The sequence below is a fragment of the Methylobacterium sp. M6A4_1b genome (assembly GCF_053345175.1).
The window spans coordinates 55,066-141,667 of the sequence record NZ_JBKEZQ010000012.1; the positions used below are offsets into that span (position 1 = coordinate 55,066).

Genomic DNA, 86,602 nt, shown 5'->3' on the forward strand with positions numbered 1-86,602 from the left:
CGGATCGGGGCCTGAGCCATGCTGGACGGAATGCTGCCGCACTGGCTCACCGGCCTCGCCTCGGCCTTCGACCTCGCGAGCCCCTATGCCCTCCTGCTCCTGCCCCTGCCGCTCCTGGCGGCGCGGCTGATGCCGCCCGAGCGGGTCGGGGCGAGCGGCGCCCTGCGGGTGCCCCCCTCCCTGGTGGCCGAGGCCGCCCGCGGCGACAGCGTGGCGGCGCGCGGGCGCGGCCGCACCCTCCTGGTCTGGACCCTGTGGGCGGCCCTGGTGGTCGCCCTGGCGGGGCCGCGCCTCATCCTGCCGGCCACCGCCCTGCCGGCCTCGGGCCGCGAGATCATGCTGGTGATGGACCTCTCGGGCTCGATGGAGCGGCGCGACTTCGCCCTCGACGGCCAGACGGTGACCCGGCTCGCCGCGGTCAAGCGCGTCGGCACCGACTTCATCCGCCGCCGGGCCGGCGACCGCATCGGCCTCGTCATCTTCGCCAACGAATCCTACGTCGCCGCGAGCCCGAGCTTCGACACCGCCACCGTCGCCCGCGCCCTCGACGAGGCGACCATCGGCCTCGTCGGCCGCTCCACCGGCATCGGCGACGGCCTCGGCCTCGCCCTCAAGCGCCTGACCCCGGCGGGGCCGGAGGTCGAGGGCGCGCCGGTCGCCACCGCCAAGGTGGTGATCCTGATGACCGACGGCGCCAACAATGCCGGCCAGACCACGCCCCGGGACGTGGCCGGCCTCGCCAAGGAGCTCGGCGTCCGGGTCCACACCATCGCGCTGGGTCCCCGCGACCTCTCCAACGCCGACGGCGAGCAGGACGTCGTCGACACCGAGACCCTGCGGGACATCGCGGACCTCACCGGCGGCCGCATGTTTCGCGTGAAGACCACCGACGACCTCGTCGCCATGGCGGAGGCCATCGACGCGATCGAGGGCGGGCGCGCCAAGGCGCCGCCGGTGCCCCTGCGCAAGGACCTCTGGCCCTGGCCCGCCGCCCTCGCCTTCCTGGCCGCGGCCGGCCTCCTCGCGTCGCGGCGGACCGCATGAGTTTCCTCGACACCATCCTCGCCACCTCCGCGATCCTGCGGCCCTGGTGGCTGGCGGCGATCCCCCTCGTGGCCGCCCTGGCGCTGCGCGCCGCCTGGCGCTCGGCCCCGCTCGGGGATTGGACCCGGGCCGTCGATCCCGGCCTGATGGCGCTGCTGGACCGGCGCGGGGCGGTGCTCGGCGGACGCCGGCAGGCGAACCTCGCCGCGGCGATCGCGGCCGGACTCGTCGCCCTGGCGCTGACCGGCCCGGCGGTGGAGCGCCCGGACGCCGCCACCTTCCGCAACCTCGACGCGACCGTGGTGGTGGTCGACCTGTCGCGCTCCATCGCGGAGGGCGGCCACCTCAAGGACGTGCGCCAGGTCGCCCAGGGGGCCGCCGAGGCCGCCGGCACCCGCAGCGTCGCCGTAGTGGTCTATGCCGGGGACAGTTACCTCGCCGCGCCCCCCACCACGGACCGGGACGCCCTGTCCGCGACCCTCTTCGCCCTCGACGGCGACACCGTGCCGGACCGGGGCACCCATCCCGAGCGCGGCCTGGCGCTCGCCCGCCGCACCCTGGAGGAGGCCGGCGTGATCGCGGGCGACGTGGTCCTCCTCACCGACGGTGACGGCATCGGCGACGCGGCCCTGCGCGAGGCGGCCGCGATCCGGGCCAAGGGCTGGCACCTGCACGGTCTCTTCGTGCCCGCCGGACCCGGCCTGCCGGCGGGCTCGCCCAGGCCCGACCGGGGCGCCCTCGAACGCCTGACCGAGGCCGGCGCGGGCCGCTTCGCCCTCCTGGACAGCCCGGCCCCGGTCCTCGACGCGGTGGGCGCCAGCACCGCCCAGCACCTCGCCGCCGGGGGCTACACCGTGCTGGCCTTCGCCGATCTCGGGCGCTGGCTCGTGCTGCTGGCCCTGCTGCCGGCCCTCGTCCTGTTCCGCAGGAGCGCCTGATGGCGACCGGTTCGTTGTCCGCCCGCCTGCCCGTCCTTCCCCGCGGATGGACCCGTTGGGCGCGCCTCGCCGCCCTCGGGCTCGCGGGCGCCGGCATCCTCGGCCTCACCGCCACGGCGCAGCCGCGCACCCGCCTCGGCCGCGCCCTGATGGGGGCCGGCCTGCCCGGGGCCGCCGCCCGGGTCTTCGACGATCCGGCCTGGCGCGGCCCGGCCCTCTATCAGGCCGGGCGCTACGACGAGGCCGCCGCCCTGTTCCGCAACGGCGGGCGGCGCAACAGCTACAACCTCGGCAACGCGCTGGCGAAGGCCGGCGACCTGCAGGGGGCGCTGGACGCCTACGACGCCGCGCTCCAGTACAACCCGCGCGACGCCGACGCGCAGGCCAACCGCTCGCTGATCGCCCGCCTCGTCGACGAGGGCGCCGGCGATCCCGGCAAGGGCGGGGGCGTCGCCAACGCCACGGCCACCGTGGGCGCCCGCTACAACAAGACCTCGAACCAGGATCCCAACGACGACACCCAGGCCACCTCCAGCGGCGAGGGCCTGGCCGGCAACAAGGAGGGCGGCACCACCTCCTCGACGCCGGGCAACAGCAAGGTCGCCCGGCGCGGCAAGGCCGAGCAGGTCTCGGTGGATTCCGGCAAGGGCGAGGCCCGCGGCTCGGCCAGCGACGCGGCCGGGCGCGGCCGCACGGGGGCGGGCTCGGCCATGGTCGCGGCGGCCCCCGAGCGGGAGGTGCGCCGGGTGACGAAGAGCTTCGAGGCCCACGAGATCCGCCCCGACCGCCTCTGGCTGCAGACCCTGCCGGACGATCCCGGACGGTATCTCAAGCTGCGCCTGAAGGCGGAGCAGGCGGCGCGGGTGGAGGCCGGCACCGCCGTGCCGGGGGGGAGCAACCCATGGTGAGTGTGCCGAACCGCATCGCGACGACCCTCCCCCCACAGACCTCGGGCAAGCCCGAGATCTGCCTCGGGGTGCGCGAGTCGGGCAGGCCCAACTCGCCGTGGGGGAGGGGTGTCGCGGCGCGTCTCGCCCTCGTCCTCACGCTCCTCGCCCCCCTCCCCGCCCGCGCCGAGATCGGCCCCGGCGACCTCACCCTCACGGTGACCCCGGAGCGCAACGGCAACGCCGATCCGTTCTCCCGCGAGATGGTACTGCTGCGCATCCACGGGGTCTACCGGCAGCCGATCCTGCTGGAGGAGGTGATCCAGCCGTCGCTGGCCAATTTCAGCTGGACGCAGCTCGGCCGCGACGCCTGGTCGAAGACCCGCCTGCCCGACGGGCAGGTGGCGATCGCCTTCGACCGGGTCGTGGCGATCTTCCCGCACCATCCGGGCGACTTCACCATCGATCCGTTCCTGCACCGCCTCACCGTCAACGACGGCGGCCAGCGGGTCGTCGTCGACGTGCCCTCGGCCCCCGTGACGCTGCCCGTCGCCACCTGGACGAAACCCGTCGGCGGCCCCGACGCCAAGGAGCCGTGGTGGCTGCCGGCCAAGGACGTCACGATCACCGATTCCTGGAGCCCCGATCCCGAGACGGTGAAGCTCGGCGAGACCACCCGGCGCATCGTCACCCTGGAGGCGCAGGGCATGGTCGCCGAGGGGCTGCCGCCCCGCCCGGTGATGCGCACCCGCGGCATCCTCACCTTCGCCGGGCCGGTCACCCGCGAGACCCTGATCACCCCCGCCGGACCCGTGGCCCGCGTGACCTACCAGTGGGACGTGCGCCCCGCGATCGCGGAGATCATTCCCCTCGACGCGATCGTGATCCCGTGGTTCGACACCGTCTCGCGGACCCTGCGCGAGGCCGAGATCCCGGCCCGCCAGATCGGCGGCGGCCTGCCCGACCGGGACGACGAGGCGAAACCCGTCCTGCCGGCCTCCCCCCTCGTGGTGGCGACGGCGGCCCTCGGCGCCTTCGGGCTCGGCCTCGTCCTGCTCGGCTTCGGCCCCGGGGGCCGCCCCGGACGCCGGCGCCTCGACGCCCGGACGCGCAGGGCGCTGGGCCGCGCCGCCGCGGCCCGGGATGCACGGGCCTTCCGGACCCAGCTCGATCCCGTGCTCCTGGAGCAGCCGGACCTCGCCCGCGCCTGGCGCGCCGACCCGGCGATCGCCGCGGGCCTCGAGGCTCTCGATGCCAGCCTGTACGGGCCCGGCACCGCGGCGGCGCCCGACCTGCCGGACCTCGCCCGCGCCCTGGGACGCCCCGTCGTCGCGGCAGCGCCGGCCGCGGCGGCGTCCGCCCGCCTCGCCCCCCTCGACGGACGGGCGCGGACCGCACCGTGACCTCGCCGCGACCTCCTGGAATTCCATGCGCCTGACGCGACGGACCGTCCTCGGGGCAGGTGCCCTTCTGCCCGCGTTGACCCGGCCGGGCGCGGCGCAGGCCCGGCCGGATCGCGGAACCGCCGGCCGGTTCGCCGAGGCCGAGGCGGCGCTCGCCCGGATCGCCGGAGGACTCGGCGGCCGGGCCGGGATCGCCGTCCTCGACTCGGGCGGCGGACCCGCCCTGCTGCACGACGCCGAGGCCGCCTTTCCGCTGTGCAGCACCTTCAAGCTGCTCCTCGGCGCCGCGATCCTGACCCGGGTCGAGGCCGGCCGTGAACGGCTCGACCGGCGACTCGCCTATGGCGAAGCCGACCTCGACGCCTACGCGCCCGTCACCGGGGGCGCGCTGAAGGCGGGCGGCCCGGAGGCCGGGGCGATGTCCGTGGAGGCCCTGTGCGCGGCCGCCATGGTCTGGAGCGACAACACCGCCGCCAACCTCCTGCTCGGCGCCCTCGGCGGGCCCGCGGCCCTGACCGCCTGGTGCCGGGACCTCGGCGACCCGGCGACCCGCCTCGACCGGACCGAGCCCGCTCTGAATTCGGCCGTGCCCGGCGATCCCCGCGACACCACCCGTCCCGCCGCGATGGCGGCGAGTCTCGCAAAGATCCTCCTCGGCCCGACGCTGACGGAGGCCGGCCGCGCCCGGCTCGAGGGCTGGATGACGGCCTCCCGCACCGGGACGAAGCGTCTTCGAGCCGGGCTTCCGGCAGCGTGGGGTGTCGGCGACAAGACCGGCAGCGGAGCGAACGGCACCGCCAACGTGGTGGCGCTCCTGCGCCCGCCGGCCCGGGCTCCCCTGGTGGCGGCGGTCTACCTGACGGGATCGGACGCCCCGAGCGAGGCCCGCGACGCCGCCCACGCGGCGATCGGCCGGGTCATCGCGGAGACTTATGGTTAATGCTCGGTTCACGCCTGCCTGCCACCCTCGTCCGGCGAGGAGTGGACCCGATGCGGCGTGGCAATGTGGCGATCAGACGGGGCGGCCCGGTGTCGGCGCTCGTGCTCCTGGCCGGGCTGGTCACGGTCCCCGCCGGTGCGGCGGATTTCGGTGGTCTCACCTTCCCGACCCCCGGCCGCGCGGCCGAGGGCTACGCGGCGGAGCCCAAGGGCCTGCCGCGCTACTTCCCGCGGGCGGAGGAGGATGGCGGCGTGATCCACCGCGCACCGGTGCCGCGCCGGCGGCTGGCCGGCTGCATTCCCCGCCGGGTTCCCATCCCCACCGATGCACCCGGCGACCCGAGCTATGTCGGCTCGGCCTACGGCCTCGGCAAGCCGAGCTATTACGGCTTCACCCCGCCCCTCGGGGTGGACGATCCCTACGGCCGGCCGCTGCGGCCCTATTGCCCCTGAGGCGTCTGGCATCCGCGCGGCGATGCGACTAGGTCTCGCGCCCGAGGCGCGATTCCCCTGCCGGGGTCCCGCCGAAGGTCTGCCGAGGACGAGCTGCCGATGTCCGATCCCACTCCCCTGCTCCGGTTCACGGCCGTCGCTCCCTTGCGCGCAGAGGTCGCCGCCTGGCGCCTTGCCGGCGAGCGGGTGGTGCTGGTGCCGACGATGGGGGCGCTCCATGCCGGCCACATCGCCCTGATGGCGCGGGCGCGCAGCCTCGGCCGGCGCGTCGTGGCGAGCATCTTCGTCAACCCGATCCAGTTCGGTCCGAACGAGGATTTTTCGCGCTACCCCCGCGACACCGCGGCGGACCTCGCCCAGCTGGCGGAGGCGGGCGTCGCTGCCGCCTACCTGCCGGAAGTCTCCGGCATGTACCCCGCGCATTTCTCGACCCGGATCGAGGTCGGCGGTCTCACGGAGGGCCTGTGCGGCGCCCACCGGCCCGGCCACTTCTCCGGCGTCGCCACGGTGGTGACCAAGCTCCTCAACCAGGTCCAGCCGGACTGCGCCCTCTTCGGCGAGAAGGACTACCAGCAGCTCCTGGTGATCCGTCGCGCCGTGCGCGACCTCGACCTGCCCGTGGAGATCCTCGGCGTCCCGACCCTGCGGGAGGCGGACGGCCTCGCCCTGTCCTCGCGCAACCGCTACCTCGCGCCCGATGAGCGGGCGCGCGCGCCGCGCCTCCACGCCGTCCTGTCCGAGATCGCCGCGGACCTCGCGGCCGGCGCGGGCGCCGGTCCCCTGATCGAGAGGGGGCGGGTTGCGCTGGCGGCGGCGGGATTCGAGCCGGTGCAATACCTCGAGGTCCGCGATGCCGAGACGCTGGTGCCGGTCGAGCGCGCGACCCGGCCGGCCCGGGTGCTGGCGGCGGCCTATCTCGGCCGCACGCGCCTCATCGACAACGTCGCGGTGGGCTGATCCGCCGGACCGCTCAGGCCCGGCCCGCCGCCAGGGAATTGGCCCGGAAGAAGTCGAGCATCGCCCGTGCCGCATCGGGTCCACGCGGATCGGTGTAGCTGCCGGCCGGGCTGCCGCCGGACCAGGCATGGCCGAGGCCGCGCACGATCCAGCCCTCCACCGCGACCCGGCCGTCCGCGTCGGCGTAGCGGGTGCGGGTGTAGGGCAGGCCGCCCGGGCTCACGGCCTCGGCCGCCTCGGGCGTCAGCCCGTCGATGCCGGCCTGGGCCAGCGCCTGCTCGCCGTTGCGCGGGTTGACGGTGCCGTCGCTCTCGCCGTGGAACACGATGGTGGGCACCCGCACCGTGGACACGGCGCAATCGGCGGCGGCCACGGGGCCGAGGCGCATCACCGTGAGGGCGGTGGAGACGTCGCGGGCGCAGCCCGCCGCGAGGCCGGAATGGATCCCCACCGCGGCGTAGAGGTCGGGATAGACCCGGGCGATGTTGACCGCCGCGGCGCCGCCCGCCGACAGGCCGGCGATGTAGACGCGAGTCGGGTCGACCCGGTGCTCGGCGATGATCGCGCGGGTGAGCCCGGCGATGATCCCGGCCTCGCCGGAATCCCGGTCCTGGTCGACGGGCTGAAACCAGTTCCAGCAGCGCTGGCCGTTGGCACGCCCGCTCTGGGCCGGATAGGCGACGAGGAAGCCCTCGGCCTCGGCGAGGGCGTTCATGCCGGTGCCGGCGGCGAAGTCGTCCGGCGATTGGGTGCAGCCGTGCAGCATCACCACCAGCGGCAGATTGGGACGGGCGTCGCTGGGAACGAAGAGCTTGTAGTCCCGCGCGCCGGCCGCGTTGGCGAAGCTGTGCTCGGTGAAGCTGCCGCCTTCGGTAAGGGGCGCGCGGGCCTGGTTGATGCCCGAGGCGCCGAGGCCGCCGGCCAGCCCCGAGACGAGGGTGCCGAGATTGCCGACGAGGCCCCCGCCCGGAAGACCGGAGCCTGCGGGACCCGGGGTGCCCGGGTTCGGGATGCCGTGCCCGGCCTTCCCGAGGCCGCCGAGCACCGGGGCGATCCCCCGCGTCACCGTCTCGACGACCTTGCGCAGCTTCTCCGGCAGGATGGCGGCGAGACCGGCCTCCTCGCCGGCGGCCGGACCCGGCTTGGAAGAACCTGGCTTGGAAGAACCTGGCTTGGAGAAACCCGGCCTGGAGGCGGAATCCGCGGCGGGCTTGACCGACGCCCCGGACCGGTCGCCGGCGGGACCGGTCTCGATGCGCTCGGCCACCAGGTCGATGGTGCGGGGTTCGGCGGCCGGAGCGGTGTGCCCCGGTTGGGGCCGGGACGCGGCCGATGCGCCGGCGAAGCCGCGCTGCAGCAGATCCGTCGCGTCCTGCAGGCGTCCGGCGGCGGTGAGGCGCGTCGCCTCCATCATGTCGGCGAGGCGGTTCTGCATCCGGTTCGAAGGGTCGGTCTTCGAAGAATCGGTCATGGGTTTCGCTTTCCGGCTCGACGGGGTGTCGAACCATGAGGTCGGGAACGCGGGTTGGGACGCAGTCTAGAGAAAGCGGTCGGCGAGGGCCGCCTCCACGCCCGGGGTCGCCTGCAGGCTCCCCATGACCTCGATCGACGCGATGGCGTCGCGGGCCAGTTCCGGGCTGACGTCGGGCGCGATGCTGGCGAGCCCGAGGACGCGGATGTCGAGGCGGATGCCGCTGGCGCGGGCCGCCTCGAGTTCGGCCCGCTCGTAGCGGCGCAGGCCGAGTTCGACCCCCTTGCGGGCGACGGATTGCCGTGTGACGTCGCCGTGGCGGGCGATCTGGTTGCGCACGGCCGTGCGGATGAAGTCGCTTCGGTTGGCGTAGACGCTCTCGGACACGAGAAGATCGATGTGGCCGAGGTCGACGTAACCGAGATTGATCGTGATCTTCTCGGTGTCACCGACCCGGATCGGCGCCCTGGGCTTGTCCTCGAGATCGAGCATCGTACCTTCCCGCTACCATCCACCAGGATGGTATATGGGAGATCTTTGCTGCGATGCAACATGGGCGGCACGATGCATCGCAGCATCGCGCGACCTGTTCGGTGGGACGGCGGATCCGCGCCTGCGCGGGCAGGCTCGGCGGCCCCTAGGCCGTCTCCTCCCCGCCGAGGTAGTCGCCCCAGACCGCCCCGCCGCCGAGGGTGGCGATGAAGGCCGCGTGTCGGGCGCGCTCGGTCTCGCCGAGCCGGTGGCGCAGCCGGCGCGGGCCGACCGGCACGGCCTCGCCGGCATCCCCGATCACCACCACCTCCTCGACCTCCGTCATGGCGAGCCCGAGACTGGTCTGCTTGCCGCCGAGGAGCTCGACATAGACCTCGGCCAGGATCTGCGCGTCGAGGAGCGCGCCGTGCTTGGTCCGCCGCGTGGTGTCGATGCCGTAGCGCGAGCACAGGGCGTCGAGGTTGTTGGCCGCCCCCGTGTGCTTGCGGCGGGCGAGCTGCAGGGTGTCGACGACGTCGGCGAGGTCGATGGGCGGAGGGGCGGACGCGCCGAGGCGGGCATATTCCATGTTGAGGAAGCCGACGTCGAAGGGCGCGTTGTGGATCACCAGGGGCGAGTCGCCGCAGAAATCGCGGAATTCGTCGACGATGTCGGCGAAGAGCGGCTTGTCGGCGAGCATGGCATCCGAGATCCCGTGCACCGCGAAGGCGCCCTGAGAGACCGGCCGGGTCGGATTGACGAGCTTGTGGAAGACTTTGCCGGTCTGGACGTGATTGATCAGCTCGACGCAGCCGATCTCGATCAGGCGGTCGCCGTTCTTGGCGTCCACGCCGGTGGTCTCGGTGTCGAGGACGATCTCGCGCAGCATCGAAGGATCCTGGAGGGTGGCGTTCGGCCACCGGACCATGCGCCCTCCTAGGACCGCGTCAAGGCGCAGCCGGCACCGGTCCCGCGGTGAGTTGCCGGATGATCGCCGCCACCTCGGCCTCGGCGTGGTCGAAGCCGAGGCCCGTGTCGAGGACGAAGTCGGCCCTCGCCCGCTTCTCGGCATCGGGCAGCTGCTTGGCGCGGATCGCCTCGAAGGTCGCCGCATCCATGCCGGGCCGGGCGAGCACCCGGGCGCGCTGCACGTCCGAGGGTGCCGTGACGACCAGCACCGCGTCGCAGCGCGCATCGGCCCCGGTCTCGAACAGGAGCGGGATGTCGAGGAGCACCAGGGGCGCGTCCGCGTGGCGCGCGAGGAAGTCACGGGCCGCGGCCTGGGCCAGGGGGTGGACCAGGGCCTCCAGGGCGGCGAGGCGGTCGGGCGCGCCGATCACGGCCTCCCGCAGGCGCGTCCGGTCGACGGCGCCGTCCGCGTCCAGGGTGCCGGGGAAAGCCGCGCCGATGGCTGCGGCGGCCGCGCCGCCGGCGCCGTAGAGGGCATGCACGGCCGCGTCCGCGTCGTGGACGGGCACCCCGTGGCGCGCGAACATCGCCGCCGTGGCCGACTTGCCCATGCCGATCGAACCGGTGAGCCCGAGGATGACGGGCCGGCTCACGCGGGCGCCAGGTCGGCGACGATGCGGGCACGCAGGGCCGACGTCACGCTCGGCGTCGTCCGGAACCAGCGCGCGAAGCCCGGCACCGCCTGATGCAGCAGCATGCCGAGGCCGTCGACGGCGGGCAGTCCCCGTGCCCGAGCCGCGGCGAGGAGGGGCGTCACCAGGGGTGCGTAGACGATGTCCGCCACCGCCGCGTCCTCGGGCAGGGGCAGGAGGTCGAGATCGAGGGGCGGGTGGCCGACTAGGCCGAGGGAGGTGGTGTTCACGAGGAGTCCCGTCCGCGCCATGGCGTCCGGCAGGTCGTGCCAGGCCACGGCCTCGACCCGGGCGGGATCGAGCGCCGCCAGGGCCTCGGCGCGGGCCAGCGTCCGGTTGGCGACCCAGATCCGGGAGAGGCCGCGCTCCAGCAGGCCGACGACGATGGCGCGGGCGGCTCCGCCGGCACCGAGCACCAGGGCGGTGCCGGCGCCGCGCTCGGTCCAGCCCAGGCCGAGGCTCTGGTCGAGATGGGCGATGAAGCCCGGCGCGTCGGTGTTGTCGCCGCAGAGGCGCTCGGACCCGTCGAAGAACAGGGTGTTGACCGCCCCGATTTTTTCCGCACGCGGTGTGAGCGACTCGACCAGCGCGAAGGCCGCCTCCTTGTGCGGGATGGTGACGTTGCCGCCCGCGAATCCCTTCTCGCGCAGGGACGCCAGGAAACCCGGAAAGGCCTCCGGCGCCACGTCGATCCGCTCGTAGCTGCCGTCGATGCCGTGCTCGCCGAGCCAGTGGCCGTGGATCAGGGGCGAGCGTGAATGCGCGATGGGATGGCCGACGACGAAGGCGCGAATCATACGGTGCAGTCTCCGGCGAGCGCGCAAGGAGGGCCGCCCGCCTCCTCGATCTGCAGGGTGGCGTGGCCGATGCCGAAGCGCGTTCTCAGCTCGGCGGCGGTGGCGATGAGGAAGCCGTTGCCCGGGTGTCCCTCCGCCATCACGAGATGGGCCGTCAGGGCGATCTCGGTGGTGCTCATCGGCCAGATGTGGAGGTCGTGCAGGTCCGAGACGCCGGCTCGGGCGCGCAGGTAGGCGCCCACCGCCGCCGGGTCGATGCCGGGGGGCACCGCCGAGAGGGACATCACCACGCTGTCGCGCAGCAGGCCCCAGGTCGCCCAGACGATGAGGCCAGCGATGACGAGGCTGACCAGCGGATCGATCCAGGCCGCCCCCGTCAGCACGATGATGAGGCCGGTCACCACCACGCCGGCCGAGACGGCGGCATCCGCCACCATGTGCAGGTAGGCGCCGCGGATGTTGATGTCGCTGCCCTTGCCGGACATGAAGAGCCAGGCGGTGGCGCCGTTGACGAGGATGCCGATGCCGGCCACCACCATCACGGTCAGGCCCGCCACCGGCTGCGGCTCGGGAGCGATCAGGCGGGCGACCGCCTCCCAGGCGATGGCGCCGGTCGCCACGAGCAGGAACACCGCGTTGAACAGGGCGGCGAGGATCGAGGAGCCGCGCAGGCCGTAGGTGAAGCGGGCGGTGGGCGCGCGCTTGACCAGAACCGAGGCGATCCAGGCGACGGCGAGCCCGAGCACGTCCGAGAGGTTGTGGCCGGCATCCGCCACCAGGGCCATGGACTCGCTGGCGAAACCGTAGATCGCCTCGATGATCACGAAGGCGATGTTCAGGCCGATGCCGATGGCGAAGGCCCGCCCGAAAGTGGCCGGCGCGTGGGAATGGCCGCCATGCGAATGCCCACCCCCGTGGCTGTGTCCGGCATGGGCAGGCGCATGCCCGTGATCCACGTGATCGTGGTCGTGATGATCGTGCGTGTGCTCAGCCATCGGTCCTGCCCTCAGTCCCGCTTCGGGCCCCGCCGGGTCGCCGGTTCACCCGCGCCCGGCCGGTCCTCCTTCCCGGGTTCACCGCATCCCGTCGTCCTGTGATCCCGGGATACGGGGCGACGGCCCTCACCCGAAACTCGGCTTCACGGCGGCCAGGATCACGATCAGGATCAGGAGGAGGGTCGGTACCTCGTTGAGGATGCGGTAGAACTTGTGGCCCCGGGTGTTCCGGTCGGCGGCGAAGTCCTTGACCATCCGGGCGAGCCAGCCGTGGATGCCGCTCATGGCGAGCACCAGGACGAACTTCGCCTGGAGCCAACCGGCGGCGTAGTAGCCGCTCATCCCGGCGAGGATCAGCCCGAAGATCCAGGTGGCGATCATCGCCGGGGTCATGATCGCCTTCAGCAGGCGTCGCTCCATGACCTTGAAGGTCTCGGACTGCGCCGCCGCGTGCGGCCCCGGCACCAGGGAGGCGTGATAGACGAACAGGCGCGGCAGGTAGAGCATCGCCGCCATCCAGGAGATGAGCGCGACGAGGTGCCCGGCCTTGAGCCAGGGATAGAGGCTGTCCACCGCCGCCTCAGCGCCGCAGGCGCGCGAGCATGCGCTCGACATGGGCGATCGGCGTCTGCGGGGTGATGCCGTGGCCGAGGTTGAAGATGTGCGGCAGGCCTTCGGTGGCCGCGAGCACCCCGTCCACCGCCGCGTCGAGGGCCGCCCCTCCCTCGATCAGCGTCTCGGGATGGACGTTGCCCTGGGTCACCGCCGTGGCGGGCACCCGGTCGCGCAGGGCCTTGAGGTCCACCGACCAGTCGACGCCGACCGCGTCGGCGGCGGTCTCGGGCACCACGCGGGCATGGCCGTCGAGGCCCGAACCGCGGGCGAACACGATGATCCTGGCCCCCGGCACCCGGGCGCGGACCCCGGCGATCATCCGGGCGATGGGCTGGAGCGACCAGCGGGTCAGGGCGTCGCGCTCCGCGGATTCGGGCAGCGCGCTCTCGGCGACCTCGTTGACGGCCTCCGCGCTGGCCTCGCCGGCGCCGCGCGCGTCGGGCAGCGCGCCGGCATGGGATTCGAAGATCTGCACCGCGTCGGCCCCGGCCTCGAGCTGGCGGACGAGGTACTCGGTCTGCACCGTGACGAGGCGGTCGATCAGCGCCTCCACCAGGGCGGTGTCGTGCCGGGCCAGCGCGCGGGCGGGGGCGAGGTCCGGCGTGCCGCGACCGCCGATCATGTAGCTCGCCACCGTCCAGGGCGCGCCGCAGAAGCCCAGCAGCGTGGTCTCGTGGGGGAGCTCGGCGCGCAGCCGCCGCACCGTCTCGAAGACGGGTTCGAGATGCGCGAAGATTGCCGGGTCACCGGCCTCGCGCAGGCGCTCGAACTCGGCCCGGCCGGCCATGGCGTCGAGCCGCGGCCCTTCGCCCTCCACGAAGCGGACGTTCTGGCCCAGCGCATCCGGGACCACCAGGATGTCGGAGAACAGGATCGAGGCCTCGAAGCCGAAGCGCCGGATCGGCTGCAGCGTGACCTCGGTGGCGAAGTCGGGATTGTAGCAGAGGTCGAGGAAGGAACCCGCCCGGGCCCGGACCTCGCGGTATTCCGGCAGGTAGCGCCCGGCCTGGCGCATCATCCAGGCGGGGGGGCGGGGCAGGGCCTCGCCCGCGAGAACCCGCAGGACCGCCCGATCCTCTGGAACGCGGTCCCCTGCAACTGCCTGGCTCATCCGATCTCCGACGTCCCGTTCCCTGAGGGCCGGTATGTAGCACCGAAGCGTCGGATGTCCTCCTCTCGAAAACCCTTCCCTCCGAAATCCCCTCTGCTCGGAACCCGCTGCTCTCGTCCGGGTCCCGGATGGGGGCTTCCGCACTCATCCCCACACCGGCTCTCTAAAAGGAAAGAGAGATTCTAGGACTCTGTTTTTTCTTTTAGAGGGGCGGATGACGGGAGCGAAAAACCGTCCACAGGGCGTCCCCGCGGCTGCGGCGTTAATCAGGCTTTAACGGATTGGGTCCAATGTCCCGGATAGGTGATGGCCTACAGTGCCTTGCCCCTGCCCGGCCGCCGGCGAGCGGGGCTCGGTCCCGGATTCTCCCAAAACCGCGCGGGAATCGCGCCGGTGTGATCGCGTGTTGACGCCGGAGTCGACAAGCCGGCTCGCTCAGCCGCTGGACCGTTCGGGCAAGCCGGCTTATCCACCCTTATCGACTCCCCTGACCGAGCCCGGTGGACAAGACCCTGCGGCGCGCCGTCATGGATCCTCTCCGCCGGGCCGGAGGAGACTGCCCTTCGATGAGCCGTAGCTATTTTCACCTGCACCTCGTCTCGGATTCCACCGGCGAGACGCTCATCAACGTGGGCCGCGCGGCCGCCGCCCAGTACGAGGGCGTCTCGGCGATCGAGCATGTCTATCCCCTGGTGCGCTCCGGCCCGCAGCTCGAGCGGGTGATCTCCGAGATCGAGGCCGCGCCGGGCCTCGTGCTCTACACCCTGGTCGGCCACGATCTCACCGAGCGCCTGGAGGCGGCCTGCCGCGAGACCGGCTCGCCCTGCCTCTCGGTGCTGCAGCCGGTGCACGCCCTGCTGCAATCCTATCTCGGGGCGGATTCGACGGCCCGCCCCGGCGCGCAGCACATGCTCAACGCCGAGTACTTCAAGCGCATCGACGCGATGAACTTCACGCTCCTGCACGACGACGGCAATCTGCCCCTCGACGTGAACGAGGCCGACGTGATCCTCATCGGCGTCAGCCGGACCTCGAAGACCCCGACGGCGATCTACCTCGCCAATCGCGGCCTGAAGACCGCGAACTTCCCCCTGGTGCCGGGCATGCCCCTGCCCGAGAGCCTGGAGACGGCGCGCAAACCGCTCCTGGTCGGGCTCCTCGCCAGCCCGGAGCGCATCGTCCAGATCCGCCAGAACCGACTCCTCAGTTTGAAGGCCGACGATTCCTCCCTCTATGTCGACCGCAGCGCGGTGGCCGACGAGATTGCCGCCTGCCGGCGGCTCTGTGCCAAGCACCGCTGGCCGACCATCGACGTGACCCGGCGCTCGATCGAGGAGACGGCCGCCGCCATCCTCGACCTGCACCGCGAGCACCGCCTGAAATTCATCGCCTCGTGAGCGTCCCGAGCCACCCGATGCCCGCCTCGCTTTGGCGCGCGAGCCTGCCGCTCCTGCTCGCCTCCACCAGCGCCACTCGGCGCGCGCTTCTCGCGAGCGCGGGCCTGGCCGTCGACACCGAGAGCCCGGGCGTCGACGAGCGGGCGGTCGAGGCGGACTGCGCCGGTCTCCCGCCCGAGGCCCTGGCCCGCCGGCTGGCCGAGGCCAAGGCGTCGGCCGTGGCCGCCCGCCGGCCCGCGCGCGTGGTCGTCGGGGCGGATCAGGTCCTCGAATGCGACGGCGCCCTGTTCCACAAGCCGGCGGACCCCGCCGCCGCCCGCGCGCAGATCGGCGCCCTCGCGGGCCGGACCCACGCGTTGCGCTCGGCGGTGGCCCTGGCCGTCGACGGGGCCGTGGTCGAGACCTTCGTCGAGACCGCGCAGCTGACCATGCGGCCCCTCGATGCCGCGGCGATCGCCGCCTATGTCGATCTCGCCGGACCCGAGCGGGTTTGCTCCAGCGTCGGCGGCTACCAGCTCGAGGGCCTCGGCATCCACCTGTTCGCGGCGGTCGCGGGCGACCATTCCACCATCCTCGGCCTGCCGCTGCTGCCGCTCCTGGCGCGTCTGCGGGCGCGAGGCTGGCTCGGCATCTGACGTTTCTCCCGCCCTCGCGAGGCCTGCTCCATGGTGACGTTTCTCCGCCCGCTGCTCGGTGTCCTGCTCCCCGTCCTCGCGGCCGGCTCGGCGGAGGCGGCGAGCTTTTCCTGCGAGAAGGCGGAGACCCCCGACGAGAAGGCGATCTGCGCCCACCTGCCCCTGAACGACCTCGACGTGGAGATGGCGACCCGTTTCGAGATCCTGCGGGCGATGCTGCCGATGGGCGGCAACGCCAAGCTGCGCGAGGACCAGGAGGCCTGGCTCACCGAGCGCCGCGCCTGCGGCGCCGACGTCGCCTGCCTCAGGCAATCCTACGAGGACCGGCTGAAGGTCCTGCGGGCGGTGTTCTCGGAATTCGCCAAGCAGGGTCCGCTCTGAGGCCGGGGTCCGGGCCGGAGATTCCCGGTCTCAGCCGAGCTGCCAGTCGATCGGGGCGACGCCGTGGGCGGACAGCCAGGCATTGGCGGCGTCGAAGGGGCGCGAGCCGGGAAAATCCCGCGCGCGGTTGAGCGGCGAGGGATGGCCGCATTCCACGATGCCGTGGCGCCCGGAATCCACCAGGACGGCGCGGGCGCGCGCCTGGGCGCCCCAAAGCAGGAACACCGCCGGCTGCGGACGGGCCGAGACCGCGGCCACCGCCTGGTCGGTCAGGGCCGACCAGCCGTAACGCAGGTGCGCCCCGGCCTTGCCGGCCTCCACCGTGAGGGCGGCGTTGAGGAGGAGCACGCCCTGCCGCGCCCAGGGCGTGAGATCGCCCGTCCGGGGTCTGACCGGCGGCGCGCCCGGTTCGGCGAGCTCGGCCAGGATCACCTTGAGCGAGGCCGGGAGCCGCCGCGGACCCACATACGAGAAGGCGAGGCCGTTGGCGTCGCCCGGCGTCGGATAGGGGTCCTGGCCGAGGATGACGACCTTCACCCGCTCGAGGGGCGTGAGCGCGAGGGCGTTGAAGATGTTCTCCGGGGGCGGCAGCACGGTGGCGCCGGCCGCGATGCGGGCATCGACCCGGGCGGCCACCGCCTCGGCGGCGCCGTCTTCGAAGAACGGCAGGGCGAGCCAGGACGCGCCGGAGCTCCGGAAGCGGGCGAGGGCGTCGGCGACGGGCGTCTCGGGCATCAGCGGACCAGGATGCGGCCCTCGGCGGGGGCGGGGAGCGGGGCGTTGGCACGGATATAGGCCATCACCGCGTTGGCCACGAGCTGGCCGTCGGTCCGGCCGATCAGGGTCCGGCCGCGAGCGAGGTCGCCGTAGCCGTTGCCCCCGTCGTACAGGAAGTTGTTCGACGCGACCGTATAGCTCGCATCGGGATCGACCGGCACGCCGTCCGCGCTCAGCGACAGGATGCGCTTGCCCACCGGCGCGGCGGGATCGAGGGTCACCACGAGCCCGGAGACCTGGGGGAAGCGCCCCGCCGGGCGCCCCCAGTCGGCGAGCGCCCCTTCGAGGAGGGCGCGGATGCGTGCGCCCGTCAGCGACACCAGCACGATGGTGTTGCCGAAGGGCAGCTCGGTGAGGATGTCGCGACGGGTCAGGGTCGTGCCCGCCGGATAGAGCCGGTTGCCCCGGATGCCGCCGCCGTTGGTGATCGCCACCTGCGCCCCGGTGCCGGCCCGCATGGCGTCCGCCACGAGGCTGCCGAAGCTCGCCTCGCGGACGCGCACCGCGGCGATGCGGCTGTCGAGGGGGGCGCGGGTCACGCCCACCGGCACGTCGAGTTCCCGCGACAGCTCGCCCTGCAGGCGCTGCACCACCGCCAGCGTCTCGGGGTCGGGGGTGACCTGGGCGGAGTCGTGGATGCGGAAGCTCGGGCGCCACGCCACCCGGCGGTCCCGCCCCGTCCCGGTCACCGTCGCGGTGACGTCGATGGCGGTGACGTAATGGGCGTCGAAGCTCGATTCGGCCATCACGGTCTGGCCGTCGTAGCGCACCACGAGATCGTGGTCGTGGCCCGAGAGCAGGATGTCGACGAGGCGGGCGGCCACGATGGCGTCGTCCGTGGCCCGGGCCGTGTGGCAGACCCCCACCACGAGGTCGACGCCCTCCTCCCGCAGGACCTGGACCTCGCGGGCCAGGGTCTCGATCTCGGGGGAAAAGCGCAGGTCGCCCGCCTGCGACTTCTCCGGCGTGGTCGCCAGGGCGATTCCCACCACGCCGACCCGGAGGCCCCCGAGGGTCACCACCATTCGGTCGCGCAGGCCCTTCAGCGGGCGGCCCGCCCCGTCGCGCAGGTTGGCCGCCAGGACCGGGAAGCTCGCCTCGCCCATGCGCTGGGCGAAGGTCGCCGGGCCGAAATCGAACTCGTGGTTGCCCGGCACGAACACGTCGGGCGGCGCGCGGTTGAGGAGTTCGACGACGTGGGCGCCGCGGTCGAAGCCCGACAGCAGCGAGGGCGAGAGGGTGTCGCCCGCATGGGCGTAGAGCATCGGCACGCCCCGGGCGCGCTCGGCCTTCACGATGGCGGCGAGGCGCGCGAAGCCGCCCCGGCCGTCGACCTCGTCCATCTGGTAGAGGTCGTTGACGAGGAGGAGCGTGAAGGTCGGGTCCGGCGCCGTCGCGGGCGCCGCCTCGGCCGGGCTGCCCAGACCGATGGCGAGACCCGCCCCGAGGGCGAGGGTCTGGCGCCGGTTCGGTACCGGTCCGGCAGGATTCGTCGTGCGAGGGTTCGGTGAGGGAAGGTTCGTCGGGGGAGGGTTCGTCACGGCGGCGTCTCAGGCGTCGGGCGGGCGGCCGGATGCCGCCGCCTGATCCCCGTGTTCTAGGACGCCGTTCGCGAAGGGCCTACGACGGCCGGCCGCAACCGCGCGAGGGTCCGGCCCCCGTGTCAGGGTTCCGCGGCCGCTTCAGCGCGACACGAAGGTATCGCGCACCGCCTTGGCGTTGCGGCGGACCATCGGCCAGAGCCAGGCGCCGGAGGCCAGGAAGACGGCGGGCGGCATCGGCTTCAGCTCCACGGCCAGGCGCTCGGCGAGCCCGGGATTGGCCAGGGTCACGGGCGGGGCGTCGGTCTTGGCGTAGACCACCGCGGTGTTCTCGCGCGGATAGTCCGGATGCGGCACGAGGCCCGCCCGGCGGGCGGTGAGGTCGAAGGTCTCGCGCACGAAGCCGTGGACATGGGCGAAGTGGAAGCGCTCGTGCGCGGGCTTGCCGGTGGTGGCCATGTCGGGCACGGCGGCGAAGAGCACGCCGTCCGGCTTCAGCCAGCGTGACAGGCGCTCCATCACGTCGGCCGGATCGCGCAGGTGCTCCAGCACGTGCCGGGTGGTGATGACGTCGAAATGCGCCTCGGGGAAGCGCTCGTCGCCGGCATCGTCCAGCACCTCGACGCCGTGATGGGTGCGGGCGTAGGCCGCGTAGTCCCGCCCCGGCTCGATGCCGATCGCCTCGCAGCCCTTCGCGCGGACCTCGGCCAGGAACTCGCCCGAGCCGGAGCCGAAATCGAGCACCCGGGCGCCGGGCTTCAGCTTGGGCGCCAGGAGACCGGTGCGGAAGGCGGCCTCGCGGGCCGAGCGCTTGAGATGGACCCGCGGCGGTCCGCCCGCGAAGGCGAGCTGGTAGTCGGCCCGGTAGGCGGTGGCGTAGTACGCCGCGAGCTCGGCCGGTGTCGGCATCGGATCGGTGCGGATCAGGCCGCACTGGCGGCAGGCGATGGAGCGCAGGGTCTTCAGCCGGCGGTCGCTCTCGGCCACCACCACGGACTCCGCCGAGCCGCAGAGATTGCAGGCGGTCGGCCCCCCCGTATAGGGATAACCCGTGAAGGGCATGAAGTGGTTGAGGAAGTACCGGGGAGACGGCATGTCGCGCCTTCATCCATCGTGTGATCGCTGGAAGGCTCCGTGCTCTAGATAGATATCCCCCACGACACAACCTTTGTGAACCCGCCGCTCTCAAGCGCTCACCCCCAGAGCGATACGGAAACCCGATGAACGAACGCGTCGCACCGCCGCTCCCGCAGGACGGCCTGTCGCTCCCGACCCAGGCGGGCCTTCCGCAGGGCGCGCCCCTGCCGTCCGAGCATCCGCCGGTGCGCTGGGGCCGGGTCGGCGTCCTCCTGATGAATCTCGGGACGCCGGAAGGCACGAGCTACTGGCCGATGCGCCGCTACCTCAAGGAGTTCCTCTCGGACCGCCGGGTGATCGAGGTCCCGCGCCTGATCTGGTGGCCGCTCCTCAACCTCATCATCCTGACCAAGCGGCCGGGGCCGAAGGGCCGCGACTATGCGAGCGTGTGGAACAACGAGCGCGACGAGGGCCCCCTGAAGACCATCACCCGCGGACAGGCCGAGCGCCTGCAGGCGGCCATGGGTGATTCGGTCGTGGTCGATTGGGCCATGCGCTACGGCAAGCCGGAGGTCTCCGTGCGGATCCAGGCCCTGCTCGACCAGGGCTGCGACCGCATCCTCCTGGTGCCGCTCTACCCGCAATACGCCGCCGCAACCTCGGCCACCGCCTGCGACCAGGCCTTCAAAGCCCTGATGCAGATGCGCTGGCAGCCGACGGTGCGCGTCTCGCCGCCCTATCACGACGACCCGGTCTACATCGAGGCGATGGCGACCTCGATCCGCGAGGGCCTGGCCAAGCTCGATTTCGAGCCCGAGGTGATCCTGACCTCGTTCCACGGGGTGCCCAAGAGCTACCTCCTCAAGGGCGACCCCTATCATTGCCAGTGCGTGAAGACCGGGCGCCTGATCCGCGAGGCGCTGGGCTTCTCGACCGAGAGGATGCGCACCACCTTCCAGTCGCGCTTCGGCAACGAGGAATGGCTGCGGCCCTACACCGACGAGACCGTGCAGAATCTCGCCAAGAGCGGCGTCAAGCGCATGGCGATCGTGGCGCCCGGCTTCACCGCCGACTGCCTCGAGACCCTGGAGGAGCTCGACGGCGAGAACCGCCACTACTTCGAGGACAACGGCGGCGAGCAGTTCGCCTACATTCCCTGCCTGAACGACAGCGACCTCGGCATGACGGTGATCGAGACCGTGGTCCGGCGCGAATTGCAGGGCTGGGTCTAGGCGCCCCGGCCGGAGGCCGTCGCCGAAAGCCATCGCCAAGCGCAGGCCCGGTTGCTACTAGAGCCCGCGACGAGGCGGCAGGCGAGACGATGACGAGACCGGAGGCAGGCGGGGGCACCGCGGGGGAACGATCGCAGGACCACCTGCGCCTGCTCGCGCATTTCCAGGAGGCCGGCTACGGCGCGGTGACGCCGCCGGTGCTGCAGCCCGTGGAGCCGTTCCTGGAACTGTCCGGCGAGGACATCCGCCGGCGCATCTTCGTGACCCAGGACGCCTCGGGCAGCGAACTCTGCCTGCGGCCGGAATTCACGATTCCGGTCTGTCGCCACCACCTCGCGCACGCCCCGAAATTCTCGGCGCCCTCGCCGTCCGCCCCGCAGGGCGCCGATTACAGCTATCTCGGGCCGGTCTTCCGGCTGGCCGGCGACGAGCCGGACGAGTTTCTCCAGGCCGGCATCGAGTCGGTCGGGCGCACCGACACCCCGGCCGCCGATGCCGAGGTGATCGGCCTCGCCCTGGAGGGCCTCGCCCTGCTCGGGCGCCGCGACGTCGCCGTCCGCCTCGGCGACATGGGCCTCGTCGACGCCCTGCTCGACGCCCTCGGCGTGCCTCCCACCGCCAAGCGCCGCACCCTGCGGGCGCTGGCCGCCGGCCGCTCCCTCGACGCGGTCACCAACGGCCTGCGCACCGAAGCCCCGCATGCGGGGCTCCTCGCGGCGATCCAGGGCCAGGATCCCGGCGGCGTGCGCGCCTTCGTGGAGGACGTGCTGTCGATCGCCGGCATCTCGCGGGTCGGCGGCCGCAGCGCCGGCGAGATCGCCGAGCGCTTCCTCGCCAAGGCCGCCGCGCAGGCGAGCGGCGGCTCCGGCCTCAACCCCGAGAACCGCGCCATCGTCGACCGCTACCGCGCCATCGAGGGCGATCCCGACAGCGCCGCCGCCGCGGTGCGGGCCCTGGTGCAGGAGGCCGGCCTCGACCACCCGCCCCTCGACGCGGCCCTCGACCTGTTCGAGGAGCGCACCGGCTTCATGGCCGCCCGGGGCCTCGCCGTGGAGCGCTTCCGCTTCTCCGGCGGCTTCGCCCGCAACCTCGATTACTACACCGGCTTCATCTTCGAGGGCACGGCGCCGGGTGCGCCGAAGCTGCCCCTGGTGGGCGGCGGCCGCTACGACGGCCTGCTCCAGCATCTCGGAAGCCCCGTGCCCGTGCCCGCCGTCGGCTGCGCCGTCTGGCTCTCGCGGGTCGCCGCGAACGCTCCCAGCGAGAAGGACGCGACCGTTGGCTGAACCGGATTCCCTCGTCCTCGCCGTTCCGTCCAAGGGTCGGCTGCAGGAGAACGCCGCCGCCTTCTTCGCCCGGGCCGGCCTCAAGCTCGCCCAGAACACCGGCGCCCGCGACTATCGCGGAAAACTCGTCGGCGTGCCCGGCGTCGAGGTGCGCTACCTCTCGGCCTCCGAGATCGCGGCGCAGCTCGCCAGCGGCACGGCCCATCTCGGCATCACCGGCGAGGACCTGATCCGCGAATCGCTGCCCGACGCCCGCGGCCAGGTCGAGCTCCTGACGCCGCTCGGTTTCGGCCAGGCCACCGTGGTGGTGGCCGTGCCCCAGGCCTGGATCGACGTCCGCGCCATGAGCGACCTCGACGAGGTCGCCGCCGAGATGCGGGTCCGCCACGGCAAGCGCCTGCGCATCGCCACGAAGTACATCAATCTGACCCGCCGGTTCTTCGCCGAGCACGGGGTCGCGGATTACCGCATCGTCGAGAGCCTGGGCGCCACCGAGGGCGCGCCGGCCGCGGGCTCGGCCGAGATCATCGTCGACATCACCACCACGGGGGCGACGCTCGCCGCCAACGCCCTGAAGATCCTGGAGGACGGGATCATCCTGCGCTCGGAGGCGAACCTCGTCGCCTCCCTGAACGCGCCCTGGGGCGAGCCCCAGCGCCGGGCGCTCCGCGCCGTCCTCTGCCGCATCCAGGCGGAGGAGCGCGCCCGCACCACCCGCGAGGTCCGGGCCGCCATGCCGGATGACGGCGACATCGACCTGGCCGGCATCGCCGCCCTGCACGATGCCGCCCTGCCCTACGGCGCGCCCGAGGGCCGCGGCGAGATGGTGCTGCACTGCCCGGTCGACGCGGTGTTCGATCTGGCCGACGCCCTGGTCAAGGCCGGGGCGGGCGCCGTGAGCGTGCGCAAGGTCGACTATGCCTTCACGCCGGACAATCCGCTGATGGACCGGCTACTGAGCCGGCTCGGCTGAGGCCGGGCGTTTGACGCCGGACGCCCGGGGCCTATCTCAGCGCGCAAGCGGAGCGTGAAGCCTCCGCGCCTGAGGAAACCCCCCGCATGTCCGCTCGTCCCCCCCTGGCCGCAGGCCTCGTTGCCTGCCTTTCCGCCTGTCTCGCGCTGCCGCCGGCCGCGCAGGCCCAGATCCGCAACGCGCCCTCGCCGCGGGCGCTCGAATTCGCCGCCTACATCTTCGCCGCCGCCAATGTCTGCGGCTACCGCATCGGCACGGACGCGTTCGACGCGCTCCTCGAGAAGCAGAACGTGCGCGCCGCCGACGTCAGCCCGCGCGGGCCGTTCGGCGGCCGGGTGCAGACCATGTTCGCCCTGATGTCGAACCAGATGCAGCTCAACCGCGAGAAGGCCTGCATCGCGGTGGCCGGGGAATACGGTCCGGAGGGCAGCATCAGCAAGAACGTCCTCCTGCCCGCGCCGCCCGCCGAAGATCCCGCTGCCGGCGCCCCGCCGAGCGAGGCCAAACCGGCGCAGTAGGCGACCGCCGGCGGGGCGGTCCCCGCCGTCCGGTCATCGGGCGATCCGGGTGGAAGCCCGAAGCGGCGGCGCCGGATCGCCGGAATCCGGCGCCGCCCCGTCCCGCATTCGCGTTTTGGACCCGAATCCCCTATATCGGACCCATTCCAAGTCCGAAGGTTCATCCAGATCATGGCGACGGCGTCGTTCGACACCGCCCGGCGCGACGCGAGCGCCGTTCCCGCAATCGAGAAACTGCCCGAGTTCGAGCCCCCGGCCGGGACCCAGGCGCTGCCGGCCGGGCGCTCGTCCCTGGTGGGGCTCACCCGCGAGCAGCTGAAGGCCCGGCTCGGCGCCATCGGCGTCTCCGAGCGCGAGCAGCGCATGCGCTCGGGCCAGGTCTGGCACTGGCTCAACGTGCGCGGCGCCAAGGCCTTCGACGAGATGACCAATGTCGGCAAGGGCCTGAAGGCTCAGCTCGCCGACGCCTACACCCTCGACCGGCCCGAGGTGATCACCGAGCAGGTGTCCCGCGACGGCACCCGCAAGTGGCTGATGCGCATGGCCCCCACGGGCAAGCACGACCACAACCGCGGCGCCGAGATCGAGTGCGTCTACATTCCGGGGCGCGGGCGCGGCACCCTCTGCGTCTCGAGCCAGGTCGGCTGCACCCTCACCTGCTCGTTCTGCCACACCGGCACCCAGCGCCTCGTGCGCAACCTGACGGCCGCCGAGATCACGGCCCAGCTCGTCGTCGCCCGCGACCACCTCAACGACTGGGCCGGCCAGAACCCAACCGCCCCCGGCGAGGACGAGACCCGGCGCAAGGTCACCAACATCGTCTTCATGGGCATGGGCGAGCCCCTGTACAACCTCGACAACGTCGTCGACGCCGTCGGGGTCATGGCCGACCAGGAGGGCCTCGGCCTCTCGCGCCGACGCATCACCGTCTCGACCTCCGGCGTGGTGCCGCAGATGCAGCGCCTCGGCGACGAGGCCCATGCCATGCTGGCGATCTCGCTCCACGCGGTGCGCGACGACCTGCGCGACACGCTGGTGCCCCTGAACCGCAAGTATCCGCTCGCCGAACTGCTGGCCGCCTGCCGGGCCTATCCGGGTCTGAACAACGCCCGTCGCATCACCTTCGAGTACGTGATGCTCAAGGACATCAACGACACCGACGCCGACGCCCGCGAGCTGGTGGGCCTGCTCAAGGGAATCCCGGCCAAGATCAACCTGATCCCGTTCAATCCCTGGCCGGGCAGCGCCTACGAGTGCTCGGACTGGGAACGCATCGAGCGCTTCTCGGAAATCGTCTACGAAGCCGGCTACGCGTCGCCGGTCCGGACGCCGCGCGGCCGGGACATCCTGGCCGCCTGCGGCCAGCTCAAGAGCGAGACCGAGAAGCTGCGCGCCCGCGCCCGGATGATGCTGGAGGACGGCATCGGTGCCGAGGGCGTCTATGCGGGCGCCGACGACGGCGACGAAGACTGACGGGTGCGTCTCCTCGGCGACCTGTTCATCGCGAGCCTCGCCCTGGTCCTGGCGATCCCCTGCGGGGCGGCCGTCCTGGCGCTCGGCGCGATGCTCGACCCGGCCACCAGCGAGACCCTGTCCCGCCTCGGCCTCGTCGGGCTGTTCTCCGGGCTGACGGACCTCGCTTCCGGGATCGGTCCCGAGACCCTGCTGTTCGCGCTCGCCGCCATCGCCCGCGCGCTGTTCGTGCTCCTGGTGGTGCCGCCTGTCCTGGTGGCTGTCCTCGGCGCCGTCCTGAACTGGCGCGCCGCCACCTGGTACGGTGCCGGGACCGGCCTCCTCACCGCCGCCGTGCCCTGGCTCGCCCGCGGCCTGTCGCGCACCGGGGCGAGCGCCGAGGCCCTGGCCCTGGAAGGGCGCATCACCGCGGTGCTGTTCCTGACCGGCGCGGCCTCGGGCCTCGTCTACTGGTTGATCGCCGGGCGTCATCACGGCGCATCCGCCCTCCCGCCCCGTGGCAACGGACGCGCCTGACATGCGGCTGACCCCCTCGCGCATCGCCCTCGCCCTGGTCCTGGCCGCCACGGGGCCGGCGCTCGCGCAAGGGACCGCCGGCCCGGCGCCGGGCTCGCCCGAGCCGCCGCCGATCCAGTCCGACGATGCCCGCCTGCTGCCGGTGCTCGGCGCCCATGGCATGGTCGCCTCGCAGGAGGCGCGCGCCACACGGGTCGGCGTCGCGATCCTGCGGGCCGGCGGCAACGCCATCGACGCCGCCGTGGCGGTGGGCTTTGCCCTCGCCGTGACCCTGCCGCGGGCCGGCAACCTCGGCGGTGGCGGCTTCATGATGATCCACCGGGCGGCCGGCGACGAGACGATCGCCCTCGATTACCGCGAGACCGCCCCGGCCGCCGCCCGCTCCGACATGTTCCTCGACCCCAGGGGCGAACCCGACCGCGCCGCCTCGACCCGGACCGGCAAGGCGGTCGGCGTGCCCGGCACCGTGCGGGGCCTGGCCGAGGCGCATCGTCTCTACGGCTCGGGCCGCTTCACCCTGGCCGACCTGATCGCCCCGGCCGAGACGCTGGCCCGCGCGGGCATCCCCGTGGAGGCGGGCCTCGCCGATTCGCTGCCCCGGGCCGCCGGCCTGCTCGGCCGCTGGCCATCCTCGCGAAAGATCTTCTTTGCCGGCGACAGGCCCCTGCAGCGCGGCGAACGGCTGATCCAGACGGATCTCGCCGACACGCTGGCGGCCATCGCCAAATCCGGTCCCGACGCCTTCCACACGGGCGCCATCGCCGAGCGCATCGCCGCTGCCGTGCGCGCCGCGGGCGGGGTGATGACGGCCGAGGACCTGGCCGCCTATCGCCCGGTGCTCCGCGAGCCCGTGCGCGGCACCTACCGGGGCTATGCCGTCGCTTCGATGCCGCCGCCGAGCTCCGGCGGCATCCATCTCATCGAGATCCTGAACGTGCTGGAAGGCTTCGACCTCGCCCGCATGGGCTCGGGGAGCGCCGACGCCGTCCACATCCTGGCCGAGGCGATGAAGCCGGCCTATGCCGACCGCGCGACCTGGCTGGGCGACCCCGCCCGCACGCAGGTGCCGGTGGAGGGCCTGATCGCCAAGTCCTACGCGGCCGCCGTGCGGGCCGGCATCGACCCCGCCCGCGCCCGGCCCGCCGCCGAGGTCAAGGCCGGCGATCCCCTCCCCTACGAGTCCGACCAGACCACACATTTCTCGGTGGTCGATGCGCAGGGCAACGCGGTCTCGAACACCACGACCCTGAACTTCTCCTACGGGCTCGGCCTCGTGGCGGAGGGCACGGGCGTGCTCCTGAACAACGAGATGGACGATTTCTCGGCCAAGCCCGGCGCCCTCAACGCCTACGGCCTCGTCGGCAGCGTCGCCAACGCGGTCTCGCCCGGCGCCCGGCCGCTCTCCTCGATGACCCCCGCCTTCGTCTTTCGCGACGGACGGCTCGTCCTGGTGACGGGCAGCCCCGGTGGCAGCCGCATCATCTCGACGGTGCTGCAGGTCATCGTCAACGTGCTCGATTTCCGCATGAACCTCGCCGAGGCCGTGGCCGCGCCCCGCATCCACCACCAGTGGCAGCCGGACGTGCTGATGGCCGAGGAAGGCCTTTCCCCCGACACCCTGGCCCTGCTGCGGGCCCGCGGCCACCGCATCAAGGTCGGGACGACCTCCGGCTCGGCCAACTCCGTGCAGGTCGGCGACGGGCTCCTCGCGGGCGCCGCCGATCCGCGCCAGCGCGGCACCCTCGCCGAGGGCGACTGACGGTCCGGATAATCCCGGGCTCGGATGGCCTGGGACGGGATCGCACGCTACACGGGAGCTGGGCCGCGCCCTGTTCCGGGCTGTCTCATCCAGGTTCCCGATGCTCCTCGTCCGTTCGCTCGCGTTCAATCTCGCTTTCTATGCCGCGACCACCCTCATCGCGATCGGCGGACTGCCGACCCTCGTCTCCCGGCGGGGCGTGATCCGGCTGGCACAGTTCTGGGGACGCGTGACCCTGTGGCTGCTGCGGGTGGTGGGCGGCATCACGGTGGAGTTCCGGGGCGTGGCGACCATCCCGCCCGGCCCCCTCCTCGTGGCGGCCAAGCATCAATCGGCCCTGGAGACCCTGGCCCTCGTCACGGCCTTTCCCGACTTCGCCTACATCCTCAAGCGCGAGCTGCTCTGGATTCCCCTGATCGGGTGGTTCCTCTCGCGCTCCGGCATGGTCGCCATCGACCGCAGCAAGGGCGCCCGGGCGATGGCCGCCATGAACGAGGCCGCGGCCCAGGCCATCCGGGACGGGCGCCAGCTCATCATCTTCCCCGAGGGCACCCGCCGCCCGCCCGGTGCGGCGCCCGCCTACAAGCTCGGCATCACCCATTTGTACGCGGCCCTCGGCGTGCCCTGCCTGCCGGTCGCCCTCAACACGGGCCTGCACTGGCCCCGCCGCAGCCTCGTGCGCCGGCCCGGCACCTCGGTGATCGAGTTCCTGGCGCCGATCCCGCCGGGCCTCGACCGGACCCGTTTCCTCGAGGTGGTCCAGGGGCGGATCGAGACCGCCTCGGACGCGCTGCTGGCCGCCGGCCGGAGCGAGCTCGCGGCGGCGGGGCACGCCGTCCCCGAGGCCGCTCCGGCGTCCCGGACCAAGGCCGCGCGGAACGGATCGCCCGTCGCCTGACGGGGCCGCCGGGGTCGGTTCGACCCTGTGCACGACTTGTGGATAACTCCCGTCGTCCCCATCTGATTGGAGGCTGGGGCGTCGTCCTTGACGCCAACGAAACGTTAAGATTAATGTGGAACAAATGGCGAACAAGAGAGCCCTGTCCTGGTCGGCCGCACTCCGCGACCTGAAGGACGATCGAGCACGGAGACAGGAAGTGCGCGAGGAACGTCTGAGGACGACGGCCGGCCTGCGCGGGACCCCCGCCCTGGTGCTCAGCGCCTGGCGCGGCCGGTCCGGCCGCCGCTACGTGGTCGGCATCCATGAGCTGGCCGAGCCCGAGCTCGACGACATGGGCGAGGCCGTCGTGATGGCCGTGCGCCGCGACGCGGCGGGCGTCGGCGAGCTGGTCTCGGTGGCCTCCGCCGGGCAGAGCCCGCGCGAGCGCCTGCACCGGAACTGGATCGCCCGTGCCCGGCACAAGGGCGCGACCGAGATGCACGTCCACCGGCTCGCCGAGGACGAGGCCGAGCGCGAGGCCATCGTGGCCGATCTCGGCAGCGAGCAGAACGCCGACGCCGCGAACTGATCGCGGCATCGCGCCCGTTCGGGCCGCGACGCCTGCGTTTTGCGGCGTGACGGCGGCGCCCGCCATGCTTTCGCCGCCGAGACCCTGCCAAGCCTTGCATCCGGGCTGCCCCGACGCGGGCCGCAGGCCCGTGACGCGAGCGCAGGATACAGAAGACGCGATGGCGCAGAGCCCGACTCCGATCCGTTCCCCCTCGCGCAAGGGGCTGTTCCTCCCCTACATCCTCCTCGCCATCCTCGTGATCGCCTGGTCGCTCGGCTGGTTCTACATCCGCCACCGCGCCGCGTCCGAGATGGATGGCTGGGTCGCCCAGGAAGCGGCCGCGGGCCGGACCTGGACCTGCGCCGACCGCAGCATCACCGGCTACCCGTTCCGGCTCGAGCTGCGCTGCGCCTCCCTCGCCTTCGGCCGCTCCGACAGCCGCTTCACCCTCGGGCCCGTGACGGCGGTGACCCAGGTCTACCAGCCGCGCCAGGGCATCCTCGAGGTCGGCGGACCGTTCCACGTCGAGCAGGGCGACCTGACGGCGGATGCGAACTGGACCTCCCTGGAGGGCAGCTTTCACGGCGCCACCGACGGCTTCGTGCGGGCCTCCGTGGTGGCCAACGGCGCCAAGGGCGTCGTGCGCGGCGCCGGTCCCGAGCCCATCGACTTCGATACCCAGCACCTCGAGCTTCACGCCCGCCCGACCCCCGGCCGCTTCGCGTCGGAGGGGGCCATCGACACCAGCCTCCGGGTGAACCGGATCCGCCTGCCCCTGGTCGATGCGGCCCTCGGCAATGCCGACCCGGCCGACCTCGCCCTCGACGCCACCGTGAGCCGGGCCACCGCCCTCGGCACCGGCACCGTGGCCAGGGAAATGGAGGATTGGCGCCAGGCCGGCGGCGGCCTCGACATCGCGCTCCTGTCCCTGGCCAAGGGCGAGCGCCGGATCCAGGCCAAGGGCCGTCTCGACCTCGACGCGGCGCACCGGCTCCAGGGCCAGCTCGACCTGCGGGCGGCCGGCGTCGAGGCCCTCGTCGGTCAGGTCATGGGCCAGCGCTTCGGCGCGGAGAAGGGGGCGCTGATCGGAAGCCTCGTCGGCCAGCTCCTCGGCCGCCGCAGCCAGGCGAATGCCGAGGCCGGCGTCGCGGCTCCGGCCGAGGACGCCCTCAAGCCCCTGCCGCCCCTGCGGCTTGCCGAGGGCCGCCTGATGCTCGGGCCGTTCCCGATCCCCAACGTGCAGCTGCCGCCGCTCTACTGAGCCGCGGCGCGTCCTCAGGCCGCCGGGTCGCTCGGGCGGCCGCGGCCGAAATCCGCCTCCGCCGTCTCCTGGCCCATGGCGACGATGCCGCGGCGGATGGCGCGGGTGCGCGTGAAGAGGTCGTGGAGGGCCTCGCCGTCGCCCCAGCGGATCGCGCGGGCCAGCGCCGCGAGATCCTCGTTGAAGCGGCCCAGCATCTCCAGCACCGCGTCCTTGTTGGTCAGGAACACGTCCCGCCACATGGTCGGGTCGGAGGCGGCGATGCGGGTGAAATCGCGAAAGCCGCCGGCGGAGAACTTGATCACCTCGGACTGGGTCACGGCCTCCAGGTCGGCGGCGGTGCCGACGATGTTGTAGGCGATGAGGTGCGGCACGTGGCTGGTGATCGCCAGGACGAGGTCGTGATGCTCCGGCGTCATCGTCTCCACGATGGCGCGCAGGCCCTCCCAGAAGGCCTGGACCCGGGCGGTCGCCGCCGGGTCGGTGTCCTCGGCGGGGGTGAGGATGCACCAGCGCCCGGAGAACAGGGTCGAGAAGCCGGCATCGGGCCCGGAATACTCGGTGCCGGCCACGGGATGGGCCGGCACGAAATGCACGCCGGCGGGCAGGTGCGGCGCGACGGCCGCCACCACCGAGGCCTTGACCGAGCCGACATCCGACACGATGGCCCCCGGCGTCAGGGCCGGACCCATGATTTCCGCCACCGCGCCCACGGCACCGACCGGCACGCACAGGATGACGAGGTCGGCTCCGGCCACGCCGGCGGCGAGATCGTCCGTGGCCGCGTCCGCGAGGCCGAGCGCCCGCACCCGCTCCAGCACCGCGGCATCGCGGTCGATGGCGACGATGCGGCGGGCGAGGCCGAACTGCCGGGCGCCGCGGGCGATCGACGAGCCGATCAGCCCGAGGCCGACGATGGCGAGGGTATCGAGGGGCTGCGTGTCCATGTCAGGCACGGGGCTCGCCCTGCACGAAGGCGGTCAGGGCCTGGAGGAAGGCGGTGTTCGCCGCCTCGCCGCCGATGGTGACCCGCAGGGCATGGGGCAGGCCGTAGGACGAGACCCGCCGGGTGACGACCCCCCGGGCCGAGAGGAACGCGTCGGCCTCGGCGGCCGTCCGGCCCGGCGCGTCGGGGAAATGCACGAGGATGAAGTTCGCGACGCTCGGCGTCACGGCGAGGCCGAGTGCCTGGACCGCCGGCGTCATCGCGGCGAGCCAGTGATCGTTGTGGGCGACCGCCGCGGCCACGTGGGTGTCGTCCGCGATGGCGGCCGCGCCCGCGGCGATGCCCGCTCCCGACAGGTTGAAGGGGCCGCGGATGCGGTTGATCGCGTCGACCACCTCGGCGGGGCCGACCATCCAGCCGATCCGGAGCGCCGCCAGCCCGTGGATCTTCGAGAAGGTCCGGGTCATCACGACGTTGTCGGCCTCCAGCACGAGGTCGAGGCCGGCGCTGTAGTCGTTCGCCCGCACGTACTCGGCATAGGCCCCGTCGAGGACGAGGAGGACGTGGGGCGGCAGGCCCGCCTGCAGGCGCCGGACCTCGTCGAAGGGCAGGTAGGTGCCGGTCGGGTTGTTGGGGTTGGCGAGGTAGACGATCTTCGTGCGGGGCGTGACGGCGGCCAGCAGCGCGTCGACATCGGCGCGCAGGTCGCGCTCGGGCACCACCACGGGGGTGCCGCCGGCGGCCAGGATCGCGATCCGGTAGACCAGGAAGCCGTGTTCGGTGAAGATCCCCTCGTCGCCGGCGCCGAGATAGGCGTAGGCCAGGAAGGACAGGAGCTCGTCCGAGCCGGCGCCGCAGACGATCCGGTTCGGGTCGAGACCGTAGCGGGTGGCGATCGCCTCGCGCAGCACCCGCGCGGTGCCCTCCGGGTAGAGCTCGAGCTTGGCCGCCTCCGCCCGCATCGCCGCCACCGCCTTCGGGCTCGGGCCCAGCGGCGTCTCGTTCGAGGAGAGCTTGTGCACCTTGGCATGGCCGGGCGCGCCGCTCTTGCCGGGCACGTAGGCCTCGATGGCGAGGATTCCGGGGCGGGGCACCGGGCGTGAGGGAGCGAGGGTGGCAGAGGACATGGGGAAGACCTGGAGGCCGCCGCTGGATCGGCGAAGCGCCCGTCTAACAAAGCTGGCCCGGCTTTGCGAGCGGACCCCGTGCCCCAGGTCCTGTTGCCGAGAGTCTTGTTGCCGAGCGCCCTCCTGCTTCCGCCTCCCTCGCCTCAGACCCGGAAGCGGGCGGCGTGGCTGCCGATCTCGTCGAGGGTCCGAGGCGCGGCGCCGGCGCGGGTCAGCGCCTCGTGCAGCTGCCTGCTGCCGACGCCACCGGGGACGGCGAGGAGCAGGCCGTGCCCGTCCGGTCCGGCCGCGCGGGCGACGACCTCGCCGTAGAGGTCCTGCAGGGCGCGCATGGCCTCCGGCTCCCAGGCGGCCACGCGGGTGGCGTGCAGGACCCAGTCGCGCTGGGCCGCGGCCGGGTCGTCCAGCGGGTTCGAGACCACCAGGACCGGAGTGCCGGCCGGGTGGGTGGGCCGCTCGATGAAGGGCAGGCGCGCGATGACCTTGGGGCGGCCCTCGCCGACGAGCCCTTCCCACCAGGGTGCCGCGTCGGTGGATGCGCCCGAGCCGTCGGGATCGAGGCGGAAGATGCCGAGGTCGCCGCGGGAGGCGGCCACCGCCTCGATCACCGCGAGGCAGGTGGGGTGGGGCCGGTAGGGCACCGTGAAGCCGAAGTGGAAGCGGGCGGAATCGCGCATCGGCGCATCCCCGCCCGCGATGTCGGCATGCACCGAGAACGGCGCCTGCACGTAGGTGAAGGTGGCGATGATGACCCGCCAGATGCCCTCCACGGTGTCGAGGGGCAGCAGCCCGCGATGGCGCTCGGCGACGCGCCGCATCATCGAGGCCTCGCGCCCGGGCCGGAAGGCCGAGCCGCTGGCCGAGGTGCGCTTGACCGCGATCAGCTGGTCGATGATCGACCCGCGCTGGATCAGCAGGGCGTGCATCTCGGCGTCGATCCGGTCGATCTCGGCGCGCAGGTCGCCGAGGTTGTCGAGGGGCGGCGCGGGTCTCGTCGTGAAGCGCATCGGGGGCTCGCGAGGCTGCGGTGGGAACGGTCGGGAGAGCCGGCGCCGGGGTCTCGCCTCCCGGGCGCCGCCGCCCGGTCTACGATCGCGCGCGTCCGAGGGCCAGAGCCGTTTGCCCCGAAGCGGATCGACCGCGCGGTTCTGAAACCCCGCGCCGCGCCGCGCGCGACTCCGGCGCCCTTTCGTTGACGCGTGAGGGAGCGCACACTACCTCAACGCCTCACGACGCAGGGTCCGATCTTCGGACGGCACGGCGAGCCGTCCCTTGCCGACCGACGCGCCGCCTCCTCCAACCCGTTTCATGACCATGTCGCTGGAAACCGCCCTGAAGCCAGGCACGCCCGAAGACGAATCGGCGCGCGCCGACGCGCCGGGCGTCGAGCTGTCCCAGGCCCGCGAGCCGAAGGGCCTCGTGGCGCAGTTCGGCCTGGACGAGCCCCTGGCGATGGATGCCGGCGTGCAGCTCGCGCCGTTCCAGATCGCCTATCAGACGGCGGGCACCCTCAACGCGGACCGCTCCAACGCCGTCCTGATCTGCCACGCGCTCACCGGCGACCAGCACTTCGCCCACACCCATCCGGTGACGGGCAAGCGCGGCTGGTGGGAGTCCCTGGTGGGGCCGGGCAAGCCCGTGGACACCGACCGCTACTTCGTCGTCTGCTCGAACGTCATCGGCTCGTGCATGGGCTCCACCGGCCCGGCCTCGATCGACCCGGCCACGGGCCGCGCCTACGGGCTCGACTTCCCCCTGGTGACCATCCGCGACATGGTCCGGGCCCAGGCCATGCTGCTCGACCGGCTCGGCATCCGCGACCTGTTCCTCTGCATCGGCGGCTCCATGGGCGGCATGCAGGTGCTGCAATGGGCGGCGAGCTACCCCGAGCGGGTCTTCGCCGCGATGCCGATCGCCACCGGGCCCCGCCACTCGGCGCAGAACATCGCCTTCCACGAGGTCGGTCGGCAGGCGATCATGGCCGATCCGGCCTGGGCCGAGGGGCGCTACCTCGAGGCGGGCACCCGGCCGGCCAAGGGGCTCGGCGTCGCCCGCATGGGCGCGCACATCACCTACCTGTCGGAGCCGGCCCTGCACCGCAAGTTCGGGCGCCGCTTCCAGGGCGGGTCCGCGCCGACCTTCTCGTTCAACGCCGACTTCCAGATCGAGAGCTACCTGCGCCACCAGGGCCTCAGCTTCGTCGAGCGCTTCGACGCCAACGCCTACCTCTACCTCACCCGGGCGATGGATTACTTCGACCTCGCCGCCGACCAGGGCGGGGTGCTGGCGAAGGCCTTCAAGGGCACCAGGACCCGATTCTGCGTGATGTCGTTCACCTCCGACTGGCTGTTCCCGACCTCGGAATCCCGCGCCATCGTCCATGCCCTGAACGCGGCCTCGGCCCCGGTCGCCTTCGTGGAGGTCGAGAGCGACAAGGGCCACGACGCCTTCCTCCTCGACGAGCCGGCGATGTTCGCCGCCGCGCGCGGCTACATCGACGCCGCCGCCCGGGCGCGCGGCCTGTGACGGGATCGGAGATGTCCGCCCACCGGCCCTGGGAGACGGCGGAGACCCTGCCGCGGGGCGAGGCCGGCGACACCCGCGTCGATCACCTCGTCGTGCTCGACCTCGTGCCGGCGAATGCCCGGGTCCTCGACATCGGCTGCGGCGACGGCGCCCTGCTCGCCCTGCTGCGCGACCGGCGCGGCGTCGACGGGCGCGGCATCGAGCTGTCGCGGGAGGGCGTGAACGCCTGCCTCGCCCGCGGCCTGCCGGTGATCCAGGGCGACGCCGATACCGATCTGGCGAACTATCCCGACGACGCCTTCGACGTGGTCGTCCTGTCCCAGACCATCCAGGCGACGCGCAACCCGCGCATCGTGCTGGAGCACCTCCTGCGCATCGGCCGGCAGGTCATCATCTCGTTCCCGAATTTCGGGCATTGGCGCGTGCGCTCGGAGCTCGCCCTGCGCGGGCGCATGCCGGTGACGGCCCTGATGCCCGAGGAATGGTACGAGACCCAGAACATCCACCATTGCACGATCCGCGACTTCGTCGGCCTGTGCCGGACGGTGAACGCCGAGATCGAGAAGGCCACCGCCCTCGATGCCCGCGGCCGGCCGATGCGGTTCGCGATGCCCTGGTGGGTCTGGAACCTGATGGGCGCGCAGGGCGTGTTCCTCTTGCGCCGGGGCACGAGCGGCGACCACAGGCCCGTGGCCTGAGACGCTGTTGCACGTGAAAACCCTTAACCTTCGCCATCGCGTCGGATGAACAGGGTCACGACCTCGTAGGTCACCCGCGCGCCCGTCGCCTCGAAGCCCCGCAGCACCTGCCGCATCGCACCGGGCGAGAGGGGTCTCGACGCGGCCGGCGTCCCGGCGCCGATCCTCCGCAGGGCGCCCAGGAAGGCGCGGCCATCGGCATGGGCCTCGACGAGGGGTTCGACGGAGACCGCGAGCGTGCAGCCGGGAAACGGCAGCGCGGCGAGGGCGTGCCGGGTCGGATAGAGGGGCGTCGCCGCGTCCAGGCCGAGCGCCGCATGCGCCGCCCGCCACTCGGCGAAGGTGTCCGCCCCCAGCGTCGCCACCGCCAGCAGGCCGCCGGGCGCCAGGAGAGCGGCGAGGCGCGCGAGTGTTCCGGGCAGGTCCTCGAACCATTGCGCGGCGAGGCTCGACGCGATGAGGTCGAAGCCGGGCGCGAGGGCGGGCCGCTCGGCATCCATGACGACGAAGGCGAGGTCCGGGGCTCGAGCGAAGCGGGTGCGGCAGCGCTGCACCATGGCGGGAGCGATGTCCGAGGCGACGAAGCGGCCGTCCGGCAGGCACCGGCGCAAGGCCGCCGTCAGCAGGCCGGTGCCGCAGCCGATCTCGAGGATGCGCGGCGCCGGCGCCAGGGTCTCGCTGCCGACGCGTCGCGCGAGCCGCCCCGCGACCTCGTTCTGGATCGCGGCCGCGCCGTCATAGCCCTCGGCCCCGTCGAAGGCCCGGGCCACGGCCTGCTTCCAGGAATGCATCGGGGAGACCGTCGGTGGCACGGGCAGGGACCGGGGGACGGAAGGAACCGGGGGGGCGATAGCCCCCGGATGGCGTCGGCTCGAGGCGCGCGCGTGCTAAGCCGCCAGGGCCTGCTCGATCATCCGCGCGACGGCGAGGGCCCGGCCGTCGTCGCCGAAGCGGGCGACGACCTGCACGCCCAGCGGCAGGCCGTCGCCGGGAACCGGGACGGTGACGCAGGGCACGCCCATCAGGGTCCAGAGGCGGTTGAAGCGCGCATCCCCCGTGGTGCCGAGGCCGGCCGGCGCCCGGCCCGGGGCCGACAGGGTCAGGATCGCGTCGAAATCCCCGAACAGATCCTTCAACACGCGCCGGGCCCGATGAGCGGCGCGGCGCGCCGCGTCGTACTGGGCGGCGACGAGGCCCTGGGCGGCGTCGAGCTGCTCGCCGAGTTCCGGGCTGAGCTGCGACCGGTGATGGGCGTATTCCCAGGCCAGCGCTTGGCGCGCCTCGTAATCCTGGATGGTCGCGTGCCGGACCCAGGCCTCCGGCAGCGGCGCCGGCAGGACGAGATCGACGATCCGCGCGCCGGCGGCCTCCGCCGCGCGGGCGGCCCGGTGCAGGGCGGCGAGGGCGTCCGCATCGGGAGCGTCCGCGAAATCCTGGAGGCAGAGGCCGAGGCGCGGCGCCTGGGGCGGCGCGTCGAGATCGAGGGCGGGCCGATCGGCGATCAGGCTCAAGCCCTGGGCGACGTCGCGGATGCCGGCCCCGAACAGGCCGACGGTGTCGAGGGCCCAGGAGAAGGTCTTGACGCCGACGGTCGGCAGCAGCCGGAAGGACGGCTTGATCGCCGCGACCCCGCAGAAGGCCGCCGGGCGGATCACCGAGCCGCCGGTCTGGGTACCGAGCGCCAGGGGCACCATCCCGGCGGCGACGGCCGCGGCCGAGCCCGCCGAGGAGCCGCCGGGGGTGTGGCCGGGGTCGCGCGGGTTCACGGTCGCGGTGGGGTCGTGGCTCGCGAAGGGCGAGGTCGTGGTCTTGACCAGGGGCACGGCGCCGAGCGCGCGCAGGCGCGCCACGATGGCGGCATCCGCCTTCGGCTGCCAGCCGGCATAGATCGGCGACCCCATCTGGGTCGGCAGGTCGGCCGTGTCGATGATGTCCTTGATCCCGACCGCGATGCCCGCCAGCGGCCCCGATCCGGTGACGACCGGAGCGGGATTTCGGCTGACGATCGCCCCGATGCCGGGGTCGCGGGCGGCGATGGCGGCCTCGGCGAGGCGGATGGCGCCGGCGGGGTCGAGGGTGCCGGCAATGATGCGGGTGCGGAGATCGACGAGGGAGAGCATGGGCGCTTGGTCCGGCCTCGGCCGCCTCCTGTCAACACCCGTCCACAGGGACGCCGCCCGCACCGCATCGTTGACGCAACGTTTACGGAACCCGGCGCATCGTCCGCATCATGTGGCGTAGCGTATTCGCGTTCTCGGCCCTGACGCTGTTCGGCGCGGGCCTCACCGGCTGTGCACTCAACAAGTTTGAGCAGCGCGAGCCCTGGCGTGACCAGACCGAGCAGGCCTGCAACGCCAAGCGTCTCGTCGAGACGACGGAGTTCGTCACCCCCGTCAAGGAGATCAGCGGACCGGGCGTCTGCGGCATGCTGCAGCCCTACCGCGTCACCCGCCTCGGCAAGGGCACTGTCGCCCTCAAGCAGCGCGTGACCCTGGCCTGCCCGGCGCTGACCGAGGCCGAGGCCTGGCTCGCCGACACGATCCAGCCGGCCGCGAACCTGTATTTCGGCCAGCCCGTGGCCGAGATCAACGCCGGCACCTATGCCTGCCGGGGCCGCAACAACCAGGCGGGCGCCAAGCTCTCCGAGCATTCCTTCGGCAATGCGGTCGACATCATGTCGTTCAAGCTCGCCGACGGCTACGTCATCACCGTGAAGGGCGGCTGGCGCGGCACCGAGGCCGAGCAGGGCTTCCTGCGCGAAGTCTTCCTCGGGGCCTGCGCCCGGTTCTCCACGGTGCTGGCGCCGGGCTCGAACGTGTTCCACTACGACCACATCCACGTCGACCTCGCCCGCCACGACCCGCGCGGCCTGCGCCGCATCTGCCAGCCGCTGATCAAGTTCACGCCGCAGCTCGGTGCCGACGGCGTGGCGCGCGCCACGGCCCGTCCGCGTCCGCCCGAGCGCCTGCCCGCCCCGCCGCAGGCCCCGATCGACGTCGAGGAGGACGATCCCTACGGCGTCACCCCGATGTCGGCCCGCCAGCCCGCCCGGCCGCCCGCCGCGCAGCTCGCCCACGGACCGGCTCCCGTCCGCCAGCCCGCGCCGCCGGCGGCCTATGCCGCCGCCCCGCGCGCTCCCGTCGCGCGCTCCCCGGCGCCTCGGGTCGCGGCCGCCCTTCCCCCGGAGGACTTCGCCGCCGAACCGCTCTCGCTCACCGCGCCCGGTCTCGACGAACCGATCTACTGAGGCCGCGGCCAATCCCGCTTTCGGGGTGTGCCCGGCGCACCCCAGGGCGCCCGGAAAGCGACGCCGCCCCCGGTCCCATGCTTGACAGGGCGGTCCGAGGCGCCATCGTTCCGGCACGCTTCACGGACTCCAGCGGAACAAAGACGCCGGCATGCGCCCGAATCCCCTCTCCACCGCCTTCGCCCTCGGCCTCGTCTTGGCCAGCGCCCTCCAGCCGGCGCTCGCCCGCTCCGGCCGCGAGGAGATCACGCCCGCCGAGGAGCGCGAGTTCAACTACGACGCCAACATCCCCGGCTGCCAGGCCCCCGAGGTGCTGGAGCGGCTCGCGACGCACTTCGCCGAGAAGGAGGCGAAGTTCTGGAACTCCTCCCTGACCATCCTGCGCTACGAGCATATCGAGCGCACGGCCTGGCGCCCCTGGGGCCTCGACTACGTGCCGCGCCGCTTCTGCAGCGCCGTGGCCACCACCTCGGACGGCGTCCGCCGCAAGGTGGACTACTCGGTGCGCGACGGGCTCGGGATCATCGGCGCCGATTGGGGCATCGAGTTCTGCGTCCACGGCCTCGACCGCAACCTCGCCTACGCCTATTCCTCGGCCTGCCGCGAAGCCCGTCCGTGAGCCGCGCCTCCCGGCGCTCGCATCGCCTCGCCGGTGCGGGTCTCGCCCTCGCGCTGACGGCACCGGGCGCGCTGGCTCAGGGCGTCGAGCGCGGCGGCACGCCGGGATCGTTCGACTTCTACGTCCTGGCCCTGTCCTGGTCGCCGACCTATTGCGACGGCCCCGGCGCCCGGCGCGAGGCGGAGGGCCAGTGCCGCCCGGGGCGCGGCCTCGGCTTCGTCGTGCACGGCCTCTGGCCGCAATACACCCGCGGCTACCCCTCGAACTGCTCCTCGGTCGAGCGTTCGCCCACCCGGCAGGCGATCGAGGTGGCGGCCCAGGTCTATCCGAGCGAGGGACTGGCCCGGCACGAGTGGCGCAGCCACGGCACCTGCTCGGGCCTCGACCCGGTCTCGTATTTCCAGGCGGCGCGGGACGTCCGCGCGGCGGTGACCATCCCGGAGGCCTTCAAGGGGCTGGAGCGCGACACCCGGATGGCGCCGATCGAGGTGGCCCGGCAGTTCGTGGCGGCCAACCGGGGCCTGCGCCCCGACATGATGTCGGTGACCTGCCGGGGCGGCCAGCTCCAGGAGGTGCGAATCTGCTTTTCCAAGGATCTGCGCGGCTTCACCCCCTGCCCGGACGTGGCGCGCCAGAATTGCCGCGCCGGCGAGGTTGCCATCGACGCCGCGCGGTAGATGATGCCGCGCTCCGATCCCGGACCCGATCGCTGGGGCCCGCGGTGACACAGATCCGGACGTCATGAATTACCGCCACGCCTTCCATGCCGGCAACTTCGCCGATGTCCTGAAGCACCTCGTGCTCAGCCGCGTGCTGGCCCATCTCTGCCTGAAGCCCACGGGGTTCCGGGCGATCGACACGCATGCGGGCCTCGGATTCTACGACCTCACCGCCGACGAGTCCGGGCGCACGGGCGAGTGGCACGAGGGCTGGGGCCGCCTCGCGACGCCGTTTCCCGAGGCGGTCGAGGCCCTGCTCGCCCCCTACCGGGTGGCGGTGGCGGCGGTGCAGGACCGGCACGGGGCCGAGACCTATCCGGGCTCGCCCGCGATCATCCGCGAGTTCCTGCGCCCCAGCGACCAGGGCGTGTTCGTGGAGCTGCACCCGGCCGATGCCGAGATCCTGCGGGCGCGCTTCAACCAGGATTCCCTCTCGAAGGTGATGCATCTCGACGGCTGGACGGCGCTCAACGCGATGATCCCGCCGCCGGAGCGCCGCGGCCTCGTGCTGATCGACCCGCCCTACGAGGAGCTCGGCGAGATCGACCGCCTCGGGACGGCCCTGGCCAGGGCGGTCGCCAAGTGGCCGACGGGGATCTATCTCGGCTGGTACCCGATCAAGGACGTCGCCAAGGTCGACCACATGGTGGCCCAGCTCGACCGGGACCTCGCCCGCCCGGCCCTGCGCCTCGACCTGATGGTCTCCGAGCCCGACCCGACGCGCCTCAACGGCAATGGCCTCATCGTCGTCAACCCGCCCTGGCGGCTCGCCGAGGAGGCCATGCTGTTCCTGCCGGCGCTGGCCGAGCGCCTGGCCCGCACCGATTACGGCGCGTTCCGCTGCGAGGCCTTCGGCGCGGAGGCCTGAGGTCCGGAGGCCCGAGGGCTCAGGCGACCAGGCGCCCCTCCAGGGGGAACACCTTGGCGGGGTTCATCAGCCAGTTCGGGTCGAAGACGTTCTTCACGCGCATCTGCTGCTCGAGATCGGCCTGGGCGTACTGGAAGCGCATGAGTTCTCGCTTCTCGATGCCGACGCCGTGCTCGCCCGTGAGGCATCCGCCGACCTCGACGCAGAGCTTGAGGATCTCGTCGCCGGCGGCCTCCGCCTTCTCGATCTCGCCGGGCGTGTTGATGTCGAACAGGATCAGCGGGTGCAGGTTGCCGTCGCCGGCATGGAACACGTTGGCGACGCGCAGGCCCTTCTCGGCGCAGATCGCGCCGATGCGCTCCAGCACCCCGGGGAGCTGGCCGGTGGGGATGGTGCCGTCCATGCAGATGTAGTCCGAGATCCGGCCGGTGGCGCCGAAGGCGGACTTGCGGCCCTTCCAGATCGCGGCGCTCTCGGCCTCGGATTTCGAGACCCGGATGCTCGTCGGGTTGAAGTCGCGGGCGATGGCCTCGATGCGGGCGAGCATCGCCGTGCACTCGGCATCCGAGCCCTCGACCTCGATGATCAGCATGGCCTCGGCGTCGCGCGGGTAGCCGGCCTGGGCGAAGTCCTCGGTGATCAGGATCGCCTCACGGTCCATGTACTCGATCGCCACCGGGATGATGCCGGCGCCGATGATCGCCGCCGTGCAGGCGCCCGCATCCTCGACCGAGCCGAAGCCGACGAGCGCCGGGCGCGCGCCCTCCGCCGCCCGCAGGATGCGCACGGTGGCCTCGGTGACGATGCCGAGCTGCCCCTCCGAGCCGCAGACGAGGCCGAGGAGGTCGTAGCCGGGCGCGTCGAGGTGCTCGCCCCCGATCTCCACCACCGTGCCGTCGTTCAGCACCAGGGTGACGCCCAGGAGATTGTTGGTGGTCACCCCGTATTTGAGGCAGTGCGCGCCGCCGGAATTCATCGCGATGTTGCCCGCGATGGTGCAGGCGAGCTGGCTCGACGGGTCGGGCGCGTAGAAGAAGCCCTCGTGGCTGACCGCGCCCGAGATGGCGAGGTTGGTGATGCCGGCCTCGACCCGCGCGGTGCGGTTCTCGTAATCGACCTGCAGGATGCGGTTCATCTTGGCGACCCCGAGAATCACCGCGTCCTCCTGCGCGATCGCGCCGCCCGCCAGCGAGGTGCCGGCGCCGCGCGGCACCACGCGCACGCCGTTGGCGTGGCAATAGGCCATCACGGCCGAGACCTCGGCGGTGGTGGAGGGCAGCACCACGGCGAGCGGCATCCGGCGGTAGGCGGTGAGCCCGTCCGTCTCGAAGGCGCGGCGCTCGTCCTCGGTGATCACCAGGGCCTCCGGCGCGACCAGGGGCGCGAGGCCCGCGATGATGGCGTCGCGGCGGGCGACGATGCCGGCATCGGGCACGGGAAAGGCGATCGACATGGGCGTGTCCTCCGGACGGCGCGACGCCTTCAGCATCCGCTCAGCCACGACCGCCTATGCAGGATGGGCGGAGAGAGACTGGCGAACGGGGCGACGCCTTGATGGAAACCCTAGGACAAACCGCGGCGCGGCGCATCCGGTTCGTGGCGGCGGGTCGCCGCGGCGGAACCGATCGGGTCCGCCGAAGCTTCCTTTGGCCGCAGCGCATCCCGGCGCGCCTTGAACGTTCCTGTCTCAATCTGTTCTAAACGGGTAAGCTCTGCCATAAGCTAGCGGTCTAAACCGCTTCCAAGGAGGAAACACACGATGCGTCACGTCATCTTCGGCGCCGCTCTGGCCCTGCTGCTGCCCCTGTCCGCCCATGCCGAGGGCGATGCCGCCGCCGGCGAGAAGGCGTTCGCGCCCTGCAAGGCCTGCCACAACTTCGAGAAGAACGGCGTCGGCCCGACCCTGAAGGGTGTCGTCGGCGCGAAGGCCGGCGAAGGTGCCGACGGCTACGCCTTCTCGGCGGCCATGAAGGGCTCCGGCATCACCTGGGACGAGGCCAACCTGCACGAGTGGCTGACGGACCCCAAGAAGAAGATCCCGGGCACCAAGATGGTGTTCCCGGGCGTCAAGGATCCCAAGAAGGTCGACGACATCATCGCCTACCTCAAGACCAAGTCCTGAGTCTCACCGGGTCCCGCGTTCCAGCGGGACCCAAGATCGGCCCGTCCTCTCCGACGGGCCGACACCAGCTCTGTCAGGAAGCCGTTCCCGCCCGCGCGGGAACGGCTTTTTTCGTGGCGCGCCCCGCGTCGGGCGCTTCCGGCCCGGCCTCGCCCGTCCCCGCGTGCAGCGCGCCGCGCAGGTTCATCAGGATGTCGAGGAGCGCCCGGCGTCCGTCGAGATCCAGGCCGGTCAGGCCGCCGACCTCGTCGGGCACGCATTCCATCTGGCCCTTCAGCGCCCGGCTCTTCTCGGTCAGGAAGATGCTGACCTGACGCTCGTCGGCCCGGTCCCGGGCACGCCTGACATGGCCGGCCGCCTCGAGGCGCTTGAGCAGGGGCGTCAGGGTCCCGGAATCGAGGAACAGGCGCTGGCCGATCTCCTTGACCGCCAGCCCCTCCTCCTCCCACAGGACGAGGAGCACGAGGTATTGCGGGTAGGTCAGGTCATGGGCGGCGAGGAGCGCGCGGTACGTCCGTCCGAAGGCATGCGCCGCGGCGTAGACGGCGAAGCAGAGCTGGCTGTCCAGGCTGAGGGCGTCCGAGGATTTCGACGCCGCCACCGGCTCCTGGAGCGTGCGGGTCCGCCGTCCCGGCATATCGAGCTGTCCTTCACGATGCACGTACGCCCGAAAGCGGGCTTGGGCCGCGATCTTAGGCAAATTTCATATTGCGCACAATCAAGTTCTGTGCGAGTGAAGAACTAGATTGTGCGCAATCGACATGGTCCGGCCCCGGGGCCGGACCATGGCGTCCGATCCGTTCGTTCGACCAGCAGGAGAGACCGACATGAAGGCACTCTACACCGCCCATGCTCATGCCACCGGTGGCCGCGAGGGCTCCGCCGCGACCGACGACGCCAAGGTGGACGTCAAGCTGTCGACCCCCAAGGAACTCGGCGGCGGCGGTGGCGCCGGCACCAATCCGGAGCAGCTCTTCGCGGCCGGCTACGCCGCCTGCTTCCTCGGTGCGATCAAGTTCGTCGCCGGCAAGGACAAGATCCAGGTGTCGGAGGATTCGAAGATCGAGTCGAGCGTCGGCATCGGCCCCCGCGACGACGGCACCGGCTTCGGCCTCGTGGTCGCCCTCAAGGCGACCCTGCCGGGCCTCGACCGGGCGGTGGCGGAGGATCTGGTGAAGCGCGCCGACGTGGTGTGCCCCTACTCGCACGCCACCCGCGGCAACATCCAGGTCGACATCTCGGTCGCCTGAAGCCTCACGGCCGTGGAGCCCGGTCTCCGCGGCCCCGTTTCGGATCTGGGACGTCAGAAATGGCGTCCCAGGACCTCGCGCACCCGCTCGACCATCTCGGCCGCCGGCACCGAGAACTGGGCCGGACGCGCGGCCTTCCATTCGGCGTTGCTGGTGATGGCGGCGGCCGCCTTGGCGCCCTCGATCAGGTCCTTGATCTGGACCTCGCCGGCCTCGCGCTCGTTCGAGCCCTGGATGATGGCGCAGGGGGATCCGCGCCGGTCGGCGTATTTCATCTGCGCCTTCATGCCCGAGCCGCCGAGATAGAGCTCGGCCCGGATGCCGGCCTCACGCAAGGCCGAGACGAGGCGCTGGTAATCCGCGATGTTGTCCCGGTCGAGCACCAGCACCACCACGGGGCCGGGCTTGGCGATGCCCTCCAGCAGCGGGCTCTTCACGAGCTGCAGGGCCGAGAACAGGCGCGAGACGCCGATGGAGAAGCCGGTGGCCGGCACGGGCTCATTGCGAAAACGCCCGACGAGGCCGTCGTAGCGTCCCCCGCCCGAGACCGAGCCGAAGCGCACGGTCTGGCCCTCCTCGTTGGTGACCGGGAAGGTCAGCTCCGCCTCGTAGACGGGGCCGGTGTAGTATTCGAGCCCGCGCACCACCGAGGGATCGATGCGGATGCGCCCGTCGTAGCCGGCCGCCGCGAACAGGGCGGCCATCTCGGCGAGTTCGCGCACGCCCTCCAGGCCGATGGCGCTGCCCGCGAGCGACGTCTCGAAATTCGCCAGGGTGGTGGCGGTGTCGGCGGGGGCCGATCCGGTCCCGGTCCAGCCGGTGAAGGCCAGGACGCGCCCGATCGCCTCCTCGGCCAGCCCGGCGCCCTTGGTGAAGTCGCCGCTCTCGTCCCTGCGGCCGGCGCCCAGCAATTCGCGCACGCCCGCATCGCCGAGGCGGTCGAGCTTGTCGATGGCGCGCAGCACGGTCAGGCGCTGGCCGGCCTTGTCGGCGCCGGCCAAGCCGATCGACTCCATCAGCCCGTCGAGCACCTTCCGGTTGTTGACCTTCACCACGTATTGCCCGGTCAGCCCGAGCTTCTCGAGCGTGTCGGCCATCAGCATGCAGATCTCGGCATCGGCCGCCACCGAGCCGGCCCCGACGATGTCGGCGTCGAACTGCATGAACTGGCGGAAGCGGCCCGGCCCCGGCTTCTCGTTGCGGAAGACGTAGCCGGCGCGGAAGCTCCGGTAGGGCTTGGGGATCGCGTCGAAGTGCTCGGCCACGTGCCGGGCGAGCGGCGCGGTCAGGTCGTAGCGCAGCGAGAGCCACGATTCGTCGTCGTCCTGGAACGAGAACACGCCCTCGTTGGGCCGGTCGAGGTCGGGCAGGAACTTGCCCAGCGCCTCGGTGTACTCGACGAAGGGGGTCTCCAGCGCCTCGAAGCCGTAGAGCTCGAAGCTCCGGCGGATCGTCTCCAGCATGCGGTGCTGGGCGGCGATCTCGTCCGCGCGCCGGTCGACGAAACCGCGCGGCAGGCGCGGCTTCAGGGTGTCGGCCTTGCGGGTATCGGCCTTGTTCTCATCGGCCTTGGCCATGGTGATCTTCGCGTCCGTCGGGGCTGTTCGGGGTCCCGGGGGCTCTATCGCGGGCGGCCGGGGGCGGCAAGCGCGCAGCCCCTCGGAACGTCGAGGCGCGTCAGATCGCCAAGGCGAGAAGCCCTGCGAGACTCAGGATGGCGATCGGGATCTGGACCGGACGCAGGCGCGCGAAGAACAGCGGCGCCTCCCCGCGCCGGGCCGCGATCGGATCGAGGACGGCGATCGCCGTGAAGCCGAGGAGGAGCAGGGCCAGGGCCGGCACGGCCCGGTCGAGGGCCGCCAGCACCAGGGCGGCGAAGCCGAGGCTGAAGAGCCCGATCATGGTGGCGATCTGGACGACGGTCGCCCCGCCCTCGGTCCGGAAGCTGACGCCGCGTCGGACGCCGGAGAGGAACAGCAGGATGGCGCAGCCCCACAGGATGGTCAGCGCGGCCGCGGCCTGCCCGAGGGCGGCGCCGCGCCAGCCCCAGGCGACGAGCGCACCGACGGCGAAGGGCAGCATGGGGCCGTAGCCGAGCACGATGCCGAGCCAGGGCACGGCGCGCGGCTCGGTGACCCGCAGGGTCCGTCCGTCGGGTCGGTCGTCCATCGTCAGGGGCTCCGGTCGGTGAGGCTGTCTCGCCAAACCGGCGCGGCCGCCCGCTGTTCCGCGGGGCGTCGATCGGCCCTCAGGCGGTTTCCGGCCGGGACGCCGACCGGTCCCGGGATGGCTCCGGCGCGGCCGCGCGCCTGCGCCCGCCGCGGCCTTCGCTCGTGGTGTCGAGCCACAGGACGAGGCCGAGGGCGAGGAGGGCCGGGACACCCAGCGCCAGGAAGGCGCCGGTCCAGCCGAGCATCGCCTGGGCGAGGCCGCCGTACCAGGCGGAGAGCGCGCCGCCGATGCCCTGGATGGCGTTGAGGGAGCCCAGCGCCGTCTGGGTGCGGCCGGAGCCCCAGGTCAGGTCGGCCACCACCACCGGCACCGCGACGCCGATGATGCCGGAGGCGACGCCGTCGAGAATCTCGGCCGAGATCAGCCAGAGGGGATCGTCGATGAAGGCCGAGAGCGCGGCGCGCACCGGCAGCACCGCGCAGGCGGCGATGAGGAGCTGGCGCCGGCCGCGCCGGTCGGCCAGCGAGCCGGCGAACAGCGCCACCGGGATCATCACCAGCTGCGCCACCATGACGTAGCGCGCGGTCCAGCTCGTCGCGTCGACGGCGGTGGCCACCAGCTTCTGGCCGAGCAGCGAGAGCATGCCGCCGTTGCCGAGGTTGAACAGGGCGAGCGCCACGGCCAGCACGAGGAGCCGGCGGTCGGCGACGATGCTGCGCAGGCCGGCGCGCTCCGGCTTGTCGTCGGAATCCTCCTGCCAGCCCACGGCCCGGCGCTCGCTGTAGCAGTGCCCCGGCGTGGTGACGGTGGCGACGATGGCCAGGACCGCCATGCCGCCGAGCACCCAGAAGGCGATGGCCGGGCCGAACCAGCCGGTGCCGAGGCCGATGCCGCCGGCCGCGAGCAGGATGCCGAGATGGTTGAAGGCCTGGTTGCGGCCCTGCTGCCGGGGGAAGCGGTCCTTGCCGACGATGCCGAGGGTGAGCGCGGTGACCGAGGGCAGCAGCAGCGTGCCGCCCGCCGCGGCCATCATCTGCGCGGCGAAGACCGGGATCACGCCCCGGGCCGGCAGCAGCAGCAGGGTTCCGCACAGGATCGCCCCGCAGGCCAGGGCGATCAGCAGCCGGGGCCGGCCGAGGCGATCGACCAGGGCGCCGAAGGGGCCGCTGAGGAGGAGGGCGCCGATGCCCACCAGGGTGGTGACGAAGCCCACCCGCGCGGGACTCCAGGCGGCGGCCTCGGCGAGCCAGGTCCCGAGGAACGGGCCGAGGCCGCCCTGGATGTCGCCCGTGAAGACGTTGATCAGGGCGAGGTGATGCGTGGCGAGCATGCGATCCAGGGGCAGGAGCGATCCGGCGGCGCACGGGCCGCGACCGGAAGGGCTCCGAGTAACGGCCAAGTCCGGCCTTCGATCCTCCGGCCTTCGATCCTCCGGCCTTCGATCCTCCGGCCTTCGATCCTCCGGCCTTCGATCCTCCGGCCCTGGGTCTTCCGAGCCTTCGGTCCCGCCCCGCGCGCGGGCGGAGCGGGCCGGGGCTGCCTCAGGAGACGAGCGGGCCGGTCTCGCCCTGGGCCTGGGCCTCCATGGCCTTCTGGCGGTAGAGGCCGACGAAGTCGATCGGGTCGATGTAGAGGGGCGGGAAGCCGCCGTTGCGGACGGCCTCGGCGACGATCTGGCGCGCGAAGGGGAAGAGCAGCCGCGGGCACTCGATCATCACGGCCGGGTGGAGCTGGTCCTGCGGGATGTTGCGCATGCGGAAGATGCCCGCATAGGTCAGCTCGAAGGCGAACAGCACCTCGTTGGCGATCTTGGCATCGCCTTCCAGGGTCAGGTCGACCTCGAAGTCGAACTCGGCGATCTGCTTGGCGTTGACGTTCACCTGGATGTTGATCTGCGGCCCGCTCTCCTGCGGCTGCAGCGAGCGCGGCGCATTCGGATTCTCGAAGGAGAGATCCTTGGTGTACTGCGCGAGCGAGTTGATCGTCGGCGTCGCGTCGTCGGTCTGCGCCGTGGCGCCACCGTTGCCGTTCGGTGCCGGAGTATCGGCCATGGCGTTCTGTCCTCTTCCTAGGGTCGTCGGGGCGCGAGGCCTGGGTCTTCTGCGCTCGGATCCTGAGGGCGAGCCCGTGACAGGCGCCGGTCCCGGTCGCTCGGACCCGGGCGGACCGGCCTGCACACCGACACGCCGTCACCGCTCGGTCGGCGCGATAGCGCGCTATCATGCTCGTCCGCACGGGACAAGGCGAGGCGGGTCAAGGCGGCGCAGGCGCACGCCCTCGCCTGGAATCGGCGTCCGCGATATCCATATCTCCGCACGACCCCGGAGGTTCGACCCCGATCGAGACTCCGCGCGTGAGGAGCCGGCCCGCGCCTTGCGCAGGGGCCGGCAACTGCGCGACATGGTCGGGACCATTTCGGCCGGGACCCGCTCCGCCGGGCCTGTCCAGGCCGGGCGTGTCTCGGCCACGCTTGTCAGCCGAGGACCCGGGCCGGGTTTCCAGAGCCCCGTGAAGTAACGTATTCGTGCCAAGGCCACGATCGGATCAGTGATGCAGGACTCCTTCGACTTGACGACCCTGATCTTCCTCGCGCTGGCGGTCTTCGTCATCTGGCGTCTGCGCTCGGTGCTCGGGCAGAAGACCGGCACGGAGCGCTCGCCGTTCAAGCCGGTGGACCGCAGCCGCACCGAGCCGCCGGCCGCGCGCGGGGACGCCGACAACGTCGTGCGCCTGCCGGGTGCCGACCGGGTCCAGCCCCAGGCCGACCGCGGCCAGACCGCGGTGAAGGCGGATGCGCGGGACTGGCGCGGCATCGCCGAGCCCGGCTCGGCCATCGCCCACGGCCTCGAGGCCGTCGTCCAGGTCGAGCCCGCCTTCGATCCGCGCGCCTTCGTGGAGGGCGCCCGCAGCGCCTACGAGGCCATCGTGATCGCCTTCGCCAAAGGGGATCGCAAGACCCTGCGCAGCCTGCTCTCCCGCGAGGTCTGCGAGGGCTTCGAGCGCGAGATCGATGCCCGCGAGGCCCGCCGCGAGACGGTGGAGACCACCTTCGTCTCCCTCGACAAGGCCGAGATCGTGGCCGTCGACGTGAAGAACCGCGTCGCACAGGTCACCGTGCACTTCCTGTCCCACCTCATCACCGCCACGCGCAACGCGCAGGGCCAGGTGACGGACGGCAGCGCCGAGGCCGTGGTGGAGGTGCCCGACATCTGGACCTTCGCCCGCACCCTGGGCACCCGCGACCCGAACTGGCAGCTCGTCGCCACGGAAGCCGGCGCCTGAGCCCGACGATGCACAAGGTCGCGTGAACCGGTTCTCCCGTCCCGCGGCGGTTCTCCTCGCCGCCCTCAGCCTCCCCTCCCCCGGCTCGGTCGCCCCCGCGGCCGAGCCGTTTCGCGTGGGCGAGGCCGTGCTGGAGCCCGTCGAGGCCGCGGCCCTGCCGGGCTTCCCCGGCCCCGACGCCGCCGGGGTGCTCGCGGCCTTCCGCCGGACCTGCCGGACCCCGCCGGCGACGCCCCAGCCTCCCACCGTCGCGGGCGCGCCCGACGCGCTCCGGTCGGCCTGCGCCCGGGCCGAGACCGTGCCCGAGTCCGAAGCGGCGCGCTTCTTCGCCGAGGCCTTCACGCCCTACCGGATCGTGAGACCCCCGGCCGGCGGCAACCCGGAGCGGCGCACGGGCTTCCTCACCGGCTACTTCGAACCGGAACTCGTCGGGGCTGCCGCCCCGAGTGCGGATTTCACCGCCGCGGTGCTCGCCCGCCCCGACGATCTCGTCGGCCTGGAGCCCGGCGAGACCCGGCCCGGCCTCGACCCGTCCTTGCGCGCCGCGCGCCGGGTCGGCGACGGGTTCGAGGCCTATCCCGACCGGGCCGCCATCGAGGACGGCGCCCTGGGCGCGCGCGCGCGGCCCCTCCTCTACCTGCGCGACGCCGTCGACCTGTTCGTGCTCCAGGTTCAGGGCTCCGGCCGGGTCCGCCTGACCGACGGGCGCTCGGTCCGGGTGCTCTATGACGGCCGCAACGGCCGGCCCTACACCTCCATCGGCAAGCTCATCGTGGCGGAGGGGCACCTGCCCCTGGACGGCCTCACCCTGGCGCGCTGGACCGGCTGGCTGCGGGCGAACCCGCAGCACGCGACCCGGCTGATGCGGGCCAACGCCTCCTACATCTTCTTCCGCCTCGCCGAGATCGACGACCCGAACCTCGGGCCGCCCGGCGGCGCCGGCGTGCCCCTGAGCCCCGGCCGGAATCTCGCGGTGGACGCCACCCTCTGGCGCTACGGCCTGCCGTTCTGGCTCGAGGGCCGGATCGCCGGGTCCGCCGATCCGGGGCGGCTCGTCGTCGCCGCCGATACGGGCTCGGCCATCGTCGGCCCGGCGCGCGGCGACCTCTACCTCGGCACCGGCGCGCAGGCGGGGATCGCCGCCGGCAATCTGCGCGACGCCGTCGGCTTCGTCGTGCTGCTTCCGAAATCGGAAGCCGGATCCGCCCCATGAAGACGCCCCGGCGCCCGCGCGGCCTCTCCGGCGAGGACGCCTACCTGTGGGGCGAGATCGCCCGGCTGATCACGCCCCTGCGCGACCGCATCACGGGGCGGGGGGCGGCGGGACAGCCGCTGGCCGCCACGCCCGTTCCGGCGACGGCGTCCGCGTCGGCCAAGGGGGTGCCGCTCAAGCCCGCCGCCGCGAAGCCGGTTCCTGCGAAGCCCGCGCCGCCCAAGCCGATGCCGCGGACCCTCGCCAAGCGCGCCGCGCTGAAGCCGAGCCCGCCGCCGGCTCCGCCCGCGCTCGTCCTGGCACCGGCGCCGCCGACGGCGCCGGGCCTGGAGCGCCGCGCCCGCCTCGCCCTGCGCCGGGGCGCCCTCCAGGTGGATGCCCGGATCGACCTCCACGGGATGTACCAGGCGCAGGCGCATGGGGCCCTGATCGGCTTCCTGATGCGGGCGCGCGCGGCCGGCCACACCCACGTGCTCGTGGTCACCGGCAAGGGTGGCCCGACCTACGACGACGCCTTCTCCGAGCGCGGCGTGCTCCGCCGCAGCGTGCCCCACTGGCTGCGCGCGCCGGAGCTGCGCAACGTGGTCCTCGGCTTCGAGGAGGCGGCCCGCCACCACGGCGGCGCCGGGGCGCTCTATGTCCGCCTGCGCCGCCGCTGAAGGGGGGCTGGACGTCGCCCGGCGGACGGACCTTGCGAAAAGCCGAGAAACGCGGTACCGCTGAGGCCTCTCCTCGTTACGCCGCGTTGCATCCGTGAGCCCCTGGCTCCGCCAAGACGATGCGCGGAGCCGTCTTTCCCCAAGGCGGACCGACTGATCGGCGCCGAAACGGCGCCCGGCGACCAAACTCCCCGACTGCCCTTTCCGACCCTCTGCCCCGCCTCGCCCTTCCCGCCGGTTCTGAATCCCCCATGACGTCACCGTACGAGACCCTCCCCGTGGAAAGCCCGGCCGAGGGCGGAATCGTCGCCGCCGATCTCGACGGCATGCGCGAGGTCAAGCTCCAGGACCTCAAGTCCAAGACGCCGACCGACCTGATCGCCTTCGCCGAAGAGGTCGAGGTCGAGAACGCCTCGACCATGCGCAAGCAGGAGCTGATGTTCGCGATCCTGAAGCAACTCGCTGCCAAGGAGGTCGAGATCATCGGCGCCGGCACCGTCGAGGTGCTGCAGGACGGCTTCGGCTTCCTGCGCTCGTCCGATTCGAACTATCTGCCGGGTCCCGACGACATCTACATCTCGCCGACGCAGATCCGGCGCTTCGGCCTGCGCACCGGCGACACCGTCGAGGGACCGATCCGCGGCCCCAAGGACGGCGAGCGCTACTTCGCGCTGCTGAAGGTCAACACGATCAACTTCGAGAACCCGGAGAAGATCAAGCACAAGGTCCATTTCGACAACCTGACGCCGCTCTTCCCGACGCAGCGCTTCAAGCTCGAACTGGACAATCCGCCCAAGAAGGACTTCTCGCCGCGGATCATCGACATCGTCGCCCCGATCGGCAAGGGCCAGCGCGCCCTGATCGTGGCGCCGCCGCGGACCGGCAAGACCGTGCTGATGCAGAACATCGCGCAGTCGATCACCATCAACCACCCGGAATGCTACCTCATCGTGCTGCTCATCGACGAGCGGCCCGAGGAGGTGACCGACATGATCCGCTCGGTGAAGGGCGAAGTCATCGCCTCGACCTTCGACGAGCCGGCCACCCGCCACGTGCAGGTCGCCGAGATGGTGATCGAGAAGGCCAAGCGCCTCGTCGAGCACGGCCGCGACGTGGTCATCCTGCTGGATTCGATCACCCGCCTCGGCCGCGCCTACAACACCGTGGTGCCCTCCTCCGGCAAGGTGCTGACCGGCGGCGTCGACGCCAACGCCCTGCAGCGGCCCAAGCGCTTCTTCGGCGCCGCCCGCAACATCGAGGAGGGCGGCTCGCTCTCGATCATCGCCACCGCGCTCATCGACACCGGCTCGCGCATGGACGAGGTGATCTTCGAGGAGTTCAAGGGCACCGGCAACTCCGAGATCATTCTCGACCGCAAGGTCTCCGACAAGCGCATATTCCCGGCCATCGACATCACCCGCTCGGGCACCCGCAAGGAAGAGCTCCTGGTACCGCCGGATGCGCTCAAGAAGACCTACGTCCTGCGCCGGATCCTCAACCCGATGGGCGTCACGGACGCGATCGAGTTCCTGATGGACAAGCTGCGCCAGACGAAGAGCAACAACGATTTCTTCGACTCGATGAACACCTGAGATCCATCCGGCCGGACCCGGGCACAGGGTGTCCCGGATCCGGCCAAGCTCTTCTTTTCCTTCGACGATTTCCAGCTGAAACGATCTTTTTAGCTGGTTAACGACTCGTTGCCGGCGTCCGGGACGTCGCTCCCATGCCCGAGCCAACCACCCTCTTCGCGCCCGCCACCGGTTCCGGCCGGTCGGCCGTCAGCGTCATCCGGATCAGCGGCCCGGCCTCGGCCGAGGTGATCCGGTCCCTCGCGGGTCCCCTCCCCGCCCCCCGACGCCTGTCCCTTCGCACCCTGCGCGCGCCCGACGGCACGCGGCTCGACCAGGCCCTCGTCGCCTGGATGCCGTCGCCGGGGAGCTTCACCGGCGAGGACATGGCGGAGCTCCACCTGCATGGCGGCGTCGCGGTTCGCAGTGCGGTCCTGCGGGCGCTGGCCGAGATCCCCGGCTGCCGACTGGCCGAACCCGGGGCGTTCACCCGCCGTGCCTTCCTCAACGGCCGCCTGGACCTGACCGAAGCCGAGGGGATCGCCGACCTGATCGATGCCGAGACCGAGGCGCAGCGGCGCCAGGCCCTGCGCCAGCTCGACGGCGCCCTCGGCAAGACCGTGGCCGCTTGGCGCCATCGCCTGATCGACCTGCTCGCCGGCGTGGAAGCGGCCCTGGATTTCTCGGACGAGGGAGACGTCGACGACGCGGCCCTGGACGCTACCCTGGCCGACAAGGCGCGAAGGATCCGTGACGAGGTCTCGGCGGTGCTCGCCGATGCCCGGCGCGGCGAGCGTCTGCGCGAGGGCTTCACCGTCGTCCTCGCCGGACCGCCGAACGCCGGCAAGTCGACCCTTCTGAACGCATTGAGTCGACGCGAAGTGGCCATCGTCTCCGCGACGCCCGGGACGACGCGCGACGTCATCGAGGTCCGCTGCGATCTCGGCGGCCTCCCGGTGATCCTCGTCGATACCGCGGGCCTGCGGGCGGCGAGCGACGCCATCGAGGCGGAGGGCATTCGCCGAACGCGGGTGCGGATGGAGCAGGCCGACCTCGTCGTTCTGCTGGAAGGTCCGGAGACGGAAGCGGAGTCGGTCATGCCCCCGCTCGACGGACCGGTCCTGCGCGTCCGCACCAAATGCGATCTCGATCCGGCCATTTCCCTCCCGGACAGCCGGATCGGCATTTCCGCACGGACGGGGGCGGGGCTCGATCGGCTGATGGCGGCGATCGAGGTGCGGGCGACCGAGGCCGTGGGAAGCGGCGATGCCCTGGTCACGCGCGAGCGTCACCGGCTCGGACTGACCCGCTGCCGCGAACATCTCGACCGCCTGCTGGCCGGCGCGGCTCTGCCCGAACTCGCCGCCGAAGACCTGCGGCTCGCCGTGCGGGCGCTCGGCGAGGTGGCGGGGCATGTGGGCGTCGAGGAGATGCTGGACAGGCTGTTCTCCGGGTTCTGCATCGGCAAGTGAGCGTGCCGATCCGCGCCCTGTGACCGTGGGGGCACAAGGCTCCGGTTTCACGTGAAAACCACGCTGCGGCGCATCCATGCGTTGACCATCGGCGCACCAGCCGCTTAATCGATCTGATGCACCACACACCTGATTCCTACGACGTCATCGTCGTCGGTGGAGGCCATGCCGGCGTCGAGGCCGCGGCCGCCGCTGCACGGATCGGCGCCCGAACGGCCCTCGTCACCCATCAGGCCGCCACCATCGGCGCGATGTCCTGCAACCCGGCGATCGGGGGTCTGGGCAAGGGTCACCTCGTGTGCGAAGTCGACGCGCTCGATGGCCTGATGGGCCGCGTCGCGGATGCCGCCGGCATCCAGTTCCGGCTGCTGAACCGGCGCAAGGGGCCGGCCGTGCGCGGCCCGCGCACCCAGGCCGACCGCAAGCTCTATGCCCGCGCCATGCAGGCGGCCATCGCCGAGACCGCGAACCTGCACGTGATCGAGGGGGAGGCGGCCGATCTCGGCCTCGCGCGCGGGCGCGTCTCCGCGGTGATCCTCGCCGATGGGCGCACCCTCCCCTGCGGCGCGGTCGTGCTGACCACCGGCACCTTCCTGCGCGGCCTGATCCATATCGGCGAGACCCAGATCCCGGCGGGGCGCGTCGGCGAGGCGCCGTCCGTCGGCTTGGCCCAGACCCTCGACCGCGCCGGCTTCGCCCTCGGGCGCCTCAAGACGGGGACGCCCGCCCGCCTCGATGGCCGCACCATCGACTGGTCCGGCCTGGAGATGCAATCGGCCGACGAGGACCCGGTCCCGTTCTCGACCCTGACGGAGCGGATCACCACCCCGCAGATCCAGTGCGGCATCACCCGCACGACCCAGGCGGTGCACGATCTCATCCGCGCCAACCTGCACCGCTCGCCGATGTATTCCGGCGGCATCGCCAGCCGCGGCCCGCGCTACTGCCCGTCCATCGAGGACAAGGTGGTGCGCTTCGGTGACCGGGACGGTCATCAGATCTTCCTCGAACCCGAGGGCCTCGACGATCCGACGGTCTATCCCAACGGCATCTCCACCGCGCTCCCCGAGAGCGTCCAGCGCGACGTCATCGCCCTGATTCCCGGCCTGGAGCGCGCCGCTATCCTGCGGCCGGGCTACGCCATCGAGTACGACTACGTCGATCCCCGCGCGCTCGACGCGAGCCTTCAGGCCAAGCGGCTGCCCGGTCTGTTCCTGGCTGGCCAGATCAACGGCACCACAGGCTACGAGGAGGCGGCGGGGCAAGGGCTGGTGGCCGGCATCAACGCGGCTCGCCTCGCCGGCGGCTCGGCGCTCACCACCTTCGACCGGGCCGAATCCTATCTCGGCGTGATGATCGACGACCTCGTCACCCATGGGGTGAGCGAGCCCTACCGCATGTTCACCTCGCGCTCGGAATACCGGCTCTCCCTGCGCATCGACAATGCCGACGAGCGCCTGACGCCGAAGGGCGCGACCCTGGGCTGCGTCGGGCAGAACCGCGCCGCGCATTTCGCCGCTTCGCAGGCAACGCTCGATACCGCCCGTGCCCGCCTCGACAGCCTGAGCCTGACCCCGAACCAGGCCCGGTCCGCCGGCATCGAGCTCAACCAGGACGGCATTCGCCGGACGGCCTTCCAGCTCCTGTCCTACCCCGACATCGACTGGGCGCGCCTCTGCGCGGTCTGGCCGGAGCTGGCGCCGGTCCCGCCCCGCGTCGCCGAGCGGCTCTGCACGGATGCGACCTACGCCGTCTATCTCGACCGCCAGCAGGCGGACATCGCCGCCTTCCGCCGCGACGAGGCGGTCGCCCTGCCGATCCGCCTGGATTATGCCGGCATCCCCGGGCTCTCGAACGAGATGCGGTTGAAGCTCGAGGCCGTGCGGCCCGGGACGCTGGGGCAGGCGGCGCGCATCGAAGGCGTGACGCCGGCCGCCCTCACCCTCCTGGCCGCCCATGCCCGCCGGTCCGAGCGCGGGGACCATCATGGCCGCTGATCGCGACCGCGATCGTGTCCTGGCGGCCGCGGGTGTTTCACGTGAAACAGCGCGGCGCCTCGACCTCTATGTCGAGCAGCTGCGGCGCTGGCAGAACGTCAAGAACCTCGTCGGGCCTGCGACCCTCTCCGAGGTCTGGACCCGCCACATCGCCGATGCGCTCCAGCTTCTGCAGATCGCGCCGGAGGCGGAGACCTGGCTCGACCTGGGGGCGGGGGCCGGGCTCCCCGGCCTCGTCCTCGCCATCGCGGGCCACGAGCGTCCCGGGTTTCAGGTCGATCTCGTGGAGAGCAACGCGCGCAAATGCGCCTTCCTCACCGAGAGCGTCCGTCTCACCGGCGCCCCGGCGAAAGTCCACAACGCCCGGATCGAGGGGATCATCGGCGCCCATCGCGGCGTCGCTGTGGTCTGCGCCCGGGCCCTCGCGCCCCTCGCCCAGCTGCTCGCCTGGACGGAGCCGCTGTTGACAACCGGCACGGTCGCCCTGTTTCCGAAAGGGCGGGATGTCCAATCGGAATTGACCGAGGCCGCGCAACGGTGGAGATTCGTTTACGATCTCGTGCCGAGCCGAACCGAGTCGGAAGCGCGGATCGTCCGCGTCACGACCCTATCTCGCGTGGATTCATGACAAGCGATCCGACTCCCGTACCGACGACCGGAGGCAATCCGGATCGGCCGCTGCGCATCCTGGCCCTGGCCAATCAGAAGGGCGGCGTCGGCAAGACGACGACCGCGATCAACCTCGGCACGGCTCTGGCCGCCATCGGCGAGAGCGTTCTGGTGATCGACCTCGATCCGCAGGGCAACGCCTCGACGGGCCTCGGGATCGACCGCCGCCAGCGCAAGGTCTCGACCTACCACGTGCTCGCGGGCGAGGCCTCCCTGGGTCAGGCCTGCATCCCGACGGCCGTGCCGCGCCTGATGGTGGCGCCCTCGACCATGGACCTTCTCGGCCTGGAGCTGGAGATGGCGAGCGCGCCCGACCGGGCGCATCGCCTGCGCAACGTCCTGAAGGGCATCGGCGAAGCCGGAGCCACGGCGGGCGTCACCTACGTGCTGATCGACTGCCCGCCCTCCCTGAACCTCCTGACCATCAACGCCCTGGCCGCCTCCGACGCGGTGCTGGTGCCCCTGCAATGCGAGTTCTTCGCCCTGGAGGGCCTGAGCCAGCTGCTGCGCACGGTCGAGCAGGTACGCGGCGCGCTCAATCCGCGCCTGACCATCCAGGGCATCGTCCTGACCATGTTCGATCCGCGCAACAACCTGTCGGCGCAGGTGGTGGCCGATGTGCGCAGCTTCATGGGCGAGAAGGTCTACGAGACGATGATCCCGCGCAACGTGCGCGTGTCCGAGGCGCCCTCGCACGGCAAGCCCGTGCTGCTCTACGATCTCAAATGCGCGGGCTCGCAGGCCTATCTGCGCCTCGCCTCCGAGATCATCCAGCGCGAGGGGCGCCTGCCCGTCGCCGCGTGACGATGCGGGGGCGCCCTGCCCCCGGTGCGTGACGAGCGTTTCCCAAAGGTTCGGAGTTGAAGCAGGTGGCGATGGCGGATGATGTGGTGCGGCCCCGGCTCGGGCGCGGCCTCGCGGCCCTGATCGGCGATTTCGGTGACGACAACGCCGAGGCGAACAAGTCTCAGGCGCAGCGCAAGGTCGCGGTCGAGTTCCTGCGCCCGAACCCGCGCAATCCGCGCCGCCGCTTCAACGAGTCGGATCTCGAGGAGCTGTCGGCTTCGATCAAGCTGCGCGGCATCATCCAGCCGATCGTGGTCCGCGCCCTGCCCGGCGTGCCCGACACCTACGAGATCGTGGCGGGCGAGCGCCGCTGGCGCGCGGCCCAGCGGGCCGGGCTCCACGAGGTGCCGGTGGTCACGGTGGAGATCGACGACCGGACCTCCCTCGAATTCGCCATCCTGGAGAACGTCCAGCGCACCGATCTCAACGCCATCGAGGAGGCCGCGGGCTACGAGCGGCTGATGAGCGAGTTCCAGTACAGCCAGAGCGAGCTCGCCGAGATCCTCGGCAAGAGCCGGAGCCACCTCGCCAACACCCTGCGCCTGCTGCAGCTCGCCCCGGCCATCCAGGACCGGGTCGTGGCCGGCGAGATCACGGCCGGCCACGCCCGCGCGCTGCTGGCCGTCCGCGATGCCGAGGGCGTCGCCCGCCGGATCGTGGAGGAGGGCCTGTCGGTCCGCGAGGTCGAGGCCCTGGCCTCGGCCGAGGTGCCCGAGGGCGATGGCCCCCGCCCCGGCCGGCCCCGTCGCGCGGCCGAGAAGGACGCCGAGATCCGGACCCTGGAACAGGCCATGGCCCGGGCGCTCGGCATGAACGTGGCGGTGAAGTCGAAGGTGGCGGGCGCGGGCGAGATCCGCATCCGCTACGAGACCGCCGCCGAGCTCGAGGCCCTGTGCCGGCGCTTCGACCTGGGCCAGGCGGAGGCCTGAGCCCGGATCGGATCTATCGCCGCCGGGCGGCCTCGGTGGCGATGCGCAGGAGCGTGCTCGATGCATGGGCGTGGGCCAGGTCCGGGTCCGCGCGGCGGCAGGCGAGCACGGATTCCTGCAGCAGCTGGATCGCGTGCCGCAGGGCAGGGGGCGACCAGCGGGCGAGCTGCGTCTCGACCAGGGCCTTGCGCCGGAAATGCAGACCGCGCCAGTTGGCCACCATCAGGCTGGCGCTCTGCCCGTCCCCCGCGAGCCGCGTGGCCAGCAGCGTCACGGCGTGCCGCAGGGCCGAGCCGAGCATGACGGAGGGATCCATGCCTTCGTGGCGAAAGCGCCTGTAGTCGCGCTCGACCTCGCCGCTGCGCCCGGCGAAGGCGGCATCGATCAGGGTGTTGAGCACGCTGCCGGCCACGTCGCTGACCACCGCCTCGACATCGTCCAGGCTGACGCTGCTCTGGCCCCGGGCGTAGAGAGCGAGCTTCTCGATTTCCGACAGGCTGGCGCCCCTGTCGCCGCCGAGGCTGGTGGCGAGGACGTCCCGGGCTTCGCGGGCGATGCGCAGACCCTGGTCCTGCAGGGTGCGGTCGATGAGGTCGCCGAGCGCCCGCTCGTCGTCCGGGTAGCAGGGCAGGGCGAGGGCCTTCGGGGATTTCTCGCAGAGCGTCCGCAGGGGCGCGCTCTTGGCGAGGTCGCCGCCCTCCACCACGATGTGGGCATTCTGGATCTCGGCCTTGAGGGCGGCCTCCACGGCGGGGGCGTAGTTGCGGCTCCCCGGGCGGACCCAGATCGTCCGGCTCCCGCCGAACAGCCCGACGGTGCCGGCCTCGTCCACGAGGCGGCCGGGATCCTGGGCCAACACGTCGCCATCGATCTTCACAAGGGCGAAGGGATCGCCCGGATCGCTGACGAAGGCTTCCGCCAGCGCCTTGGCGCGGGTGAAGACGAGGCCCGTATCCGGGCCGTAGACGAGCAGGACGGCGATGCGCGGGTCTGGCCCGCGCCGGATCAGGCCATCGACGTCGCTGGCCTTGACGGCGGTCACGGAGCGGGCCGGCTCAGGGCTTGGTCACCAGCACGGACGCGATGCGGGTCTTGATCTGCTCGGCCAGGACCTTGGCGAGGCGGATCTCGGCGTCGCGGGCGGCGCGCAAGCTGGCGAATCGCTGAATCGAGCGGTCGTAGGTGGCGGTCGAGGTCGCCACGCCCTCGCTGATGATCTTCGTGCCGCTGAGGTCTTCCAGGGCGTACTTCACCGTTCCCACGATGGTGCCGGCCTCGGCGCGGCCGGTCTGCGAGGACACGATCGGCGTCTGCACCGACTCGCTGCCCTGCATCTTCAGGCGGTAGCGCTTGGTCGAGGGCTGGCCCGAGCCGTCGAGGTCGAAGATGAGCTCGCTGCGCAGGTAGTGCCCAAGGCGCTCCTGGCCCTGCGCCATCGCCACGTCGTCGACCTGGACGGAGGCGAGGAGGGCGGCCATCGGCTCGCCGGAGGCGGTGGGGCCATAGAGGGGGCGGAAGCAGGCCGACAGGTTGAGCGCCAGGGCCGCGACGGCGGTGACCCGCACGGCCCGACCGACCGTGCCGGTCGCCGCTGCCCGAACCGCCGCTGCCCCGTTTGCCAAGCGCATCATGCCCGCCGCCGTCCCGCTCATTCGTCCCGCCCGTCTGTACGGCGAACCGAGGTCCGACGACAGCCTATTCGGCGCAAGCTTTACGTTTCCTATCCGGCAGGATCATGGTCGCCGGATCGTGGGGCTCAGACGACGAGATTCACGATCCGGCCCGGGACCACGATCACCTTCTTCGGGCTGCGTCCCTCCAGGGCGCGCTGCACCGCCTCGTCGGCGAGCACCAGGGCCTGAACCGCCCCGGCGTCGGCGCTGCGGGGCACCGTGACGTCCGCGCGCTTCTTGCCGTTGAGCTGGACCGGGAGCGTCACGCTGTCCTCCACGAGGAGCGTACGGTCGACCTCCGGCCAGGCCGCCTGCGCCGCCAGGCCGTCGCGGCCCAGCGCCCGCCAGCATTCCTCGGCGAGGTGCGGCATCATCGGGGCGACGAGCTGGGTGAGGATGCCGGCCGCCTCCGCGGCGACGTTCCGCGAGACGCCGCCCCGCATCGCCTCGTCGAGGGCATTGGCCAGGGTGTAGATATGCGCCACGCAGCGGTTGAAGCGCAGGCGCTCCACATCCTCCTCCACGGCGGCCAGGGCCTTGTGGGCCGCCTTGCGCAGGGGGGCGTCGCTCCCGCCCTGCGCCGTCTCGACGGCGCTCGCCAGGGAGACGAGGCGCCAGACCCGCTGGACGAAGCGGGCCGCGCCCTGGACGCCGTCCTCGGTCCAGATCACGTCGCGCTCGGGCGGCGAGTCGGATAGCATGAACCAGCGCGCCGTGTCGGCACCGTAGCTGGCGATGATGTCGTCCGGGTCGACGACGTTCTTCTTCGACTTCGACATCTTCTCGATGGCGCCGATGGCGATCGGCTCCGCCGTTTTCACGTGAAACGCTTCGCGCGTCCCGGATTCGGCCGAGATCCGGATGTCGGCGGGCGGCACCCAGGCCCCGGCCGCGTCCTTGTAGGTCTCGTGGACGACCATGCCCTGCGTGAACAGGCCGTCGAAGGGCTCGGAGACCCCCGACCAGTCGGTGGCCTTCATCGCTCGCATGAAGAAGCGGGCATAGAGCAGGTGCAGGATCGCGTGCTCGATGCCGCCGATATACTGGTCGACCGCGAGCCACTGGTCGACCGCCTTGCGGTCGGTGGGCGCGTCCTGCAACCAGGGCGCGGTGAAGCGGGCATAGTACCAGGACGAATCGACGAAGGTGTCCATGGTGTCGGTCTCGCGCCGCGCCGGCTGCCCGCAGGTGGGGCAGGGGACGTCGCGCCAGGCGTGATCGCGTTCCAGCGGGTTGCCGGGCACGTCGAAGGAGACCTCCTCGGGCAGCTTCACCGGCAGGTCGGCCACCGGCACCGGCACGGGGCCGCAGGTTTCGCAATGGATGATCGGGATCGGGCAGCCCCAGTAGCGCTGGCGCGAGACGCCCCAGTCCCGCAGGCGGAACTGGACCTTGCGCTGCGCCACCGACTCGCCGTCGAGGATCTCCGCCTCCAGGCGGTTGGCCACCGCGTGGAAGGCCTCGTCGGTGGTCATGTCGTCGAGGAAGCGCGAATGGATCATCCGGCCGTCGCCGTCATAGGCGGTGTCGGTGATGACGAAGCTGCCGGCGTCCTGGTCCTCCGGGCAGACCACGGGCGTGTTGCCCAAGCCGTACTTGTTGGCGAAGTCGAGGTCGCGCTGGTCGTGGGCCGGGCAACCGAAGACGGCGCCGGTGCCGTAATCCATGAGCACGAAGTTCGCGACGTAGACCGGCAGCAGCCAGGACGGGTCCAGGGGATGGCGGACCTTCAGGCCGGTGTCGAACCCGAGCTTCTCCGCCGTGTCGATGGCCGCCTGGGCCGTGCCCGTGCGCCGGCATTCCTCGATGAAGGTCTGGAGGGCCGGGTGGGCCGGGGCCAGGGCGGCCGCGATCGGATGGTCGGCGGCGATGGCCAGGAACTTCGCGCCGAACAGGGTGTCGGGCCGCGTGGTGTAGACATTCACCTCGGGATCGACATGCGCCGGCGGCGCCTCCAGGGCGAAGCGGACCTCCAGCCCTTCCGAGCGGCCGATCCAGTTCTTCTGCATCACCCGGACCTTCTCGGGCCAGCGCTCCAGGCCGTCGAGGGCGTCGTAGAGGTCCTGCGCGAAGTCGGTGATCTTGAAGAACCACTGGGTCAGCTCGCGTTGCTCGACCAGGGCGCCCGAGCGCCAGCCGCGCCCGTCGATCACCTGCTCGTTGGCCAGCACGGTGTGGTCCACCGGGTCCCAGTTCACCTTCGCCGTGCGGCGGGTCACCAGCCCCTTGGACAGGAAGTCGAGGAACATGCGCTGCTGGTGCTTGTAGTAGTCGGGATCGCAGGTCGCGATCTCCCGGCTCCAGTCGAGCGACAGGCCCATGCTCTGGAGCTGCCCGCGCATCGTCGCGATGTTGGCGTAGGTCCAGTCGCGCGGGTTGACCTTGCGCTCCATGGCGGCGTTCTCGGCCGGCAGGCCGAAGGCGTCCCAGCCCATCGGATGCAGCACGCTGAAGCCGCGTGCCCGCTTGTAGCGCGCCACCACGTCGCCCATGGCGTAATTGCGCACGTGGCCCATGTGGATGCGCCCCGACGGGTAGGGGAACATCTCCAGCACGTAATACTTCGGACGGCCGTCGTCGTTCTTCGTGGCGTAGATGCCCGCCTCGGTCCAGGCCTGCTGCCAGCGCGGCTCGGTCTCCTTGGCGTTGTAGCGCTCGGGAGCTGGTTTGTGGGCGGGGGTGGTCGTCATGGGCCGGCGCCGGGGTTCTGAGGGTGAGGGGCGGCCCGCGCGGCGCGAGCCTGCCCTGAGAGGCTGGGGTCGGACTACCACGGAGAGGGGAGGGGTCAACACGGGCCGGCGCGGGTCGCCCGCGGGAGCCTCGTCCCGCCCTCCGCGTTCCCTCGCTTGCGGGCCTCTCGCTCGAGCATCCCCTCGAGCATCCCTTGCGGCCCCCGTCCGGAATGGTAGTCCCCGGGCCGACCGCTTCACCGAACGCATCCCACCGAGGCAGCATGGCCGACACGATCTCCGACGCCGTCCCGTCGCCCCCGAACGCCGCCGACGTCGTGGCCGGGCTGGAGGCCGTGCGCCACCAGATCGCCCAGGCGGCGGAGGATGCCGAGCGCGATCCCGCCGCGGTCGCCCTGGTGGCGGTCTCGAAGACGATCCCCGCCGAGGGCATCCTGCCGGCGCTGGAGGCCGGGCAGCGCCTGTTCGGCGAGAACTACGTGCAGGAATCGAAGGCCAAGTGGCCGGCGCTGCGCGAACGCTACCCGGACGTCGAACTCCACCTCGTCGGCCCGCTGCAATCCAACAAGGCCCGGGAGGCGGTGGAGCTGTTCGACGTCGTCCATGGCCTCGACCGGCTCTCCCTGGCCGCGGCCCTGGCCAAGGAGATCGAGCGGGCGGGACGGGCGCCGAAGCTCCTGATCCAGGTCAATACCGGCGACGAGCCGCAGAAGGGCGGCGTCTCGCCGGCCCAGGTCGACACGCTCCTCTCCGAATGCCGCGAGACCCACGGCCTCGCGATCCAGGGGCTGATGTGCATCCCGCCCGCGGATGCCCCGCCTTCGCCGCACTTCGCCCTGCTGGCCCGCATCGCGGAGCGCCACAACCTGCCGATCCTCTCCATGGGCATGAGCGCGGATTATCCCGCCGCGATCCAGATGGGGGCGACGCATGTCCGGGTCGGCACCGCGATCTTCGGCGCGCGCCCGCGCAAGGAATAGGACCCCGCCTCACACGCTCCGCACCACCCGTGCCAGGGCGGCGCGGAGGTCGGACGCCGCCTCAACGCCGTAGCGCGCCTCGAACCCCTCCTGCGCCACGCGCCAGAGCGGTTCGGCCTCGGCGATGCGCCGGTGGCCGGCCTCGGTGAGGTGCAGCGCGCGGGTGCGCCCGTTCGGTCCCGGCCCGACGGCGAGGAGGCCGTCGCGCTCCAGGGGCTTGAGCGCCCGTCCCATGGTGGTGCGGTCCATCGCCATGGCATCGGCGAAGGCGTTGATCGCGATCGGTCCGAGCCGGCGCAGACCCACCAGCATCGCATATTGCGAGGTGCGCAGCCCCGCCGCCGCCAGGTGGCGGTCGTAGAACTGCGTGACCTGCCGGGCGCCCTGGCGGATCGCGTTGCAGTGGCAGAGCACGACGGGGGGAGGCGGCTGGTCCATCGTTCCGTCCATGCGATCGTGACCCTTGCGGATCGGGACCCTTGCAGATCACGGCTCCTGCAGATCACGGCCCTTGTCTAAAGCGTGCATATGCGCCTATGCAAGTCCGGCATCCGCACGGCGATGCTTCGGAGGCGTGCCATGGCCATCGATCCCACCCTGCGGCTCTCCGATGCCGTCGCGACCGGCCTCGCCCGCCGCGGCATCCATTACGGCTGGGCCGTCGCCGCCGTGACCTTCCTGACTATGCTGGTGACGGCGGGCGCGGTCGGCGCCCCCGGTGTCCTGATCCTGCCGCTCCAGAAGGAGTTCGGCTGGGACACGGCGACGATCGGCTCGGCGCTCGCCGTGCGCCTCGTCCTGTTCGGCCTGATGGGACCCTTCGCGGCCGCCCTGATGAACCGCTACGGGCCGCGCCGGATCGTGCTCATGGCTCTCGCGCTCATCGCCGGCGGCCTCCTCGCCTCCCTCGGGATGACCCGGGTCTGGCAGCTCGTCCTGCTCTGGGGCGTGGTGGTCGGCATCGGCACGGGGCTGACCGCCCTGGTTCTGGGCGCCACGGTGGCGACGCGCTGGTTCTCGCGATCGCGCGGTCTCGTCGTCGGGCTGCTCACCGCCAGTTCCGCCACGGGGCAGCTCGTCGTCCTGCCGCTGCTCGCGGCCCTCACCGAGGCCCTGGGCTGGCGCGCGGCGCTCCTGGTGATCTGCGCGCTGCTCCTCGCGGCGGGCCTCGCCGTCGTCGCCCTGATGCGCGACCGCCCGGAGGATCTCGGGCTGGCGCCCTACGGCGAGACCCGGCCGCTCGCCGCTCCGGCCGCTCCGGGCCCTTCGACCCCTTCGACCCCTTCGATTCCTTCGGCCCCGAGCGCCGGCGGCGCCCTCTCGGCCCTGCGCGAGGCCGCCGGCACCCGCGTGTTCTGGGTGCTGTTCGCCACGTTCTTCATCTGCGGGGCCAGCACCAACGGGCTGATCCAGACCCACTTCATCCCCCTCTGCGCCGATTACGGCATCGGACCGGTACAGGGCGCCAGCGTGCTCGCGGCGATGGGCGTGTTCGACTTCGTCGGCACCGTCGCCTCGGGCTGGCTCTCCGACCGCTACGACAACCGCTGGCTCCTGTTCTGGTACTACGGCCTGCGCGGCCTCTCGCTGATGTTCCTGCCGTTCTCGGACTTCTCCTTCGTGGGCCTGTCGCTGTTCGCGGTGTTCTACGGCCTCGATTGGATCGCCACCGTGCCGCCGACCGTGCGTCTGACCGCGGCGCGGTTCGGGCGCGAGCGCGCCAACCTCGTCTTCGGCTGGGTCTTCGCCGGCCACCAGCTCGGCGCGGCGGCGATCGCCTACGGGGCCGGCCTCTCGCGCACGGCGCTGGCGACCTACCTGCCGGCCTTCTTCGCCGCCGGCGCCCTCTGCCTCGCGGCCGCTCTGCTGATCCTCACCCTGGGCCGGCCGGGCGCGCCGGGTGTCCCCGCGGCCACACCGGCCCGCGCCTGAGTCGCGCACCGGCCCGCGCGCCCGGGCTCTGGTCCGGATGATGCTAGGGGGCGGGCACCGATGTCCCGCCCAGGTTCCCAATCGAATCGATCCGAGGCCGTCGGCCCGCCCAACCCGGGCGGGCCGGGGGCCGTTTCGCGCCGCAAGCCGGGATCTGCCCGGAAAAGCAGCAAATCTCTGGAAATGTCAGTGAGGGACCGGGGCGCGGCCCTCCAGGCCCTGGACCTTCCGGCCAAGGTCTCGGCACTGTCCGACACAGCACCGCCACATTCCCGGGCGCTCGCCCGCACCTTCGCCACGGGCGCTCGCCCGGATGCCCGATCACAGGGGACGACGACGCGATGAACTACAACTGGAACTGGGGCATCTTCCTCGAACCGTCCCCGGAAGGGACGGGCACCTACGCCGACATGCTGCTCTCGGGCCTCATGTGGACGGTGGTGACGGCGCTCTGCGCCTGGGTGATCGCCTTCTTCCTCGGCTCGGTCATCGGCGTCATGCGCACCCTGCCCTCGAAGCTCGCCAATGCCATCGGCACCACCTACGTCGAGCTGTTCCGCAACATCCCGCTCCTGGTGCAGATGTTCCTCTGGTACTTCGTGCTGCCGGAGGTGCTGCCGGAATCCTGGGGCGGCTGGATCAAGCAGCTGCCGAACGCCCCGTTCTACACGGCGGTGGTCTGCCTCGGGTTCTTCACCGCCTCCCGCGTCGCCGAGCAGGTGCGCGCGGGCATCCAGGCCCTGCCGCGCGGGCAGAAGATGGCCGGCACCGCCATGGGCCTGACCGTCTACCAGACCTACCGCTACGTGCTCCTGCCCAGCGCCTACCGGATGATCCTGCCGCCGCTGACCTCGGAATTCCTCAACAATCTCAAGAACACCTCGGTCGCCCTCACCATCGGCCTGCTCGAGCTCACCGCCCGCGCCCGCGCCATGCAGGAATTCTCGTTCCAGGTGTTCGAGGCCTTCACCGCCGCCACCATCCTCTACGTCCTGATCAACGTCGTGGTGATCTTCGCCTCCGGCTGGATCGAGCGCCGCGTCGCCGTCCCGGGCCATCGCTGAGGGCACGCCCTCCGCATTCTCCTCCTCAAGGATTGCTCCTCCTCAAGGATTGCCGCGATGCTCGCGAATTTCGACTTCTCCGTCATCACCTCCGCGCTGCCGTACCTGTTCCTCGACGGCATGCGCTTCACCCTGACGCTCACGGCGCTCGCCGCCCTCGGCGGCATCGTGCTCGGCACGCTCATCGCCATGATGCGGCTCTCCAGCATCCCGGTGATTCCGCAGGTGGCCAAGGGCTACGTGAACCTGATGCGGTCGCTGCCCCTCGTGCTGGTGATCTTCTGGTTCTACTTCCTGGTGCCGTATCTCGGGCAGTGGGTGACCGGGGCCGACCGGCCGATGACGGTGGGCGCCTTCACCTCGTCGCTGGTGACCTTCACGCTGTTCGAGGCGGCCTACTTCTCCGAGATCATGCGCGCGGGCATCCAGTCGATCCCCAAGGGCCAGGCGGCGGCGGCCTCGGCCCTCGGCCTGACCTACTTCGCCTCGATGCGCAGCGTGATCCTGCCCCAGGTCTTCCGCAACATGACGCCGATCCTGCTGACCCAGACCATCGTGCTGTTCCAGGACACCTCGCTGGTCTACGTCCTCTCGGTCACCGACTTCCTCGGCGCGGCCTCGAAGATCGCCCAGCGCGACGGCCGTCTCGTCGAAATGTACCTGTTCGCGGCCGTGGTCTACTTCGCGGTCTGCTTCGTGGCCTCCATGGCGGTGCGCCACCTCCAGAAGAAGATCGCCATCATCCGCTGACGCCGGACGCCCCCTGCCGAGGCGTCGCCGCATCCCAGACGAGGATTTCCGCCATGACCACGTCGCTCAACACCGCCCAGGCCCCCGTGACCACGGGCCCGATGATCACCATGAAGTCCGTCAGCAAGTGGTACGGGGACTTCCAGGTCCTCACCGACTGCACCACCGCCGTGAACAAGGGCGAGGTCGTGGTGGTGTGCGGCCCCTCGGGCTCCGGCAAGTCGACCCTGATCAAGTGCGTCAACGCCCTCGAGCCGTTCCAGAAGGGCGAGATCGTCGTCGACGGCACGCCGGTCCACAGCAAGAAGACCGACCTGCCCAAGCTGCGCGCCCGGGTCGGCATGGTGTTCCAGCACTTCGAGCTGTTCCCGCACCTCTCCATCACCGAGAACCTGACCCTGGCACAGAGGAAGGTGCTCAAGCGCGACGAGGACTCCGCCCTCAAGACCGGGCTCGCCCTCCTCGACCGGGTCGGCCTCTCGGCCCATGCCAGGAAGTTCCCCGGCCAGCTCTCCGGCGGCCAGCAGCAGCGCGTGGCCATCGCCCGGGCGCTCGCCATGAACCCGGTGGTGATGCTGTTCGACGAGCCGACCTCGGCCCTCGACCCCGAGATGGTGGGCGAGGTGCTCGACGTGATGGTGCAACTCGCCCGCGAGGGCATGACCATGATGTGCGTGACCCACGAGATGGGCTTCGCCCGCAAGGTCGCCAACCGGGTGATCTTCATGGACAAGGGCGAGATCGTCGAGGACGCCACCAAGGAGGACTTCTTCGCCAATGCCCGCTCCGAGCGGGCGCAGAACTTCCTCTCCAAGATTCTCGTGCACTGATTCTCGTGCACTGATCCGCGTTCGGGGATCCGCCTGCGGGCATCCCGCTGCATCGAAGCGAACGACAGAGAGCCGGTTCCGGTGAGACGGAACCGGCTCTCTGTCGTCACGGCTCCCGGTTCCGCGCCCCGGTCCGACTCCCCCGATCCGCGAAACGGTCTATGCCGGAAGGGCCGGAATCGACCGGCGGGCGGCCTTCGCGACCCCGGGCAACGGGGCGGGGCGGGCACGCACCTTCAGGGAGAGACACGAACCATGCGGACACGCACGACCACCACCCTGGCCGCTCTCGCCGCGGCCGGCCTGCTGTCCGGCCCGGCCCGGGCCGAGACGCCGGCGTCCCTGAAAGGACTCTGGAAGCTGGTCTCCTACGAGGTCGAGGCCCGGGCCGACGGCCGGACGCGGCCGGTCATGGGCGAGCACCCCACCGGCTTCGCCTATTTCACGCCGGACGACCGCGTGTTCTTCCTGCTCACCGGGGAGGGCCGCAAGCCCGCCGAGACCGATGCCGAGCGCGCGGCCCTGATGAAGACCCTCGTCTCCTATACCGGCAAGATCACGCTGGCGGGCGACCAGTGGACCGCGAAGCTCGATGCGGCCTGGGACCCGAAATGGGTCGGCACCGAGCAGACCCGCAGCTTCACCATCGCGGGCGACCGCCTGCGCGTGCTGACCCCCTGGCGGGTGATGCCGAACTGGGCCGACCAGGGCGAGACCCGCAGCATCGTCACCTTCGAGCGCGCCCGGGACTGAGGGACGCGATCGCCCGGGACCCGGGACCCAGGACCCGCCACGGGCGCTTCGCAGCGGGCCTAAACTGCCAAAGCCGGTCGGCTGCGTCCGGAAAGTCAGACAAAAAAATTGAAACCCGTAACAAACTTCGCAGACCAAAAACTTTCCGCTCTGCCGAAGCCATTGCCACATAAGACAAAAAGCGCTTGGTTGGCGTTGGCACGAACGCTGCTGAAGGGTGGCGAGTCAAAGAGCGGCCCGTGAGAGTCGCAAAATAATCCCAGGAGGATGCCCATGGAGCGTAGCCGCGACCTCGACCCGGTCGAGACTCAGGAATGGCTTGATTCGCTGGACGGCGTTCTCGACGTCGACGGGCCGGAACGGGCCCATTACCTGATCGAGCAGGTCATCGACGGAGCCCGCAAGAAGGGCGCCCCGGTCCCTTACTCGGCCAATACGGCCTACCTGAACACGATCCTGCCCGAGAAGCAGGATCCCCATCCCGGCGACCGGGCGATCGAGCACCGCATCCGCTCGGCCATCCGCTGGAACGCCATCGCGATCATCCTGCGGGCGAACAAGGATTCGTCCGAACTCGGCGGCCACATCGCCAGCTTCCAGTCCGCCGCGACCCTCTACGACACCGGCTTCATGCATTTCTGGCGCGCGGCCGATGCCAGCCACGGCGGCGACCTCATCTACGTGCAGGGCCATTCCTCCCCCGGCGTCTATGCCCGCGCCTTCCTCGAGGGGCGCCTCACCGAGGAGCAGCTCCTCGGCTTCCGGCAGGAGGTCGGCGGCAAGGGCCTGTCGTCCTATCCCCATCCCTGGCTGATGCCGGACTTCTGGCAGTTCCCCACCGTCTCCATGGGCCTCGGCCCCCTGATGGCGATCTACCAGGCGCGCTTCCTGCGCTACCTGCACCACCGCAACCTCGCGCAGACGGACGGCCGCAAGGTCTGGGCCTTCATGGGCGACGGCGAGATGGACGAGCCGGAGAGCCTCGGCGCCATCGCGCTCGCGGCCCGTGAGAAGCTCGACAACCTCGTCTTCGTCATCAACTGCAACCTGCAGCGCCTCGACGGGCCGGTGCGCGGCAACGGCAAGATCGTCCAGGAGCTCGAGGCCGACTTCCGGGGTGCGGGCTGGAACGTCATCAAGGTGCTGTGGGGTTCGGGCTGGGACGCCCTGATCCAGAAGGACAGCACCGGCATGCTCGCGCGCCTGATGGAGGAGTGCGTCGACGGCGAGTACCAGGACTTCAAGTCGAAGAACGGCGCCTACATCCGCGAGCACTTCTTCGGGCGCTACCCGGAGACCGCGGCGCTGGTCGCCGACATGAGCGACGACGACATCTGGCGTCTCACCCGCGGCGGCCACGATCCGCGCAAGGTCTTCGCCGCCTACAGCGCGGCCTCCAAGCACAAGGGCCAGCCGACCCTCATCCTCGCCAAGACCGTCAAGGGCTACGGCATGGGCGAGTCCGGCGAGGGCCAGAACATCACCCACCAGCAGAAGAAGATGGGCGAGGCGGTCCTGCGCCAGTTCCGCGACCGCTTCCAGATCGACCTGACCGACGACCAGCTGAAGGAGATCCCCTTCATCAAGTTCCCCGAGGGCAGCCCCGAGCACCGCTACCTGATGGCGCGGCGGGAAGCGCTCGGCGGTCCCCTCCCGGCCCGGCGGCGCAAGTCGCAGGCCCTGGAGATCCCGCCGCTCTCGGCCTTCTCGGCCCAGCTCAAGGAGACCGCGGGCCGCGAGATCTCCACCACCATGGCCTTCGTGCGCATCCTCAACACGCTGCTGCGCGACAAGAGCATCGGCAACCGCATCGTGCCGATCGTGCCCGACGAGAGCCGCACCTTCGGCATGGAGGGCATGTTCCGCCAGTTCGGCATCTTCAGCCAGGTCGGCCAGCTCTACCGGCCGGAAGACGCCAACCAGCTCATGTACTACAAGGAGGACAAGAACGGTCAGATGCTCCAGGAGGGCATCAACGAGCCGGGCGCGATGTCGTCCTGGATCGCGGCCGCGACCTCCTACTCGCATTCCGACGCGCCGACGATCCCGTTCTACGTCTACTACTCGATGTTCGGCTTCCAGCGGATCGGCGATCTCGCCTGGGCGGCGGGCGACATGCGGGCGCGCGGCTTCATGATCGGCGGCACCGCCGGTCGCACGACTCTGAACGGCGAGGGCCTGCAGCACGAGGACGGCCACAGCCACCTCATGTCCTCGACCATCCCGAACTGCGTCTCCTACGACCCGACCTTCTCGTACGAAGTGGCGGTGATCGTGCAGGACGGCCTGCGCCGGATGTATGCCGAGCAGGAGGACGTGTTCTACTACATCACCGTGATGAACGAGAACTACGAGCACCCCGGCATGCCGGAGGGCGCGGAGGCCGACATCATCAAGGGCATGTACCTCTTCAAGGCGGGCGCCAAGGAGAAGGCCGAGGGGCACCGGGTCCAGCTCCTGGGCTCGGGCACCATTCTGCGCGAGGTCATCGCCGCGGCCGAGCTGCTGGAGCAGGATTTCGGCATCAGCGCCGACATCTGGAGCTGCCCGAGCTTCACGGAGCTGCGGCGCGACGCCATGGCGGCGGAGCGCTGGAACCTGCTGCATCCGCTCGAGGGCAAGCGCCTCTCCCACGTCGAGACCTGCCTGACCGGCCGTACCGGCCCGGTGATCGCCTCGACGGACTACATGCGCCTGTTCGCCGACCAGATCCGCACCTGGGTGCCCGGCCGCTACCGCGTGCTCGGCACCGACGGCTTCGGCCGGTCCGACTACCGGGTCCGCCTGCGCGACTTCTTCGAGGTCAACCGGCACTGGGTCGTGGTGGCGGCCCTGCACAGCCTCGCGGAGGACGGCGTGATCCCGGCCCAGACCGTGGCGGACGCCCTCGCGAAGTACGGCATCGACACGGACCGGCCGGCACCCTGGACCGTCTGATCCAACCCGAGCGGGTTTCGCGGAAGGGGCTCCCGGCTCCGCGATAGAAACCCGCGGCACATCGAGAGCGAAGCGGGTTCGCATCGACTTGCCGATGCGAACCCGCCGAGGGCCGGCCGCCTCCGCCGCGGCCGGCGCACCAGACTTCCCGACCTTTCACCGAACACACCACCGGACGAGGGAGCCCGCGAGAGGCTCCGACTCAGCCAGGGAGAACGCGCAGTGGGCATCGAGATCCAGATTCCGGACATCGGCGACTTCAAGGACATCCCGATCATCGAGATCCACGTGAAGGAGGGCGACACGATCGGACCCGACGACCCGCTGGTCTCGCTGGAATCCGACAAGGCGACCATGGACGTGCCCTCGCCGAGCGCCGGCGTGGTCGAGAAGATCCTGGTCAAGCTCGGCGACAAGGTGAGCGAGGGCTCGCCGCTCCTCGTGTTCAAGGGCGAGGGCGCCAAGGGCGACACGAAGGCCGCCGAGAAGGCCGCCGACGCGCCGGCCGGCGCCGACGGCGCCGCGCTGCTGGCCAAGCAGGAGCCGGCGCCCGGCGCCGCCCCGGCCGCCCCTGCGCCCGCCCCCTCGGCCGCGCCCGCGGGCAACCTCCCCGACTTCTCGCAGGTCCATGCCAGCCCCGGCGTGCGGCGCCTCGCCCGCGAGCTCGGCCTCGACCTGAATGCGGTCAAGGGCACCGGCGAGAAGGGCCGGATCACCAAGGAGGACGTGAAGGGTCACCTCACCCGCTCGGCGGCGCCCGCCGCTGCCGCCTCCGGCACGGCCGCCTTCTCCGGCGGCATGGGCATCCCGGAGATCCCGGCCGTCGACTTCTCGAAGTTCGGCCCGATCGAGACCCAGCCCCTCTCGCGGATCAAGAAGATCTCCGGCGCGCACCTGCACCGGTCCTGGCTCAACGTGCCGCTGGTCACCCACCAGGACGAGTCGGACATCACCGAGACCGACGCCTACCGCAAGGAACTCGACAACCAGGGCAAGGAGCTCAAGGACAAGGGCTACCGCGTCACCCTGCTGGCCTTCCTGATCAAGGCCGCGGTCTCGGCCCTGCGCAAGCACCCCGAGTTCAACGCCTCGCTCGCGCCCGAGAAGGACGCGCTGATCCTCAAGCGCTACTACAACATCGGCGTGGCGGTCGACACGCCGGACGGCCTCGTCGTGCCGGTGATCAAGGATGCCGACCGCAAGGGCATCATCGAGATCAGCCGCGACCTCGGCGCGATCTCGGCGAAAGCCCGCGACGGCAAGCTCGGGGCGGCCGACATGCAGGGCGCCACCTTCTCGATCTCCAGCCTCGGCGGCATCGGCGGCACCGCCTTCACGCCGCTGGTCAACGCGCCGGAAGTCGCCATCCTGGGCGTCGCCCGCTCGAAGATGAGCCCGGTCTGGAACGGCACCGAGTTCAAGCCGCGCCTGATCGTGCCGCTCTCCCTCTCCTACGACCACCGCGTCATCGATGGCGCGCTCGCCGCGCGCTTCGCCCGCCACCTCGCCCACGTCCTGGAGGACGTCCGGCGCCTCGTCGTCTGACGGGGCCCGGTTGCGCGAAACAACGAGTGAGGTGAAGCGATGAGCAGCAACGACGTCCATCTGCCGGATATCGGCGACTTCAAGAACGTGCCCGTGATCGAGGTCAGCGTCAGCCCCGGCGACGTGATCTCGGTCGACGACGTGATCATCGTGCTGGAATCCGACAAGGCGACCATGGACATCCCGTCCCCGGTGGCCGGCACGGTGGCCGAGGTGCGGATCAAGCCGGGCGACGCGGTCAGCCAGGGCGACCTGATCCTGGTGATGGCGGAGGCCGCCGGCGCGCCGAAGCCCGCCGTCACCGACACCACCAGGGCGGGCGCCGGTGCGCCCGCGAACGGCGCCGGTGCGCCCGGCCATGCCCCGGGCGAGGGCCAGGCCGGCTACGGCTCCTCGGCCACCGCCACCGGCGGGGCGGCGCCTGCGCCGGCTCCGAAGGGGGCGGCCCCCGTCTCCGGCGAGGAGATGCGCGCCCAGGTCCTCGTCATCGGCGCCGGCCCCGGCGGCTACACCGCCGCCTTCCGGGCCGCCGATCTCGGGCAGTCGGTGGTGCTGGTCGAGCGCTGGCCGAGTCTGGGCGGCGTCTGCCTCAACGTCGGCTGCATCCCGTCCAAGGCCCTGCTGCACGCCGCCAAGGTCATCGACGAGAGCCACGCCATGGCGGCGCACGGCATCTCCTTCACCGCGCCGCAGATCGACATCGACAAGCTGCGCGACTGGAAGGACGGGGTGGTCAAGCGCCTGACCGGCGGCCTCAACGGGCTGGCCAAGCAGCGCAAGGTCACGGTGGTGACGGGCGAGGCCCGCTTCGTCAGCCCGAACCAGGTCGCGGTCGAGCACGAGGGCAGGACCCGCGTGATCGGCTTCGACCACGCCATCATCGCGGCCGGCTCCGAGCCGGTGCAGATGCCCTTCATCCCGCACGACGACCCGCGGGTCCTCGACTCGACGGGGGCGCTGGAGCTCGACGGCGTGCCGGCCCGCCTCCTCGTGATCGGCGGCGGCATCATCGGGCTGGAAATGGCCACCGTCTACCACGCGCTCGGATCGAAGGTGACCATCGTCGAGCTGATGGACCAGATCATCCCCGGCGCCGACAAGGACATGGTCACGCCGCTGATGAAGCGGATCTCGAAGCAGTACGAGGCGATCCACCTCAAGGCCAAGGTCACCGCCGTGGAGGCGACGCCGGAGGGGCTGAAGGTCTCGTTCGAGGGCGGCACCGCGCCGGCCAGCGACACCTTCGACAAGGTGCTGGTCTCGGTGGGGCGGCGCCCGAACGGCAAGCGCATCGGCGCGGAGGCGGCCGGTGTGGCCGTCGACGAGCGCGGCTTCATCGCCGTCGACAAGCAGATGCGCACCAACGTGCCTCACATCTTCGCCATCGGCGACGTGGTCGGCCAGCCGATGCTGGCCCACAAGGCGACGCACGAGGGCAAGGTCGCGGCCGAGGTGGCCGCCGGCAAGGCCAGCGCCTTCGACGCCAAGGTCATCCCCTCGGTCGCCTATACCGACCCGGAGGTGGCCTGGGTCGGCCTCACCGAGAACGAAGCCAAGGGGAAGGGCATCAAGGTCGGCAAGGGCGTGTTCCCCTGGGCGGCCTCCGGGCGCTCCCTGGCGCTGGGGCGCGAGGAGGGCCTGACCAAGGTCCTGTTCGACCCGGAGACCGACCGCATCCTCGGCTGCGGCATCGTCGGCCCCAATGCCGGTGACCTCATCGCGGAAGCCGCGCTCGCCATCGAGATGGGGGCGGATGCCGAGGATATCGGCCTGACCATCCATCCCCACCCGACCCTGTCGGAGACGATCGGACTGGCGGCCGAAGCCTTCGAGGGCACCATCACCGACCTCTACATGCCCCGGAAGGACGGTCCGAAGAAAGCCGGTCACTGAGATCGGTCTTCGAAGGCCGATTCCGCGGATCGCGGGCTGCATCGGGAAGACAGGACCGCGCCGAGGCCGGTGCGGTCCTCGCGGAGCCCAATCGGGCTCCGGCTTCGGGAGACGCGCTGATGTCATCGAACGAGCCCGCATCCGACCCGGCCCTCCGGCGCGCCGAGGCCGCCCGCGATGCCGTCACGGAGGCCGTCGAGAGCACCCTCGACCGTCTCGCCACGATGCGCCGCGCGGCGCGCGCCGACGTCGACGCGGACCTGCAGGCCGCGGGCCGGCTGATGGCCCGCAACATCCATCGGCAGATCGCCGCCAACCTCACCCTGGTGCAGGGGCTGATGTCGGCGCGCAGCCTGCCGGCGATGCTGCGGCTCCAGCAGGATTACCTGCACCGCCAGATGAGCTGGGCCCGGCGCGACTGGGACCTGGCCCGGGCGCAGGCCCTCGACCTCCTCGCCGAGGGGCGCCGGGCGGCCGCGGGCGGACCCGGTCCGGCGCCGCCGGCAGCGGGGCCGCCAGAGCCAGAGCCCGAGCCGCCCGAGCCAGAGCCGGACTCGCCGGCGGATCCCGGTCCGTCCTGATCCGCCGACACGCAGGATTTCTCCACCATCCCATCCGGATGCCACCGACCCCGCCCCCGGCGGGGCGGACGGCGCCTGTCACCCGAAACCGAAGGATCGCACCATGAGCAAAGACACCGACCTGCGCACCGCGGGCGCCGCCGCCAATGCCGATGCCGGCACCGAGGCCGCCCTGACCCGGGCCGCCCTCGACTATCACCGCTTCCCGACGCCGGGGAAGATCTCGGTCCAGCCGACCAAGGACATGAGCACCCAGCGCGACCTCGCGCTCGCGTATTCCCCGGGTGTGGCCGCCGCCTGCATGGCCATCCACCACGAGCCCGACGAGGCCTACAGCCTGACCTCGCGCGGCAACCTCGTCGCCGTCATCACCAACGGCACGGCGGTGCTCGGGCTGGGCAATATCGGCGCGCTCGCGGGCAAGCCGGTCATGGAGGGCAAGGGCTGCCTGTTCAAGAAGTTCGCCGGCATCGACGTGTTCGACATCGAGGTCGACGAGACCGACCCGGAGAAGTTCATCGAGACCGTCGCCCGGCTGGAGCCGACCTTCGGCGGCATCAACCTCGAGGACATCAAGGCCCCCGAGTGCTTCGTGATCGAGACGAAGCTGCGCGAGCGCATGAAGATCCCGGTCTTTCACGACGACCAGCACGGCACCGCCATCGTCGCCGCCGCCGCCCTGATCAACGCGCTCCAGGTGGTGGGCAAGCCGATCGAATCCGCCACCCTGGTCTGCTCGGGCGCGGGCGCGGCCGCCATCGCCTGCCTCAACATCCTGGTGGGCCTCGGCCTGAAGAAGGAGAACATCCTCGTCTGCGATTCCCGCGGCGTGGTCTCCACCGACCGGATGGCCTCCCTCGACGCGCAGAAGCGGGCCTATGCCCGGGACACGCAGGCCAGGACGCTGGGCGACGCGGTCGCGGGCGCCGACATCTTCCTCGGGGTCTCCCAGGGCGGCGTCCTCAAGCCCGAGATGGTCGCCGGCATGGCCGACAAGCCGATCATCCTGGCGCTCGCCAACCCCGACCCGGAGATCCTGCCCGCGCTCGCCAAGCAGGTCCGGCCGGACTGCCTCATCGCCACCGGCCGGTCGGACTACCCGAACCAGGTCAACAACGTCCTGTGCTTCCCCTTCATCTTCCGGGGCGCCCTCGACGTCGGCGCCACCGAGATCAACGAGGCGATGAAGCTCGCCGCCGTGCGCGCCATCGCCGACCTCGTCCATGCCGAGCAATCCGACGTGGTGGCCGCCGCCTACGGTGCCCAGGACCTGCGCTTCGGGCCCGACTACCTGATCCCCCGCCCCTTCGATCCGCGCCTGATCACCACCGTCGCCCCGGCGGTGGCCCAGGCCGCCATCGACAGCGGCGTCGCCGCCCGGCCGTTCAAGGACATCGAGTCCTACCGCCGCTCCCTGGAGCGTCTCGTCTACACCTCCGGCACGGTGATGCAGCCGGTCTTCGCCGCCGCCTCGGAGGCCGGCGCCAAGCGGATCGCCTATGCCGAGGGCGAGGAGGACCGCGTGCTGCGCGCCGCCCAGGTGGTGGTCGACGAGCGCCTCGCCACGCCGGTCCTGGTCGGCCGCGCCGAGACCATCGCCAGCCGGATCGCCAGCCTCGGCCTGCGCCTGCGCATCGGCACGGACGTCCACGTCGCCGAGACCGGACCCGAGACCGGCGCCACGGTGCGGGCCGCCCGGCTCCTCGCCGCCGGCGAGGTCGACGGCATGCTCTGCGGCACCACCGGCACCTACCCGGCCCATCTCGCCGAGGTGACCGGGGCGATCGGCCTGAAGCCCGGCGTCCAGGGCCTCGCCGCCATGGGCCTGCTGCAGCTGCCCCGGCACACGCTGTTCATCTGCGATCCCTACATCCACCGCGACCCCAGCGCCGCGGAGATCGCCGGGATGACGGTGCTGGCCGCCGAGGAGATGCGCCGCTTCGGCCAGACGCCCCGCGTCGCCCTGGTCTCGTCCGCGAATTTCGGCAGCGTCGACGATCCGGTGTCGCGCAAGATGCAGGAGGCCCTCGCGCTCATCCGCGCCCAGGCGCCGGATCTCGCCATCGACGGCGAGATGTCGGCCGACACCGCGCTGAGCCCCACCCTCCTCGGCCGCCTGCGGCCGGACTCGGCCCTCACCGCCGAGGCCAACCTCCTCGTCATGCCGAACCTGGAGGCGGCCAACATCACCTTCAACGCCCTGAAGGTGGTGGCCGGCCAGAGCGTCTCCGTCGGCCCGATCCTGCTCGGGGCGGCCCGGCCCGTGCACATCCTTACCCCCACCGCCACCGTCCGCGGCATCGTCAACATGACGGCGCTGACGGCGGCCTCGGCCGAGGCGGTGGCCTGAGGGAGAGGGGGAGGGGCCTCCGCCTCTCCCTCCGGCCTCTCCCTCCGGCCTCTCACGCACGTCACGCTGACGGCCCTCACCGCCGCGTCATTTCGAGGCTCCGCTACGCGGCCCCGGGATGAGCGGTGGAGGAGGCCGCCCGCATGGAGAAGGCCCGATCGGGCGCAGGGAAAAGCCGGAGAGCCGCGGAAAAGAAAAGCCAGTTATACGAATACTAAGCCGGCAATTCATTGGTGAGATACCCCGCCAGTCCCGTGGCCAGGTGATCGAACAGTGCGCGGATGCGGCGGGTGGCGCGCAGGTCCTCGTGCATGACGAGCCAGATCCCGACCTCGGCGAGCACGAGATCGGGCAGGACCGGCAGGAGGTCCGGGTCGCGGCGAGCGACGCCCTCCTGGCAATAGCCGATGCCGAAGCCGGCCCGCAGGGCCGCCAGCAGCCCGAGGTCGTCGTCGCAGGCGCAGGCGAAGGCGAAGGTCAGGTCGTGGCCGAGCGTCGGGCGCACCCGCGCGGCATGCACGGACCGGCCGATCAGGCTGTGGCGCCCGAGTTCCGCCGCCGTCGCGGGCAGGCCCCGGCGCGCGGCGTCGGCCCGGTGGGCGTAGAACCGGACCGGCGCCGTGCCGATGCGACGGGCCACCAGGGCGCCCTGGGTCGGGGCCACGTTGCGCACGGCGAGGTCCGCGTCCCGGCGCAGCAGGTCCTCGGTGCGGTCGCTGAGGGAGAGCTCGAGATCGACTCCGGGATGGGCCTCGTGGAAGCGGGCGAGCATCGGCGGCAGCACCAGGCCCCCCAGGAAGGTGCTGGCGGTGAGGCGGATGCGGCCCCGCATCGCGTCGGTGTCGCCGGAGGCGCCGCGCAGGAGGGCCGCCGCCGCCGCGGCCATGGCCTCCGCCTGGGGCAGGAGGCCGAGGGCCCGGTCGGTGGGCCGCAGGCCGTCGCGTGCGCGGAGGAACAGGGTCGCGCCGAGGCTCTGCTCCAGGGCGGCGATCTGGCGGCCGAGGGTGGGCTGGGTCAGCCGGAGGTCGCGCGCGGCGCCGGACAGGCTGCCCGCGCGCATCACCCCGAGAAACGCCCGCCACAGGTGCCAGTCCGGCTCGGCCATACGGTTTCGTATGGCAGGTCGCCGCCTTTCGGCAATATGCGTTGAGCCCGTGGCTTCGCATCCTCGGCGGCGTTTCACGGAAGGGCGGATGCGATGACGGACAGGCTGGCCCTGGTCACCGGGGCGACGGGCGGAATCGGCGGGGCGGTGGCGGAGGCGCTGCGCCGGCACGGCTGGCGGGTGCGGGGCCTGGCGCGCGACCCCGACAGGGCGCGCCGGTGCGGCCCCGCGCAGGTCGACTGGGTCGCGGGCGACGCCCTGCGGGAGGCCGACATGCTGGCGGCGGCCCAGGGCGCCCGCATCCTGTTCCACGGGGTGAACCCGCCCGGCTACCGCGACTGGCGCGGCCTCGCGCTTCCCATGCTGGCCCACGCGATCACGGCGGCGCAAGCGGCGGGCGCCCGCCTCGTCATGCCGGGCAACCTCTACGTCTACGCCCCCGAGGCCGGGCCGCGCATCGGCGAGGACGCGCCGTGCCGTCCGCGCACCCGCAAGGGCGCGGTCCGCGTCGAGATGGAGGCGATGCTGGACGCCGCCGAAGGGCTCGATCACCTGATCGTCCGCGCCGGCGACTTCTTCGGACCGCGCGCGCCGAGCTCCTGGGTCACCACCGTGCTGATGCGGGGGGGCCGGCCCCTGCGCCGGGTGGTGACCCCCGAGATCCCGGGCGCGGGGCATGCCTGGGCCTACCTGCCCGACCTCGCCGAGACCTTCGCGCGCCTCCTGGACGACGCGGCGACCCTGCCGCGCCGGCTGCGCCTGAACTTCCGGGGGCATCACCTGCAGGGGCGCGCCATGGCAGAGGCGGTGGCGGCGGCGGCGGCGCGACCCGGTGGCCGCCGGCCGCCGGTCCGGCCCTTCGCCTGGGCGCCGGTCTATGTCGGGGCGCCCTTCGTCACCTTCCTGCGCGAGGTGATCGAGATGCGCTATCTCTGGCCGACCACCCTAGAACTCGACAACGCGCGCCTCGTCGCCCGGCTCGGCGCGGAGCCGCACACGCCCCTCGACGCGGCGGCGGCGGCGAGCCTCGCCGCCCTGCGGTCCCGCGCGGCCTGAGGGGCGTCAGCCGATCCGCATGCGGGTGCCCGGGCCGATCCGGCGCAGGAGGCGGACGAGGTCGGGACGGCGCAGGGCGACGCAGCCCTCCGTGGGCAGGAAGCCGCCCCGGGCCACGTGCAGGAAGATCGCCGAGCCGCGGCCGGGCCGGATCGGCCCGCGATTGTAGTCGAGGTCGACCACGAGGTCGTAGAGCCCGTCCTCCCGCCACATCCGCTCGTGCCCGACCCCCGGGGCGGGCAGGCGGATCGGCCGGTTGTAGCGCCGGTCCCGGGCGTCGTCGCACCAGCCGTCGCCGGGGGCGCTCGCCCGCAGGGGGAGGGGGCTCGCCGGCCGGCTCGCGAAATGGTCCGGCCGGTAGACCCCGCCGCGCAGGCGGAACGTGCCCCGGGGCGAGGCGCCGTCCCCCTCGCGCTTGACCTGGGCGATCCCGCTCCGCCCGAGGGCGCAGGGCAGGACGGCCGCCCCGGCGAGGAGCTGGCCCCGGCTGCGGTCGGTCACCAGGGCGCGCACGCGCAGGCGGGGAAGGGTGGTCCGCTTCATGAGGGCGCTTATCGCGCGGCCGCGCCGAGCTGCCAATCCGCCGGGCGCCCTGAAACTTTTCGCAGGTCTCCGCCGTTCGGCGCGGTTAGGCCGCGCACAACCGTATTGTGCGCAGCCGGGATTCTTGGTTTAATGTGCACAATGTGATTTACATACATCAAGACAGTGACCCCGTGTCATCATGGGGCCGCCGGAAGTCGCTGCAACCGTTGATCCTGATCGTCACCGCCCGCCGATGGTCCCCCGGGACCAACGGCTTGTCCTGCAAACTGCCTGAAAGTTCTTCGGTCGATGCCGAATACCCATCGCCTGCTGATCTGCGACGACGACGCCTCGCTGCGCGAGACGCTGATGGAGCAGCTCGATCTGTACGATGAATTCACCGTCCTGACGGCCCTCGACGGACAGAGCGCCCTCACGCGCGTCACCGAGGACCGGATCGACCTCGCCGTGATGGATGTCGGCCTGCCCGACATGGACGGGCGCGAGGCCGTGCGCGCCATGCGCCGCAGCGGCTATCGCGGCCCGGTCATCATGCTGACGGCGCAGGATTCCGAGGACGACACGGTCGAGGGCCTGGAGGCCGGCGCCAACGACTACGTCACCAAGCCGTTCAAGTTCGCCGTCCTGCTGGCGCGCATCCGCGCCCACCTGCGCAGCCACGAGGCCAGCGAGGACGCCGTGTTCCAGATCGGCCCCTACACCTTCCGCCCCGGCGCCAAGCTGCTGGTGGGCGAGCGCGGCTCGAAGCTGAAGCTCACGGAGAAGGAGACCGCGATCCTGCGCTTCCTCTACCGGGCGGGCCGCGAGGTGGTCGGCCGCGACACCCTGCTCGCCGAGGTCTGGGGCTACAACGCGCAGGTCACCACCCACACCCTCGAGACCCACATCTACCGCCTGCGCCAGAAGATCGAGCCGAATCCGGCCCTGGCCGCGATCCTCGTCACCGAGGGCGGCGGCTACAAGCTGCTGCCCTAGGACCGCGCCCGACCGCGTCGGGTCGGGTCTCTCGACCCTTCGGCGGGCTCGCGAGCCTCCGCGCGGCGAAGGGCACCCGGGCCTCGGCCCCCGCTGCCGCGATGCGCCGATCCGATCCGTCGACCGCGATCGCCCGGCAAGCTCCGCGGCCGAAGACTCGGCTTCCGGCAGCGCCGCGCGGACCCGCGAAACCCCGCCGTTTCACGCGCCCGGCGGTTCGGCTAAGCTGCTCCGGCAGCGCGGCGCAGGAAGGGCGGCAGGTGGGGCTCGACGACGACATCGCGATTCTGAGCGCCGCCCCGCTGTTCGGCTTCATGGGCCGGGATGCCCTGCGCCTGCTCTCCTTCGCCGCCGAGCGCCGCAGCCTGGCCGCGGGCGAGCGCCTGTTCGCGCAAGGGGAGCGCGGCGATGGCGGCTACGTGGTGATGTCGGGCAGCCTCACGCTGACCCCGCGGGGCGGCCGCGCCGCCCCCGTCACCGTCGGGCGGTCGGGCCTGATCGGGCGCCTCGCCCTGTTCCAGCGCGGCGAACGTCCCTGCGACGCCGACGCGGCGAGCCCCGCCGAGGTGGTCCGCATCACCCCGACCCTGATGCGCCGGGTGCTGGCGGAGTTTCCCGACGCCGCCCAGGCGATCCACGGCGAGCTCAGCGCCGACCTCGCCACCTTCGCGGGCGATCTCGCCGGGTTGAGCGACCGGTTCGACCGGATCGCGCCCTGACGAGCAGGTCCGCGTCCTGCGGCATCCGTCCGGTCGGAAGCGGGGTGACCCCGCCGGCCGCCCCCGATGTCCGGAACGCGACGAACATCGCGATTTTCCGAAACCATTTGTCATGATTTTCGGCGCAAGCTCGGCCCTGCGCGTCGTCCGGCGTGCGGGCGAAGCCATGTCCCGCGCCCCCCGGGCGGCGCCGGCCCGGCCCGCGAAGGTGTGTGACTGCAATGGCGCAAGCCGGTGAGGAGAAACCGAAGGGATGGGCCGCGCAGGCGGCGTTCATCGCCTTCTTCGCGACGGCGATCGCCGGTGGGGGCTACCTGCTCTACGAGCAGTCGACCCGCCTGCTGATCTGCTACGAGACCAACGCGACCCTGCCCGACGAGGCCTATGTCGACATCATGATCCGCGACATCGTCAAGAACGGCGATCACGGCGGGCGGGCCTATGCCAACCGGCTCGACTATCTCGGGGACAAGACCGAGTGCTGCACCATCGAGCGGGTGCCCAGCGCCGTCACCGAGGGGCGGCCCGGCAAGCGCGAGGTCTCCGTCTCGGCCAAGTACTTCAACACCACCATGAAGGACTACTTCTTCATCGAGCGCCGCTACGACGCCTGCGGCCATGCCAGCTCCAAGCCCATGACTGCGGGCTGACGCGCGCCGCGCGCCGTCCCGGCCCCGAGGCGGCGCGAACCGCGCGGCGTGCGCCCCCGTGTGCGGGGCTGCGATCGACCCTTCGCAGGCCCGGGGAACGTCCGCTTCCAAAAGAACCTGCGCTTCCAAAAGAACCTGCGCTCTCGGGCACCGGGTGACGACGCGTCCGACGATGGCGACACGGGGAGACGAGGCCGCCTGCACGGCACGGTCCTCGAAGAGAACCCGTCACCGGCGGGCGATGGCTTCGGCTTCATCGCCCATGTCACATCGGCCGACCCAGTCTCGTCCTCGCGGCATGACGCGCGTTTCGCGACCGCCGAAACCGACGCACGCGCGTCCCGCGAAAGGGATGACGATGACGGATGCAGGACCTGCCGACACCGGGCGGACGGATCGGGGATATGCTGGCCCTCCCCGCATGGGAGGTGAGGAGTTGGTGCCCTCGCGCTACGCGGTGCGGATCGGCGAGATCGACGTGCTGGTCGTCAGCGATGGAGTGCTGCCGCTGCCGACCAAGATGTTGGGCCACAACGTCGAGCCGGCCGTGAGGGCGGCCTGGCTCGACGACATGTTCCTGCCGCAGGACGCGTTCGACTGGTCGTTGAACGTGGTGGTGGTCCGCAGCGGCGGACAGACCATCCTCGTCGACGCCGGACTAGGGCTGGATCCGAACCTGAACCTCCCGCGGGCAGGGCAGCTGATCAGGCGGTTGGACGCCGTGGGAATCGATCTCGCGTCCGTGACCGACGTGGTGCTGACCCACATGCACATGGACCATGTCGGCGGCCTCCTCGTCGACGGCGTGAAGGAGCGGCTGCGCTCGGACCTGCGGATCCACGTGGCGGCCGCCGAGGTCGGGTTCTGGGAAGCGCCGGACTTCGCTCACGTCGACATGCCGGAGGGGTTCCCCGACGCCCTGCGTGCGGCCGCCGAGCGGTTCGCGCACGCGTACCGCGGTCAATTGCGACTGTTCGACGAGACGCACGAGGTCGCGCCGGGCGTGAGCGTCCACCGGACCGGCGGGCACACGCCGGGGCACAGCGTGGTCCGTCTGGCATCCGGCGGCGATCGGCTGACCTTCGCCGGCGACGCCGTGTTCTCGGTCGGGTTCGAGCACCCGGACTGGCACAACGGCTTCGAACACGATCCCGAGGAGGCGGCGCGCGTTCGCGTCCGGCTCCTGCGGGAACTGGCGGCGACCGGCGAGCAGTTGATCGCCACGCACCTGCCGTTCCCGTCGGTCGGCCGGGTCGCGGTCGACGGCGACGCGTTTCGGTGGGTTCCCGTGTTCTGGGACTACTGAGAGCGCGAGTCCGTGCCGACCCCGGTCCTCCGGCGGACCGGGGTCGCGCAGGGGCGCCTCGTCGACACGGATGCATCCTCGGGATCCGCCCCGAGGATGCATCCGTGAAGTCGCGCGCCGTCCCGGTCGATCCGAACCGGAACGGCCTCTCGCTCAGGGCCGCCCCGGCCCAGGCATCCCCGGGGGTCAAGTCCTCGCCGGGCCCCATCGGCCTCATCGATTGTTCGCGCCGATGTCACACGGCGAGGGGCGCTCCTCGTCATCCCTTCGACCGTCCCGACGGGACCGGCGTGGAAACGGAGCGTCACATGAAGATCGTCGTCATCGGCGGCACGGGGCTGATCGGCTCGCAGGTCGTCACCACCCTGAAGGCCGCCGGCCACGAGGTCCGCGCGGCCTCGCCGAACACGGGCGTCGACGCCGTGACGGGCGAGGGACTCGCCGAAGCGTTGAAGGGCGCCGGCGTGGTGGTCGACGTCGCCAACGCGCCCTCGTTCACCGACGACGCGGCGATGGACTTCTTCGTCCGCGCCGGACGAAACCTCGCCGCGGCCGAGACGCAGGCCGGCGTCTCCCACCACGTCGCGCTCTCGGTGGTCGGGACCGAGCGCCTGCTCGACAGCGGCTACTTCCGCGCCAAGCTCGCCCAGGAGGAACTGATCGCCGCGGCCGGCGTGCCCTGGACGCTCGTTCGCGCCACGCAGTTCTTCGAGTTCGTCGCCGCGATCGCGGGCGCCGCCCTCGTCGACGGCGTCGCGCGCGTGACCTCCGCCTCGATCCAGCCGATCGCGTCGGCCGACGTGGCGGCGAAGGTCGCCGAGGCCGCCTTGGCGCCACCGCGGAACGGCATGGTCGAGATCGCCGGCCCTGAGCGGCTGCCGATGGTCGAGCTGGTGAAGCGTCACTTCCAGGGCCTCGGCGAGACGCACGAAGTCCGCACGGACGACACCGCACCGTATTTCGGGGTGGTCCTCGGCGGCCCCTGGCTGACGCCCTCAGGGGACGCGTGGCTCTCGCAGCGGCGCTACGGCGACTGGCTGGCGGCCCAACCGAAGCGCGGGGCCTGAGGCCTCCCGCCGATGGACGCGGCCTACATTCCCGCGCTGTCCGCGCTCGCGGGGTCCGCCATCGGCGCGATGGCCTCCTTCGCAACCACATGGCTGACGCAACACAGTCAGGAGCGGGCGACGCTCCTGGTCCAGGACCGCGCGCGCCGGGAAGCGCTCTATGGCGAGTTCATCCGCGAGGCATCGACCCTGTTCGGCGACGCTTTCCGGCATGACCTCGACGACCCGGCGAAGCTGGTGAACCTCTATGCGATTGTGAACAAGATCCGGCTGTTCGGTGAGCCGGAGACGCTTCGGGAAGCGGAACAT

The 86,602-nt window shown here is 71.8% G+C and carries 84 protein-coding genes (1 of these 84 cut by a window edge); 56 read left to right on the forward strand and 28 right to left on the reverse strand.

The window, feature by feature from the left end; genetic code table 11:
- From ACLBWX_RS13585 to panC, 8 genes are all read left to right on the forward strand, one after another.
- A protein-coding gene (locus ACLBWX_RS13585) for a DUF4381 family protein (protein WP_447677582.1) crosses the window boundary here: on the forward strand, positions 1 to 15 show its final stretch. The gene continues 444 nt to the left of window position 1, outside the view; the window shows 15 of its 459 coding nt (coding positions 445-459); the start codon falls outside the window, past its left edge; it ends in the stop codon at positions 13 to 15.
- A gap of 3 nt (positions 16 to 18) precedes the next feature.
- On the forward strand, positions 19 to 1,044 hold the full coding sequence (locus ACLBWX_RS13590; RefSeq protein WP_447677583.1) for a VWA domain-containing protein: 1,026 nt from the start codon (positions 19 to 21) through the stop codon (positions 1,042 to 1,044).
- Positions 1,041 to 1,982: a vWA domain-containing protein gene (locus ACLBWX_RS13595; protein ID WP_447677584.1), complete on the forward strand. Its 942-nt coding sequence runs from the start codon at positions 1,041 to 1,043 to the stop codon at positions 1,980 to 1,982. Before ACLBWX_RS13590 ends, ACLBWX_RS13595 begins: the two co-directional genes overlap by 4 nt.
- The gene (locus tag ACLBWX_RS13600; RefSeq protein ID WP_447677585.1) at positions 1,982 to 2,890 is read left to right on the forward strand and encodes a tetratricopeptide repeat protein; all 909 of its coding nucleotides are present in this window, start codon (positions 1,982 to 1,984) and stop codon (positions 2,888 to 2,890) included. The genes ACLBWX_RS13595 and ACLBWX_RS13600 overlap by 1 nt, the downstream gene beginning before the upstream one ends.
- A complete protein-coding gene (locus ACLBWX_RS13605) occupies positions 2,884 to 4,272 on the forward strand; it encodes a hypothetical protein (protein ID WP_447677586.1) in 1,389 nt (462 codons plus the stop codon). The genes ACLBWX_RS13600 and ACLBWX_RS13605 overlap by 7 nt, the downstream gene beginning before the upstream one ends.
- 25 nt (positions 4,273 to 4,297) lie before the next feature.
- Positions 4,298 to 5,212 (forward strand): class A beta-lactamase, encoded by a 915-nt coding sequence (bla, locus tag ACLBWX_RS13610; RefSeq protein WP_447677587.1) that lies wholly within the window; start codon positions 4,298 to 4,300, stop codon positions 5,210 to 5,212.
- 50 nt (positions 5,213 to 5,262) lie between these two features.
- Positions 5,263 to 5,664, forward strand: a complete 402-nt coding sequence (locus ACLBWX_RS13615; protein ID WP_447677588.1) for a hypothetical protein — start codon at positions 5,263 to 5,265, stop codon at positions 5,662 to 5,664.
- Positions 5,665 to 5,763: 99 nt separating this feature from the next.
- A complete protein-coding gene (gene panC, locus ACLBWX_RS13620; protein ID WP_447677589.1) occupies positions 5,764 to 6,621 on the forward strand; it encodes a pantoate--beta-alanine ligase in 858 nt (285 codons plus the stop codon).
- Between the two features lie 13 nt (positions 6,622 to 6,634).
- Here panC and ACLBWX_RS13625 read toward each other — a convergent pair whose 3' ends face one another.
- From ACLBWX_RS13625 to ACLBWX_RS13660, 8 genes are all read right to left on the reverse strand, one after another.
- Entirely contained in the window at positions 6,635 to 8,092 is a 1,458-nt protein-coding gene (locus tag ACLBWX_RS13625) for an extracellular catalytic domain type 1 short-chain-length polyhydroxyalkanoate depolymerase (RefSeq protein WP_447677590.1), read from the reverse strand.
- 66 nt (positions 8,093 to 8,158) lie between these two features.
- Complete coding sequence (locus tag ACLBWX_RS13630; RefSeq protein WP_447677591.1) at positions 8,159 to 8,584, reverse strand: CopG family transcriptional regulator; 426 nt, start codon at positions 8,582 to 8,584, stop codon at positions 8,159 to 8,161.
- A gap of 145 nt (positions 8,585 to 8,729) precedes the next feature.
- A complete protein-coding gene (gene dnaQ, locus ACLBWX_RS13635) occupies positions 8,730 to 9,452 on the reverse strand; it encodes a DNA polymerase III subunit epsilon (protein WP_447677666.1) in 723 nt (240 codons plus the stop codon).
- A gap of 58 nt (positions 9,453 to 9,510) precedes the next feature.
- Complete coding sequence (coaE, locus tag ACLBWX_RS13640) at positions 9,511 to 10,125, reverse strand: dephospho-CoA kinase (RefSeq protein WP_447677592.1); 615 nt, start codon at positions 10,123 to 10,125, stop codon at positions 9,511 to 9,513.
- Complete coding sequence (locus tag ACLBWX_RS13645; protein ID WP_447677593.1) at positions 10,122 to 10,961, reverse strand: shikimate dehydrogenase; 840 nt, start codon at positions 10,959 to 10,961, stop codon at positions 10,122 to 10,124. The genes coaE and ACLBWX_RS13645 overlap by 4 nt, the downstream gene beginning before the upstream one ends.
- Positions 10,958 to 11,956: a cation diffusion facilitator family transporter gene (locus ACLBWX_RS13650; protein ID WP_447677594.1), complete on the reverse strand. Its 999-nt coding sequence runs from the start codon at positions 11,954 to 11,956 to the stop codon at positions 10,958 to 10,960. The genes ACLBWX_RS13645 and ACLBWX_RS13650 overlap by 4 nt, the downstream gene beginning before the upstream one ends.
- Before the next feature lie 126 nt (positions 11,957 to 12,082).
- Positions 12,083 to 12,571, reverse strand: coding sequence for a protoporphyrinogen oxidase HemJ (gene hemJ / locus ACLBWX_RS13655; RefSeq protein WP_447677595.1), 489 nt, complete (start codon positions 12,569 to 12,571; stop codon positions 12,083 to 12,085).
- A complete protein-coding gene (locus tag ACLBWX_RS13660) occupies positions 12,537 to 13,682 on the reverse strand; it encodes a uroporphyrinogen decarboxylase (RefSeq protein ID WP_447677596.1) in 1,146 nt (381 codons plus the stop codon). The genes hemJ and ACLBWX_RS13660 overlap by 35 nt, the downstream gene beginning before the upstream one ends.
- Positions 13,683 to 14,248: 566 nt before the next feature.
- Here ACLBWX_RS13660 and ACLBWX_RS13665 point away from each other — a divergent pair.
- From ACLBWX_RS13665 to ACLBWX_RS13675, 3 genes are read left to right on the forward strand one after another with little or no spacing between them, the layout of a single operon-like run.
- Positions 14,249 to 15,079, forward strand: a complete 831-nt coding sequence (locus ACLBWX_RS13665) for a pyruvate, water dikinase regulatory protein (RefSeq protein ID WP_447677597.1) — start codon at positions 14,249 to 14,251, stop codon at positions 15,077 to 15,079.
- Between the two features lie 17 nt (positions 15,080 to 15,096).
- On the forward strand, positions 15,097 to 15,714 hold the full coding sequence (locus ACLBWX_RS13670; protein WP_447677598.1) for a Maf family protein: 618 nt from the start codon (positions 15,097 to 15,099) through the stop codon (positions 15,712 to 15,714).
- A gap of 30 nt (positions 15,715 to 15,744) precedes the next feature.
- Positions 15,745 to 16,095, forward strand: coding sequence for a lysozyme inhibitor LprI family protein (locus ACLBWX_RS13675; RefSeq protein WP_447677599.1), 351 nt, complete (start codon positions 15,745 to 15,747; stop codon positions 16,093 to 16,095).
- 30 nt (positions 16,096 to 16,125) lie between these two features.
- Here the strand turns inward: ACLBWX_RS13675 and ACLBWX_RS13680 are convergent, their stop codons facing one another.
- The 3 genes from ACLBWX_RS13680 to ACLBWX_RS13690 form a co-directional block, all read right to left on the reverse strand.
- On the reverse strand, positions 16,126 to 16,830 hold the full coding sequence (locus ACLBWX_RS13680) for a uracil-DNA glycosylase (protein WP_447677600.1): 705 nt from the start codon (positions 16,828 to 16,830) through the stop codon (positions 16,126 to 16,128).
- Positions 16,830 to 18,302, reverse strand: a complete 1,473-nt coding sequence (locus ACLBWX_RS13685) for a bifunctional metallophosphatase/5'-nucleotidase (protein WP_447677667.1) — start codon at positions 18,300 to 18,302, stop codon at positions 16,830 to 16,832. The genes ACLBWX_RS13680 and ACLBWX_RS13685 overlap by 1 nt, the downstream gene beginning before the upstream one ends.
- Before the next feature lie 252 nt (positions 18,303 to 18,554).
- Positions 18,555 to 19,508 (reverse strand): class I SAM-dependent methyltransferase, encoded by a 954-nt coding sequence (locus ACLBWX_RS13690; protein ID WP_447677601.1) that lies wholly within the window; start codon positions 19,506 to 19,508, stop codon positions 18,555 to 18,557.
- A gap of 125 nt (positions 19,509 to 19,633) precedes the next feature.
- Here ACLBWX_RS13690 and hemH point away from each other — a divergent pair, with 125 nt between their 5' ends.
- From hemH to ACLBWX_RS13740, 10 genes are all read left to right on the forward strand, one after another.
- Complete coding sequence (hemH, locus tag ACLBWX_RS13695) at positions 19,634 to 20,722, forward strand: ferrochelatase (RefSeq protein ID WP_447677602.1); 1,089 nt, start codon at positions 19,634 to 19,636, stop codon at positions 20,720 to 20,722.
- An 89-nt stretch (positions 20,723 to 20,811) separates the two neighbouring features.
- On the forward strand, positions 20,812 to 22,008 hold the full coding sequence (locus tag ACLBWX_RS13700; RefSeq protein ID WP_447677603.1) for an ATP phosphoribosyltransferase regulatory subunit: 1,197 nt from the start codon (positions 20,812 to 20,814) through the stop codon (positions 22,006 to 22,008).
- Complete coding sequence (hisG, locus tag ACLBWX_RS13705) at positions 22,001 to 22,981, forward strand: ATP phosphoribosyltransferase (protein ID WP_447677604.1); 981 nt, start codon at positions 22,001 to 22,003, stop codon at positions 22,979 to 22,981. Before ACLBWX_RS13700 ends, hisG begins: the two co-directional genes overlap by 8 nt.
- 86 nt (positions 22,982 to 23,067) lie before the next feature.
- Entirely contained in the window at positions 23,068 to 23,499 is a 432-nt protein-coding gene (locus ACLBWX_RS13710; protein WP_447677605.1) for a hypothetical protein, read from the forward strand.
- A gap of 171 nt (positions 23,500 to 23,670) precedes the next feature.
- Positions 23,671 to 24,972 (forward strand): 23S rRNA (adenine(2503)-C(2))-methyltransferase RlmN, encoded by a 1,302-nt coding sequence (gene rlmN / locus ACLBWX_RS13715; protein WP_447677606.1) that lies wholly within the window; start codon positions 23,671 to 23,673, stop codon positions 24,970 to 24,972.
- A 3-nt stretch (positions 24,973 to 24,975) separates the two neighbouring features.
- Positions 24,976 to 25,488 carry a hypothetical protein gene (locus ACLBWX_RS13720; protein ID WP_447677607.1) on the forward strand — a complete coding sequence of 171 codons (513 nt, stop codon included), beginning with the start codon at positions 24,976 to 24,978 and terminating at the stop codon, positions 25,486 to 25,488.
- A 1-nt stretch (position 25,489) separates the two neighbouring features.
- A complete protein-coding gene (gene ggt, locus ACLBWX_RS13725) occupies positions 25,490 to 27,247 on the forward strand; it encodes a gamma-glutamyltransferase (RefSeq protein WP_447677608.1) in 1,758 nt (585 codons plus the stop codon).
- 100 nt (positions 27,248 to 27,347) lie between these two features.
- The gene (locus ACLBWX_RS13730; RefSeq protein ID WP_447677609.1) at positions 27,348 to 28,145 is read left to right on the forward strand and encodes a lysophospholipid acyltransferase family protein; all 798 of its coding nucleotides are present in this window, start codon (positions 27,348 to 27,350) and stop codon (positions 28,143 to 28,145) included.
- A gap of 124 nt (positions 28,146 to 28,269) precedes the next feature.
- Positions 28,270 to 28,716 carry a hypothetical protein gene (locus ACLBWX_RS13735; protein WP_447677610.1) on the forward strand — a complete coding sequence of 149 codons (447 nt, stop codon included), beginning with the start codon at positions 28,270 to 28,272 and terminating at the stop codon, positions 28,714 to 28,716.
- Between the two features lie 160 nt (positions 28,717 to 28,876).
- Entirely contained in the window at positions 28,877 to 29,959 is a 1,083-nt protein-coding gene (locus ACLBWX_RS13740) for a DUF2125 domain-containing protein (RefSeq protein ID WP_447677611.1), read from the forward strand.
- A gap of 14 nt (positions 29,960 to 29,973) precedes the next feature.
- Here the strand turns inward: ACLBWX_RS13740 and ACLBWX_RS13745 are convergent, their stop codons facing one another.
- From ACLBWX_RS13745 to ACLBWX_RS13755, 3 genes are all read right to left on the reverse strand, one after another.
- Positions 29,974 to 30,906, reverse strand: a complete 933-nt coding sequence (locus ACLBWX_RS13745) for a prephenate/arogenate dehydrogenase family protein (protein WP_447677612.1) — start codon at positions 30,904 to 30,906, stop codon at positions 29,974 to 29,976.
- A 1-nt stretch (position 30,907) separates the two neighbouring features.
- Entirely contained in the window at positions 30,908 to 32,032 is a 1,125-nt protein-coding gene (locus ACLBWX_RS13750) for a pyridoxal phosphate-dependent aminotransferase (RefSeq protein WP_447677613.1), read from the reverse strand.
- 143 nt (positions 32,033 to 32,175) lie between these two features.
- Positions 32,176 to 33,039 (reverse strand): chorismate mutase, encoded by an 864-nt coding sequence (locus ACLBWX_RS13755; RefSeq protein ID WP_447677614.1) that lies wholly within the window; start codon positions 33,037 to 33,039, stop codon positions 32,176 to 32,178.
- Positions 33,040 to 33,340: 301 nt separating this feature from the next.
- Here ACLBWX_RS13755 and metX point away from each other — a divergent pair, with 301 nt between their 5' ends.
- Together metX and metW are read left to right on the forward strand one after the other, a co-directional pair.
- Complete coding sequence (gene metX, locus ACLBWX_RS13760) at positions 33,341 to 34,558, forward strand: homoserine O-acetyltransferase MetX (RefSeq protein WP_447677615.1); 1,218 nt, start codon at positions 33,341 to 33,343, stop codon at positions 34,556 to 34,558.
- Between the two features lie 11 nt (positions 34,559 to 34,569).
- The gene (gene metW / locus ACLBWX_RS13765) at positions 34,570 to 35,256 is read left to right on the forward strand and encodes a methionine biosynthesis protein MetW (protein ID WP_447677616.1); all 687 of its coding nucleotides are present in this window, start codon (positions 34,570 to 34,572) and stop codon (positions 35,254 to 35,256) included.
- Between the two features lie 23 nt (positions 35,257 to 35,279).
- On the opposite strand, the gene ACLBWX_RS13770 is transcribed toward metW, so the two are convergent.
- Complete coding sequence (locus tag ACLBWX_RS13770) at positions 35,280 to 36,047, reverse strand: methyltransferase (RefSeq protein ID WP_447677617.1); 768 nt, start codon at positions 36,045 to 36,047, stop codon at positions 35,280 to 35,282.
- Positions 36,048 to 36,143: 96 nt separating this feature from the next.
- Positions 36,144 to 37,376: an amidase gene (locus tag ACLBWX_RS13775; protein ID WP_447677618.1), complete on the reverse strand. Its 1,233-nt coding sequence runs from the start codon at positions 37,374 to 37,376 to the stop codon at positions 36,144 to 36,146.
- Between the two features lie 110 nt (positions 37,377 to 37,486).
- Between ACLBWX_RS13775 and ACLBWX_RS13780 the strand changes: the two genes are divergently transcribed.
- The 4 genes from ACLBWX_RS13780 (at position 37,487) to ACLBWX_RS13795 (ending at position 40,709) form a co-directional block, all read left to right on the forward strand.
- Entirely contained in the window at positions 37,487 to 38,503 is a 1,017-nt protein-coding gene (locus tag ACLBWX_RS13780; protein WP_447677619.1) for an extensin family protein, read from the forward strand.
- 151 nt (positions 38,504 to 38,654) lie between these two features.
- A complete protein-coding gene (locus ACLBWX_RS13785; protein WP_447677620.1) occupies positions 38,655 to 39,122 on the forward strand; it encodes a hypothetical protein in 468 nt (155 codons plus the stop codon).
- Positions 39,119 to 39,799 (forward strand): ribonuclease T2 family protein, encoded by a 681-nt coding sequence (locus ACLBWX_RS13790; protein WP_447677621.1) that lies wholly within the window; start codon positions 39,119 to 39,121, stop codon positions 39,797 to 39,799. The genes ACLBWX_RS13785 and ACLBWX_RS13790 overlap by 4 nt, the downstream gene beginning before the upstream one ends.
- 64 nt (positions 39,800 to 39,863) lie before the next feature.
- Entirely contained in the window at positions 39,864 to 40,709 is an 846-nt protein-coding gene (locus tag ACLBWX_RS13795) for a 23S rRNA (adenine(2030)-N(6))-methyltransferase RlmJ (protein ID WP_447677622.1), read from the forward strand.
- Positions 40,710 to 40,728: 19 nt separating this feature from the next.
- On the opposite strand, the gene ACLBWX_RS13800 is transcribed toward ACLBWX_RS13795, so the two are convergent.
- Positions 40,729 to 42,162, reverse strand: coding sequence for an FAD-linked oxidase C-terminal domain-containing protein (locus ACLBWX_RS13800; protein WP_447677623.1), 1,434 nt, complete (start codon positions 42,160 to 42,162; stop codon positions 40,729 to 40,731).
- A 306-nt stretch (positions 42,163 to 42,468) separates the two neighbouring features.
- Between ACLBWX_RS13800 and ACLBWX_RS13805 the strand changes: the two genes are divergently transcribed.
- On the forward strand, positions 42,469 to 42,831 hold the full coding sequence (locus tag ACLBWX_RS13805; RefSeq protein ID WP_447677624.1) for a c-type cytochrome: 363 nt from the start codon (positions 42,469 to 42,471) through the stop codon (positions 42,829 to 42,831).
- A 73-nt stretch (positions 42,832 to 42,904) separates the two neighbouring features.
- Here ACLBWX_RS13805 and ACLBWX_RS13810 read toward each other — a convergent pair whose 3' ends face one another.
- Positions 42,905 to 43,468 carry a MarR family winged helix-turn-helix transcriptional regulator gene (locus ACLBWX_RS13810; protein WP_447677625.1) on the reverse strand — a complete coding sequence of 188 codons (564 nt, stop codon included), beginning with the start codon at positions 43,466 to 43,468 and terminating at the stop codon, positions 42,905 to 42,907.
- A gap of 190 nt (positions 43,469 to 43,658) precedes the next feature.
- On the opposite strand from ACLBWX_RS13810, the gene ACLBWX_RS13815 reads away from it, so the two are divergent.
- Positions 43,659 to 44,081: an organic hydroperoxide resistance protein gene (locus tag ACLBWX_RS13815; protein ID WP_447677626.1), complete on the forward strand. Its 423-nt coding sequence runs from the start codon at positions 43,659 to 43,661 to the stop codon at positions 44,079 to 44,081.
- A 53-nt stretch (positions 44,082 to 44,134) separates the two neighbouring features.
- Here the strand turns inward: ACLBWX_RS13815 and hisS are convergent, their stop codons facing one another.
- The 4 genes from hisS to secB form a co-directional block, all read right to left on the reverse strand.
- Positions 44,135 to 45,658 carry a histidine--tRNA ligase gene (gene hisS / locus ACLBWX_RS13820; protein ID WP_447677627.1) on the reverse strand — a complete coding sequence of 508 codons (1,524 nt, stop codon included), beginning with the start codon at positions 45,656 to 45,658 and terminating at the stop codon, positions 44,135 to 44,137.
- Positions 45,659 to 45,758: 100 nt separating this feature from the next.
- Positions 45,759 to 46,250, reverse strand: coding sequence for a DUF3429 domain-containing protein (locus ACLBWX_RS13825; protein WP_447677628.1), 492 nt, complete (start codon positions 46,248 to 46,250; stop codon positions 45,759 to 45,761).
- 79 nt (positions 46,251 to 46,329) lie between these two features.
- A complete protein-coding gene (locus ACLBWX_RS13830; RefSeq protein WP_447677629.1) occupies positions 46,330 to 47,583 on the reverse strand; it encodes an MFS transporter in 1,254 nt (417 codons plus the stop codon).
- Between the two features lie 211 nt (positions 47,584 to 47,794).
- Positions 47,795 to 48,304, reverse strand: coding sequence for a protein-export chaperone SecB (gene secB / locus ACLBWX_RS13835; protein ID WP_447677630.1), 510 nt, complete (start codon positions 48,302 to 48,304; stop codon positions 47,795 to 47,797).
- 499 nt (positions 48,305 to 48,803) lie between these two features.
- On the opposite strand from secB, the gene ACLBWX_RS13840 reads away from it, so the two are divergent.
- The 9 genes from ACLBWX_RS13840 to ACLBWX_RS13880 all read left to right on the forward strand — a co-directional run bounded on the left by ACLBWX_RS13840 (position 48,804) and on the right by ACLBWX_RS13880 (position 58,891).
- A complete protein-coding gene (locus ACLBWX_RS13840; RefSeq protein WP_447677631.1) occupies positions 48,804 to 49,535 on the forward strand; it encodes a Tim44/TimA family putative adaptor protein in 732 nt (243 codons plus the stop codon).
- A gap of 22 nt (positions 49,536 to 49,557) precedes the next feature.
- Complete coding sequence (gene mltA, locus ACLBWX_RS13845; RefSeq protein ID WP_447677632.1) at positions 49,558 to 50,748, forward strand: murein transglycosylase A; 1,191 nt, start codon at positions 49,558 to 49,560, stop codon at positions 50,746 to 50,748.
- On the forward strand, positions 50,745 to 51,407 hold the full coding sequence (locus ACLBWX_RS13850; RefSeq protein WP_447677633.1) for a Smr/MutS family protein: 663 nt from the start codon (positions 50,745 to 50,747) through the stop codon (positions 51,405 to 51,407). The genes mltA and ACLBWX_RS13850 overlap by 4 nt, the downstream gene beginning before the upstream one ends.
- A 326-nt stretch (positions 51,408 to 51,733) precedes the next feature.
- Positions 51,734 to 52,999, forward strand: a complete 1,266-nt coding sequence (gene rho, locus ACLBWX_RS13855; protein WP_431739897.1) for a transcription termination factor Rho — start codon at positions 51,734 to 51,736, stop codon at positions 52,997 to 52,999.
- A gap of 134 nt (positions 53,000 to 53,133) precedes the next feature.
- Positions 53,134 to 54,450: a tRNA uridine-5-carboxymethylaminomethyl(34) synthesis GTPase MnmE gene (gene mnmE, locus ACLBWX_RS13860; protein WP_447677634.1), complete on the forward strand. Its 1,317-nt coding sequence runs from the start codon at positions 53,134 to 53,136 to the stop codon at positions 54,448 to 54,450.
- A gap of 116 nt (positions 54,451 to 54,566) precedes the next feature.
- On the forward strand, positions 54,567 to 56,447 hold the full coding sequence (gene mnmG / locus ACLBWX_RS13865; protein ID WP_447677635.1) for a tRNA uridine-5-carboxymethylaminomethyl(34) synthesis enzyme MnmG: 1,881 nt from the start codon (positions 54,567 to 54,569) through the stop codon (positions 56,445 to 56,447).
- On the forward strand, positions 56,437 to 57,075 hold the full coding sequence (gene rsmG, locus ACLBWX_RS13870; RefSeq protein ID WP_447677636.1) for a 16S rRNA (guanine(527)-N(7))-methyltransferase RsmG: 639 nt from the start codon (positions 56,437 to 56,439) through the stop codon (positions 57,073 to 57,075). Before mnmG ends, rsmG begins: the two co-directional genes overlap by 11 nt.
- Positions 57,072 to 57,920 (forward strand): ParA family protein, encoded by an 849-nt coding sequence (locus ACLBWX_RS13875; protein ID WP_447677637.1) that lies wholly within the window; start codon positions 57,072 to 57,074, stop codon positions 57,918 to 57,920. Before rsmG ends, ACLBWX_RS13875 begins: the two co-directional genes overlap by 4 nt.
- Before the next feature lie 71 nt (positions 57,921 to 57,991).
- On the forward strand, positions 57,992 to 58,891 hold the full coding sequence (locus tag ACLBWX_RS13880; protein WP_447677668.1) for a ParB/RepB/Spo0J family partition protein: 900 nt from the start codon (positions 57,992 to 57,994) through the stop codon (positions 58,889 to 58,891).
- 13 nt (positions 58,892 to 58,904) lie between these two features.
- Here ACLBWX_RS13880 and holA read toward each other — a convergent pair whose 3' ends face one another.
- The 3 genes from holA to leuS form a co-directional block, all read right to left on the reverse strand.
- The gene (gene holA / locus ACLBWX_RS13885; RefSeq protein WP_447677638.1) at positions 58,905 to 59,933 is read right to left on the reverse strand and encodes a DNA polymerase III subunit delta; all 1,029 of its coding nucleotides are present in this window, start codon (positions 59,931 to 59,933) and stop codon (positions 58,905 to 58,907) included.
- Between the two features lie 13 nt (positions 59,934 to 59,946).
- The gene (gene lptE, locus ACLBWX_RS13890) at positions 59,947 to 60,522 is read right to left on the reverse strand and encodes an LPS assembly lipoprotein LptE (RefSeq protein WP_447677639.1); all 576 of its coding nucleotides are present in this window, start codon (positions 60,520 to 60,522) and stop codon (positions 59,947 to 59,949) included.
- A 125-nt stretch (positions 60,523 to 60,647) separates the two neighbouring features.
- Positions 60,648 to 63,254 carry a leucine--tRNA ligase gene (leuS, locus tag ACLBWX_RS13895; protein WP_447677640.1) on the reverse strand — a complete coding sequence of 869 codons (2,607 nt, stop codon included), beginning with the start codon at positions 63,252 to 63,254 and terminating at the stop codon, positions 60,648 to 60,650.
- Between the two features lie 263 nt (positions 63,255 to 63,517).
- On the opposite strand from leuS, the gene ACLBWX_RS13900 reads away from it, so the two are divergent.
- Complete coding sequence (locus ACLBWX_RS13900) at positions 63,518 to 64,234, forward strand: YggS family pyridoxal phosphate-dependent enzyme (protein WP_447677641.1); 717 nt, start codon at positions 63,518 to 63,520, stop codon at positions 64,232 to 64,234.
- 9 nt (positions 64,235 to 64,243) lie between these two features.
- Here ACLBWX_RS13900 and ACLBWX_RS13905 read toward each other — a convergent pair whose 3' ends face one another.
- Entirely contained in the window at positions 64,244 to 64,672 is a 429-nt protein-coding gene (locus tag ACLBWX_RS13905) for a MarR family winged helix-turn-helix transcriptional regulator (RefSeq protein WP_447677642.1), read from the reverse strand.
- Between the two features lie 141 nt (positions 64,673 to 64,813).
- On the opposite strand from ACLBWX_RS13905, the gene ACLBWX_RS13910 reads away from it, so the two are divergent.
- From ACLBWX_RS13910 to ACLBWX_RS13955, 10 genes are all read left to right on the forward strand, one after another.
- A complete protein-coding gene (locus ACLBWX_RS13910; protein WP_447677643.1) occupies positions 64,814 to 66,166 on the forward strand; it encodes an MFS transporter in 1,353 nt (450 codons plus the stop codon).
- Between the two features lie 341 nt (positions 66,167 to 66,507).
- Positions 66,508 to 67,230 carry an amino acid ABC transporter permease gene (locus tag ACLBWX_RS13915; protein ID WP_447677644.1) on the forward strand — a complete coding sequence of 241 codons (723 nt, stop codon included), beginning with the start codon at positions 66,508 to 66,510 and terminating at the stop codon, positions 67,228 to 67,230.
- A 57-nt stretch (positions 67,231 to 67,287) separates the two neighbouring features.
- Positions 67,288 to 67,980, forward strand: coding sequence for an amino acid ABC transporter permease (locus ACLBWX_RS13920; RefSeq protein ID WP_447677645.1), 693 nt, complete (start codon positions 67,288 to 67,290; stop codon positions 67,978 to 67,980).
- A gap of 101 nt (positions 67,981 to 68,081) precedes the next feature.
- The gene (locus ACLBWX_RS13925; protein WP_447677669.1) at positions 68,082 to 68,810 is read left to right on the forward strand and encodes an amino acid ABC transporter ATP-binding protein; all 729 of its coding nucleotides are present in this window, start codon (positions 68,082 to 68,084) and stop codon (positions 68,808 to 68,810) included.
- A gap of 255 nt (positions 68,811 to 69,065) precedes the next feature.
- The gene (locus tag ACLBWX_RS13930; protein ID WP_056472246.1) at positions 69,066 to 69,563 is read left to right on the forward strand and encodes a lipocalin-like domain-containing protein; all 498 of its coding nucleotides are present in this window, start codon (positions 69,066 to 69,068) and stop codon (positions 69,561 to 69,563) included.
- Positions 69,564 to 69,836: 273 nt separating this feature from the next.
- Complete coding sequence (gene aceE, locus ACLBWX_RS13935) at positions 69,837 to 72,500, forward strand: pyruvate dehydrogenase (acetyl-transferring), homodimeric type (RefSeq protein ID WP_447677646.1); 2,664 nt, start codon at positions 69,837 to 69,839, stop codon at positions 72,498 to 72,500.
- Between the two features lie 222 nt (positions 72,501 to 72,722).
- Positions 72,723 to 74,045 (forward strand): dihydrolipoyllysine-residue acetyltransferase, encoded by a 1,323-nt coding sequence (gene aceF / locus ACLBWX_RS13940; RefSeq protein WP_447677647.1) that lies wholly within the window; start codon positions 72,723 to 72,725, stop codon positions 74,043 to 74,045.
- Between the two features lie 39 nt (positions 74,046 to 74,084).
- Positions 74,085 to 75,938, forward strand: coding sequence for a dihydrolipoyl dehydrogenase (gene lpdA / locus ACLBWX_RS13945; RefSeq protein WP_447677648.1), 1,854 nt, complete (start codon positions 74,085 to 74,087; stop codon positions 75,936 to 75,938).
- A 119-nt stretch (positions 75,939 to 76,057) separates the two neighbouring features.
- The gene (locus ACLBWX_RS13950; RefSeq protein WP_447677649.1) at positions 76,058 to 76,519 is read left to right on the forward strand and encodes a hypothetical protein; all 462 of its coding nucleotides are present in this window, start codon (positions 76,058 to 76,060) and stop codon (positions 76,517 to 76,519) included.
- A 103-nt stretch (positions 76,520 to 76,622) separates the two neighbouring features.
- Entirely contained in the window at positions 76,623 to 78,869 is a 2,247-nt protein-coding gene (locus tag ACLBWX_RS13955; protein WP_447677650.1) for an NADP-dependent malic enzyme, read from the forward strand.
- A gap of 214 nt (positions 78,870 to 79,083) precedes the next feature.
- Here ACLBWX_RS13955 and ACLBWX_RS13960 read toward each other — a convergent pair whose 3' ends face one another.
- Positions 79,084 to 79,974 carry a LysR family transcriptional regulator gene (locus ACLBWX_RS13960; protein WP_447677651.1) on the reverse strand — a complete coding sequence of 297 codons (891 nt, stop codon included), beginning with the start codon at positions 79,972 to 79,974 and terminating at the stop codon, positions 79,084 to 79,086.
- Positions 79,975 to 80,067: 93 nt separating this feature from the next.
- Between ACLBWX_RS13960 and ACLBWX_RS13965 the strand changes: the two genes are divergently transcribed.
- Positions 80,068 to 81,030, forward strand: coding sequence for an NAD(P)H-binding protein (locus ACLBWX_RS13965; protein ID WP_447677652.1), 963 nt, complete (start codon positions 80,068 to 80,070; stop codon positions 81,028 to 81,030).
- Between the two features lie 6 nt (positions 81,031 to 81,036).
- Here the strand turns inward: ACLBWX_RS13965 and ACLBWX_RS13970 are convergent, their stop codons facing one another.
- Entirely contained in the window at positions 81,037 to 81,573 is a 537-nt protein-coding gene (locus ACLBWX_RS13970) for a L,D-transpeptidase family protein (protein ID WP_447677653.1), read from the reverse strand.
- A 291-nt stretch (positions 81,574 to 81,864) separates the two neighbouring features.
- On the opposite strand from ACLBWX_RS13970, the gene ACLBWX_RS13975 reads away from it, so the two are divergent.
- The 6 genes from ACLBWX_RS13975 to ACLBWX_RS14000 form a co-directional block, all read left to right on the forward strand.
- Positions 81,865 to 82,551: a response regulator transcription factor gene (locus ACLBWX_RS13975; RefSeq protein WP_447677654.1), complete on the forward strand. Its 687-nt coding sequence runs from the start codon at positions 81,865 to 81,867 to the stop codon at positions 82,549 to 82,551.
- A gap of 260 nt (positions 82,552 to 82,811) precedes the next feature.
- Positions 82,812 to 83,270, forward strand: coding sequence for a cyclic nucleotide-binding domain-containing protein (locus ACLBWX_RS13980; protein ID WP_447677655.1), 459 nt, complete (start codon positions 82,812 to 82,814; stop codon positions 83,268 to 83,270).
- Between the two features lie 221 nt (positions 83,271 to 83,491).
- The gene (locus ACLBWX_RS13985; RefSeq protein ID WP_447677656.1) at positions 83,492 to 83,920 is read left to right on the forward strand and encodes a hypothetical protein; all 429 of its coding nucleotides are present in this window, start codon (positions 83,492 to 83,494) and stop codon (positions 83,918 to 83,920) included.
- Between the two features lie 352 nt (positions 83,921 to 84,272).
- On the forward strand, positions 84,273 to 85,226 hold the full coding sequence (locus tag ACLBWX_RS13990) for an MBL fold metallo-hydrolase (RefSeq protein ID WP_447677657.1): 954 nt from the start codon (positions 84,273 to 84,275) through the stop codon (positions 85,224 to 85,226).
- A gap of 308 nt (positions 85,227 to 85,534) precedes the next feature.
- Positions 85,535 to 86,293 carry an SDR family oxidoreductase gene (locus ACLBWX_RS13995; protein ID WP_447677658.1) on the forward strand — a complete coding sequence of 253 codons (759 nt, stop codon included), beginning with the start codon at positions 85,535 to 85,537 and terminating at the stop codon, positions 86,291 to 86,293.
- Positions 86,294 to 86,305: 12 nt separating this feature from the next.
- On the forward strand, positions 86,306 to 86,602 hold a 297-nt coding region (locus tag ACLBWX_RS14000), incomplete at its 3' end, for a hypothetical protein (protein WP_447677659.1).

What these genes read in the sequence shown, in the direction of transcription:
- ACLBWX_RS13755 (WP_447677614.1), bottom strand. Translation starts at nt 33,039, where the DNA reads ATGCGCTTCACGACGAGACCCGCGCCGCCCCTCGACAACCTCGGCGAC.
- ACLBWX_RS13830 (WP_447677629.1), bottom strand. Translation starts at nt 47,583, where the DNA reads ATGCTCGCCACGCATCACCTCGCCCTGATCAACGTCTTCACGGGCGAC.
- rho (WP_431739897.1), top strand. Translation starts at nt 51,734, where the DNA reads ATGCGCGAGGTCAAGCTCCAGGACCTCAAGTCCAAGACGCCGACCGAC.
- ACLBWX_RS13780 (WP_447677619.1), top strand. Translation starts at nt 37,487, where the DNA reads ATGTGGCGTAGCGTATTCGCGTTCTCGGCCCTGACGCTGTTCGGCGCG.
- ACLBWX_RS13625 (WP_447677590.1), bottom strand. Translation starts at nt 8,092, where the DNA reads ATGACCGATTCTTCGAAGACCGACCCTTCGAACCGGATGCAGAACCGC.
- ACLBWX_RS13840 (WP_447677631.1), top strand. Translation starts at nt 48,804, where the DNA reads ATGCAGGACTCCTTCGACTTGACGACCCTGATCTTCCTCGCGCTGGCG.
- ACLBWX_RS13615 (WP_447677588.1), top strand. Translation starts at nt 5,263, where the DNA reads ATGCGGCGTGGCAATGTGGCGATCAGACGGGGCGGCCCGGTGTCGGCG.
- leuS (WP_447677640.1), bottom strand. Translation starts at nt 63,254, where the DNA reads ATGACGACCACCCCCGCCCACAAACCAGCTCCCGAGCGCTACAACGCC.
- ACLBWX_RS13605 (WP_447677586.1), top strand. Translation starts at nt 2,884, where the DNA reads ATGGTGAGTGTGCCGAACCGCATCGCGACGACCCTCCCCCCACAGACC.
- rsmG (WP_447677636.1), top strand. Translation starts at nt 56,437, where the DNA reads ATGGCCGCTGATCGCGACCGCGATCGTGTCCTGGCGGCCGCGGGTGTT.
- mnmG (WP_447677635.1), top strand. Translation starts at nt 54,567, where the DNA reads ATGCACCACACACCTGATTCCTACGACGTCATCGTCGTCGGTGGAGGC.
- ACLBWX_RS13810 (WP_447677625.1), bottom strand. Translation starts at nt 43,468, where the DNA reads ATGCCGGGACGGCGGACCCGCACGCTCCAGGAGCCGGTGGCGGCGTCG.
- ACLBWX_RS13815 (WP_447677626.1), top strand. Translation starts at nt 43,659, where the DNA reads ATGAAGGCACTCTACACCGCCCATGCTCATGCCACCGGTGGCCGCGAG.
- ACLBWX_RS13735 (WP_447677610.1), top strand. Translation starts at nt 28,270, where the DNA reads ATGGCGAACAAGAGAGCCCTGTCCTGGTCGGCCGCACTCCGCGACCTG.
- ACLBWX_RS13590 (WP_447677583.1), top strand. Translation starts at nt 19, where the DNA reads ATGCTGGACGGAATGCTGCCGCACTGGCTCACCGGCCTCGCCTCGGCC.
- mnmE (WP_447677634.1), top strand. Translation starts at nt 53,134, where the DNA reads ATGCCCGAGCCAACCACCCTCTTCGCGCCCGCCACCGGTTCCGGCCGG.
- ACLBWX_RS13750 (WP_447677613.1), bottom strand. Translation starts at nt 32,032, where the DNA reads ATGTCCTCTGCCACCCTCGCTCCCTCACGCCCGGTGCCCCGCCCCGGA.
- ACLBWX_RS13800 (WP_447677623.1), bottom strand. Translation starts at nt 42,162, where the DNA reads ATGTCGATCGCCTTTCCCGTGCCCGATGCCGGCATCGTCGCCCGCCGC.
- ACLBWX_RS13650 (WP_447677594.1), bottom strand. Translation starts at nt 11,956, where the DNA reads ATGGCTGAGCACACGCACGATCATCACGACCACGATCACGTGGATCAC.
- ACLBWX_RS13965 (WP_447677652.1), top strand. Translation starts at nt 80,068, where the DNA reads ATGACGGACAGGCTGGCCCTGGTCACCGGGGCGACGGGCGGAATCGGC.
- ACLBWX_RS13670 (WP_447677598.1), top strand. Translation starts at nt 15,097, where the DNA reads ATGCCCGCCTCGCTTTGGCGCGCGAGCCTGCCGCTCCTGCTCGCCTCC.
- bla (WP_447677587.1), top strand. Translation starts at nt 4,298, where the DNA reads ATGCGCCTGACGCGACGGACCGTCCTCGGGGCAGGTGCCCTTCTGCCC.
- ACLBWX_RS13955 (WP_447677650.1), top strand. Translation starts at nt 76,623, where the DNA reads ATGAGCAAAGACACCGACCTGCGCACCGCGGGCGCCGCCGCCAATGCC.
- aceE (WP_447677646.1), top strand. Translation starts at nt 69,837, where the DNA reads ATGGAGCGTAGCCGCGACCTCGACCCGGTCGAGACTCAGGAATGGCTT.
- ACLBWX_RS13785 (WP_447677620.1), top strand. Translation starts at nt 38,655, where the DNA reads ATGCGCCCGAATCCCCTCTCCACCGCCTTCGCCCTCGGCCTCGTCTTG.
- ACLBWX_RS13975 (WP_447677654.1), top strand. Translation starts at nt 81,865, where the DNA reads ATGCCGAATACCCATCGCCTGCTGATCTGCGACGACGACGCCTCGCTG.
- ACLBWX_RS13645 (WP_447677593.1), bottom strand. Translation starts at nt 10,961, where the DNA reads ATGATTCGCGCCTTCGTCGTCGGCCATCCCATCGCGCATTCACGCTCG.
- hemH (WP_447677602.1), top strand. Translation starts at nt 19,634, where the DNA reads ATGAACGAACGCGTCGCACCGCCGCTCCCGCAGGACGGCCTGTCGCTC.
- metW (WP_447677616.1), top strand. Translation starts at nt 34,570, where the DNA reads ATGTCCGCCCACCGGCCCTGGGAGACGGCGGAGACCCTGCCGCGGGGC.
- ACLBWX_RS13675 (WP_447677599.1), top strand. Translation starts at nt 15,745, where the DNA reads ATGGTGACGTTTCTCCGCCCGCTGCTCGGTGTCCTGCTCCCCGTCCTC.
- ACLBWX_RS13630 (WP_447677591.1), bottom strand. Translation starts at nt 8,584, where the DNA reads ATGCTCGATCTCGAGGACAAGCCCAGGGCGCCGATCCGGGTCGGTGAC.
- ACLBWX_RS13925 (WP_447677669.1), top strand. Translation starts at nt 68,082, where the DNA reads ATGATCACCATGAAGTCCGTCAGCAAGTGGTACGGGGACTTCCAGGTC.
- dnaQ (WP_447677666.1), bottom strand. Translation starts at nt 9,452, where the DNA reads ATGCTGCGCGAGATCGTCCTCGACACCGAGACCACCGGCGTGGACGCC.
- ACLBWX_RS13730 (WP_447677609.1), top strand. Translation starts at nt 27,348, where the DNA reads ATGCTCCTCGTCCGTTCGCTCGCGTTCAATCTCGCTTTCTATGCCGCG.
- panC (WP_447677589.1), top strand. Translation starts at nt 5,764, where the DNA reads ATGTCCGATCCCACTCCCCTGCTCCGGTTCACGGCCGTCGCTCCCTTG.
- metX (WP_447677615.1), top strand. Translation starts at nt 33,341, where the DNA reads ATGACCATGTCGCTGGAAACCGCCCTGAAGCCAGGCACGCCCGAAGAC.
- ACLBWX_RS13950 (WP_447677649.1), top strand. Translation starts at nt 76,058, where the DNA reads ATGTCATCGAACGAGCCCGCATCCGACCCGGCCCTCCGGCGCGCCGAG.
- rlmN (WP_447677606.1), top strand. Translation starts at nt 23,671, where the DNA reads ATGGCGACGGCGTCGTTCGACACCGCCCGGCGCGACGCGAGCGCCGTT.
- ACLBWX_RS13905 (WP_447677642.1), bottom strand. Translation starts at nt 64,672, where the DNA reads ATGGACCAGCCGCCTCCCCCCGTCGTGCTCTGCCACTGCAACGCGATC.
- ACLBWX_RS13900 (WP_447677641.1), top strand. Translation starts at nt 63,518, where the DNA reads ATGGCCGACACGATCTCCGACGCCGTCCCGTCGCCCCCGAACGCCGCC.
- ACLBWX_RS13920 (WP_447677645.1), top strand. Translation starts at nt 67,288, where the DNA reads ATGCTCGCGAATTTCGACTTCTCCGTCATCACCTCCGCGCTGCCGTAC.
- ACLBWX_RS13660 (WP_447677596.1), bottom strand. Translation starts at nt 13,682, where the DNA reads ATGAGCCAGGCAGTTGCAGGGGACCGCGTTCCAGAGGATCGGGCGGTC.
- ACLBWX_RS13850 (WP_447677633.1), top strand. Translation starts at nt 50,745, where the DNA reads ATGAAGACGCCCCGGCGCCCGCGCGGCCTCTCCGGCGAGGACGCCTAC.
- ACLBWX_RS13995 (WP_447677658.1), top strand. Translation starts at nt 85,535, where the DNA reads ATGAAGATCGTCGTCATCGGCGGCACGGGGCTGATCGGCTCGCAGGTC.
- ACLBWX_RS13775 (WP_447677618.1), bottom strand. Translation starts at nt 37,376, where the DNA reads ATGCTCTCCCTCGTCGATCTCCGCACCCGCATCATTGCCGGCACCCTC.
- ACLBWX_RS13770 (WP_447677617.1), bottom strand. Translation starts at nt 36,047, where the DNA reads ATGCATTCCTGGAAGCAGGCCGTGGCCCGGGCCTTCGACGGGGCCGAG.
- ACLBWX_RS13795 (WP_447677622.1), top strand. Translation starts at nt 39,864, where the DNA reads ATGAATTACCGCCACGCCTTCCATGCCGGCAACTTCGCCGATGTCCTG.
- ACLBWX_RS13600 (WP_447677585.1), top strand. Translation starts at nt 1,982, where the DNA reads ATGGCGACCGGTTCGTTGTCCGCCCGCCTGCCCGTCCTTCCCCGCGGA.
- lpdA (WP_447677648.1), top strand. Translation starts at nt 74,085, where the DNA reads ATGAGCAGCAACGACGTCCATCTGCCGGATATCGGCGACTTCAAGAAC.
- ACLBWX_RS13960 (WP_447677651.1), bottom strand. Translation starts at nt 79,974, where the DNA reads ATGGCCGAGCCGGACTGGCACCTGTGGCGGGCGTTTCTCGGGGTGATG.
- ACLBWX_RS13700 (WP_447677603.1), top strand. Translation starts at nt 20,812, where the DNA reads ATGACGAGACCGGAGGCAGGCGGGGGCACCGCGGGGGAACGATCGCAG.
- secB (WP_447677630.1), bottom strand. Translation starts at nt 48,304, where the DNA reads ATGGCCGATACTCCGGCACCGAACGGCAACGGTGGCGCCACGGCGCAG.
- ACLBWX_RS13875 (WP_447677637.1), top strand. Translation starts at nt 57,072, where the DNA reads ATGACAAGCGATCCGACTCCCGTACCGACGACCGGAGGCAATCCGGAT.
- ACLBWX_RS13690 (WP_447677601.1), bottom strand. Translation starts at nt 19,508, where the DNA reads ATGCCGTCTCCCCGGTACTTCCTCAACCACTTCATGCCCTTCACGGGT.
- ACLBWX_RS13990 (WP_447677657.1), top strand. Translation starts at nt 84,273, where the DNA reads ATGACGATGACGGATGCAGGACCTGCCGACACCGGGCGGACGGATCGG.
- ACLBWX_RS13710 (WP_447677605.1), top strand. Translation starts at nt 23,068, where the DNA reads ATGTCCGCTCGTCCCCCCCTGGCCGCAGGCCTCGTTGCCTGCCTTTCC.
- ACLBWX_RS13740 (WP_447677611.1), top strand. Translation starts at nt 28,877, where the DNA reads ATGGCGCAGAGCCCGACTCCGATCCGTTCCCCCTCGCGCAAGGGGCTG.
- ACLBWX_RS13745 (WP_447677612.1), bottom strand. Translation starts at nt 30,906, where the DNA reads ATGGACACGCAGCCCCTCGATACCCTCGCCATCGTCGGCCTCGGGCTG.
- ACLBWX_RS13825 (WP_447677628.1), bottom strand. Translation starts at nt 46,250, where the DNA reads ATGGACGACCGACCCGACGGACGGACCCTGCGGGTCACCGAGCCGCGC.
- ACLBWX_RS13930 (WP_056472246.1), top strand. Translation starts at nt 69,066, where the DNA reads ATGCGGACACGCACGACCACCACCCTGGCCGCTCTCGCCGCGGCCGGC.
- ACLBWX_RS13805 (WP_447677624.1), top strand. Translation starts at nt 42,469, where the DNA reads ATGCGTCACGTCATCTTCGGCGCCGCTCTGGCCCTGCTGCTGCCCCTG.
- lptE (WP_447677639.1), bottom strand. Translation starts at nt 60,522, where the DNA reads ATGATGCGCTTGGCAAACGGGGCAGCGGCGGTTCGGGCAGCGGCGACC.
- hemJ (WP_447677595.1), bottom strand. Translation starts at nt 12,571, where the DNA reads ATGTCGAGCGCATGCTCGCGCGCCTGCGGCGCTGAGGCGGCGGTGGAC.
- hisS (WP_447677627.1), bottom strand. Translation starts at nt 45,658, where the DNA reads ATGGCCAAGGCCGATGAGAACAAGGCCGATACCCGCAAGGCCGACACC.
- ACLBWX_RS13970 (WP_447677653.1), bottom strand. Translation starts at nt 81,573, where the DNA reads ATGAAGCGGACCACCCTTCCCCGCCTGCGCGTGCGCGCCCTGGTGACC.
- ACLBWX_RS13680 (WP_447677600.1), bottom strand. Translation starts at nt 16,830, where the DNA reads ATGCCCGAGACGCCCGTCGCCGACGCCCTCGCCCGCTTCCGGAGCTCC.
- ACLBWX_RS13985 (WP_447677656.1), top strand. Translation starts at nt 83,492, where the DNA reads ATGGCGCAAGCCGGTGAGGAGAAACCGAAGGGATGGGCCGCGCAGGCG.
- ACLBWX_RS13880 (WP_447677668.1), top strand. Translation starts at nt 57,992, where the DNA reads ATGGCGGATGATGTGGTGCGGCCCCGGCTCGGGCGCGGCCTCGCGGCC.
- ggt (WP_447677608.1), top strand. Translation starts at nt 25,490, where the DNA reads ATGCGGCTGACCCCCTCGCGCATCGCCCTCGCCCTGGTCCTGGCCGCC.
- ACLBWX_RS13595 (WP_447677584.1), top strand. Translation starts at nt 1,041, where the DNA reads ATGAGTTTCCTCGACACCATCCTCGCCACCTCCGCGATCCTGCGGCCC.
- ACLBWX_RS13910 (WP_447677643.1), top strand. Translation starts at nt 64,814, where the DNA reads ATGGCCATCGATCCCACCCTGCGGCTCTCCGATGCCGTCGCGACCGGC.
- ACLBWX_RS13915 (WP_447677644.1), top strand. Translation starts at nt 66,508, where the DNA reads ATGAACTACAACTGGAACTGGGGCATCTTCCTCGAACCGTCCCCGGAA.
- ACLBWX_RS13665 (WP_447677597.1), top strand. Translation starts at nt 14,249, where the DNA reads ATGAGCCGTAGCTATTTTCACCTGCACCTCGTCTCGGATTCCACCGGC.